This window comes from Shewanella sp. S1-58-MNA-CIBAN-0166 (genome assembly GCF_040310085.1).
Classification (GTDB): Bacteria; Pseudomonadota; Gammaproteobacteria; order Enterobacterales; family Shewanellaceae; genus Shewanella.
Genome location: NZ_JBEOPN010000019.1, coordinates 1 through 98827, shown reverse-complemented (window position 1 = coordinate 98827; position 98827 = coordinate 1). Strand labels below are relative to the sequence as shown.

Here is a 98827-nt window from a genome sequence, read left to right as displayed (position 1 = left end):
GTGTTTAGCCTACAGACACCAATGAGTATTCACTCGATACAGAGTATAACGTATCAAATGTGTCCCATTCGTCTAGAGGCCTAGGACACCGCCCTTTCACGGCGGTAACAGGGGTTCGAATCCCCTATGGGATACCATATTTTTAAAATTTTAGTTTTAGTCAGCTAGAATTTGGGGCTATAGCTCAGCTGGGAGAGCGCTTCGCTGGCAGTGAAGAGGTCCACGGTTCGATCCCGTGTAGCTCCACCAATTATTTGGTATTTAATGCATATATTGCATTCATAAATTAACCACCGAAAGGTGGTTTTTTTATGTCTAATTTTTATTTCTTTCTTGTTTTAATTAAGTCCATGTAAACTATTATTACTCTGCTAGTCATAAATACTCTCTTCACATCACGATCAATGACAATGTGCGACATTCCACCCATTACCCCTTTTCTACTGTGTGACAATCCACACATAAAATCGCTCTCCGGTTTCCTTATTAAATTAAAGTTAATATATTTCATTGAGTTACAAATAATTAACATTCTGGCCTAATGCTTGCTATGTTTGATCTATCCTCATAAAGCGTTTATGGCGTACTTGTTCTGGGACAAGTCACCACCTTGAGGAAAATATAACACTAAAAAAAGGAAGTTAATTATTATGAAAAAATCCACCAGTACCTTTACACGCCCACTCAAATCAATTGCTAAACTAGCAACAATTGCTACTATTCTGGCAGCGAGTTTTAATGTCTTTGCTGAACCTGTAGAAATTAAATTTTCGCATGTTGTTGCAGAAAACACACCAAAAGGACAAATGGCACTTAAGTTTAAAGAATTAATAGAGCAGCGTTTACCTGGTGAATACGTTGTTAACGTATTTCCTAACTCACAGTTATTTGGGGATAACAACGAGCTAGCAGCACTACTCCTAAACGATGTGCAATTTGTAGCACCGTCATTATCTAAGTTTGAGCGTTTTACCAAAAAACTACAGATTTTCGATTTACCTTTCTTATTTGAAGATATGGCAGCAGTTGATCGTTTTCAGCAATCAGATTCAGGCCAAAAATTATTAAACGCAATGAACCGTAAAGGCCTTGTTGGTCTAGGTTATCTTCACAACGGCATGAAGCAATTCTCAGCGAACGATCCATTGGCATTACCAAAAGATGCTAACGGCAAAAAGTTCCGTATTATGGCATCTGATGTGATTGCAGCTCAATTTGATGCAGTTGGCGCGATTCCTGTTAAAAAGCCATTTTCAGAAGTGTTTACTCTGCTACAAACACGCGCCATTGATGGTCAAGAAAACACTTGGTCAAATACCTACTCAATGAAATTCTATGAAGTACAAAGTCACATAACAGAAAGTAATCATGGCGTTTTAGATTACATGGTAGTGACCTCAAATACCTTCTGGAAAGGTCTACCCACCGATAAACGAGCTATTTTTAAGTCATCACTAGACGAAGCTATCGCACTTGGTAACAAAATTGCGGCTGAAAAAGATAATCAAGATAGACAAGCCATTATTGATTCTAAGCGCTCTGAATTAGTCACGTTAGCGCCTGCTGCACGCCAGCAATGGGTTAACGCTATGAAACCAGTTTGGGCTAAGTTTGAAGATCAAATTGGTAAAGACATGATTGATGCCGCTCAAGCAGCAAATACTAAATAGTCTCCGTACTTGACGTGGTACTGAACGCATTCTTGCATCAGTACCACCTTTTTTTATTCAAGGAGTATGACCGTGATTTCAAGACTATTTGGTTATTTTGAAGAAGGGTTCCTTAATTTATTAATTACATTAATGACGTTGCTAGTTTTTGGCGAAGTTATTGCTCGTTTCTTTTTTAACACCGGTTTTTTATGGATCCAAGAACTGACCCTTACTCTTTGTGGTTGGTTTGTATTATTTGGTATGTCTTATGGCGTTAAAGTAGGAGCACATATTGGTGTCGATGCCTTTGTATCTAAGCTATCTGGTAAGCCACAGAAAGCAGTCGCTATCTTTGCGTGCCTGTGTTGCATTGTTTACTGTGGCATGTTTTTAAAAGGGGCTTGGGACTACCTTAGCCAAATGTACCAAATTGGTATTCCAATGGAAGATATCGACTTTCCTGCATGGTTTATTCATCAATTAGATCCAGATTTTGCCTGGGAAACATTACGCATCGACGTAGAAGACGGTGCAGTTCCTATTTGGTTATCTCAAAGCATTTTAATTATCGGGTTTTCAATGCTCACTTGGCGTTTTATTGAATTGTTTATCGCTATTTTGCGCAATAAAGCTGTTGGTTTCCAACTGGCCGATGAAGCAAAAGACAGCATGCATTTAATCGATGAAGCTGCGCTATCCACATCATCAGAACAACAAAATGATAAGGACGCGAAATAATGACTATAGCAACACTATTTATTGCTTTGTTTATTTGCATGATGATTGGTATGCCTATTGCTATCGCTTTAGGCTTTTCAAGCATGCTGACTATTTTGTTATTTTCAAATGATTCGCTCGCTTCGATTGTTTTAAAACTGTATGAGTCGACTTCAGAACACTACACTTTATTGGCAATCCCATTCTTTATTCTATCATCGGCATTTTTGTCTACTGGTGGCGTAGCAAGACGTATTATTGACTTTGCGATGGACAGCGTAGGTCATATCCGCGGTGGTCTTGCCATGGCATCAGTGATGGCTTGTATGCTATTTGCAGCGGTATCGGGTTCATCACCAGCTACTGTAGCGGCTATTGGCTCTATTGTTATTGTTGGTATGGTGCGTGCGGGTTATCCAGAAAAATTTGCAGCAGGCGTTATCACTACGTCGGGTACATTAGGCATTTTAATTCCACCATCGATTGTAATGCTGGTTTATGCAGCCGCGACAGAAGTGTCTGCAGCTAGAATGTTTATGGCCGGTTTAATACCAGGCTTAATGATGGGTTGTATTTTAATGCTGGCCATCTATATCGTTGCTCGGATTAAAAAGCTGCCTTCACGTCCTTTTCCTGGCGTTAAAGCATTAGCGATATCAAGTGCTAAAGCGATGGGTGGTTTAGCACTCATTCTGATTGTGCTAGGTTCTATTTACGGTGGTGTAGCAAGCCCAACTGAAGCTGCGGCAGTAGCTTGTGTATATGCTTACTTTATTGCTGTATTTGGTTATCGTGATATTGGCCCTCTTAAAAATGTCGCTTGGCGAAATAAACAAGAGTCTTTAGTGGGAGCCTCATTACGTAACATAGGGCACATGTTACTTGCCGTTATTAAAACACCTACCGACAAAGAAATCCGTCATGTAGTACGTGATGGCGCTAAAGTCAGTATTATGCTGCTGTTCATTATTGCTAATGCCATGCTGTTTGCCCATGTATTAACCACCGAACGTATTCCGCACATTATCGCCGAAACGATTGTCGGATTTGGATTACCCGCATGGGGCTTTTTGATTATCGTCAACTTACTGTTATTAGCTGCGGGTAACTTTATGGAGCCTTCAGCTATTCTGTTGATTATGGCGCCAATCTTGTTCCCTATCGCAACCCAGTTAGGTATCGATCCTATTCACTTAGGCATCATTATGGTGGTCAATATGGAGATAGGCATGCTCACACCGCCTGTAGGGCTCAATCTGTTTGTCACCGCAGGGATAACAGGAAAAAGTATGGGGTGGGTAATTCAATCGTGCCTTCCTTGGTTAGTGTTGTTACTCGGTTTCTTGATGTTGATTACCTATATTCCACAAATTTCTCTATTTTTACCCGAATACATAGACAAATTAAACGGCTATTAACTTGATAATTCGCGTATTATAGACGAGCCTTAATTTATTAAGGCTCGTTTTTTTACTTTGCTCAATAATCATCATAATCATTATCGATTGGGAATATGCATGCTTTCATTCTCGACTACCAAAAAACGAAATGTTGTAATGAGCATGATGCTCATTATCGGGTTATTACTGACCCTTAGAGTTACATATTGGTATTTACTTGAACAAGGCACAACGTCCATTGCTGAGCAATCTGAAAAGCAAATTAATGAACTGGTAATTTTTATTGATAACGCCCTTTCACACTACGAAAATATTCCTGCAGTACTTGCACAAAACCCCATCTTAGAACAAGGGTTACTTGATCAACGCAATCCTCAAACAATCGAAAAGCTCAACGCTTATTTATCTGAATTACAGCAAGTCACTGAGTCGTCAGACATTTACCTCACCGATGCGCTTGGCGTGGCTATTGCCGCCAGTAATTGGGATGTACCAAACTCTTTTATTAATCATGATTATTCATTTAGGCCTTACTTTATCGATGCGATATCAGGGAAGTCTGGACGATATTATGCAGTTGGTACCTCATCAAATAAGCGCGGATTCTACTTTGCTAATCCGGTATATCATAGAGGCGTGGTATTGGGTGTAGTGGTTGTAAAAGTGGATATAAGTTTGATTGAACAACAAAGTAGTGGTATTGCCATCGCAAGCCAATATGAGTTTATGATCAGCGATCCAGATAATATAGTGTTTCTTTCAAGCATTAATAGTTGGCGATTTAATTCATTAACACCACTGACACAGGCTAAACGTTTTGCTCTAAATTCATCAAAACGCTATGCCAACCGGCCCATTGGTGAGCTTAGTGTAAGCCCTCTTTTTATGCTCGGCAATTCCGATACTAAACAGGTATATAAAATATCATCATCTGAAGGCCACGCAAAATACCTTGAACGTCACCAATTGATGCCCAATGCTAATTGGAACGTTCATATTCTTACTCCAATGAAGCCCTTATATGAATCGTTACCGCCAATAATGCTATTGGCAGCCACACTCTATTTATTATTAACACTTTTTATACTTTACAGCATTGAGCGCCGTAAAAATTTACGCAGAATGCACCAAGCTCAAAATCTACTCGAACAACGAGTAAAAGAGCGTACATTGGATCTTGAACAAGCCAACACCCAATTAAAAGACACTCAAGACGAACTAATCCAAGCGGCAAAGCTTACGGTCATAGGTAGCCTGTCAGCCAGCATTAACCACGAGCTCAATCAACCGCTGGCAGCACTGCGCAGTTACGCACAAAACACTCAAACCTTCATTGGCCGTAATATGATTGAAGATGCCAGCAGCAATATCAAAATCATGATAGAGCTAACCGATAGGCTTGCAGATATTATTGGTCAGTTTAAAAGCTTTACACGTAAATCTCAGGGTAAAGACAACGCCACCGAAATTAATCAATCAATTGAGCAAGCACTTACCATTGTTCAACCTGAAATGGACAAACAAGGTGTTAAATTGTCGCTGAAATTATTAACAGGCAAATGCCAAATATGGGGCGACAGCGTCAGATTACAACAAGTACTGGTTAACCTTATTAGTAATGCTATCGTCGCAATGCAGCAATCTACAGAGCGACAATTACAAATCGAAGTCTATTGCGACAGCAAGGTCAATATAAGCATTCAAGACAGTGGCCCAGGCGTGAGAGAAAGCCAAATGAATAAAATTTTTGAACCTTACTACACCACCAGTGAGCGCCAAGGACTAGGCTTAGGATTGTCCATCTCTCAGCGAATTATCGAATCTATGCAAGGTTCTATTACTGTCGAGAATGCCATACACGGTGGGGCTATTTTCCATATTATTTTGCCACTTTATTTACGTGAGGAAGTGTAAACGTGACTCAAATTCAAGACATCAATAATTATCAAGTTATTATTGTTGATGATGAACCTCATATCGGTATCGTGTTACAGCAGTTATTTAAACTAGAGAATATCAACGCGTTGGCGATTACGAATCCGCAAGCTATCTCCAGCCATATTACCGCTAACTGGCCTGGCATAGTAATTTCTGATGTTAATATGCCGCAACTCGATGGTTTGAGTTTATTGCAACAACTGAAACAACAAGACAGTGACTTACCTGTAGTACTATTAACGGGTTTTGGTGACATTGCTATGGCGGTAGACGCACTCAAGAAAGGTGCTTACGACTTTATCGAAAAACCATTTAACAACGAACATATACTCGATGTGACTAAACGCGCGTTAGATAAGCGTGCGCTAACACTAGAAAACCGTAAACTTAAACGCGAACTTGAATCGCATATAGCACCTGGTCCACGTATTTTAGGCAGTAGTCCTGGTGTGATGAAAATGCGCCATCTTATTGACCAAGTGCTCGACACACCTGCAGATATCATGATTGAAGGTGAAACCGGTGCAGGTAAAGAGCTTGTCGCCCGATATCTGCATGACCATAGTTATCGTAACAAAGCTAATTTTGTCGCCATTAATTGTGGTGCAATCCCTGAAAATCTCATTGAAAGTGAACTCTTTGGTGCAGAATCTGGCGCTTTCACTGGCATAGACAAACGCCGCATCGGTAAGTTTGAATATGCTAATGGTGGCACGCTACTTCTAGATGAAATAGAAAGCACTCCTATGGCCTTACAGGTTAAATTATTGCGTGTATTGGAAGATCGTAAAGTCGAACGATTAGGATCAAATACGCCGATTAATTTGGACATCAGGGTTATTGCGGCAACAAAATTAAACTTGCAGCAACTGTGCGAAGAAGGGAAATTCAGACAAGATTTATTGTATCGTCTTAACCTAGTGACCATTGTCATTCCTCCACTACGAGATCGCCGAGAAGACATTCCATTGCTGTTTTTACATTTTGCCAGAATTGCTTCGGCTCGTTACCATAAAGCACTCATAGCATTAAATCCCCAGCAAACGATGGTGCTAACCTCTCACGACTGGCCTGGTAATGTACGCGAGTTACGTAATTTAGCAGAACGTTATGTGTTACTTGGTGCAGAAGCCGCTTTTGCTGGTAATTTAGATAACCACACCACTATGCACACCAGCATGTCGCTTCAGCAAAGAGTGGAGTTCTTTGAGAGAATGTTAATTGAAGAAGCATTAAGCCACAACAAAGGCAGCATCAAATTAACCATGGAACAACTCGAATTACCCCGTAAAACCTTGTACGACAAAATGCGTAAGTTTGAACTAGACCGTAAACAATTTATCGAGAGTTAATCGGGTACGGGAACATCAATAACCTGTTGTTGATGTATCCCTAAACGCCAGACAGCCACTAAAAGCAGCGCCAAAAGGCTCATAGACCCCGCAACCACTCCATTCCATTCAGCTTCGTGCCAAAACATCATTAAATAAGGTCCGCCTAGGGATGCGCCAAGATAATAGCAACATAAATAGAGCGACGTTGCCTTAGCGCGATGACTGGTGGCACGGATAGCAACAAACGAATTACAACAGCTGTGAGTTAAGAAAAATCCGCAAGCACTGATCAGAAAACCCACCACAATGGCAGTCAATGTATCCACCAAAGTCAACAACGTGCCAGCGACCATTAAGCATAAAGCCACTCTAAATAATGGCATCGAGCCATAGCGCATAATCCATTTTGCCGACAAATAAGAAGCAAATGTGCCACTTGAATAACAGAGAAAAATCAAGGTCGCATTAAAGCGACTCAAACCATATGGTTCAGCCATAATATGCAATTGAATAAAGCTAAACTGATTGACCATCATCATAAATGCTAAGCCACCAATGGCATAAGCGAGGCGCATCTGCGAGTCAGACAAATGGAACATAAAGCCATCTATATCTTGCTTTACCTTATGTCGCAAAGAGACTTTTTGCTTAACCACTGGGGATTTAATTTCTTTACGCGGCAATAAATACGTTACCAATGCCACCCCCATTAACGTGACCAAAAACACCAACCCCATTGACGACTGCCATGATAAATTTTGTGCCATTAATCCACCAAAAATTCGTCCTGCGATACCGCCCATACTGTTGGCCATAATGTATACGGCAGCAGCTTTGAGCATAAAAGAGGGAGCTAATTGTTCTTTAAAATAGGCCATCGAAATCGCGGGCACAGCGGCCAACAAAATGCCCTGCAATAAGCGCACCCATAATAAGTCATCGAATGTTTGGGCAAACACTAATAAAATATTCGACCCTGCGAGCAGCCATAAACTCACCACAATAGGAGCCAACCGTCCTATCCTGTCAGATAAAACTGCATAAAAAAGCAATGAAAAAGCTAAGGTGAAACTGGTAACAGATAACACCAAAGTAGCTTGTGCGCCAGACACATCAAAATGTTCCGCAATAGACGGCAGCATGCCTTGTACTGTGTACAAATTAATATAAATCACCATAGAAGCGATGCACAAAGCCCAAATTAAACGAGTTTGCGCATGCGAGCGATAAGTCTGAGATAACTCTGTCATAAACAACCTAAACAGCACATTAGGGTAGAAAACAGATTATTACCCGCCAAATAAATAGATCAATGACGGGCATAAGAGTTTGTGAACTAGATTACGAAGTGGCTATTTAACGCGTTTCATTAACACTTGAGTGGTAAATTGACCGTTACTGATCACACGGAACTTATCATACGTTTGAAAAATAGCATTACCTTGATAAGTGATCATTGCCACAACACCGTAATCAACACCGCTTTTGACTAACTCAGCAGGTAAGGTGAATTTAAATGGAACGGGTGCTCTGGCTATATCAAAGTTTTTTTGAGAGATAATCGCACCCGGAGTATTAAAATCAATTAATGCAATGTTAATTTTACACCCTTGTGGCAAGGCAATTTTCTCTGCATAACCTGCATAGCCATTTACAATGACTGGCTTTTCAGGCTCAATCGTCACACAACCATTGAGTATTATGGCAATCAAAGTGACAACCGCGAATTGTATCCCTTTCTTAATTATTAACATGTTAGCGTCCTACTTGGTCATTCTGATTAAACCTTCCTGTGTGGCAGAAGCCACAAGACGTCCTTGCTGATCAAAAAACTGCCCTTTCACAAATCCACGACCACCGCCTGCATTGGGACTATCAATACAGTACAAGAGCCATTCTCCCATATTAAATGGGCGATGAAACCACATGGCATGATCAATAGTGGCCATGCGCATACCTGGAGTTAAAAAAGACACACCATGGGGCTGAGTTGCTGTGGCTAAAAAATTAAAATCCGATGCGTAAGCGAGTAAATACTCTTGAATACTATGATCCGATGGTACTTGCCCATTGGCACGTAGCCATACATACCCTTTTGCCTCTGTTGTGTTAGGGGCGATAGGATGAACCGGGTTAACTAAACGCATTTCAATCGGAGAGTCTGCCATAAATTTTTCGAGCATTTTCGCTGGTACTTTATCACGCATAGTCACTGCAAGTTCTTGCTGATTCAATAAACCTTCAGGTCCTGGCACATCGGGCATGACATCTTGATGATTAAAGCCTTCTTCAACCGTTTGGAACGAACAGGTCATATAAAAAATAGGTCGACCTTTCTGAATCGCTTTTACTCTACGCGCACTAAAACTTCCTCCATCGCGCATATTTTCAACATCGTAAATAATCGGTAATTTTTCATCACCCGCACGTAAAAAGTATGAATGTAAAGAATGTACATGGCGGTCTTCACTAACCGTTTGTTTTGCAGCACTTAACGCTTGTCCCATCACCTGGCCACCAAACACGTGTCCGAAGCCTAAATCTTGACTCTGGCCGCGAAACAGACCTAACTCAATTTTCTCAAGTGACAACAATGACAATAAATCGTTTAATACCTGACTCATAACACCTTCTCTACAACTTGGATTAACGTTAAGGTTACCTTAGTTAAGCTGATGTTTTCTAGCTTATTCTATGGTAATTGTTGAATTTAAGTCATCTCGTGACAAATCACGAAATAGTGATGTAACGCAAATATTCATATCTGCAGCCTAATTGAATATTTGGTATGCTATTAGATATGACTAATCAACAGTGCGCCTCACAATATTATGCAACCTAGCTCAATGCAATCATGGTTTATGGCTATCCGTCCTCGCACGTTACCGGCGGCTATCGGTCCATTATTAATCGGAAATATGCTAGCGATTGGGCTCGAACAATTTAGCTTACTCATCGCCTTTACCTCAATGCTATGTGCAGTATTATTGCAAATTTCAGTTAATCTCGCTAATGACTACTTTGACTTTAAGAATGGTATCGACACCGAAGAGCGGATCGGTCCAATAAGAGTCACTCAAAGCGGTATTCTTGCTCCGTCATCTGTACGAAATGCCATGATTGGTTGCCTAGTCATATCATTATTAGTAGGTTCATTGCTAATCGTTCACGGTGGCTGGCCAATAGCCATTCTTGCAACAGCCTCTATATTAGGCGCGTTATGTTATAGCGGAGGTCCCTACCCACTGGCATCACATGGATTAGGCGAAATTGCTGCATTTGTATTTTTCGGCTTAGTGGCCGTTGTTGGCAGTTACTATTTACAAGCAGGCACCACCACCATGACAGCATGGTTACTTGGCTGTGCTATTGGTTTTTTTAATGCTGCCATTATGCTGGTCAATAACACTAGAGATATCTCTACCGACACAAAAGCAGGTAAAAATACTCTTGCGGTAAGAATTGGTGAAGCACAAGCAAAAGTGCTATATCAAAGTTTTGTCTACTTACCATTTGGTATCATTATCGCGGGATTCTTGCTCGGGTCGCTCGATGGGTTACCCGTATTATTAGCAGGTGTATCATTAGTAATCGCACGTAACCTGAGTCGCGAATTTCATAATAATACTGGTGAAGCATTAAATCCTATCCTTGGGCAAACAGCTAAATTGACGATGATTTTTAGCGTCTTATTTAGCATTGGATTGTACTTTTCGCTAACCTAACCATTTTCCTTAGCTAAATAAAAAGGCGCTTCATTGTAAAATGAAGCGCCTTTTTATAATGTAAGACTAATTACACCTTAGCTAAAGTACGCTGCTTCGCACTCCAGTCTAAGTGGTATTTCTCACCAGCGGGTTTATCGGTGCGTTCAAAAGTATGTGAACCGAAAAAGTCGCGCTGACCTTGTAACAAGTTAGCGGGTAATGTCTCACAGCGGTAGCTGTCATAATAGGCAATTGCCGAACTAATACATGGAGCAGGAATGCCCTGCATAACAGAAGCTGCGACCGTTTTACGCCAGTTAAGGTGTTTTTGCGATAATGTTTGACTAAAAGTGTCAGCCATTAATAAGTTCGTAAGGTTTGCATCTTCTTGATAAGCCTTAGTAATTGACTGCAGGAACGTAGCACGGATAATACAACCCGCTCGCCAAATTTTAGCAATTTCAGCAAAATCTAAAGACCAATTCTGCTCTTTAGCATTCATCGCCATTAACTGGAAACCTTGCGCATAACAGCACACTTTAGCGCAATATAATGCATCTTCAAGATTAGCAATAAATTCCACTTTTTCAGCATCACTAAAACTGACTGGTGCAGGTCCTGCTAACTTCGAGCTTAACTGCATACGCAAGTTTTTCTGAGTGCTCACAGCGCGTGCATAAACGGCTTCAGCAATCGTTGGCGCAGGGCAACCAATTTGCAAGCTGCTCACTGCAGTCCATAAACCAGTGCCTTTTTGGCCTGCTTTATCTAAAATCATTTCAACTAATGGCTTACCGGTTAATGGATCATCTTGTTGTAAGACTTCAGCACTAATCCCCATAAGGTAACTGTTAAGAATACCTTTATTCCAACCATTGAACACGTCACCAATGTCATAGGCAGACATGCCTAAGCCGTCACTGAGCAATTGATACGCTTCGCAAATAAGTTGCATATCAGCATATTCAATGCCGTTATGAACCATTTTAACGTAATGACCAGAACCAGCAGGACCAATATAAGTTGTACACGGCTCACCTTCGGTTACCGGATTGCCTGGCTCAAAACGCTCTATTGGTAAACCCGTTGCTGAATCCACTTTAGCAGCAATAGCTTTCCAAATTGGCTCAACATAACGCCATGCCTTTTCATCACCACTGGGCATGAGAGATGGGCCAAAACGTGCACCTACTTCGCCGCCAGACACTGCAGAGCTAAAGAAAACAAACTGATCTTTATAACGTGCTTCGCGTTCTACCGTGTCGGTCCAAAGGCTGTTACCCGTATCAATAACGATATCGTTGGCTTCAATACCAGCTTCAATTAACGATTTACATACACCGTCAACAGGCGCACCAGCAGGCACAGATAATACAATAACTCGAGGCTCAACTAATTTAGCCAGCATTTCTGTAAGATTATTACATGACTGCATGCGCGGTGCCGTACCCGCTTTACGCTCACTTTCTTCTTGAGCCACAGCTGCGTTGACTTTTGGAGTATCTAAATCGAAAACTGCAACATGGTAGCCGTTGTCAGCAATGTTTAATGCGAGGTTCTTGCCCATAACACCAAGGCCGATAACGCCGACGTGAGATTGTTGGGTGTGGTTATTCATAGTGTATGTTTCCACAGGTCACAGAGATTAATCGCGTAGTGCGAATCCATTTGGGTGGCAATTATAGCGATTCTTGTAACTAAATTACCAGTAACAAAACGCGGAAACGCTGTTTTTTACAATGTATGCCCAATCTGTTTATTAGGAGATAACATCGTGTCACAATAGAAAAAACCATAAAAACACTGGTTTTTTATGGTTTCGATTTAAAATCACCTTATCATTTGGCATGGCTAAATATTGAAGAGTAACATCATGTTATCTCAGTAGTTAGTGCATTAGCATAACCCATTTTAGTCAACGCATTGCGAACAATATCTAAGGTTTGTGGGTCTTCAATCGTTGCTGGCATGGTGTACTCTTGATTGTCTGCAATTTTACGCATTGTGGCTCGTAATATTTTTCCAGAGCGGGTTTTAGGCAACTTTTGCACAGCACTTACCAGCCGAAATGAAGCCACTGGGCCAATTTCATGACGTACCAAGGCAAGTAACTCTTTATAAAGAGCTTCATCTGACAAGGTAACGCCATTTTTAAGCACGACTAATCCAAGAGGCACCTGGCCTTTTAGTTTATCTTGCACACCAATTACCGCAGCCTCGGCCACCGCTTCATGCTGACATAAAACTTCTTCAAATCGACCGGTAGATAAACGGTGTCCGGCAACATTTATGATGTCGTCAATTCGGCTCATAATGTATAAATAACCATCTTCATCGACATAACCTGCATCTCCAGTTAAGTAATAACCAGGATACATAGACAAGTAACTGTCGATATAGCGTTTATCATTTTGCCACAAAGTCGTTAATGTGCCTGGTGGTAATGGTTGCTTTATCACCACATTACCGCTTTCATTAGGTGCCACAGGCAGTCCCATAGCATCAAGAATTTCCACTTGATATCCAGGTACTGCTCGCGCAGGCGATCCGGCTTTAATCTCTATCGGATCGGTGCCCATCAAGTTTGCCGCGACAGGCCAACCAGTTTCAGTTTGCCACCAATGATCAATCACTGGTTTACCTAACTGCTGCTGACTCCAGTTTAAGGTGTCAGGATCGCAACGCTCCCCCGCTAAATACATCTGTTTAAGACAAGTTAAATCGAATTGTTTAATAAACTCGCCTTCAGGATCTTCTCGTTTTATAGCCCGAATAGCTGTTGGTGCGGTAAAAAAGCTACGAACATTTTTTTGTTCGATAATTCGCCAAAATGCACCCGCATCAGGGGTACCAATAGGTTTACCTTCGTACATTATGGTCGTCGCACCCACCAGCAATGGCCCATAAACAATATATGAATGCCCTACTACCCAGCCAACATCTGATGCTGCCCAAAAAACATCGCCCACACCAATGTCATAAATGTGTTTCATCGACCACGCTAATGCGACTGCATGGCCGCCATTGTCGCGTACGACACCTTTAGGTTGCCCTGTGGTACCTGAGGTATATAAAACATATAAAGGATCTGTGGCATCCAAAGACACGCAATCAGCATCAGGCGCATCCACCAGCGCACTGTACCAATCAAGATCTCTTGGCGACTGTAATTGCGCTTGGAATTCAGTTCGATTCAAAATTATGCAATGTTCGACTTGATGTTGCGCTTGAGATAATGCGTCATCGAGTAAAGGTTTGTACGGTACGACACCAGAAGGTTCAATGCCGCATGAAGCAGACAGAATTAACTTAGGTTTCGCATCATTAATCCGCGTAGAAAGCTCATTGGCAGCAAAACCACCAAACACCACAGAATGAATCGCACCAATCCGTGCACATGCCAGCATGGCATAAGCTGTTTCTGGCACCATTGGCATGTAAATAACCACTCGGTCGCCTTTTTCAACACCAAGTGACACCATCAATCCAGCCAAGCGTTTTACCTGAGCCAACACAGATTGATAACTAATTGAGTATTCGTTGTGCGTCACAGGGCTAATGTAATGAATCGCTGTTTGTTCACCTCTTCCTGCTAATACGTGACGGTCTACGGCATTAAAACAAGTATTCATCTTGCCATCAGCAAACCAACGGTAAAAAGGCTTATTGCTATCATCAAGTACCGTTTGGGGCGCAAGATCCCAGCTAATGGCTTCAGCGGCTTGCTGCCAAAACACTTCGGGATCGGCTATCGATTGTGCGTGCATTGATAGTCCTACATCAGCCATATTGTTCTCCGTTAATCAACTTGTATTACAGTGATTATGAGCAGAATTCATTAAATACCCCTATTAGACAAAGGGATAACAACCACTAAAACCAACAAAAAAACCTTAAGTTTCAATCGAGTGTTTAACTTGTGCTGGTCAAATACTATCAGTAATAAAATACACTAAATAACAATATGTTAATGTATAATTAGTGTTTGAGTGGCAAGCAAAATTAACACGCATTAAACTGAAAACCATCTAGCAAACTTTACCTTTACGTAAACTTCATATATCTTGCATCAAAAGAAACACTTTTGGTGACATGATGAGCACAACCCACATTCCTCAATCAACATATTCAATCAGTGACTTATCAAAAGAATTTGATATCACCACCCGCAGTATTCGTTTTTACGAAGACCAAGGCTTGATTAAACCTAAGCGTCGCGGGCAAACCCGAATTTATAGCCTGAAAGACCGAGTGCGTTTAAAACTTATTTTACGCGGCAAACGCCTTGGATTTTCGTTAGCAGAAACACGACGTTTATTTGAACTTTACGACGCGGATAAAAGCAGCTCAACTCAACTACAAACTATGCTTGATTTAGTGAACGAGAAAAAATCGGCTCTTCAACAACAAATGGACGACATTAAAGTCGTGCTAATGGAGCTAAATTCAGCCGAACAACAGTGCAAAGCGGCATTAGCCGACAATTCGACTAAGAAAGCCAAATAACAACAAAAAATAACTGGCTGACTCAATTCAGCCAATAGCTTTGCCCCACTGCCAAAAACGAAACCATAAAGCGTTGGCAGCAAATGTTTTACCAGACCATAAAAAATTCAACAGGACACATGAAAATGAGCGATTTATATACCAGTTTAAACTTCGGTTTAGGTGAAGATGTTGACATGTTACGCGACGCTGTTCGCGGGTTTGCCGCCAACGAAATTGCGCCTATGGCCGCCCAAGTCGATATCGACAATGAGTTCCCTAATCAATTATGGCCAGTACTTGGCGATATGGGCTTATTAGGTGTCACTGTTGATGAACAATATGGTGGAGCCAACATGGGTTACCTTGCGCACGTTGTCGCAATGGAAGAAATCTCCCGCGCATCAGCCTCTATTGGGTTAAGTTATGGCGCTCACTCAAACTTATGTGTAAACCAAATTAACCGTAATGGTAATGACGCTCAAAAAGCAAAATATTTACCTAAGCTAGTCAGTGGTGAGCACATTGGTGCACTTGCGATGAGCGAACCTAATGCGGGATCAGATGTGGTTTCAATGAAACTGAATGCTCGCAAAGAAGGTGACCGCTACATCCTTAACGGCAATAAAATGTGGATCACCAACGGTCCTGATGCCCACACCTATGTTATTTACGCCAAAACCGACATCGAAAAAGGTGCACATGGCATTACTGCGTTTATCGTTGAACGTGGGTCTAAAGGTTTTACTCAAGCACAAAAATTAGACAAGCTAGGTATGCGCGGTTCAAACACCTGTGAATTGGTATTTGAAGACTGTGAAGTGCCAGAAGAAAACATCTTAGGCGGCCTCAATAATGGCGTAAAAGTGCTTATGAGCGGCCTTGATTACGAACGAGTAGTGTTGTCTGGTGGCCCATTAGGCATTATGTCTGCTTGCATGGACATCGTAGTGCCATACATTCATGAGCGTGAACAATTTGGCAAATCGATTGGTCAATTCCAATTGGTACAAGGTAAATTAGCCGATATGTACACGGGTATGAATGCTGCACGCGCTTATGTTTACAGTGTGGCTAAATCATGTGACCGCGGTGAAACTACCCGTAAAGACGCCGCTGGTGCGATTTTATACAGCGCTGAGCTTGCCACTAAAATGGCCTTAGATGCCATTCAATTACTGGGCGGCAATGGCTATGTCAACGAGTACGCAACAGGTCGTTTATTACGTGATGCTAAGCTTTACGAAATTGGTGCAGGCACCTCTGAAATTCGCCGCATGTTAATTGGTCGCGAATTGTTTAACGAGTCAAAATAACCAGTTTTTGCAGTACGAAGGCGACATATCAAGCGTGCTATGTCGCCTTAATCAAGCCCCCTTATTTTTTGCTTCATTAAGGATATAGAAATGACGCAACTGAGCAGCCGTATCAATCCTCGCAGTGACGAATTTAAAGCCAAGTCAGACAGCATGGCGTTATTGGTCGATGATCTTCAACAAAAACTAAAAAAAATCGAACAAGGCGGCGGCCCTGTTGCCTTAGAACGCCATTTATCTCGTGGTAAGTTATTGCCGCGCCAGCGCGTTGAAAAGCTGCTCGATCCAGGTTCACCTTTCTTAGAAATATCGCAATTTGCCGCTTACGAAGTCTATGACGAAGAAGTCCCAGCGGCAGGCGTTATTGCTGGTATCGGTCGTGTCAGTGGTATTGAGTGCATGATTATCGCCAACGATGCCACGGTCAAAGGCGGCACTTACTACCCGATTACCGTTAAAAAGCATTTACGCGCGCAAGACATCGCCAGCCGTTGTCACTTACCGTGCATCTACTTAGTCGATTCTGGTGGCGCGAATTTACCTCGCCAAGATGAAGTATTTCCAGATCGCGATCATTTCGGCAGAATTTTTTATAACCAAGCACAAATGTCAGCCAAAGGTATTCCGCAAATTGCTGTCGTCATGGGCTTGTGTACCGCAGGCGGTGCTTATGTTCCTGCAATGGCCGATGAGTCTATTATTGTTAAAGATCAAGGCACCATCTTTTTAGCCGGGCCTCCATTAGTGAAAGCGGCTACCGGTGAAGAAGTCAGCGCAGAAGAGCTTGGCGGCGCAGAAGTTCATACTAAAATATCGGGTGTTGCCGATCATTTAGCGCAAAATGACGACCACGCGCTTGAACTCGCTCGCCGTGCAGTACTGCGACTTAATCATCAAAAAGAAATCAAAAGCTTATTAAGTCCAGTCAAACCACCACAATTCGATATCCATGAATTGTACGGCATTGTTGGTACTGATCTTAAAAAGCCGTTTGATGTAAAAGAAGTCATTGCCCGTGTGGTTGATGACTCTGACTTTGACGAATTTAAAGCTAACTATGGTGCAACCCTAGTGTGTGGTTTTGCCCGTATTCATGGTTATCCTGTCGGTATTGTAGCCAATAATGGCATTTTATTTTCTGAATCGGCGCAAAAAGGCGCTCACTTCATTGAACTGTGTTGCCAACGTAAAATTCCGCTGTTATTCCTGCAAAATATTACCGGCTTTATGGTGGGTAAAAAGTACGAACACGAAGGCATTGCTAAACATGGTGCCAAAATGGTGACCGCAGTGTCTTGCGCTAACGTGCCTAAATTTACCGTGATTATCGGTGGCAGTTATGGCGCGGGTAACTACGGCATGTGTGGTCGCGCATTTGAACCGACCATGATGTGGATGTGGCCAAACGCCCGTATTTCGGTAATGGGTGGCGAACAAGCTGCTGGTGTATTAGCCACAGTGCGCCGCGATGGTTTAGCGCGTAAAGGCATTGAATGGTCGGCAGAAGACGAGCAAGCCTTCCGTAAACCAATTGTTGAACAATACGAAAAAGAAGGTCATCCGTATCATGCCAGTGCCCGACTTTGGGATGATGGAATTATTGATCCGGCGCAAACGCGTGACGTAGTCGGCTTAGCCTTATCGGCAGCATTAAATGCTCCTATTGAAGACACCCGCTTTGGGGTGTTCCGCATGTAATTGTGCGGTTAATTCAGCTAATTAAGGAGTAATAAATAATGTTATCAAACCAATATAAGTTCATTGAATGCCGCTTAGATCAAGGGGTGGCAGAGCTCATTTTAAACCGAGTTGAAGTACATAATGCCTTTGATGAAGTGATGATCAGCGAGATGATCCAGGCTATCGAAAGCTTTGCCAAAGACAGTCAATGCAATATGTTGATATTACGTGCTAATGGCAAAAACTTCAGTGCTGGCGCCGACCTCAATTGGATGCGCAAACAAGCAAAAATGGACTTTGAACAAAACCTGACTGATGCCCACGAGCTTGCCAAGTTGATGCACGTGTTAGACAAGTTTCCAAAACCCACTATTGCCTTAGTACAAGGTGCAGCCTTTGGTGGCGCGTTAGGACTAATTTGTTGTTGCGATATTGCCATTGCCAACACCCGTTCAAGCTTTTGCTTAAGCGAAGTCAAGCTGGGGCTTATCCCTGCTGTGATAAGCCCGTATGTGGTTCGTGCTATGGGTAATCGCCAATCGCGTCGCTTTATGCTGACCGCTGAACGCTTTAGTGCTGATGTTGCCTTAACCCATCAAGTCATTCATGAAGTTAACGACGACTTAGATGCAGCTGCGGCCCCCTTCATCGCAGCATTTAATGCCAATAGCCCTCAGGGCATGGCATGGGCAAAGAGTCTCGTATCGCATTTAGAAAACGGCGTGATTGACGACGCTACGCTCAATTTTACCAGCGAGCAAATTGCTCGGATTCGTGTATCAGATGAAGGTCAAGAAGGCCTTAATGCTTTCTTTGAAAAACGTACGCCAACATGGCAAACCGCTAAATCTGATCCACAAGGAGCCCAATAATGTTTACCAAATTACTGATTGCTAACCGTGGTGAAATTGCTTGCCGTATTATTAAAACGGCTCAAACCATGGGTGTTCGCACCATCGCCCTATATTCTGATGCTGACAAAGATGCCCGCCATGTGGCCATGGCCGATGAATCGTTTTACCTAGGCGGCAGCGCCCCAGCGGACTCATATTTAAAAGCTGATTTAATTATTGAAATAGCCAAAAAATCGGGCGCAGAAGCCATTCACCCCGGCTACGGTTTTTTATCAGAAAATGCCGAGTTTGCCCGTAAATGTGAGCAAAATGGCATCGCCTTTGTCGGACCTGGTAGCGATGCGATTGATGCTATGGGCAGCAAAAGTGCCGCCAAAAAAATCATGTCAAAAGCCAATGTGCCCTTAGTGCCGGGTTATCATGGCGACGATCAAACGGATGCCACGTTAATAGCAGAAGCCAAAGCTGTTGGCTTCCCGTTACTGATTAAAGCGGCCTATGGTGGTGGCGGTAAAGGGATGCGTATCGTAGAACACGAAGGCGAAATCCTTGAAGCGGTTAAATCAGCACGCCGTGAAGCCAGCTCGTCATTTGGCAATGACAAACTGTTAATGGAACGCTACTTACGTCAACCACGTCATGTTGAAGTACAAGTATTTGCCGACACTCATGGCAATGCGATTTATTTATCGGATCGTGACTGCTCTATTCAACGTCGCCATCAAAAAGTGGTTGAAGAAGCACCTGCTCCAGGTTTGTCAGACGAACTACGAGCTCAGATGGGTAACGCAGCCGTTGCAGCCGCCAAAGCCATTGATTATGTTGGCGCGGGCACCGTTGAGTTTTTACTCGATACCGATAATAGCTTCTACTTCATGGAAATGAACACCCGTTTGCAAGTAGAGCATCCGGTTACCGAAATGGTCACAGGCCAAGACTTAGTAAAATGGCAGCTAGTTGTCGCCAGTGGTGGTGAATTACCGCTGCGCCAAGATGAAGTGCGTATTCATGGTCACTCATTTGAAGTGCGAATTTACGCTGAAGATCCACAAAACGAATTTTTACCGGCCAGTGGCAAGCTCAATTTTTTACGTGAACCAGAACAAAATCGTCACGTGCGTATCGATTCAGGTATTCGTGAAAACGATGTCATCAGTAACTTTTATGACCCGATGATCGCCAAGCTGATTGTATGGGATGAGTCGCGCCCTCGCGCACTACAACGTTTAGTGCATGCACTTGAGTCATACCAAATCAGTGGCCTTAAACATAACATCGAGTTTTTAGCCAACATTGCTGAACACCCAGCCTTTGCTGCGGCAGACTTCTGTACTGACTTTATTGAGCGTTATGGCGACACCTTAATTGGAGATGCCGCTATTGAAGCAGATACTGCGTTAGCACTAGCAGGACTTTTTCAGGTGTTGTCACGTAAGCAAGCGGCAAAAGCGCTGGCCATTAACAGTGCTGACCCGTATTCACCTTGGGGCCTCGTGAGCGGCTTTAGACTCAATAGTTCAAGCGTGCATCGTGTGTCGTTATTAACTGACGCATCAGCCGAAGTGCAACAACATGACTTGCTACTGACAGCCGTTGGCGAACAATATCAATTGTGTTTACACGACCAAGTGTTGACGTTAGCGGGTGAATTGAAAGCCGATTTACTCTTAGCTGAGATTAATGGCCATAAGAGCAAAATCCCTGTTAGCCATGAAGGCGATGACTTTACGCTATTTTTACCATCTGGCAGTTATCACTTTAAAGCCATATTGGCTCAAGTGATTGAAGAAGTGGTTAACCATGCAGATAAGCTTAAGGCCCCCATGAATGGCACTGTTGTGACTCATTTAGTGGAAGTGGGCCAGCAAGTTAAAGCAGGCCAAGGTTTATTAGTGATGGAAGCCATGAAAATGGAATACACCATCGAGGCACCATTTGATGGCGTGGTGAGCGAGTTTTATTTCCAAAGCGGTGAGCTTGTTAGTGACGGTGCACAACTATTAAACGTTGAACCATTAGCCTCTGAAGCTAACGTCGAGGAAGCGTAAATGTTACCGACTAAAGTGAGCATTTTTGAAGTTGGCGCCCGTGACGGTTTACAAAACGAAGTGCCAGTGACCACTGCAGACAAACTCACGCTAATCACACAACTTGGTGATGCAGGTATTAAGCGTATTGAAGCAGGCAGCTTTGTGTCACCTAAGTGGGTGCCACAAATGGCCGATTCTGATGCCGTATTGCAGCAACTCAAACGACAAGCTGGTGTGGTTTACAGTGCATTAACCCCTAACCTAAAAGGGTTTGAACTAGCGTTAGCGGCTGGCGCTGATGAAGTGGCTATTTTTGGCGCAGCATCAGAAAGTTTTAGTCAAAAAAACATTAATTGCTCTATTGATGAGTCAATCGAGCGCTTTATTCCGTTGATGGAAGCCGCCAAACAACATGGGATTGCAGTGCGTGGCTACGTGTCTTGTGTACTCGGATGTCCATACGAAGGCGACATTGATGTGAGAGAAGTCGCGAGAGTATCTGAGATCCTTTATAAAATGGGTTGTTACGAAATATCATTAGGCGACACCATCGGTGTTGGCACTCCCAATAAAGCGCGGCAAATGGTTGAAGCTGTCGCCAAAGTGGTTCCGGTTGATAAGTTAGCCTTGCATTTTCATGACACATACGGTCAAGCATTAGCCAATATTCTGGCCTGTCTCGACACTGGTGTCAGCGTGTTTGATGCATCAGTCGCCGGTCTTGGTGGTTGCCCATATGCGAAAGGCGCTTCCGGTAATCTCGCCACTGAAGATCTGGTCTACATGCTCCATGGCATGGGAATAGATACCGGCATTGACTTAGCTAAGCTTGCATTTGCTGGCGACAACATTAGCCGCGCATTAGGCCGAAGCAATGGGTCTAAAGTGGCAAATGCAATCAGAACATAATCACATATACTAAAAATGGTTAACGTAGCATACCGCTAACCGTTGATATCAATATAACGATAAGGACAACAAGATGGCAGGATTCAATAAAGTCGTCCACAGCTATGAAGAAGCACTAGCAGGACTGAGTGACGACATGACCATTATGGTCGGCGGGTTTGGTTTGTGTGGTATTCCTGAAGGCTTAATTAACCACATGGTTAAATTGGGTGTGAAAGGCTTAACCGCTATTTCAAACAACGCTGGTGTTGATGATTTTGGTTTAGGTTTATTACTTAAACAACATCAAATTTCAACCATGATAGCCTCTTATGTTGGCGAAAATGCCACCTTTGAACAACAAATGTTGTCTGGTGAGCTTAATGTAATACTCACGCCACAAGGCACATTGGCTGAAAAAATTCGTGCTGGTGGTGCGGGTATTCCGGCATTTTTCACCGCAACAGGTTACGGCACGCCGATTGCTGACGGTAAAGAAACCCGTGAAATTAAAGGTCGTCACTACGTATTAGAAGAATCATTGACGGCAGACTTTGCCTTAGTTCGTGCATGGAAAGCCGACACCATGGGTAATTTGGTATTTCGAAAAACCGCCGCTAACTTCAATCCAATGATGGCCACCGCAGGTAAAATTACCGTGGTTGAGGCTGAAGAAATTGTTGAACCGGGTGAGTTAGATCCAGACCACATCCATACACCAGGTATTTATGTTGATCGCGTTATCAAAGCCAGCTTTGAGAAACGTATCGAACAACGTACCGTCAAAGCTGCGAAATAAGGGAGACAACACCATGGCACTGACCAGAGAACAACTCGCCCAGCGCGTAGCAAAAGAATTACAAGACGGTTTTTACGTTAATTTAGGTATTGGTATCCCTACTCTTGTGGCTAACTATATTCCACAAGGCATGCAAGTGATGCTGCAATCTGAAAACGGTCTACTCGGCATGGGCGAGTTTCCAACCGAAGAAACCATAGACGCCGATCTCATCAACGCCGGCAAACAAACAGTTACCGCAGTTGCTGGGGCGTCATTCTTTTCATCGGCAGAGAGCTTTGCAATGATACGTGGCGGCCACGTAGACCTAACCGTATTAGGCGCCTTCGAAGTTGATGTTAACGGCTCTATCGCCTCATGGATGATCCCAGGCAAGCTGATTAAAGGCATGGGCGGCGCAATGGATTTAGTCGCTGGTGCTGACAACATTATTGTCACCATGATGCATGCAGACAAATACGGCAATTCAAAGTTATTGTCAAAATGCGAACTGCCATTAACGGGCTATGGTTGCATTAAACGTGTAATGACAGATTTGGCCTTTATGGAAATTAAAGATGGCGCATTCCATTTACTTGAACGAGCCCCTGGCGTGTCTGTTGAAGAAATCGTCACAAAAACAGCTGGTAAGTTAGTGGTACCAGACCATGTGCCAGAAATGACTTTTTAATTAATCTTAAATGGTTAATATAACAAAGCCCGCCACTCTGGATATACTCAGTAATGCGGGCTTTTTGTATTTTTTAAAATGACAACTAACTAAAAATACCTAACGGTTCGTTGATGTGACCGTTAATTTGCAGAAAAACTACCAGGTTAAAGGCGCAAGCAATTGATCATCTGCTGGGATAATCAATACGTTACTGCGCATCCGCTCTAAAACTAACTCAGCAGTATTACCTATAATCCGTCCTAATAATCCTTCTCGTTGCCGAGCACCAATCACAAAATATTCACTCTTCAATCTGCAGGCTAGCTCAAACAAGCACAGCTCAGGCTCACCAGCAATAATGTGGATACATTCGGGATCCATATTAAATTGAGCAATCTGTTTTTGATGATCTTTATATGCCTTTTTAACAAGAGCATGGGTATCAATCAAATCCATATCTCGTAATATTTTGGGTACCCTAAGCACAAACGCTAAATGTAATTTGGTCCCTGTAGCTTCTGCAAGTTGCTTACCATATGCCACTACAACGCTATTGAGCTGTTGCTTAATAGGATCATGAGTAGCAAGATCGACAGCCATCAACGTTGCGTTGCCTTTAGTGAGTGGATTACTGGTTAATAATAATAACGGGATCCGAGTATGGCGTATCAACTGCCAGTCAGTGGATAAATAATGGTCTGCATGATGTACAGCCTTCACCATAAGGTCAAATCCATGACGAATAGAATGATGACAGGCATGTTCAAATAAATATTTGCTCCACACCATGTGTACCGGAATATCTTCACCTTTAAGATCCACGAGATGCTGCTTTAATTCAGCTTCTCGTTGATCCATTAACTGCTTTTGAGCAACGCTGACTAAACGAGGGTTATAACTTTCAGGACCACTAAAATAAGCATAAGAATAAGCAAAAACTTCCGCATTTTTGTTCAATTGCTTAGCTAACAGCAAACCGCTCGCTATCGCATCGGTATGTGCTTGTTCCATTTGCGCGATAATAAACACCTTATCCATTTCCTTCTCCTTAAGTCTGCCAATTTTTGATGTACAGCTACTGAAATAGTGATGTCCTGATTAGTTGTGCTATATAACAATCTTCATTGCTGGTGGCTTGAACTAAAAATCCCATCAGCTGAGCTTTATAGGTAAATGTCACCGTTAAAAACAGTCGTCCAAATAACCAACTCGCCTAGCTCAAATAGTAAATAATTGAAAGTTCCAACTAAATATTTTTCCGCTAAAACACAGTAAACCATGTCTTATTAGCTATCATTAGTTTAGTCAATAGAGTACGTTTGTGTTTAATAATTAATCAGAAAGTTGATCGTAATCAACTTTCTGAGATCAAATTGAATCAAGGGATATAGCGCAAACTAAGGCAGACAAAATGACAATAGATAGTTTTGTAATGTCATTATTCTTTATTCTAGTGGTAGGTAGAATACTCGGTGAACTGAGCGACCAACTTGGGTGTCCAAGCGTGGTGGGTGAAGTTATTGCAGGGATATTACTGGGGCCATCTATTCTCAATTGGGTAGAACCTAATAGCACATTAGCTATTATCGCAGAACTTGGGGTTATCCTATTACTTTTTGATATTGGGTGCGAAACCTCAATAAAACGGCTCGTCAATGCAGGAGGTCAAGCCGTTCGGGTCGCATTATTAGGGATTGCTTTACCCATATTAACAACAGGACTTGCCAGTCTTTATTGGTTGTCCCTAGCACCTTTTACAGCCTTATTTTTTGGTTGTGCCCTCACCGCCACCAGCATTGGTATATCAATGCGCGTGTTAACACTATACAAACAGACCCAAAGTTCAGCTGGACATATTATTCTTGGAGCCGCGGTAATTGATGATATTGTCGGAGTGATACTGCTTAGTTTGTTGTTTCATTTTGCTTCCTCAGGTGAATTGGCATTAAGCTCAACACTGATGTTGTTTATCACGATAACCAGTTTTATCGTTTTCAGCCCCCCACTTGTTAGAGCTATCATTTATTTTACCCGCTGGTTACGTCCCAAAACGAATATCCCGGGTTATGAAGTGTTTGTGGTAATGTCACTGATTAGCATGTTTGCATGGCTGGCACACTGGTTTGGCACACCAGCAATATTAGGTGGGTTTGCAGTTGGCATGGGTATATCGCGGCAGTTTACTTCGCCATTAAATAAATTTTTGAAAAATCCCTTTCCTTACACTTATAAACTAGAACTGTCCTCTCGCCCGCTGGTGCAAATATTCAGCCCGATATTTTTTGTTTATGTCGGAGTTAGCCTCGATCTCAGCCAGTTAGATTCAAGTTTTACAGGTTTAGTCATTCTAGGATGGTTAGCGTTTATTGCTGTATTAAGTAAGTTCGTGGCAGGTTTAATAGCAGGTCAGAACTGGCAAGAAAAATGTATCATTGGTGCCGCTATGGTACCTCGTGGAGAGGTTGGGCTAGTTTTCGCGGAAATGGGCCGTCAACTTGGGGTGATACCAGCTAAAGAGTTTGCAATATTAGTTATGATTATCGCCCTAACGACCCTAATAGGGCCGCTTATTTTGAAATATACGTTAAGTAAGCAGCATTAACCGCTTAAGTCATTTCGACTGAAATATCAGTACTGAGTAACATAATGATCAGTCTACTAAAAACTGCAGCGCTTTCTCTAAATTAGGATCGTCAGGATTAGATGTATTTGTCACCCACGCAATATGACCAGTGCGGTCAATAAATACTGTTGTCGGTGTGCCTCTTACGCCATACAACTTAGCAACCTCATCCCCTAAAACCAACGTTTTCATCTTTACACCTCGATCTAGCAAGCTTTGTCCGGGAGTTGCGCCGACATCTTCTTTAAAACTAATACCAATCATTTGTAAGTCTGTATGTTGATATTTAAGTCGCAGCTTTTCTAAGCCGGGTTGAAGTTTTTTACAATATGGACACCATGTAGCCCAAAAATGCAAAATGACTGGTTTTCCCGCGTAGTCATGTAGATTAAATGGCTGACCATCAGCATGAGTTAACTCAAAGTTAGGAGCAACGGATTCTTCCATCTTCGACGCCGCATCAGCTATGTGTAACGGCATGAAAGACAAAAAGAACAATGCCAATATACTTATTCCAAACCAAACTAATTTCATCACTAGCCCCTTTTTGATGGCGTATTCTTTTGATAGATAATTTTGATAGATAATTTTGGATAGATAATTTTTGTAGATAACTCATAGACCGGACAAAAACGATTCTGTATTCGTTTGCAGAGCAAAAAAAATGGTTCATCAGTACTGAACTTTCTATAGGTGATTACGGTATTAATAAAGAGGCTAACAATACGCATATTTCAGAGTAAATAAATCGGTACATTAAACGTATAAAATTAAGTTTACGTTTACGTAAAAATAATACTGAGTTTTTACTCGAAATTGGGTATGGTTAGATAAATCAACTATCTGATTGGACCAGTAACTAACTACATTTTGTTGCCGAGACCCAACTAAAATACAACATAACCAAGGAATGATCTTATGCCAATTTACCAAGCTCCTCTTCGCGATTATCAATTCATTCTATCTGAACTGCTTAATGTCTATCAACAAACTGATTTACGTGGTTTTGATGAGTTAGATGCTGAGCTAACTGATGCGATTTTACAAGGTGTTGCCGATTTCAGCACTGACATCATGTTGCCACTCAATGCCAGTGGAGACTTAGAAGGTTGTAAACTGGTTGATGGTAAGGTCATTACCCCTACAGGGTTCAAGCAAGCTTATAAACAATACGTACAAGATGGTTGGGCAACATTAACTTGCGATCCTGAATTTGGTGGCCAAGGTTTACCCGAAGTTATCGGTACATTTGCAACCGAAATGAAAACAGCCACTAATATGGCGTTTGCCATGTATCCAGGCTTAACCCATGGCGCTTATTCAGCGATTCACGTTCACGGCAGCGATGCTCTAAAGCAAAAATATTTAGCCAAACTGGTCAGTGGTGAATGGACCGGCACCATGAACTTAACAGAGTCTCATGCGGGTACAGATTTAGCCTTACTGCGCACTAAAGCGGTTCCTGCTGGTGATGAACTGTTTGCTATTAGCGGTGAGAAAATTTTCATTTCGTCTGGCGATCACGACTTAGCCGACAACATCATTCATTTAGTATTAGCGCGTTTACCAGATGCACCGGACGGTGTTAAAGGTATTTCATTATTTGCTGTACCTAAGTTTTTAGTGAATGCCGATGGTAGCTTAGGCGAAGCTAACAAGCTTAGCGCAACAGGTCTTGAGCATAAAATGGGCATTCATGGTAACTCAACATGTGTGATGCATTTTGACGGCGCAATAGGTGAGCTTGTTGGTGCAGCACATCAAGGTCTAAAAGCCATGTTTACCATGATGAACCAAGCACGTTTAGGTGTTGGTATTCAAGGTTTAGGCGTATCAGATATTGCTTATCAAAATGCTCTCGTTTATGCCAAAGAGCGTATTCAAGGCCGTGCATTAAGTGGTGTTAAGCAGCCAGAGCAAGCTGCAGACTCATTATTAGTCCATGGCGACGTGCGTCGTATGTTGTTATCACAAAAGTCGTTCAACGAAGGTACACGTGCGCTAATGGGTCAACAAGCACTGTGGCTTGACCAAGTAGAACGTCATACCGATCCAGAAAAAGCCAAACAAGCTAATGCACTTGCTGCGTTATTTACACCGATTGTTAAAGGCTTTGTCACCGACCAAGGCTTTAAAGCTTGTGTCGATGCCCAGCAAGTCTATGGCGGCCATGGTTATATTAACGAATGGGGTATGGAGCAGTTTGTGCGTGATATCCGTATTGCAATGATTTACGAAGGCACAAATGGGGTACAAGCACTCGATTTAGTCGGCCGTAAATTACTTGCTGACAAAGGTGCAGCATTAACTTTGTGGTCAGGTATGGTGAAGGAATTAATTCAGCAAAACGCGGCTAATGACGCAATGAAACCTTATCTTGCAGGCTTAATGGATGCCGCTGGCGATCTTGAAAAAGCCACCGGTTTTATTGTGCAGTCAGCCAGTAAGAATCCTGATCTTATTGGTGCAGCGTCAATGGCCTATATGCAGTTGTTTGGAATTACCGCACTAGCATGGATGTGGACTCGCGTTGCAGCAACGTCATTAGCCGCATTAGAAGCGGGTACTGAAGAGACGGGTTTTTACCAAGCTAAACTTAAAACCGCACAATTCTTTATGAGCTATTGGGGCAGCCAAACCCGCAGCTTACGCAAACAAATTGAATCGAGTAGTGCAGATATTGTCGATTTCGCAGAAGCCGATTTTTAATAAATAGTGACACACAAAAAAGCCGCATCAATTAACTTGAAGCGGCTTTTTTATTCAGTTAAGTTGGGTTTGACTTAATCCCACAAAAACTCACGAAAATGCTTTCGACAAACCGACTCGTAACTTTCATTACCGCCAATGGCAACCTGCTCGCCTTCACGCATCGGTTTACCGTCATGATCAAGACGCACGACCATGTTAGCTTTACGGCCACAATGGCAGATAGTTTTAAGCTCAACCAATTTGTCAGCCCAGGCTAATAAATATTGGCTGCCTGGAAATAGTTCGCCTTGAAAATCATTGCGAAGACCATAGCACAATACTGGAATATCAAGATTATCAACAACATGAGTAATCTGTCTAACTTGTTCTTTACTTAAAAACTGACTTTCATCAATCAATACGCAATGAATTTTTTGCTCATCATTCGACGTCGAAATTAACTCAATTAAATTATCAGTGCTACCGAACACCTGCGCTTCGGTTTCGATGCCGATACGTGATGACACTTTGCCGACACCATAACGATTGTCTATCGATGCCGTCATCACTAAAGTGTGCATACCGCGCTCACGATAATTATAAGATGACTGCAGTAATGATGTTGATTTACCGGCATTCATCGCCGAATAATAAAAGTACAGTTGCGCCAAAATGAAGCGTCCTAATGTTTAGCTAGTGAATGTCGTTCATATTACCTTTTCCAACATCGTAATAACAAATAAAAATGCCGTATTCATAACGAATACGGCATTTTTATTACAGCTTAAATTGGACATTTACCTACATACAGTAGGGCTTAGTTCAAGAAATTACTTCTTAGCCCAAAAGTGTAATATCACAATGCTGATGACAAACAACACGCTACAGCAAACTAACCCTGCGATTAATGAGCCAGTAAAACCTAATACGGTGTAACCGACTAAACTGATGAAAGCGGCAATTAAGGCATACGGCAGTTGAGTAACCACGTGATCAATATGATGACAACTGGCACCGGTTGACGACAATATAGTGGTGTCAGAAATGGGCGAACAATGATCGCCAAATACCGCACCAGACAATACTGCGGCCAACATTGGCAACATCATAGTACTATCACTTCCCATAGCCATATCTGCTGCAATAGGCAACATAATCCCAAACGTGCCCCAACTTGTTCCTGTCGCAAATGCGGTAATACCCGCTAATAGGAATAACACTGCAGGTAACATCGCAAACGGAATATTGTCAGTGGCTAAACTTGCCATGTACTTACCGGTTTCAAGCTGTCCAATCACACTCGAAATTGTCCATGCAAAAAGTAATATGTAAATGGCTGGCAACATCGAGCGCGCGCCAACCGACATGCCTTTGAGTAACATAGACAAGTCAACTTTTTGCTGAATCGCAAGAATGAGCGTCGCAATAAGACCAACTACAGAGCCAAAAAATAGTGACGAGCTAACATCGGTATTCTCAAATGCCCCGAGTACGTTAAACGGTAAGTCTTTTGCTGCTAACACATCGGCGCCACTTGACACCATAAAATACACTGTCGCAAACACCAATACCGCGATAGGTAAAAATAAGCCCATCACTTTACCGGTATCGGCTTCAGGTAAATCTGTAACAGCGCCAGGGGGTTGGCCTTTTGACTCATCAAACAAGTTACCCCGCAGTGCGTTTAATTCATGCTGGCGCATTGGGCCAACATCTAAGCTAAACGTTGCAACACACAGTAATAATAATAACGAAAAAATGGCATAAAAGTTCATTGGGATCATTTGAATAAAGACGCTCAAATGACCAGAATCGGTAAATCCATGAGCCGTTAAAATACCGCCAATTAAGGCGATAATGTATGCACCCCAGCTAGATACGGGAGAAATAACACACACCGGCGCAGCGGTGGAATCAAGAATATAAGCTAATTTGGCACGCGAAATATGGTAGCGATCTGTGATTGGACGTGAAATCGAGCCGACGACTAAACTATTAAAGTAATCATCAATAAACACTACGCAGCCTAAAAACATGGTCATTAACTTGGCATCACGTTTATTGCGAATACGCAATTTAGCCCAATCAGCAAAAGCACGAGCAGAGCCACTGACAGTGATCAATGCTGTGATCATACCCAACACAATCAAAAAGCCTAAAATGTACACATTCCAACGGTTCAGTCCGGCGTCTTTCCAAACTAACTGGCTGGCTGTATTTAAAATATATTCGCCACTGCCAACCAATGAGAAATCGGTTAGTAATAAGGCGCCGAAAACAATGCCAACCCCTAAAGATAGCAATACTTTACGAGTTAAAATAGCCAGAGTAATAGCCACAAGTGGTGGCAAAACAGAAAGTGCCGAATCGGCATAACTTATTATCATAATTTAATTATTTCTTCGTTGGATACGAATGGAGAAAAACTAGAAATAAGGCTAAACATACACAGGAAGTGTATGCGTTAACTTAACTAGTAGCACTCCACAGTAATATCCATTTAATATGAATATCATTCTTTTTATCAAGTCGATAAAAACACTATGACAGTGCAGTCCCTTTCGAGAACTGCCCCAACAAATGCGGCTGATAACCCCATTTATTTCGGCATTGCACCCTTTTATGTCGAATTATTGGCATCACCCAATTCAACATGACTTTTATGCAACGCACCTCTACTTTTGTTGTTTGTAGTTAAAGCTCATTACACACAACGCGAACATACAATCATAAATTACATATTCTGCGCCAGTAAAAAGCACTAAACAGCACGAAAAATAACAACAACATCAATTTAAACCACAATTGCATAGCATTAGTTTAACGTTTTTAAATCAAATGCACACTAGTGTAATGGGCACAAAAACAGCAACCGCATCAAACCCTGGATATTTGAACTGAATTTTTAAAAATCAACACCTAAACCAGTACTAAATCCAAGAGAAATCCAAGAGTAGCCCAATAAAAAAGGTTTCTACCTTATGAGTAGAAACCTTTTAATCGTACAACAGAACGTTTAATAGCGCGTCAAAGTCGGCTGAACAACACGAGCTTAATCAACTCCTCCGTTTAGCGACTTAACATCTGATTAAACGAGGTTGTTCAATGCCGGTACCGCTTCAAATAAGTCGGCAACCAAACCATAATCCGCCACTTGAAAAATAGGGGCTTCAGGGTCTTTGTTAATGGCCACAATTACTTTTGAGTCTTTCATGCCAGCAAGATGTTGAATCGCGCCAGAAATACCCACTGCAATGTACAAGTTAGGGGCGACAATCTTACCCGTTTGGCCAACTTGCAAGTCGTTAGGTACAAAGCCCGCGTCTACAGCTGCACGTGATGCACCTACTGCTGCGCCTAACTTATCGGCTAGTTGTTCTAAAATGGCAAAGTTTTCACCGCTGCCCATACCACGGCCGCCAGACACAATAATGCCAGCATTACCGAGTTCAGGACGGGCTGATTCAGTGAGTGACTGAGAAACAAACTCAGTTTTTGAATCAATTGCTTGGCTTAAGTTGATGACTTCAGCACTGCCTGTTGATGCTACAACATCAAACGCACTTGAGCGCACAGTCATGACTTTCTTAGCATCTAAGCTTTGCACTGTTGCAAGCGCATTACCCGCATAAATAGGGCGTACAAAAGTGTCACTGCTTACAACTTCAATCACTTCAGAAATCTGGGCAACGTCTAATAATGCTGCTACGCGAGGCAATGTATCTTTACCTATACTGGTTGCTGCAGCCAGAATATGTTCATAGTCTCCGGCAATATCAACAACCAATTTTGATACATTTTCAGCTAGTTGAGCGCCATATTGAGCAGCATCAGCCACTAACACTTTACTCACGCCCGCTAAACTTTGTGCTGCACTTACTGCGGCAGAACAATCAGCACCAGCAACCAGTACATGAATATCACCACCAATGGCTGTTGCAGCGCTAACTACTTTCGCCGTGTCAGTTTTCAGGCTGACATTATCGTGTTCTGCTAATACTAAAATGGTCATATTAGATCACCTTCGCTTCATTTTTTAACTTATCAACTAACTCTTCAACAGAAGACACCATGATGCCCGCTTTACGCTCAACAGGAGGTGTGACGCTAAGTACTGTTTGATGTGCTCTTAAGCTCACACCAAGATCAGCCACAGCCATAATCTCTAATGGTTTGCGTTTAGCTTTCATAATATTAGGTAATGAAGCATAACGAGGTTCGTTCAAACGTAAGTCTACCGTCACAATCGCAGGCAAAGGCATTTTCAGCGTTTGTAGTCCGCCATCGATTTCACGAGTAACCGTAATCATGTCACCATCAATTTTGACTTCTGATGCAAATGTCGCTTGTGGCATATCAGTTAATGCTGCGAGCATTTGACCCGTTTGGTTATTGTCGCCGTCAATTGACTGCTTACCAAAAATAACGAGTTGTGCTTGCTCTTTTTCTTGCACTGCCTTTAACAGCTTAGCAATCGAAAGAGGCACTAACTCTTCATCGGTCTCAATATGAATCGCTCGGTCGGCACCCAGTGCCATTGCGGTTCTTAATTGTTCTTGCACCGCTTTAGGGCCAACACTTACCACTACAACTTCAGTGGCAATGCCAGCTTCTTTGAGGCGAACAGCTTCTTCTACCGCTATTTCGCAAAATGGGTTTAACGCCATTTTAAGGTTGGTCGTATCAACATTTGTGTTATCAGCTTTTACCCTGACTTTCACATTGGCATCAACTACGCGTTTAACAGGCACCAATACTTTCATAGGTTTTCCTTCCTACACCTTCAATGTATATGGACAACACACTGGCGTTCGCCAATGCAAGATGGGTTAACTTTACGTCCTGTTAACGTTAACGTCAATCAAAGTCAAACGACTGTTTACATATTTTTTGTTATTGTGGTGGCAATCAAACTAAACAAGTAGTGGATCATTAATTACTTAATGGGAATGCTTAATTAAAATTAATTGCATAATTAGATGATTTTATTTGATTCAATGCCAAATAGTTTCTATTATTACAGCTATATTCAGTATTGATTAAGCTGTATTAGTAATAATCAGAGAATTAATCTGACTTATATTAATAATAACGACCCAAATAAACAATATGAAGTACTGAAACTTACACGGAACGTTGATACTTTTTATCTCTTATAACTTTTATTTTATAAATAAATCATTAGGAAACTATACAACATGAGTGACTTTTTAGACATATTAACCCACGGCCGTCGTTTTAAAGCTGCAGTAAAAGAATTGTCTCTTGATGATTTACGTGAAACAGCGGCCAAATTAGAAAAAATCATTACCGAACGTCAAGAAGAAGAAAAATTAGAACTTGAAGCTAATGCAGAGCGTAACGCTCGTATTGCTGAAATTCTTGCTCAAATTGAAAACAGTGGTTTATCAATTGAAGATTTAGGTGATGTGACCTCTTCTGTTAAAACAGCTAAACCTAAACGTGCACCGCGCCCACCAAAATATCAAATCACTGTTGATGGTGAATTAATTCAATGGACTGGCCAAGGTCGTATGCCTACCGTATTCAAACAACAAGTTGATAGCGGCAAAAATATGAGCGAATTCTTAATTCCTGGTATGGAATAATTATTCTGATTAAGGGTTAACCACACGGTTAGCATTTAAAATAAAAAAGAGCTTACTTCGGTAAGCTCTTTTTTTTATAGCATTTGAGCGCTTTATCATCGCCATGAGAAAAGGTAAACTAACCGTCATTGATCCATTCCCCATTAATAGAAGGCTACGGCTATGACTTTTCCTCTTAAATATGCATTTATTGCCTCAGGTATAGCACTATTATTGAGCGCTTGTGCGAGTGATTATACGTTCAAAAGTAATTTAGACAGTAAAGCGATCAATGATTATTTTAAAGTCGGTGATGTACAGTTATATGAAGGAAACGATCAACCTAAAGGAACATTTGAAACTTTAGGTTTAGTGGAAGGCGAAGCCTGCCAAGAAAGCAAACAAGATGCACCACCGCAAATGGCCGTAGCACGAAGCAATGCCAGAAGATCTGCTGCAGATATGGGCGCAAATGGTTTTGTAGTTAAAAGCTGTTTTATGATTACTGAAGCGGATAATAGTTGTTTTAGCCGTGCACTTTGTGTCGGTCAAGCCATTCAAACTCCTACAGAAAAATAACAACTCAATATATTATATTGGCTGCCCATAAATGATGAGTGCTCATATAACACTCATCAACATTTTTTATATTTGATTTATAACTCCCTTTGTTTGCTTAATTCAGGTATCGCATGACACAAAGCAACGATCGACACAGTCAAACAGATCTAATGAATCATAAATCTAGCGTTCCGTTTAGCAGCCAATTAAATGCTGTTGCAATATGCAGAACACCTTACAAACAAAAGTTTGGTATTCCTCGTCAGCCAGGTTTAGTCAATGCGGTAGGTTATATAGAGTTTGAACCCGCGTTTAATCATATTGATGCAGTAAGAGGAATAGAGCAATATTCACACTTATGGTTATTATTCTGTTTCCATGAAAATCTGGCTCAAGGTTGGAAAACCACCGTTCGCCCTCCTCGTTTAGGCGGCAATGAAAAACTGGGCGTTTTTGCTACACGCTCCACATTTCGTCCAAATGGTATTGGCCAATCAGTGGTAAAACTCCATGGAGTTATCCAACGTAAAGGAAAAGTGTGCTTAGTAATATCTGGAATGGATTTATTAGACGGCACGCCAATTGTCGATATTAAACCTTATATTCCTTTTTCTGATGCTATTTTAGACGCCAAAGGCGGCATAGCCCAAGAAGCCCCAATCCTCATCCCACTGACTTATACATCGTTAGCGACAGAGCAAATAGATCACTACAGCCAACAAGAGCAGTACCAAGATTTAGCCGCGCTTATTGAAGGGGTATTGTCACAAGATCCTCGTCCTGCATACAAAAAAGCCAAAAATGATCCCAAACTTTATCAAGTGGCTTTATACGACTTAGATATCTTTTGGCATATCACAGCTCAAGGTATTGAAGTGTTAGAACTCAAACCGACAAAAGTTGAACTGCTGAAGGATTAAATCAATGGCAGACATAGATTACCAAGCTCAACATAAAAAACGCTTATCATGGATGCCATGGCTGTATTTTTCACTTAAACCAAAACATTTAACATGGGCAAAACCTTGGCAAGATGACATTCAACAACGGCTATGTCAGCTTGAAACCATTCATGTAGGTGAACAATGTTTTATTGCCCCACAAGCTCAGCTTTTTGCCGAACCTGGTAGGGACATTATCATTGGCGATCAATGTATGATTGCCGCTGATGTGTTTATGCATGGCCCAATTACCCTAGGCAATGAAGTGGCCATTAACCATGGCTGCAGCTTAGATGGGGGCCGTAACGGTATCAAAATTGGCAGCCAAACACGTATTGCTAACAACGTCACGGTTTATGCTTTTAACCATGGTATGTCACCCAGCGCACCCATTTATAAACAACCCGCGACATCAAAAGGTGTAGTGATAGGCCAAGATGTATGGATTGGCGCTCAGGCAGGCATTGTTGACGGTGTCACCATTGGGGATTGTGCGGTGATTGGCATGGGCTGCATTGTTACAAAAGATGTACCCGATTTTGCCATTGTTGCTGGAAATCCTGCTCGAGTTATTGGCGACAGACGCGATAAATAACCTCAGATACGTTGAATAGATAGGGTTATTCAATAAAGACAAATTAGTGGCAACTCATCGATATCAAACTTGCCATTGTTGTTGCTATCTAAGCACATTGACGCGACTATTGTGTTCTTATAACAAGTCAATTCAACACTGGATAGAGGGATAGAAAGCTATTTAATATGCATTTATTATCCCGATGTGAAGTTTAATAACGGTCACTTGCGGTTAAAGTATAACAAAGGCTACTTTTGAGTCGAATTAGCAGGTGACATCATTGTTGCAGGTGCTAAAATGATGCTAATTCATAGCAACTATTTTGGACATTGGGAATGCGAGTTAGCAAGTACCTGCTTTCAACACAAAAAGAAACCCCTGCTAATGCAGAGGTGATTAGTCATCAGTTAATGTTACGTGCCGGTATGATCCGTCGTAATGCTTCAGGTCTCTACACTTGGCTTCCATCAGGTTTACGTGTTTTACGTAAAGTTGAAGCCATTGTTCGTGAAGAAATGAATAAAACAGGCGCTATCGAAATATTAATGCCGTTAGTTCAGCCTGCTGATTTATGGGTTGAAACGGGCCGTTGGGACAAGTTTGGTCCTGAGTTATTACGTTTCCAAGACCGTAATAATCGTGACTTCGTATTGGGGCCAACCCATGAAGAAGTGATCACCGATTTAGTCCGTAAAGAATTAAGTTCTTACAAGCAACTGCCGTTAACACTTTACCAAGTACAAACTAAGTTCCGTGATGAAGTTCGTCCCCGCTTTGGTGTGATGCGCGCGCGTGAATTCTTGATGAAAGATGCCTATTCTTTCCATTTAGATCAAGAAACCATGGATAACACTTACCACGCTATGCATACCGCATACAGCAATATTCTGACTCGTATGGGCTTATCATTCCGTCCAGTACTGGCTGATACAGGTTCTATCGGTGGTAGCATGTCGCATGAATTCCATGTGCTGGCTAACAGTGGTGAAGACTTAATCGCTTATTCAACGGGTAGCGATTATGCCGCTAACATTGAAAAAGCCGAATCACCAATGCCAACCGACACTCTTGCCACGCCGACTGAAGTAATGACGTTAGTGGATACGCCTAACGCCAAAACGATTGCTGAGTTAGTTGAGCAATTTAATTTAGTCATCACTAAAACGGTTAAAACCTTAATAGTAAAAGGTGCTACTGACGAAGCGCCATTAGTTGCCTTAGTTATCCGTGGCGATCACGAACTTAACGAAATTAAAGCCGACAAACTTGAATTAGTCGCATCTCCATTTGAATTTGCTTCAGAAGCAGAAATTCGTGCAGCAGTGGGTGCAGGTCCTGGTTCTATAGGACCTGTTGGCTTAACGATGCCAATTATTGTTGATCATAGTGTGACTGTGATGAGCGATTTTGCCGCGGGTGCCAACACTGAAGCTAAGCATTATTTTGGTATTAACTGGGAGCGCGATTTGCCTCTAGCGACTGCAGCGGATATCCGTAATGTGGTCGAAGGTGAACCAACGCCTGATGGCTTAGGTACGTATGCAATGGCTCGAGGTATTGAAGTCGGCCATATCTTCCAGTTGGGAACAAGTTATTCTAAATCAATGAATGCCACCGTGTTAGACGAAAACGGTAAAGCCCAAGTGTTATTGATGGGTTGTTACGGCGTAGGCGTGAGTCGTATTGTGGCTGCTGCTATTGAGCAAAACAACGATGACCGTGGCATTACCTGGCCTGAAGCGATTGCACCGTTTACTGTAGGTATTTTGCCAATGAATATGCATAAGTCACATCGTGTAGCTGACATTGCCGAAAAACTTTACCAAGACCTGGCTGATGCTGGTGTTGAAGTATTGATGGATGATCGTAAAGAGCGTCCTGGGGTTATGTTTGCCGACATGGAGCTCATTGGCTTACCGCATGTTGTCGTGATTGGCGATCGTAATATTGATGCAGGTGTATTTGAATATAAAAACCGTCGCACGGGTGAGAAACAAGATATTCCATTCGATGAGATTGTGGCGTTTTTAACAAATGCAGCTAAAGGCTAGTTATTAACAATATAACCTGTTAAAAACGCACTTTAGGGTGCGTTTTTTTATCGCTGCAAAACACTTTTATGTAATATTTTTGATATAAATATCGATTTCAAGGCCTTGATTCAACTCTGAAATAATCTCAAGCCTACCGCCTAATTTTTGCGTCACTAGATTATACACAATAGACATGCCTAACCCTGTGCCACCAATATTGCGTGCGGTAGTAAAAAAAGGTTCAAATATTCTCCGCTTTACTTCAGGGCTCAAACCTTTGCCATTATCTTTGTAAAACATCTTTATTTCATCACCACAATAATTAGCGCCTAATATAATTCGCTTTTGTCCTACATAATCGGCAGGAAATGCATGCCGAAAGCAATTGGACACCAGATTAGTAAAGATTTGTGCAATAGCACCAGGATAAGATTCAACAACCAAGTCGGGTTCTAATTGAATATCAAGTTCGATACCTTGCTTACGGGTTAATGGCCTAAGAGGGGAAGATATTTGTTCCAAATATTCAGTTAAATTAACCTGCTCTTTTTCTAAAATAAGCTGGTCAGCGGCGGTGCGTTTAAAGTTATGAACTAACTCAGCGGCACGCGATAAATTGCGTTCAATTAAATGTAATCCGTCAGTAAGTGTATGGATAAACTCTTCAAAGTCTTGTTGTTCTAATTCACCCGCAGCGAACAAAGTTTTGAGTTTAGTTAACTCATCGATGCAGTGGCTTGTTGATGTCACTGAAATACCTAATGGAGTATTAACTTCATGTGCAACACCAGCAACAAGATTACCTAAGGCGGCAAGCTTTTCGCTCTCTATTAAACTGGTTTGCGTTACTTGTAGGTTATTAATCGCATTTTTTAACTCTGCGGTTCGCTTTTCAACTTCTGCTTCTAAGGCTAAATTATTCAATTCAAGTTCATTTTGGTAAGCCTTGACCTTTTTAGCGTTAACAGCTCTACCATACAAATCAGCCAAAGAGCTCACAAATGATTGCTCATCACGGCTCCAATGCCTAACGCCTCCCTTATGCTCACAACAGATAATGCCGATCATTTTACCAGCATGCCTTATTGGGCTGTCTAACATGGCTGTGATTGCATTGGGGCGCAAATAAATGTCTTTAAACTCACAGGTAGCAGGATCTGTCATAGCATCACTGGCAGCAATCGTTCTTTCTGTATCGAGAGCGCGAAAATATCCCGGAAACGCTAAGCGAGTTAGCGTGATATTATTTTGTTTAGTTTGATTATCAACTAATAAAAAACAACCGATTGATTGATTATCTTCTGTTAACAACCATATACCTGCCCTGTCGATATCGAGTCCGCGACAAACTGAATCGACAATCAATTTTGAAGCCGAATCTAAGTCTCCAGTATCAATTAATTCAGACCGGCTGACAGCCAGTAATACTTGATCTAAATTCTGATTCATAATAAATAACTTAATGTGTGCTTTGCGCAGGTTCATCTGGCATTTGTTGCTGGATCTCTACAAACTTATCAAGCAAGGTTAAACTGGCATCACACATCAAAGGATCAAATTGCTTACCTGACTGCTCAATTAAATAATCTCTTACTTTTTCAGCGGACCAGGCGTCTTTATAACTGCGTTTTGACAACAGTGCATCAATTACATCCACGATAGCCATAATGCGACCTTCAATCGGTATTGCATCAGCAACTAACCCACGAGGATAACCATTACCGTCCCATCGTTCATGATGTGTATAGGCAATACGAGCGCCCATTTTGGCTATGATACGATTTGATGCCGCAAGTAAGGTGTAGCCCTTTTCTGCATGGGTTTTCATGATTTCCCACTCACTATCGGTCAACTTACCGGGTTTATGTAAAATACTTTCAGGGATACCAATTTTACCCACATCATGTAAAGGGGCTGCATAGCGCATGGTTTCAACAAAATCATCGCTCATACCAATATGGTTAGCCAGCATTTCACTCATCACTGCCACGCGCCTAACATGAGCACCGGTTTCTTTACTGCGCTGTTCAATCGCATCACCAATAATTAGGATCAGTTCACGTTGCGTTTGTTGGACATTTTCTTTGCTTGAAAGGTTTTCAAAGGTCAAACTAACATTGGCAGCAAATAATTCAAGGATCCTGACCTGCAAAGGCGTTAATGCGGTGTCGTGTTGGAGGTATAAAATACTGGTAACATCGTGGCCAAACTTATAAAAGCCTACATAAATATTATCGTGAACTATCGACTTCTCTAAACTAATGGCTTCAATAATATACTCTTTCACTTCACCCGGTAGTGATTCGACATTTTCTATTTCACGGTAACTCACCATATCCCCAGTCGCGGCTAATAGGTTCATATGAGTATCTTGGTAGAGATCTTCACGAAAACTGGTTAAATAAAGCGCTGAGCTATTCAAATTAAGTAATTGCAATGTTTGTTCAAGAACAGCACTGCCAAAATTATGCAGTGTATTGCTTAGTAGCACTGAAGAAGAAGCTTGGATGACTTTCTCCATCCCACGTTGACTTAGTTCAATTGTTTTAATATCTCGATACGAGCGCAAGGAAGCATAAACACACGATTTAAGTTTGGTAGCGGTTAATTCTGTTTTTGCTTTGTAGTCATTAATATCAAACTCTCTGATCACCCTTTCCTCAGGAGCGCTGCCCGGCTGACCAGTGCGAAGAATAATCCTTGTACTGTGATTATTTAACTCACCTCGAATACGTTCAACTAAATCCAGCCCCGCGTGATCGTTTTCCATCACAACATCGATAAATGCGAGCGCGATATCAGGCTCATCGCGTAGTAAAATGAATCCATCTTCAGCGCTAAAACTTGAATAAAAAGCGAGTTTCCTACCTTCCAACTCAAAATGACTTAATGCAAATTTAGTCACATCATGTATGCCTGGTTCATCATCAATGATGGCAATTTTCCAGGGAGAAAGTTGCTTTGCTTTATGTGCTGCATCGTTATCAACCGATACTTCTGATGTTGTCTTAAACAGAGCCACATGCCATCCTTAAATTGGTATAATCAATTGGGTATTCGTTAACAAAATCAACATCAACATAAACATCAACAATCTATGATGAACTATTTACATTAGTTTTATCATGAAGACTAAATAACCATACGAGTAAAAGTTTACTTTAGATCTTATTATCAATCTCAATATGGTGTTGCAAATGAGTGCTCGTAATCATGTTCAACTTTTCATCTCAAAGTATTAACCTCGATAATAGATATAATGAAGATAAAGGATAGACAATAAATAGCATAGTCGACTTATTGGTAACTGGTGTAGAACACAAAAAGAATTCATACTAGAATCAAACAAACTTAACCGATTAAAGGACCGATATTGCCAGTATCAACAGCATTAGTACTTGGAGGTGGTGGAGCCAGGGCGGCTTATCAAATTGGCGTATTAAAAGCGTTAGTGCAGTTTTACCCACGCAACCATAATGTTCCATTTGATATTATTTGTGGTACATCTGCAGGTGCCATTAATGCAATATCGATAGCGACCCACGCATCTTGTTTCCATTTGGCCATAAAAAAACTGGACTGGGTGTGGCGTCATTTTGAAACCCATAAAGTCTATCGCACTTCGATCCCTCAAGTGTTGAGACATTTGGGACGAATGGCAATTAAAGGTCTACAAGATGACAAAGTCAATACTGATGCTGGCAGCCTACTGGATAATCAACCATTACGAGAGTTGCTGAATAACCTTATCGATTTTAAAAGAATTGATCGTAATATTGGTAATGATGCACTCAAAGCTATCAGCATCGACTCATCATGCTACAACAATTCACGTTCATATACTTTCTATCAAGGTAACGAACACATTGATGATTGGCAACGTGCTAGACGAGTTGGTATTCGCAGTTTATTAAATACTGAGCACTTACTTGCAAGCTCAGCAATTCCAATGGTATTCCCATCAATTAAACTTAATCAAGCCTATTATGGTGATGGGTCCGTCCATCAATTATCGCCACTATCAAGCCCTATCCACCTAGGTGCTAGTAAAATATTTGTGATTAATTTAGACAGTCCACACAAACACTTTCCCATCGAGTTTGAATATCACCCTAAAACAGCAACAATCGCCGGACATTTATTAGATACCATTTTCTCGGACACATTGAACAGCGACTTAGAGCGACTGCAACGGGTCAACAGCACCTTATCAATGATATCCCCACAAGACCGTGAAACCTTGAACTTGCGTCATATTGATACTTTAGTGATAAAACCTAGTCAAGATTTAAGCCGAATTGCAGAACGGTTCTATGATGATATGCCTTTTGCAATCAGAACTTTATTGAAATTATTTGGTATTAACAGACAGTCTGACTCGAGTATTGTGTCGTATTTATTATTCGAAAAAAGCTATACCACCACCTTGATTGATTTAGGTTATCAAGATGCAATGGATAGAATTGATGAAATAAAACAATTTTTCGATATACAGACTAAAGTTTAACCGTTAATACTCAAAATCTATGATATACCTATATATTAACATCAACAATTAACATCAAGAATTAACATCGAGAATTAACATCGGGATTAATTGATGATAAAAGCGCGAGTGCGCTTTGGTTATCTATATTAAAGTCATCCTCGTCATACTGGTTTAGCTTGAGTCAAATAGACATGTTTTACATAGTCACGTTTATAAAAGTGAATATTATTTTAAATTGTTGATCATTCACTTGAGACACATAAAACCAGAACTGCCGAGCGTCACATTCGTAACAATTTTGTATCTAAAAGGATTTTAGATGAAAAATTTATGGTTAGTGATTATATTAACAATCGTCGGCTGCGGCCAGCAAGACACCTCGACTATAGATACAACTTCAAGTAGTCAAAACACTTTGCAATGGCAAGGTGTGTATCATGGTGTATTCCCATGCCCGAGTTGCGATGGAATGGATACCACTCTTGAACTAATCCAACCGAACCAATATACCATCCACACTATTCGTCTAGGCACTGATCCCAATCCTTATCGTGGCAGCGGAACATTTAAGTGGGATAAAAGTGGTAACATTATCATTTTAGATCGTGGACATATTTATCAAGTCTATTCCGATCACTTATATTTGTTAGATGTAAAATTTAGGCGAATTACAGGCCCAGACGCAGAGCGATATAGAGTCGATAAAATCGAAGGACTAGGTCAGCAAATCAGAATAAACTAACAATGAAGTATGACTCTTATAATCAAAGTACTGAAAGCTTTTTAATAACTCTTCGGAGCACAATTAAATAGATATTCATTGCTCATTAGACTGCCGTTGACGACTTTGCACTTTTTCTGTGGAAACTGTGTTCACAAAAACAATGGTCAGCTATTTACCATTGGAGTAATGCAGGTAAGTGTACTTGGTATGAGTTTGCTCAAGAGATCAAAACACAAGGAATAGCGTTAGGCTTATTACCTCAATCAATTTATTTGCAGCCTATAACATCAGAACAATATACATCTATCGTTAATAGGCCCACTTTCAGTGTGTTAGACACCCGCTTATCGCACTCAATCTCCATGCCCAAACCTTGGCAACAACAATTAGCTCAATGCCTTAATGAATTGGTGCTTAGTAAAGTTTAATTATTTAAAGTAAAAAATGAATTGTCATATCAGTGTCATTTTTACGTGCAATAATTTTTACCATCAAGGATGAAATATTTCGCTTTAGCTTGTCATTAACTTTAGGTAAAAAGAGGCTGTACCAACAGAGGTACAGTTATCTGGAATGTTGAAAATGTCACACTCATTTGAATTTGATGAAGATGATGCGCCATGGGGCGATAACATCAAGGGAAAACCAAAATCGAAAAAAGTAAAACAGCGTCGCCGAGATACTAAGCGCCGTTACTTTGACGATAATGCAGAAATGGAGTTCGCGCCTGCTAAGTGGAAATAATTTAACAGAATTTTCTCATCAAGTTTAAAAAGCAAGTTGCCTGCAACTTGCTTTTTTGTTGAAAAAAATGGCCTTGAGAAACTCAAGACCATTTAAGTAAAGCGTTAGCAGTATTGAATCAGTGTATTTCGATGTCTCTGAAATTGACCTTTTACAGATAAAATATGGTGGCTAACCCCAAAAAAGTAAAAAAGCCTACAACGTCAGTCACTGTGGTCAGAATAACTGAACCAGATAAAGCTGCGTCTTGATTAAAGCGCTGTAAAATCATCGGCACCATCACACCAGCAATCGCAGCAACAGCCATATTAACTAAAATAGCACAGGCAATAACGACGCCCATTATCGTATCGTTAAACCACCATCCGGCAATAATACCGATGACAATCGACCACAACATGCCATTTAGCGCACCGATACCGAGTTCGTTTTTCATCAACGACATCACGTTACCAGCAGAAATCTGACCCATTGCCATACCGCGGATCATTAACGTTAACGACTGGCTACCTGCAATGCCACCCATTGAAGCCACAATTGGCATCAATACCGCTAACGCGACCACTTGCGACAATACATTTTCGAATAATCCAATAGTAGCAGATGCTAAAAATGCCGTGAGTAAGTTTATCCCTAGCCACACGGCACGACGCTTTGCACCCACCACTATCGGGGCGAATAAATCGTCGTGTTCATCCATACCAGCAGTTGCCATTAATTGTGCTTCGTAATGTTCACGCACTAATGCTGTAGCAGTTCGCAGTGTCATTCGCCCAATTAATATACCATCTTCATCGACAACCGGTAATTCAAGTTCGCGACTATGCTCAATGGCTTCGGCTGCTTCGATTAAAGATGAATCCGCAGAGATAACTCGGCTGTCATCCCATTTTAACGCCTGCAATTGAGTATCAAGATCCGCAGTTCTGAAAACGTCATAACGACGCACTGTACCTAAATATTTATCGTTTTTATCTACTAAAAATAGATGGTCATTACAATCTAAGTCAATTCGGCGAAAAAAGCGTTGTCCTTGCGCGACGGTAGAGGTAAGACTTAATGCCAACATCTGGTGATCAGCATAACGACCGATTTCATTTTCAGAATATTGATCATACAGTTCGAAGTGCTTACGTTGACGTTCACCCATCTGTGCTAATGCACGATCGGTAATGTTGTCAGGTAATGAATCACTCCATTCAATAAGGTCTTCAGGACTTAATTGAGAAAAGAGTAAGTCTAGTTCCTCATCTGGCATTTTCTTAACAATGCCTAAACGAGGATCGGCGCGCATTAAGTTTAGAACGTCTACACGCTCTTCAACATCGACTTGCTGCCAACGTTCATAACGTTCATCAAGTGGTAACGATTCTAATAATAAAGCAATTGTGCCTGGTTCTGCTTCAGTTAAGATTTCACTGAACATTTCGGCCTGTTCATCGCCTTCTGCTTCAGTTAACAAATGAACCACTTGACTGACATCAGCCTGTGGTTGTGAACTGGTGTCGATTTCATCTTCAGAACTAAGTTCGTTCTTTAATTCACTCATCAGCCCGCCCTTAATTCTTGATAGTAAAATATGCGCAACTATATTGAAATTGGTATTGATAAGCAAACAGATAAATTAGGTTGCCAACAACTTAATTGCCAGCTAAGCATTTTCACATTATAGTTTATCTTTCATATAAAGGAGCATCACATGACCGCAGCTATTTACCCTATTTCCGTAAAAGACATTCAAGGCAATGATGTTGTTATGGAGAATTTTAAAGATCACGTTTTGCTTATTGTTAATACAGCAAGTAAATGTGGCTTCACCCCACAATACAAAGCACTTGAAGCACTATATCAACAGTATAAAGATCGCGGTTTAGTTATTTTAGGCTTTCCTTGCAATCAATTCGGCAAGCAAGAACAAGGCAATGAAGATGAGATCAGCCAATTTTGCGAACTAAACTTTGGCGTGACATTCCCATTATTCAGTAAAATTGAAGTCAATGGCAGTAACAGCCATCCGTTATATCAACATCTTAAAAAGTCTGCCAAAGGCCTTTTAGGTAGTGAGTCAATAAAATGGAACTTCACTAAGTTTTTAGTCGATAAACAAGGAAACGTGATTGAACGATATGCACCAACAACAAAACCAGAAGACCTTAACGCTGTCATTGAAAAACTGCTTAGATAGCCATAGCCTCTATCGTGTAATCGAAGGCTGATAATCAATGAGAATGGCTTTGGGTGATTGATGTCATGATAATCACCCTGCTTTTGCTCACGGCTTAGTCAGTTCCTGGTAAGTGAACATCTAAAGTCTGCCACATTTTCATTTAACGATATTTTCGAATAGAAGTACTCAAACAATGGAAAACCGTTAGAAAAAGTAAACTCTTAAGCCACTGAAAAATAATCAGTATAAAATTAATCTCATTATTTTGATAAAATAATTCATTTATATTGATAAAATAATTCATTTATATTGAACTTTTAAACCATTAGGCACTCCAATTTAGTAACAGTGATATTCACTTTTGTTCATCATCTCCCTGGGACTTCTAGCGCGGTCCCCTTGATCGCTAAGTCGATCGATAGGCAGTCATTTGATTGCCTTTTTTTATGTCTGTTGATTGTACAACGCAACTAGAATGCGTTGCATGGTCTAGCTTAGGTCTACCTTAGTGATGTGTTTTCTATATAGGGAAGCTCATCAACATAAGATCATAACCAGCTAACTTCACCGCATTGGCTTGCTCTCAACACACAGCAATGTGTCAATGCGCCCTATGATCGTAAATAGGCAAGTAGCGTAAATAGGCAAGTAGCATAAATAAGCAAAGCAATATTAGCCAAGTTTGATATTACCAACATGAAATAAAACCATTCTCATCGATTTATCCCAGCTATTATTAAGAGATGGGGGCTAACTAGCACTGCGCATGTTTATCACTACACCTAAATAGGTGATGTCGTTTAACTCACAGTAATTAAGCTAATGAGTTTCGCTAAGTCGATTTCGATATTGGGTAACCTGGTCTGGGAGCTTGAAAATAATTTTGTAAAACCCGTTTTTAGGCTCTCGAGACAGCAGATGTTATGCCACGATAAACGTCATTTACATAGAACCACGTGCAACTACCAATGATGAGTAAAACCCACTGATTATCTATTTTTAAATTTTTTCATTATTTAATGAACTATTCTAAAGAGCACTAGTCAGACTATATGTAACAAGTAAGAAATGTAACAAGTAAGAACATGTACTCGCTAAGCGTCTTCCTCCAACGTTTTAGTGTGTATCCAAAGGTTTGATTACTGACTTTTGTATTTGCTTGTCGCGACAGTTTTATGTTCATCATCATCCCTATTTGGGGAGTATTAACACGCTAGCGCACTGTTAATCACGACCCACAAAGAACGACTTAGGCAACCAAATTGGTTGCCATTTTTTTAGGTTAATTTTGTGTTTTACACAAATAAAACCAAAAATAGCATCATCATCGATATTTACCTCAACCATATACAGAACCAATAGCTTACTTGAGTACACCTCAGAGCTATAATACCAATCTCATTAAATATCTGATCAGTTCAGAGTCTCTAAGGTTTTTTAATTCAAGGCGCATTGATGTAGAAATGGCTGTTCCCTTTTAAATCGATGCAACACAGAAGTGGAATACCTGAGAGACTCCTTTCTGGCGGGTTTCAAAGTACTTTATGCTTCGTTAGATGTTTTCAAAATAGAATCACTATTCGCTTCAATCATCTGCCTTGCCTACAGCACTTTTAACTCCCGCTGAAAGATCACATATTTAATAGGATTGGTATAACTAGCATAGTGATCAATAAGCACTTAATTATAAAGACTTTGATTAACTATAATATCGAGTTTCGGTTCATTTAAATGCCATTTTTAGCTCTTAAAAACCTAATAAATCCTTCGAAAAACCAGCTAAGAAAGCAAAAAACCTTGCTCTCACAAAATAAATGTAAAAAAATTATTTTTATTGTGAACTTTCCTAATTACGCTCGGTCTTATTTATTGTACGAAGAAGATGTAGTTTGAAGTAAGTGCAGCATAATGAGTTAACCTCCTCTCCCGGAGTTAATTGATGACACTGCTTAGTGATTTATCCTACTTACCTTAAGCTTCAGTTAGGATTGAGTTACTGCTACACCGTTTTAATGTTTATTGTTCATCATCATCCCTATTTGGGGAGTATTAACACGCTAGCGCACCGTTAATCACGACCCACAAAGAACGACTTAGGCAACCAAATTGGTTGCCCTTTTTTTAGGTTCATTTTGTGCTACACATAAATAAAACCAAAAAGCCTCACCATCGATATTTGCCACGGTCATATGCGTAACCCATCACTTACCTGAATTTACCTCAGAATCAGAATAAACAACTGATTAAAAAGCATTTATAAAAACAAAAAATCAAGTTTAGGTTAACTCTAATGCTATTTTTAATTAAAAAAACGAAACCTTTTCTAGGGAATATCGACCATATAGATCAAAAAAAATTACTCTCACAAAATAAATTAAAAAAATTCATTTTCTTTGTGAACTTTCCTGATATCACCCGGTCTTATTTATTGTACGAACAAGTATGTAATGATTAAAATGTAGTTTGAAGTAAGTGCAGTATGATGAGTTAGCCTTCTCCCCCGGAGTTAATTGATGACACTGCTTAGTGATTTATCCTGCTTACCTCAAACTTCAGTTAGGATTGAGTTACTGCTACACCGTTTTAATGTTTATTGTTCATCATCATCCCTATTTGGGGAGTATTAACACGCTAGCGCACCGTTAATCGCCCCCCACAAAGAACGACTTAGGCAACCAAATTGGTTGCCCTTTTTTTTAGGTTCATTTTGTGCTTTACATAAATAAAACCCAAATGCCTCACCATCGATATTTGCCGCGGTCATATGCGTAACCCATTACTTACTTGAGTTCACCTCAGAATAAAAAACTTAAGTGCCTAATTACGATAGCTTTAATAATCTATATTATCGAATCTAGGTTAACTCTAACGCTATTTTTAATTAAAAAAACGTATCCTTTCCCCAAAAATATCGACCAAAGGGTTCAAAAAAGTGACTATCACAAAAATAAATTAAAAAACTTCATTTTCTTTGTGAACTTTCCTGATATCACCCGGTCTTATTTATTGTACGAACAAGTATGTAATGATTAAAATGTAGTTTGAAGTAAGTGCAGTATGATGAGTTAGCCTTCTCCCCCGGAGTTAATTGATGACACTGCTTAGTGATTTATCCTACTTACCTCAAACTTCAGTTAGGATTGAGTTACTGCTACACCGTTTTAATGTTCATCATCATCCCCATTGGGAAGTATTAACACGCTAGCGCACCGTTAATGACAACCCGGAAAGAGTTATTTTGGCAGCCAATATGGCTGCCATTTTTTTGTCTTTTTTTGATGTAAAAGGTCATAACATTTTCTTGTTAAAAATTGAGTAAATTATCTAACTGAATTTGCAATGAAGGATGATAACCAGCACGAGCTTTTGTATAGATTTCAGCTAATTCTTGTTGATAGCCTGCTATTTGTAATTCAACAAACAAAGGTCTAACAAATTTACCTCTGCCGATGCGGCATAAATAATCACTTAATGCTGGTAATACAGGATCATAGTGATTACGGATGACAACGCGATACCAATCACACGCTATTTCGGCATTGGGACTGTTTGTTAATGTAAAAGTATCATCTAAATCTAATAACGTGGCTTGGCTTACCATTAACGGTAATTGAGTCAGAAAATACTGCCAGTGATGAACTCGCCACTCACTCACCAACAACTCACTTGCCAAAGCGCCTTTGACAATAGCTTCCACAGCCAAGTCAACTTTATCCAAGCTGCTTGATGTAGGGCCTTTAAACCATAGTGGTAATCCTTGCCCGTATACCCATTCATTGAGTTCTGCCAGGGTTAATTTATCGTGATGTTCCACCAGCAATGTCTGTTTTACATAATCAATGAATGTTTCGGTAGTAATCGCGCGAAACGAAAAATGCTCAACATACTGGGATAGAAAGCTATCGAATGCAGGCCGGCCTAATCGGCTTTCAAGTTCATGAACAAACATCGATGCTTTATCGTAGGTAAACCGATTAAATGCCAGATTAGGATCTTGGTCTTGGACATTGGCGGGTAGAGTTTGGTTGACTAAGGGAGTAGATTCCATTTCCTCTTGCAAACGTCCGTACTCGATAACCCATTCGAGTTCTGCCTGCTCTTTACCATAAATAGCTTCAACAATACGATTGGTAAAGTAAGTGGTAAATCCTTCGTTAAGCCATAAATCTCGCCAAGTCGCATTACTGACTAAATTACCTGTCCATGAATGGGCTAATTCATGAGCAACCGTGGACACAAGACTTTTATCCCCAGCAATTAGCGTGGGAGTCATAAATGCCAGCATAGGATTTTCCATACCACCAAAAGGGAAACTCGGTGGCAAAACAATCATGTCATAACGCCCCCAAGCATAAGGCCCTAGTATGGACTCTGCCATTAAGATCATTGATTCAGTATCTTCAAATTCTTTAACTGCAGCAGCAAGCATACCGGGTTCAGTATAAATACCACTTCGAGGCCCAGTGGCTTGGAAGCTTAACTCTCCAACAGCAATGGCTAATAAATGTGTTGGAATGGGTTTGCTCATGCAAAAGGTAAACACACCATTATCTGGCAATTCAGGGTTATTTTCAGCACTCATTACCACGCGTAAACCTTGCGGAGCGGTAACTGTCGCATTAAAGGTTATGCGTGCTTTTGGGGTATCTTGTAAAGGTATCCAGCTACGAGCATTAATGGGTTGCGATTGGCTGAACAGGTAAGGCAATTGTTTGCCTAAGGTTTGTTCCGGAGTAAGCCATTGAAGCCCCTGGGCAGTTGTTGATGTACGATAATGGATGACCACCTCAGTTAATCGTTCACCCACATCAATAACCAGCTTTTGACCCAATATGGCATTCACATCACTCACATAATATGACAACACATTAGCGTCGCTGTCGGTGATACCTTCTATGATCAAGTCTCGGCAATCTAGCACTAATGAAAGTGCAGCCATTTTTCGGGTAAACTGCAACCGGGCAACGCCATTGAGTTGCTGCAAGTCAAAATTAACCACAATATTAAGTTCAAGATGATGCACGCATAAAGCATCAGTATTGGCACTTGAATGGTAATCGTGTTGTTCGTTCCATTTTGCAGTCACAAAATATCCTTACAAAGGCAATAAAACATGAAATCTAGCAAAGATAATAGCATTAGCATCACCAAAAATATGCTGTAAAAAGCCGCATTAATACCGAGTCACTCAGAGTAACCACGCTTGTCAATTCAAGGCATATAGATTTATTAAGCAGCAAAGTTAGCTCTGCACTTCCAACTTTCGTTTTATGCTGCTTTGAACTTAATGGAGACTATCGATCAATACCTTCACATTTAATGTCTACCGCTACATTGATATCTGGATTTTCTACTCAAATTTATTTTAAATAAAAATAAGTACTTTTTTTGCATTCAAGGGAACTAACTGAAAAATGACTAGTCTGAATATATGAACCGAATTTGCATTACTTTATTAACAGCTAGTAGCGTTTTTTTGTTCATCATCATTCTCCTATTTGATAGTAGTAACAATCTATCGACAGTATTGCCCTTAGCAATAGCAGCAACCTCTTAGTTAGGTTGCTTTTTTTTATCTTTTTTTCAACGAAAAAAAACAAAAAAGGCCTCAAAGAGGCCTTTTTAAGTTTACGGAAAGTTCGCTAATTAAAGCTTGATACCTACTTTCTCTAAATCTTTAGTAATTACAGATGTTGGTAATGGAACATAACCATCTTTCTCAACAATTTGTTGACCTTGCTTAGACAATACGAAGCGTAAGAATTCACGATCCATTGGCGTTAGGTCTTTGTTAGGATGCTTGTTCACATAAACATATAAGTAACGTGAAAGTGGGTAAGTACCGTCGGCAGCATTCGCAGCTGTGGCTTCGATAAACTTATCACCCTTCTTAGAGATAGCGACCGCTTTTACACCAGCAGTTTTATAACCAATACCTGAATAACCAATGGCATTCAATGACTGTGATACAGACTGAACAACTGAAGCAGAACCTGGTTGCTCATTTACGTTTGGACGGAAATCGCCTTTACATAACGCTTTTTCTTTAAAGTAACCATAGGTACCAGACACTGAGTTACGACCGTAAAGCTGAACATCTTTTGCAGCCCAGTTACCATCTAAACCGGCATCACCCCAACGGTTAATTTCTTTACCGCCACACTTATGTGTAGAAGAAAAAATCGCATCAATTTGTTCAATGCTTAAGCCTGTTATAGGGTTATCTTTGTGTACGAATACAGCTAACGCATCGATTGCAACACGAACTGCCGTTGGCTGGTAGCCATAATGCTTTTCAAACGCTTCAACTTCATTAGGCTTCATCTTGCGGCTCATTGGGCCGAACTGAGAAGTTCCTTCAGTTAACGCTGGTGGCGCAGTAGAAGAACCTGCCGCTTGAATTTGGATATTAACGTTAGGGTAAATATGTTTGAACTCTTCAGCCCATAACGTCATCATATTTGCTAATGTATCAGAACCAACAGAAGACAAGTTACCAGAAACACCACTTGTTTTTTCGTATATTGGTAAAGTAGGGTCAATAGCAGCCATTGATGCTGCTGAGAATACGCCAGCGGCTGTAAGAGTAATCGCGCCGACAAGTTTGTTCAGTTTCATTTTAATGCTCCAGAATTAAGCGTACTAAGTTTTTAAAACGTAGTCAGTATCGACCTCATTGATGACAAGTCTATGACATTGACATGACAGTTGTGTGACACCAGCAGTAAAACTGTCTTATTTGATAAAACAAAAACAAAGCCAATGAATATCAATAACTTAATGGGTTAAGGTGATAAGAAATTATTTAGTACAATAGATAAACACCCACTAAACACATTACAAACAAGATAATTACGGCTTAAAATTATAGCAATAACGCTACATTATGACATTCATCATACCGGTTTAATTGATGCAATTTATGCAATACCAGCGATTGATTCAACGCCATCTCTCTAAGACTAATTACATTAGCACTCCTCAGCGGTTTTGAACTGATTAGCTCATTATCATTAGCCATTTGAACTGAGGAGCAGCAATAAAAAAACAGCACGTATGCTGTTTTTTAAGGATTGAAAATCTAGAGGCTAGCTATTGTCGAACTAACAAGTGCGCTGGAATAACAAAGCTGAAGATACTGCCTTTGCCATACTCACTTATCACCTTAAGCTCACTGTGATGATGGTTTAAAGCATGTTTTACAATCGCTAGCCCCAAACCACTGCCGCCAGTTTTACTTGAACGGGCATTATCTACTCGATAAAAGCGTTCAGTTAAGCGGTTAATATGTTGTGGAGCGATACCCACTCCGGTATCGGTCACCGAAAACAACGCTCCGGTTGCAACACTTTTCCAATTAACCGAAATCGTTCCACCAGGAGTGGTGTAACGTATTGCATTTGAAATCAAGTTGGAACAAGCACTGCGTAATTGCAATTCATTACCATGGGTATTCAAACCGGGTTCGCAATTAAACACTAATGTATAGTCGGTGCCAGCAAGAGCTTTGGCTTCTTCTTTAAGAATTTCCATCATCAATGACATATTGACCGTTTGCGATAAATCAATATCAACCGCGTCTTCAATGCGCGACAGTGCCAACAATTGCTCAACCATCGACTGCATCCGAGTCGTCTGTTGCTGCATCAATGATAGTGGTTTGTGATTAGGAGAGTCTGCATCTTCCATGGTTTGCATAATTTCTAAATACCCCTGTAATACTGTCAATGGGGTCTTAAGTTCATGGGAAACGTTGGCGACAAAATCTTTGCGCATACCCTCTAACTGATGAATTCGGGTGACATCTCGAGCGATTAACAGCAATTGTCGATCACCATAGCTCATTACTCGAATTTCAAGTAAACGCTTATCGGACACGGGAGAAGGGATTTCTAATGGTTCTTTGTATTGTGCTTTCTTTATATAAGTCGAAAAATCAGGATGGCGAATAAGGTTATCAATTCTCTGACCATTATCCTGAGGCCAAACAAAGCCTAAGATTAACTGAGCGAGCTTGTTACACCATAAAATATTATGTTCGGCATCAAGCACTACAGCCGCATCAGGCAAGGCCTCAGCGCCTTGACGAAAACGGGCTAACAACGTAGCTAACTGACCCACTCTTCGTCGATTCTTGCCCTGCAGGCGATATATTCCATTGAACACGCCCTCCCAACTTCCCCGCCCTTGTGGAGGCGTAAGCTTTTTATCTTTCCATAACCAGAAGTTTAAACGAGTAATTTGACGATAATGCCACACAAGTAATGCAATCGAGCCTAATAGCATAACGATAACAACTTGATTGAATAAAGCGCCGACAAGCATGAATAAAACAAGCAATATAGCTAACCGGAAAAATAAACGATATCCAGAGTACGAGATAAACATAGGCTACCTAAATACGAAAGTAACGCCGCCAACACATTCAGTGCCGTTACTGATTATTAGGGCTAACGAGGAACCACAAGATAGCCTAAATCGACTATTATGGCTAGACAGCGAAAAAAACAGTTTTTAAAAAGCTCTGCCTAGCATGGCAGAACTTTTCGAGCCGCCAATACGAATTACATTCTGGTTGAAAATCGATAACCAGCACCACGAACAGTTTGGATCAATTTATCATGTCCACCCTCTTCTACGGCTTTTCGTAAACGTCTGATGTGCACATCGACAGTTCGATCTTCAACATACACATTGGTGCCCCAAACGTTATCGAGTAACTGCTCTCGACTGTAGACTCGCTCAGGATGGGTCATAAAGAAATGCAATAAGCGAAACTCTGTCGGTCCCATATCGAGCACGGCGTCACCAACGGTCACTCTATGACTCACAGGGTCGAGTTGTAATCCTTGCACATCAATAGTTTCTTCTAGGCGCGTTGGTGCGCTTCTGCGCAAAACGGCTTTAATTCGTGCGACGAGCTCTTTAGGTGAAAAAGGTTTAGTTATATAGTCATCAGCGCCCACTTCAAGGCCTTTGACTTTATCTTCCTCTTCTCCACGAGCTGTCAGCATAATAATCGGGATCTGACGCGTAAATTCATCTTGCTTTAAACGTTTAGCTAATTGGATGCCACTACCACCAGGGAACATCCAATCCAATAAAATTAAGTCAGGGTATGGCTCTTTAAGCAACTCAATTGCTGAATCAAAATCTTCAGCTGCAGCTGTCGTAAAACCATGTTGATCCATCACAAATGTCAGCATCTCACGGATTGCTGATTCATCTTCTACTATTAATATCCTAGCTGTCATATTGGGTTTCTACGTTAATTTGCCACGAGACTATTATTGGACACTTTTGTTACAGATTTATGATCTAACAGCTGATTCTGGCATTAAATACGCCTTTCTGTCATAAAAAATTCATTGCTGTTAATGCCATGTAACAAAAAAAGGGCCTAAGCCCTTTTTAATTGATTGAAGATTTAACCATCACATGATGACTGGTTTAGAACTTATGTTCGATACCAATACCAACATAGCTATCATCTTGGTCATTTGAATCAAACGAGTTGGCTGTGTAGAAAGCAAATAGTTTAGTTGGTTTACCTAGCTTGTAGTCAGCACCTACAGACCATGAATCGCCTTTGTTTTCCATGTCGACATACTGAGCTTTTAGTGTCACATCATTGATGTCATAAGCTGTACTTAATAAGAAACCGTTATCTGTTACACCGCTATCTATTGCTTCTTGTTGCTGGTACATACCACCAATAACTAAGCCAGCAACTTTACCTTGAACCGTTGCACGTGCAGTGTCATAACCTTTTACTTTTGAATCATAAGCAATCGCTGCATATATTGGTGTACTTTTAAGACCTGCATCACCGTACATTACAGCCATGCTCACACCATCTTCACCAGTTGTATTGTCACCAACAACTTGGTCTGAATCGCCAGATGCAACATACGTTACACCCGCTTGAAAATCACCAAACATAGGCGTGTAGTATGTCGCAGTTTGCGCCATACGGTTTTCACCTTTGAACATGTTTTTTACGTCACCAGATAAATCGTTAAACTGGTCAACTTTACCTTGAGATACTTTAAGGATAGTGTCGTTACGACCTACAGAAACGGCACCAAAGTTACCTTTTAAACCAACAAATTGGTTACGAGCTAAAAAGTTTTCTTTGTCATCATCACCGGTATTAACTTCGTATTCGATGGTGTAGAAAGCTTCTAATGATTTGCTTAACTCAAACTCACCGGTTACACCAAAACGTGATGCATTACTTTGAATAGTTGTTTCAGTTTCATCATTAACATCATTAGACTGTGCTGTAACATTTAATTTTCCATAAACTTGTAGAGGATCTGCCGCATAAGCACTTGATACTAAAGAGGCTGCCATTGCAGAGGCTAATAGAGTTTTACAAAAAACATTCATCATTTCATCCTTTCGACGCATATTTCGTCATGGTTATTCTGGGTTAGTTGTATCGGAACGAGCAGAATTTTGCCTTGCGAATGTTTCAGAAATATTGCAATGCTTGATTAAAAATGAATATTTGCCATACCGAACCACATTATTGCGCAGTAGATCTAGCTACAGCGGTGGTTTCAAGGAAGTTTGGGGGAATGTGACAATTTGATGAATTCTAACCCTAGTGACGACAGCGGTCGTATTATTAGTGTTTTTTTGTAGGTTTACCGCTTTGCATCTATCCCGTAAACTGCAGTAACTTATTTTTCCTGTTAATTAATGAGAGCCTTCTATGTGGTTTAAAAATCTCACCCTGTACCGTTTCAACAAACCTTTTACGACAGATACCGAAACGTTAGAAAATGCCTTAGCTGATTTCACTTTCTCTCCTTGTTCAAGCCAAGACATAAGCAAGTTTGGTTTTTCTAATGCCCTAGGCAAAAAAGGCCAGGCATTAGTCCATAGTGCCGAAAATCGCTATCTAATTTGCGTCACGAAAGAAGAAAAAATTCTCCCAGGCCAAGTAATCAAAGAAGCCTTAGATGAAAAAGTGGCAGAGATTGAAGAGTTAGAGAATCGGAAAGTCACTAAAAAAGAAAAAGACACCATTAAAGACGAAATCACCACAACATTATTGCCTCGTGCATTTTCTCGACGTAGCCAAACTCATGCACTCATCATGCCTGAGCTAGAAATGATTTTAGTTGATAGTTCTAGTGCGACTAAAGCGGAAGAGTTGTTGGCACTGCTTCGTAAAGCGATAGGTAGCTTACCGGTTATCCCGCTAAGTTATGCCACACCAATCGAATCAACGTTAACGCAATGGTTGCAAGCGGGTGAAGCACCGGCGCCATTTGAAATGCAAGATGAAGCCGAGCTTAAGTCAGACTCTGATGAAGGCGGTATCGTTCGCTTTAAACAACAAGTGCTTCAAGAAGATGAAGTGCTTGCCCATATTGCGACAGGTAAGCAAGTGCACAAATTGGCATTGCATTTTGGTCAGTCGATTGCTTTTTTAATGCAGTCTGATGCCAGTATTAAACGACTTAAGTTTTCTGAAGAGTTTAGAGCAGGTAGTGATGACGTTGGTACCGAAGACCCATTAGCACGTTTAGACGCTGACTTTGCCTTGATGGGCAGTGAATTAGTGGCTTTCGTCAATGCGGTAAATCAAGCATTTGGTCCTTTAGAGCAAAGCGTTTAATACCATAAGGGTATCCCATGAAACTTTACGGTAGCTTTACGTCTCCCTTTGTTCGGCATTGCCGAATAGCCTTATTGGAATCAACATTAGATTATCAATTTATTGAAACAGATCAGGCTAGCAGCGCAACGCTATCCCCTACAAAACGGGTTCCTTTTTTACACGATGGAGAGTTATCGTTAACGGATTCAAGCGCTATCTTGCGCTACATCCGTCATAAGTCATCAAAAACGTACCTTGATACCGTGGTAGAACTTGATCAGTTTTGCATGATCAACACTGCTCTAGACAGTTCAATTAACTTGTTTTTCTTGTCTCGTGATGGCGTTGATATTGAACGTTTTGATTACACAATCAGACAAGCACAACGCATTAACGCAACACTAGCTGAATTTGAAAAATTCGAACTACCGCTATACGGACCGTTTAATGATGTGCAATTGCGTTTAGGTTGTTATTTAAGTTGGGCGGTTTTCCGCCAACGAATTGATATCGAAGATTATCCAAAACTGAAAATATTTTTAGCCACAATAGAAAAAGAGCCATTTTTTATCGAAACAGCTCCTCCGGCGTAACCATATACAAAAATGCCCTATTCTCAGGGCATTTTATTTATCATAACGGCTCGCATCTCAATACTGAATGACATATTCAACCAAGCCACTTCAACATGCTCGTTTCAAAGCCCCGTAGGATAACTGAACAAGGCAGTGATTGAAGAGAATTAATATCACTATTCTTAGAGCGCTGCGCTGCTAGGACGCTACGCGGCTAGATTCTATAAAAGCAGACAGCACAGCGAAGCTGTCACAACCGCTTGAGGTAGCAAGCGGTGACGAGCGAAAGGGCGATAACAAGCCGCGAGACCGCTTTATCCGTGAGCGCAGCGTTCGCTTGTTATCGTTTCTGAAGCGTCACTTCTCCACATGCTGGATCCTGCATTTCAAGGTCGTTTGGGGATATGCAAATCAACATTTTAGTCAGTAGTATTAATCCACTCACCCTTGTCATCAAACGGCCATTCAACCCCCAACCATGCTTTATAAAACGCTTTCTGCGCATCAGTTACCTTATCTACGGATGCAATTGATAAGTCACCTTTAGGTTGTTCCGTCAGGAGTAAACTCACTTCCTTTAACCGCTCATCCCTGAATATGCTTAGTTTAATCGTATCACCAACATTAAAATCATTAAGACGTTTAGTTAAACCATCCGCGGTAACCTTTAAACCATTAACAGCAACAATTTCATCTCCGGCAGCAACACCAGCATTCCAAGCTGGGCCATTTTTTAGCACACTCGCAATAATTAAATCGTTATATAAACCAGACAACATCATTCCGGCATCTACTTCTGTTTTAGGAGATTTACCATAAGTCGTGATCAAACCAGCATGTGCCAACAAGTCATCAAAAGATAAACTAAACGGTTGGTTTACATATTCAGCCCACCACGACTGGTAATCTTTACCAGAAAGATTTTTTAAAATAGATTGCACGTCCGCGACGTTATAACTTAATGGAATTTTATATTGTTGATAAAGCGCTTTATGGACATCTCTGTATGAATGAGCAAGTTGCGTATCGCTTAGCAAACTAAAATCAAGTGCCATTGAAGCCAAGTAACCTTCAGAGTAAATATTCACACTGTGATTAACAGCATAATCGCCCCAAGTGCTACTCCACTGGCCTAAACTGGCTTCTGCGACAGATTGGACTTCACGACCTGGGTTATGTTGATTAAGCACAATACGTTGACTTAAATCGTCAAAGAACTCTTTGGCGGTTATCACTCCAGCGCGTAACAATAACTGATTTTGGAAATAACTGGTGGAGCCTTCAGCCATCCACAGTAAATCGGTCATATTTTCCGACTGATAATCATACGGAACCAGCCCTTGAGGTCGGTAAGCTTTAACATTCCACGTATGAATAAACTCGTGCGAGGCGGTACTGATAAAGCGTAAATAATCTTCGCGTTCACGAAAATTAAATCGTGGTAATTGGATAATAGTAGAATTGAGATGCTCTGTTGCACCACGAGCACCGCTGGTTGCATGCACCATATACACATATCGTTTAAATGGATAATCAGGCCAAATAGCCGATGCCTGACCACTGATTTTGGTGAGATCTGCTACAATTTTTTGAGTATCGTAATTACCTTCGCCCCAAAATACCACGTCGTAATCACGACCGTCAGCCTCAAAGCTGACATGTTGGTTTATGCCTGTTTCTATCGGTGAATCAACTAACACATCATAATTGGCCGCTTTAAATGAATGTGATGTGCTGCCTTTATCCATGCCAGAGTAACTTTTCCAACCTTCAGGAACTTCCATGTTGACCGTAACGGGTTGCTGACGAAATGCAGGGCTATACATAAATACACCACTGGCATCTAAAAAAGCATGGCTACTATCAATGTGACGTAAACGATCACCAAGCTCATTGGCATGTAATTGATATGTCACCTTCACCGATGTAGGTTTGGTTAAGGCGATTTGCCATTCGCCACTGGCAGTGCGTTTCCAAGGTAATGATTGTCCTTTACTGTCGGTCGCATTAAACAACCTTACGCCATCTGCAACGGGTAATACTTGATAACGACCTGTTCGCCATACCGGTAAATTGACCGTTAATACATCCGAATTGGTTTGAGGGAATGACACACTAACTTGGGCTAAATGGTGTGTGGGTTGGTTAATATCGATATGGTAATCGACATCTGCAAGTGCAGGCATTGCCCAACTCATCGAAAAAATAGCACTGCTGGTTAAAATTGCAAGAGAAGTAGGTTTCACTCTAGGTTCCTTCTGGTATGATTCTATTGTTTTTATTTTAAATTCCGAACAATTATAACGTTCTAGACTCATTAACACAGTGGCAATTTGCAATTTAGTGGAAAACACCCGGTGAGAACATCTGACTCAGGTAAATTTATTTATTCATTCCACGTAAAAATGAAGTCCACGTTAACTAACACTATAAAAGGTATCTCTTACTATGCTGCGATGTTTTCCTCTGGTCATATTATGTTCGATACTATTAAGTTCAGTGGTTTCAGCAAGGGATATTGAGCAGCAAGAAATATTTTTCAAAGAAAATCCTCAAAAGCTGTATACAAAACTAATGAAGGCCACAGAGTTTCCTTTACAATTTTCAAATAAGGAGGAATTTGAGCAAGCCGCAAATGAATTAAGTTACCCACCCAATGAACTTCATCGCGATTTAGAGCTGCTGGCTCGACTGAATTTAGAAGCAAAGCTTACATCACCTACTAAGTATAAAGACGCTAAATTGCTCATAACACAATTAGACGCCATTGCATCAACCACACTTGAGCAAGCCGTCGTCATCATGCTTAAAGCGCGAATTAAAGGCCGTCAAAACCAAGAATATAATCAGGTGATTGTTGAATCAAATAATGCGTTGAATATGGTTAATACAGATGTCAGTTTAGAAAGTACGCTATTTAAATCAACACTTCATGAACAACTCAGCATGTTACATTCATTGCTACTTCAACCTACGCCGGCATTTTCTCACTTAAATCGTTACCGCGATATCGCTTACCAATTACACAATAATTATTTTATCTCCGATGCCGAAACCCAGTTAGGTCGTTATTACAATCTTAATGGCGATCAAGCCAAGTCACTCCAGCACTACAGTGAAGCATTTCGTTTAGCCAATAGTCTGGATTACCCCGGAATTAAAGCCCATACACAACTTAATCTTGCGCGTACATACCGAGATTTAGAACAATGGGATGATGCCCTAAAATATGCCCATAATGCTGCCGAAATACTTCAAGCGATAGGTCAAGATGTCTACCTAGCAGAGACCTTGACGGTCATCGCAATGATTTACGCTGGCCAAGATCAATGGAATAAAACCATCGACTATTATTTAAATGTCCAGCAAGTTAATGAGCGTATGGGAAATGAAATCGCCATAGGGCTCACATACCACAACTTAGGCGAGGCTTACTTCAAATTAAATAATATCCAAGCAGCATTGAACGTAATGCAACGTGCAAATGATATATTTAGAGCTCGGAAAGTAGAACATTACTTAGTCCATAATGAACTACTATTTGCCCAAATAAATACCAGTGAAGGCATGTGGAATGAGGCTATTGATCATGCGAACAAGGCTATTGAACTGGCTAAAAAGAAACATTTAAATGATGTGCAAACAGAAGCATTAGGCTATTTATCTACCGCATATCGCAAAACAAACAACCTCAATGCAGCACTTGCAACAGTCGATGCCATTGTTGAGCTGATCAACACATCGCAACAAAAAACCGAACAAACAAATGATTTCTCTGAACTCACTGAACAAAAATTAAAATTCGAACTGGGTTTATTACGTAATAAACTACATCAACAAACGGCAAAGAATAAATATAGTCAATTTATCATTTTAGTATTAATTCTCGGTTTCAGTATTGCGATTATCGTGTTGTTTTTTATCTACAGAAAATTTCAACAGCGAAATACCTTATACCTTAACGCCCAACATTTAAATACCATAGACCCTATAACGCAAGCCCAAGGTTACAGGGCGTTTATTCAACGCATCAGCACTCTTAAACACACTGAGTCTAAAACGATCGCGTTAGTGAATATCAATAAATTAAACAATATTGATATTCAACTTGGGCTCACTGAATCTATCGCATTGATGCAAAATTTTAATAGCCTGTTCAGTAAACACCTAGACACTGAAGTGTATATAATACGTTCAGGATTGATTGCATGTTATTTCGATAAGCAATACGACGCAGAAAATATCTTACATGCTGTAATTGATTGCCTTAAACAATTACATGAGACCCAATTTACTATACCAAATTTTGCTAACATATCCGCGGTCCAACATGCCAGTATTGGTCACATTAATTTGCCACTACTGGGTAACCCAGATGCCAGCATCAGTGCTGAATTACAATTTGAAACATTGCAATACGCACTTGCTGCAGCCATGGAAATAACTGAGCAACCCGCTTATGTGTCATTGCGACCACTTAATTTCGCTCCAGCGGCTGTTTTTATGCGCCCACTTTATTTAAATCTGACTCAAGCACTTAATCGCGGCATCATTCGTGCAGAAAGTAATCGTAACACCCAAGAGATCAACTGGCCGAAAAACTAATTGATTAATAAACATGCTATTGTGACCAGTTATGAGATTTTGTACGGTAATTGGATTTGCTGCACAACATTATTGAGATAATATTACTATAATGTTAATCGATGATATGTTAATTACTATAAATTCGATTTGCCGTCTAAATTAATATCCTAATCACGGCAATAGATGCCTTTAGCTGAAGAATGAAAGTAGGCACTGCAAAATGAAAGAGTCAAATACAGCGATAACTCAAATTTCGTTGATGAAGCAAAAGCTCCATGCAGCTAAACTTGCTCTCGAAGAAATAAATATCGATCGTAATGATAAATTGAAAACATTAATTCAATTTATCACTCATCTGAGTCTTGCTTGTAAAGGGCAAAACTTAGAACTCGATAATAAACTGGCTAAATTGCGCCATCATATGCACAATTTTGAGCAAATTGACGAGGCACTACCTGAACTCGTCGATATCGAAAGACTATTAAAATCTCAATATAGCCATACCATGACTCGTTTAGAAGACAGTCGTAATGGCCTCAATCGAGTGATCCGTCAAATCCAACGAATTAACTCTGCACCAGATAAACTCAAAAAAGAAATCACTTACTTTAAACAAGAATTAGGCAAACCATTCCATACTGTATGGGAATACATTCCCAAAGTTGAAAAACTGATTTTTTTCTATGAAGAAATTTTAAAACACGAATTTGCTGATGCCGACAATTACGAAATTTTGCCTCACCATATTCAGCTAGCTAAAGAGCTTGCCGCTAAAATTGCTGAAATTGAATTTAGAAAAGATCAACGGGACCAAATTCTAGTCATAAAAGAAGTGTTACTTGGTGATATCAGCTTAAATAACTTACTGGATTCTTACCAATCGATATTAAGCTTACTATTAGAAAATATTGCTCGCGAAAAAACCGCATCACAAGACTTTTTATTTGCCCTCAACGATGCTCTGACTATCGTTCGCGATGTGGTCAACAACACCCATAACAACAACCAACGTTGTGAGCAACTTAAAGGTCAATTAAATAAAGAAATCAATTTACGCGTCAATAACGCCGACGAGTTAGTGGTAGATGCAGATGATCTTAACCAATTAAAGATTCAACTGACGGTGCAGTTATCTTCACTTCGCGATTCACTGTCTCGTAAAGAGGCACTGGAACAACGTGAACAAACCATTTTACGTAAATCAATAGAGACAATGCGTAAAGAGCTCAATTCAATGAGCCAGGAAGCGAATAGTTACAAAGAAAAGCTATTTGAACATCAAAAGCTCAACCTACTCGATCCGCTTACCCAATTAGCAAACCGTACTGCGTTAGAAGATCGCATGGAGCAAGAGTATCGCAACCATGTCCGCTTTAAAACGCCACTGTGGATAGCCGTTACAGACATAGACCACTTTAAAGGCATTAATGATAGTTTTGGCCACAGTACCGGCGATAAAACCCTGCAAGTCATTGCTATGGCGTTAAAAAACTCATTACGCGATAGCGAGTTTGTTGCTCGTTATGGTGGTGAAGAATTTGTATTACTATTACCTGATGTTACTGATGAACATATCTCTCAATTATTGAATCGAGTGAGAGAGAAAATCAAAAATATTCCGTTTAAGTTTAAAAATCAGAGAATTACAGTTACATTATCTATAGGTGCTGCACAAGTAATGGAAAACGAAACGCTTGAAGAAGCTTTCGAAAGAGCAGATGCTGCATTATACCAAGCAAAAAACAACGGCAGAGACCGAGTCGTTATTGATATCTAGCCTCCCAAGACAGTTTTCTTTGGACTCGGCATCAAACACTCGAGTCCAAAGGAGTTGCTTATGATAGTAAAAATTAGTCCACGTGGTAGTCTAGATCAGCTTTCTCAATTAGAAGTCGAACGTCTGAAACAAGGTGCAAAAAGCGACCTTTACCAATTATATCGAAATTGCTCACTCGCGGTGTTAGCTTCAGGCCTTATCAGCGACAGTTCCGAAGACCTGTTTAGTCGCTATGAATCTTTTAGCCTTAATATTTTACAGCGTGAAAGAGGCATCCAAATTGAACTCATCAACCCTCCTCTACAAGCCTTCGTCGACGGGGAAATCATTGTCGGTATTCAAGAACATTTGTTTGCAGTACTCCGCGATATTATATACATCAGCAATAAGTACGAAAATTTAAAGCATATTGACTTAAGTAATGCCAGCCACATTACCAATGTGGTGTTTGATATTTTACGCAATGCTCAAGCAATCTCGCCAATGAAAGACCCTAATGTGGTGGTTTGTTGGGGAGGACACAGCATCAATGCTGTTGAATACCAATATACCCGCGATGTCGGTTACCAACTTGGGCTACGTAGACTGGATATTTGCACCGGTTGCGGCCCTGGTGCTATGGAAGGCCCAATGAAAGGCGCGGCGATTGCCCACGCAAAGCAACGAGTTCACAACGCCCGTTATATCGGCTTAACCGAACCCAGTATTATTGCTGCTGAGCCCCCAAACCAAATTGTTAATGAATTAGTCATTTTACCCGACATAGAAAAGCGTCTAGAAGCCTTTGTCCGTTTAGGCCATGGTATTGTCATTTTCCCTGGCGGCGCGGGTACGGCTGAAGAACTACTCTACTTTCTTGGTATCTTATTAAATAAAGAAAATTGCCATGCATCCTTTCCACTGGTATTAACCGGACCTGCTGAAAGTGCTGAATACTTTGCCGTTATCGATGAATTTATCGGGGCAACATTAGGCGAAGAAGCACAGAGTAAGTATCAAATCATTATCGGCGACCCTGCCAAAGTGGCGCAAATAATGAAGCAAGGCATGGAGCAAGTAAAAATCTATCGCAAAGAAAAATGTGATGCTTACCAGTATCAATGGTCACTCAAAATTGAACCCGAATTTCAATTACCCTTTGCGCCGACCCATGAAGTTATGGCAAATTTGAATCTCTATTTTCAAGAAAATAAGGCAGAACTTGCCGCTAACTTACGTAAAGCGTTTTCAGGTATTGTCGCCGGTAACGTAAAAGGCGATACCATCAAGTTAATTCAAGAGTTTGGTCCCTTTAAGATTGAAGGTGATGCTAAGCTCATGCTAATGATGGATAAGCTATTAAACGCTTTTGTTAAACAACAACGAATGAAACTGCCAGGCAGCGCTTACGTGCCCTGCTACGAAATAATAAAAACAAATGAATAAATTACTCATTATTGATGGACTCAATCTCGTACGCCGCATTCATGCGGTGCTACCTGATGAAAACGATATTACCAGCGTTCAAGAACGTGTTTTAGCAGCATCAAAAAAAATGCTGTTACAACATCAACCGACTCATTGCATTGTCGTTTGGGATGGCAATGAGCCATCTTGGCGCAAAACGCTGTACAGTGATTACAAAAAAGGTCGTAAACCCATGCCGACGGCATTAAGTGATGGCCTGGTAAATATCAAAGCCACATTGGCTGAACACGATATCAATTCTTTCGACGCTCAATCTGAAGCCGATGATGTTATCGCCACCATCGCGATGAAAATGATCAGCAACAAGGGTGAAGTGATTATTGTGTCAACCGACAAAGGCTTTAGCCAGTTACCGACCAAAAATCTCACCTTGTGGGATCACTTTAATCAGCAAGTCTTTGATGTTGCGCAATATGAAAAGAAACTGGGAATAGAGCAATACCAAATGCTCGACTTTATTGCATTAGCGGGTGACAGCGGCAATAAAATTCCCGGAATTATGGGCATAGGCCCAAAATCTGCAGCGGATTTACTCAATAAATTTAGAACGCTAGCTAATTTATATCGTTCTTTAGATAACCTTGGCGCCAAGCAAGCACTTAAATTAGCCGAAGGAAAAGAGATTGCCAGAATTAGTTATAAATTAGCGCAGTTACAATGCGATATTCCACTGAATATTAATTTGAAACAATTTAGGATCAATCCAATAACAAACTAATGCCATAATAAGCTAACCTCTACTCTGGATAAGGGATGGGCTAAAGCGTTAAAAATAAGTGTATTTAACGTCTGCTATCACTCTTGCTATTGATGTTGCCAAGGGTTTTAACATAATAGTAGGCTTATGGTAAGTCGATACAATACAGATAACAAAAAAGTGTTATTTGATAACCGTTTATTATCCAGAGTTGAGTAAAAACACATAACCTCAACGGTATTAATACCATAACGGATTACACAGATTATGAATACAAAAGTGACGTATATCATCGGTGGAATTTTCACTGCCTATTTACTGTTTGTTGCCGTGGTGATTTTTGTTTATGAACCACAGCCAGAAGACCGAGCATGGGATGATCGCCAAGCATTCAACTTACAAAAAATGAGTGAAGTCAGCTTTGGTCAAAGCCTTGATGAGATCAGAACATTATTAGGCAGTGCAGATTTTGTCGAAGCCAAAACCGGCATTGATGGACAATATCAAGTGATGTACTACCGTACCCACCACATAAAATCAGACGGTGAAACCACTAAAGAAGAGTGCACCCCATTGTTATTTAGAGATAATCTGCTGATTGCATGGGGACAAGACACTGAAGATCAATATTTTGCCGTGCCAATAACTCATCAAGAACCACAATAGTTGCTTATTTGTCTGTGGTATCAATAACAAAAACGCCCTATCGGTATCAGCATAGGGCGTAAAAGTTAATTCAGATCAAACATTGATAGCCGTTTTAATCTACTTTTTATACTCCTGATAAGCTTCACCTTGGCGGAGCCAATCTGGGGCTTGCTCACCCTTTAAGTAATGATCGAAGTACTGCTTCATCTTAATGGTATAATCAAGTTTATTGGGATATTTTTTCAAATGATGTGGCTCATCTTCATATTGTAAAAACACCACATCCTTGCCTGCACGACGCATTGCCAGATATAGCTCAATACCCTGCTCCCATGGTACAGCATCATCTTTATCACCAAACATAATCATCATGGGTGTTTGAATGCGATCGACATAAAAAATCGGCGAGTTTTCAATATACTTTTGTGGTGCCTTGAATAGACTCTCGCCCATTCGACTTTGGCCCGTTTCATATTGAAATTGTCTTGCTAGCCCTGAACCATGGCGAATGCCACTATAAGCACTGGTCATATTCGATACCGGAGCACCAGTCACAACAGCTTTAAAGATATTGGTTTGGGTTACCGCATATGCACTCTGATAGCCGCCCCAAGAATGCCCTTGAATACCAACAGCATCAGGATCGGCAATCCCCATCGCTATCAATTTTTGTACGCCTGCGGTCAGTGCTTTTACTGAAGATATTCCCGGATAACCTATCTCGAAACGAATATCAGGCAAGAAAATCGCATAACCATTGTCTGCATACCAAGCAAAGTTAGGTCGATGATTGAGCTTCATATCAGGAAACGCATGTAGCCTATCGCTCATAAACCGATAGAAATACACCAAAGTTGGATACTGTTTACCGGCTTGGTAATTTGTTGGCTTAATGAGTACCCCATCCATGTTAACACCGTCACCATCTCGCCAATGTACTAGCTCCGCATTGCCCCATTTAAAGGGTTTACGCTGCTTATCAAGTTGGGTCACCTGTTGGGCGTTCTGTGGTGAGGTATTAGTTGCAATATATAAATCAGGATATAAATCATAGCGCTGTTTCGAAAACACCACTGTCGAGGCTTTATTAGCTCTGGCAAGCAACGTTAATTTACTGTTGCTTTCGGTTAAGCGCTTCACACCAGCAACACCCATTTTGGCGCTGAAAAAACCGTCTGCTTTTGATAGATGACTATAACCTTGCAATAGCACAGTTTCAGCATCACTCACTACTGCGGGTAACAATTCATCCTTCACTAAGCCAACCAGTCTAAATTGAGTTTTCTGCTTTCGCCCTTCGCCATTGGTTAACATAAACCCTTGGTTCGATGCGGTATTAAACTGCCATACATCATATTTATCATAAACGGTTATCGCACTATCATCAGTTAGCCAAGGGCCAAAACCGTAACCGGGTGCAGCACTGGGATAATCATGGTCTTCATCAGCAAACGGTGTCGTAATATTAGCAGTCAAATTAACCCGACGTTGAGATGCAATGTCTAAAAGAAACACGTTACCTTGCTGATAATAAGCTAGAAACTTAGCATTCGGTGACAGAGTCGGCATTGCATCACTGGGTTGCTGAGTTAACACTGGAATTTTATTACCGTTGTTTACATCAACCAAATACACATCACGATAAAAACCTGCCCAGGTGATCATTTTTTGATATGGCACATCTGAACTGGCCAATAAAAAACGCGCTTGCTCACCATAAGTAACATCTGGCACCACTTGATCAGCTAATTGGACTAACTTATTTGAATCTAAGTGTAAAACCGCTAAATAAGTGCGTTTTAATTCTTGCTCATATTCTTTGACTTCTTGAGGCTTAATTTTGGCATCATCACCATGCCAAATGCGTAGCTGCTTTTTCGCCGTGATAATCTCTGGATTAAACACATCATTGGCATTTTGATAATCAGCTAATTCAGCTTGCTGAGCAACTTGGGGAACTCGACCAACATACAAACGTTGACCGTCTTTTGAAAACTGTAAGCTTGAATATTGGTTATATGTCCAAGCTTCAGACTGGGCAAATTGCTGTTGTTTATTCTGCTCTACATCAATAAGCAACATGTTGTGCTCACGGCCATAGCGTGTCGAACTCGCAGCGCCTTTCGTCACGGCAACATATTGACCATCATCGCTGATCGCTAATGCTTCAATATGTTCATCGCGACTACCATAAAGCTGACGCTGTTTTTGGTCATCCAATGCTACCAGCACTATCTGGTGCAGTTGATTTTCACCTTGATTAACGACTGCAACAAAATGATTACCAGCTTTATCAAAAGCAAATTGGGTCACATCAGATAGCTGGGTGTGTTGATTGGTAGCCAGATTAATTAACCGAACATCAGAGCCTTTATCTGCTTCCTCAATTTCAACATCAGTATCATCTTCAACCTTAGCAGTATTTTCGGCAACCGTTGGTTCAGAGATAATAGATTTAGAAGCTTTAGACTCAGAAGCAATGGATTCAACAGCCTTAGATTCCGATAATTCAGATTTCTCATCGGTAGACTCAGGCTTGCTAATTTTAAATTTTAAAACTAAAAAATGACCATTGTCGCTAAATAGGGCGGAATCTACATTCTCAAACGTCTGTTGCTTACCACTTTGAGTATTCAGTAAGACCACCTCATGGGGTAAATCGGCTTTCTTCTTGGTTTCTCGCTCAAATAAGTTCGCTTCAATGGTCGCCAACACAAATTTGCCATCAGCACTGACATTCACATCGGTGCCATTGGCAATTTCATACTGTTTACTGTTATCACTAAAACGGATTAATGCACGACTATTGCCTCTATCAGGAGTAGCCTGTACCGCAATCACGTTGCCATTATCAGAAATAACCGGCTGTTGTAAGGTTTCAAAATGCATAATGTCATCAAGGGACAGTGCACGTTGTGGAGCCGCATGGGCATTAAATGACAGACAGACTGCCAATGGAATTAAATTGAATAATTTCACAGTTTTCCTCTAATGGTAACGTTGATTGATTATTTTTATAGATCACCGTAATAGATCATCGTGTTGGATTATCTCAATATTGACTAGCTAACGTTAAGCCAACCAGCAAAAGACATGACATGCGACCAAAGTCGTCTTTATAAAAAATGCTTACAGAATAATCTAATGCTGCCAATAAAACATTGAACCGCAGATAAATCTTCAGCATTAAGATACTTTACAAGTAAACGATTTGTAATAAAGGTTCATAGTAAAACAATCAAATTAGAATTGACTTAAAAATAACGGAAATAATGTGATAATACTCACTATTTTCTGTAAATAAACATTAAAAGTCGTTAAAATACGCCGCAGAAAAACGACGCTTTTTATCGTCACCTAGCCGTGTCATATATGCGGTCTATCAATTGCAGTAACCACAACCGTGGAAGGACTATTCATGTCAAAACGTACAATAACCGTGATCCCAGGTGATGGGATTGGCCCAAGCATTATCGATTCAGCATTAAAAATCCTCGATAAAGCAGGATGTAACTTTGAATATGAATTTGCTGATGCAGGGTTAACGGCGTTAGAAAAACACGGTGAATTAGTACCGCAACGTACTTTAGACCTTATCGAGAAAAATCGCATTACGCTTAAAGGACCATTAACCACACCTGTCGGTGAAGGTTTTACCTCTATTAATGTGAGCTTACGTAAAAAGTTCAGCCTTTATGCTAACGTGCGCCCGGTGATTTCATTTAAGGGAACCCAAGCGCGTTACGAGAACATTGATATTATTACCGTGCGTGAAAACACTGAAGGTATGTACTCAGGCTTAGGCCAAAAAATCTCTGACGATGGTCAAACAGCCGAAGCAACCAGTATCATTACTCGTCAAGGTGCAGAGCAAATCACCACGTTCGCATACGAACTTGCACGTAAAGAAAATCGTAAAAAAGTGACTATCGTTCATAAAGCTAACATCATGAAATCAACTTCAGGTTTATTCTTGAAAGTGGCACGTGAAGTGAGCCTGCGTTACCCAGACATCACCACCGAAGAAATGATTGTTGATGCCACTTGTATGAAACTGGTTATGAATCCTGAAAACTTTGATGTTATTGTGACCACTAACCTATTTGGCGACATTTTGTCTGACTTATGTGCCGGTCTTGTAGGCGGTTTAGGCATGGCTCCAGGTGCAAACATCGGTCGCGATGCTGCTATATTTGAAGCGGTACACGGCAGTGCACCAGATATCGCCGGTAAAAACTTAGCCAATCCAACCTCAGTAATTTTAGCGTCGATTCAAATGCTAGAGTACTTAGGCATGTCTGATAAAGCTGAGATGATCCGTAGCGCAGTATCGGCTGTTATTGAAGAAGGCGACCGTACGACTCGCGATTTAGGCGGCACTCACGGCACTACCGACTTCACTCAAGCAGTACTCGATCGTCTAGGATAATTCCATATGGTTACGTTAATGACTGAGTTATCTGTCATTAACTAAAAAGCCCCTTATGCAATGTTGCATAAGGGGCTTTTTGTTAGCGGCGCAATAGTATTTTTATGCGTAGCTCACACCCTTTTCAGGGAATATCCATAAATGCACGGTCACTTCATCGCGGTCATGATAAAGGTGCTTACACTGCATTTTAAAATCAATTTCATTTTCAGTTAAAATGGCACCAATGGTTTCTAAAATCACGCTAACTTCTTTATAGCGGCTTTTCATTGGTAACTTAAGATTAAAAATAGCTTCTTTAAACCAACCATTAATCGCCCATGCTTCCATTAATTCAGCAACTCGGGCTGGCTTTTCAACCATATCACACACTAACCAATACACATTTTTACGCGGTGGCTCAAAACGAAAACCATCTGCACGGTAATGCTTCACTTGGCCTGTTTCCATCAATTTTGGATCCATTGGACCGTTATCAACGGCAGCCACCATCATCCCACGGCGAACTAATTGGTAAGTCCAACCGCCAGGACAAGCGCCTAAATCAACGGCATTTAACCCACTACGACAACGTGTTTCTTGCTCTTCTTTAGTTAAAAAGGCTCCAAAAGCTTCATCTAGCTTAAGGCTTGAACGACTTGGTGCATCTGCAGCCATTCTTAACCGAGGAATACCCATAAAGTGTGGCGAACTATTGTGGCTTAACGAATAACCCGCATACGCTTTGCCTGGTCCGATAAAACACACATGAATAATAGGACGGCGGTCACTTTCAGCGTTAAGCAATGCGCCGCTCTTTTTTAAACCTTGACGTAACGGCACTGTCAATTTACGACAAAATGCAGATAATTCTTTTGCTTCATTAGTGTCAGGCGTTTCAACGCGTAGCTCACCACATTTTGACAGCGCGGCCAATGAAGCCACAATAGGCCCGACTCGATCTTGTTCAGGTAAATCACTCAACAACTCACCCGCGGCAAACATCTGACGCGCAAAAACTAATGAACTAAGTGCCAATTCCTTAACTAACGTATCGGCACCATTATCGTCAAAACATTGATAAATCACATAGGCATCGTTAATATTGGTTTTAACAAAACCACCCACATTTAATTCTGTTGCCCGTTGTTGAATTTCTGCCGCACAGTCTTTTTCATAGCCTGAGCGACAAAATAGGAATAGGTTTTTCATTTGGAGCCTTAGCGTAAGGATATTCGCATAATAGCGAGACAATAATCTCGCTATTATACTCAAAAATGCTCAAGGTGGGAGAATTTAGCTAAGGCATTATTCTGCTGATTTTGCATGCCAAATCGCCGCAGCAAATAACAACCACCCCACTAAGAAGCATAACCCGCCCATAGGCGTAATTGGGCCAATCCATTTAGCCCCCGTAAAGGCATAAAGGTATAACGAACCAGAAAACAATATTATCCCGGCAATAAAGCTATAAGCAGCCCAGTTGATCAACTTAGAGGGGATCCAATGAGCAGAAAAAGCCAATGCAATCAATCCAAAGGTATGATAAAACTGATAATCGACCCCGAGTTTAAAAATACTCACTAATTCCGGTGGTGCGATAGTTTTAAGCCCATGAGCAGCAAAAGCACCCAGTGCTACAGCCATAAAACCACTTAATGTGGCAAATAATAATAGACCTTTATTCATTTTACTTAACCTCATACAACATAAACCGACAATGCATCATACTATTGAAGCAAGCTGATTTTCGTGACTTAAACCATCACCATACTTATTAATGCAGGTATTAATAACTATGGTGACGTTAATAAAAATATCAGCATAATAGTCACCACATATGCGTAAAACATCGCGTTACAGCATTAACCTAATCGGGTAATAAACTGACGAATATTCTCAATGGCATGATTAAGATTGCCCTCAAGGGTATAACCAGACGATTTTCGCGGTTGTAAACTATGGTCACCATCACCAATCCAACAGACTTCTGCATGTTCACCCAAAGCCCAATTGGGTACTTGTTGAAGGTCGCCAAATTTATCGCGTTCACCTTGAACAATCAGCATCGGAATGGAATTGTGCTGAATAGGCGCAAGTCGTGGCTCTCCACCTTTGAGGGGAATAAATGGGTAGCCCAAACACACAATTGCACTAATTTTATTGGCAACATCGGTAATAAGGGGCTGTTGTAGTTGATGGTCTGAACTGGTCAATATCGCCGACATGCGACCGCCCATTGACTTACCCATTAAGATTATCCGCTGACAATTGATAAGACCAAGAGCCATTTTTTGTTGAATATCAAGCAGCACCTGTTCATAGTGCGCAAGTAATTTAGGCGCACGGTCAGGCGGACGACGTTTACCATCTTGCATATTGGCTTGCATATACAAGAAATTAAATCGGTACACTTGATAGCCTTGAGCGATTAACTTATCGGTCATCGAAGTCATATATTGATGATGCATATTCGCACCAGCACCATGAGCAAAAACAATCAAGGTGTCACTTTTAGAACCTTGCAAAAGAAAGTCTTCAGCTAATACTGGCGTATTATCCGGTAAGTAACTCACTACGCGACTCCTCTGCAAACATATCGACCATCCACTCTCTAAAAGCTGAAATTTTACCAATCTCAGAATGGTTTTGCTGACACACTAAATAATAAGCATCTTTGCTCACCAGCACCTCAGAAAACGGACACACTAAACGCCCAGCTTTGATATCAGGCCGAGCAAGTACACTATATCCTAATGCCACACCTTGGCCATGCGCAGCGGCTTGTAACACTAATGAAGAATGACTGAATATCGGCCCTTGATTGACATTGATGTCAGTGACACCACATTGCCTAAACCATGCCTGCCAATCTTGGCGACTGGAATCATGTAATAGAGTATGGAGCTTTAAATCACTCGGTTGAATTAATGGCTTAGGCCCGTTAAGTAATAATGGTGAGCATACTGGAATCAGCACTTCATTACGCAGTTTATCAGCACGTAGTCCAGGCCAATTACCTTGACCGTAATAAATCGCCACATCGACATCATCCGTTAACGAACTGGCATCGCTGTCTACCGCTTTAATACGCACATCAATATCAGGATTTTTTTCGCTAAACTTAGCTAAACGAGGCACTAACCATTGAATAGCAAAACTCGGAGACATACTCACCGTTAACGATCCTACCGCGCTTCGGGCAAGCAGGCGATTAGTTGCCTCGCCGAGTTCAATAAAAATATCTTTAATGTCCAGAAAATAGCTTTGGCCTTCTTCTGTTAACAATAATGATCTATTTTTACGTCTAAACAGTTTTAGCCCTAAAAAATCTTCTAATGCTTTAATTTGATGACTCACCGCAGCCTGAGTGACAAACAACTCTTCTGCGGCGCGGGTAAAGCTCAAATGTCGTGCTGCAGCTTCAAATGCTTTAACTGCATTCAAAGGAGGTAATCGTCTAGACATAGTGATCAATCTCTCGTTTTTTAATTAGTTTTTCTAATGATTATCGTTATTTTTTGTCGTTTGTAAAGAACACTGTGTTTGGTTAAATTAGCATCATTGAAAATACAGTTGGACAATCTCTACGATGTTACTGGGATAGTCCGGCAAATGTGACTTATTAGCCTGGAGGCTCATCCCCTATGTTCAACCTAAACACTATTTTTGCAGTCGCACTATTATCTATATTGGGTTTATCTTCTGCTCAAGCGACTGAACTAGAACCTATCGATATGATCGATTTACATGCTGAATTATCACAAAGCATTGAAGCGATGCAAATTGATATCAATAATGATGTTAACAGCATTTTAATTGCTGACAATGATGAACAACAAAAAACTTCAGAAGTGGTTCAAGCTAACTAGAGCTAGCTCATCTTAAGCACGTTACTGAGACAATAAAAAACCGCATTAAATGCGGTTTTTTATTGTCTGTGATTCATCTCACTCAAAGCGTATTACTGTTTAAGCTCACTGCCACAACTAACACTAACGTGGATAAATCCCTAAAAATAGACCAAAGTCACGACACCGCAAAGACGGTGTCGTTTCGACGGCTTAAGGGCGATACACTTTAACGTTAGTATAGCCCTTTTCTACAAGATATAAGGCTTGCAGCTTACTCATTACGCCACGATCGCAATATAACAAATACGTTTTAGACTTATCTAAATCGGCAAATTGGGTGGCTAACTTAAAGAATGGAATCGCTTTAACCATTACATTATCAATTAATAATGGGCTACGTTCTTCTTCTTCAGGTGCACGAACATCAATAATTATTTCGCCAGAAGCGACATCGTTAACCGTTTCGGTCTCGGTCACTTGTTGGTTCATTTCAGCTTCAATATCGCGAATATCCATTACCACTGCAGATGCAACCACACGGTCGATTAAATCTTCAGAGAATTTAAGCTCTTCGGCTTCAACCTTCGATAATACCGCTTTAACCGTAGGTTTTTGTGAAATAACACCACAATACTCGGGAATAGATTTAGCAAAATCTTCAGTGCCAATAATACGGCTCTGATTAATAATATCTTGTTTGTCCATTGCGATAAGCGGGCGTAAAATCAATAAATCGGTGCTGCGATCGATAACATTTAAATTAGTCAGTGTTTGGCTAGATACTTGACCTAAGCTCTCACCTGTCACTAGTGCTTGAATACCGTATTTGTCAGCAATGCGTGTTGCTGCTCGCATCATTACACGCTTAAGTACCACACCCATCTGACCGTTATCAATACGCTCTAAAATCTCTTCAACTACAGGCTCAAATGGCACCGACACAAAACGTACTTTGTGAGACTCCCCGTACTTCTTCCATAGATGGTAAGCGACTTGCTTAACGCCAATTTCGTGCTGAGCGCCACCTAAATTAAAGAAACAGTAATGGGTACGAGCACCTTTTTTAATAAACTGAAAACTCGACACACCAGAATCGAAACCGCCTGAAATAAGCGACAACACATCTTCTTGGGTCGCCATCGGAAAACCACCCAAACCTTGAATACGACGCTCAACCATGTAAAGCTTATCTTGATTGATTTCAAGATTAACGGTCACGTCAGGGTCTTTAAGTTTCACCCCTAGCGCCTCAGTGTGTTGATTTAATCCGCCACCGACATAACGCTCAACATCAATTGAATTAAAGTCGTGATTACCAGAACGTTTTACGCGGACACAAAAAGTTTTACCGGCAATTTCATCGCGGTACTTTGGTAAAGCTTGCTGATAAATATGATCGATTGAATCAAAAGTGTACTCACTCACTTGCACCACGTGAGCAATACCTGGAATACACGCTAGTCGCTCTGCAAAAACGTCACATAACTCCGGTTTATCGCTCGGTACTTGCACGATGATACGATCGTATAAGCGTTGTACTTTTGCACCTTCATCCACATTTTTAAGCACATTACGTATATTAGTTTCAAGCATTTTGGTAAAGCGCATTCTTACCGACTTGCTCTTCATCATAATTTCAGGGTACAGCTTTACAATAAACTTCATGGGGCGTCCACAGGTATCACCATCAAATAGCACTACACTCGGTTTTGCTAAATAAAAAAGACAGTAATACCTTGATAATAAATTAAAAAAACAGCACAGCTCTATTTTCTAGATGTGTATACAATCCAGTCAATAGCATAACGTATGCAATAATTCGCCGATTATACCAAATGATGCCTATTAACCAAACATATTCACTTTTTTATCTGTTATTTGTTAGTAAAAGCGCTGTAAGGCACATTTATAAAACAAAAAAGCGCAATCTCTTTAACTTGTAGAGATTGCGCTTATCTTTTGATGGCAAACTATTGAGTTACAATTATTTCATTCGACTCTTTCGCTTTACCTTGTTCGATAGAGATTTCTACCCGGCGGTTTCGAGCCTGATTTTCAATAGAATCATTGGCGATTAATGGCCGATTAGACGCCTCGCCAACCACTTTCATCCTTGATTCATCAAAACCAGAAACTCTTCTTAATTCATGAGCCACAGCCACAGCTCGTTGGCTTGATAGTTCCCAGTTTGAACTGTAAAGCTCATTATTGATATCAGCACCATCAGTGTGACCCGACACCGTAATTATCCCAGGGACATCTTTTAATAATTCACCAATTGAGCGCACAATAGGTTTGAACTTAGGTTGTAAAAAGCCTGAGCCCGAAGCAAAAGAGCCCTTCTCACGGATACGGATAATAATTTGTTGGCCTAAAGATTCAATTTCAATGGCGCCATCGACAATTTCTTCATTGAGTTTTTCAGCCATTTTTTTAACTTGATCATTAATGTTTTCTTGCGAAGAGGCAGCGTCTTTTTTAACGGCTTCAGCTTCTTGTTGCGCTGTTGCGGCTGCATTGCCACCGCGTTGCTCACCATTCTGTTTTTGAGTCCCACCCGCGCTGTCTTCTTCACCCGCCTGATATTCTATCGTCGGTTGAGTCATTTCATTGGTTTGTTGATTAATGATCTCTATTGGGGTGGGATCGGGGCGACCTGGGCGGAATTCAAGCGCAATAACAGATGTCCCCTTAGGAATGTCTTTTACTTCAACTTTGTTTTGTACCCCGAATGCATACTTCATTGAACCAGCGATTTGTTTAAACTTCATCACGTCCATTTCAGAGAACGCTAACAACAACACGAAGAAACACATCAGCAACGACATTAAGTCTGCAAATGTGGCAAGCCACATAGGGGCACCAGCGGGTGGACAATCACACTTGGCCTTAGCCATGAGTTACTCTCCGTCCGTTGTATCGATTTTTCGCACACTTTCAGCCAAATAGTTCTTCAAAAAGCCTTCAATAACCCGTGGATTCTGTCCATCTTGAATCGCTAATACTGCATCCATAATTAAATTACGATTAAGCAATTCTTCATTCATCCGTAATGATAATTTATCCGCCATAGGGATGGCGATCATGTTGGCAATCACCGCGCCGTAAAGAGTCGTTAACAATGCCACTGCCATTGAAGGTCCAATAGACTTTGGATCGTCCATGTTAGATAGCATCGCCACTAAACCAACCAAAGTACCAATCATGCCCATTGCAGGTGCCACATCACCCATGGCTTTAAAAATACCCACCCCTGTTTTGTGGCGTTCTTCAGTTAATGCTATGTCTTTTTCTAATGCGTTGCGCACCACATCACCGTCATGGCCATCAACTAACATATCAACGGCTTTTTGCATAAAGGTGTTGGTAATAACCGCTTCTTCTAATGCTAAAAAACCGCCTTTACGGGCAGCATCAGCCATGGTGACAGCTTGTTCTATCAAGTCTTCAGGTTTATCTAATTTAAACATGAAGGCTTTCATACCAATCTTTATTGAACCTAAAAATTGCTTTAGGTTAAATTTCATCATCACCACAAATAAAGAGCCTGCCACAACAATCAAAATTGACGGTACATCGATAAATAATCCGATACCACCACTGGTGATCATCGCACCAATAATAAATGCAAAAGCACCGATAATACCTATTAGGGTAGCTAAATCCACAACCTCTCCTCAATCGCAGTCGTTATGCTGCTTATTTGTGCTACTTCCATCGTGCTGTTAGCGCACGTTATATGATCCGAATAATCCGACAGCATTTTGTGTTGATAACAATGCCCATCGTTATGTATTACAGCAAAAGTTTCAATACTATTTTTGCTAGCAAATTTAAATCATGACTTGTTATCGGACAAACTTGGCTCAAGTTTAGCTTGTTTTTGTACATTCTAAACAAAATTCAATAACAAAGCGTGCTGTTGAGCAAATAACCAGCGACTGTATTTGACCGATACGCTGGGCTGATATACCTTGTCACACGCTGAATGAAAGGAATATTACTCGTGGCTAAAAAACCTGAAAATCTCAGTTTTGAACAATCATTAACTGAACTTGAAACCATTGTTGCTCATTTGGAGCAAGGTGAAGTGTCGCTGGATGATGCACTTAAGCAGTTTGAGCGTGGCATTAAGTTAGTACGTCAAAGCCAAGCCAAACTTGAGCAAGCACAGCAAAAAGTCTCTATCTTATTAAATGAAGATGATGCTGAATTAGCGTCGTTCACTGTAGAAAGTGAATAATCGTCAACATAGTGTGTATTAAATAATAGGTCTTGATACGTGTTAGCTGAAGCAATAACAACATACCAAAATCGCGTTAATGGTATTCTTAACCAACATTTAACGCTGCTCGATGACGCTGCACCAGCTTTAAAAGCAGCGATGCTCCATGGTGCGCTATTGGGTGGGAAACGCATAAGACCATTTTTGGTCTACAGTGTAGGTGACATGCTCGGTGTCAATATCAATGCACTTGATAAAGCCGCGGCTGCTATTGAGTGTATTCATGCCTATTCATTAATACACGATGACTTACCGGCAATGGATAACGATGCACTTCGTCGTGGCCAACCAACTGTTCATATTGCATTTGACGAAGCCACCGCGATTTTAGCCGGTGATGCGTTGCAAACATTGGCTTTTGAAATTATCACAGCCCCTTGTAATGACTTACATCCGAAGCAACAACTGGCGATGGTCAGAGTACTCGCAAAAGCTTCAGGGTATCAAGGTATGTGCGGTGGGCAGGCGATTGATCTGAGTGCAACAGATCACAGTATAAATTTAGACCGATTAACCGAATTACATAATAAAAAAACCGGAGCGTTAATCAGTTGTGCGGTTGAGCTTGCCTTAATCGCTGCTGACGTACCCGATGAGCATTATAAATTAATGATGAAATATGCCCATACGCTTGGGCTAGCTTTTCAAGTGCAAGATGATATTTTAGATATTACTGCTAGCACCGAAGAGCTAGGCAAACCACAAGGCAGCGATCAGCAATCGAATAAAAGCACGTTCCCGAAACTATTGGGTCTCGATGGTGCCAAAGCCTGTGCAGAACAACTAATACAAGATGCACTATCAGCGCTGACTAAATTACCATACAATAGCCAGTTAATTGCAGACTTCGCCCACTACATTATTGAGCGAAGATTATAATAAAGAGTCAGACAATCTCGCTATGAGCTTCGATATTTCTAAATTTCCAGTACTAGCGAAAGCTAATACACCAGAAGAATTAAGGAAGTTACCTCAAGGTTTACTTCCTCAAGTGTCTGATGAACTCAGACAGTTCTTACTTCAGTCTGTTGCTATTTCTAGCGGACATTTTGCTTCTGGCTTAGGCACAGTTGAATTAACTGTGGCACTTCATTATGTCTACAATACCCCATTTGATCAGTTAGTTTGGGATGTAGGGCATCAAGCTTATCCACATAAAATCCTTACCGATCGTCGTGAACAGATGCATACCATTCGACAAAAGAATGGCTTACACCCTTTCCCATGGCGTGAAGAAAGCCCATACGATACGTTTAGCGTGGGTCATTCTGGCACCTCTGTTAGCGCCGCCTTAGGTATGGCGATTGCTGCAGGTAAAGAAGGTGCAGGTCGAAAAGTGGTTGCTGTAATTGGTGATGGCGCCATGACCGGGGGAATGGTGTTTGAAGCCTTAAATCATGCTGGCGACTTGCACAATGACATGCTCGTGGTACTGAATGACAATGAAATGTCGATTTCTGAAAATGTTGGCGCACTGAATAATCATTTGGCGCAGCTGATGTCAGGTCGTTTTTATACCACCATTCGAGAAAACAGTAAAAAGGTCCTTAAAGGGATGCCGGTCATTAAAGAAATGGCTAAGCGTACTGAAGAGCACCTTAAAGGCATGGTGGTGCCTGCAACGTTATTTGAAGAACTAGGGTTTAATTATATTGGCCCAATAGATGGTCACGATGTTGATTCGCTCGTTGAAACAATGCGTAATATGCGTAACCTCAAAGGTCCACAGATACTGCATATCATGACAAAAAAAGGTCGTGGTTATGAGCCTGCTGAAAAAGATCCTATCGGCTGGCACGCGGTGCCTAAATTTGATCCTAGCCAGTTTAAGAAACCGACAACGAAACCAGGTTTACCTACGTTTTCACAAGTGTTTGGTAAATGGTTATGCGACATGGCTGCCACAGACGACAAGTTAGTCGCTATTACGCCCGCTATGCGCGAAGGCTCTGGCATGGTTGAGTTTTCGCAACGATTCCCAAGCCAATATTTTGATGCTGCCATTGCCGAACAGCATGCGGTCACCTTATCCGCAGGGTTTGCCTGTGCAGGTCTAAAGCCTGTGGTTGCTATTTACTCGACTTTTTTACAGCGCGGATACGATCAACTTATCCACGATGTGGCTTTGCAACGTTTACCAGTATTATTCGCTATTGACCGTGGTGGTATTGTTGGTGCAGATGGCCCAACTCATCAAGGGGCATTCGATTTAAGTTTTATGCGTTGTATTCCCAATATGATCATTATGGCGCCATCAGATGAAAACGAATGCCGTCAAATGCTCTATACAGGTTATTGCTATCAAGATGGGCCGACTGCGGTACGTTACCCTCGAGGGTTTGCAACTGGGGCTGAACAAGTCGAGGCCATGACATTAATACCGATAGGTAAAGGGGTATTAACCCGTCAAGGTCAAAAAATTGCCATTGTTAACTTTGGTACCACACTTGAAGCTGCTACCTATGCTGCTGAAAAACTGGATGCTACCATTGCCGATATGCGCTTTGTTAAGCCACTAGATTTAGCCTTGCTTGAACAACTTGCCAATAGCCATGATGTTATCGTTACCGTTGAAGAAAATGCGATTATGGGTGGTGCGGGTTCTGGAGTAATTGAAGCATTACACAAAATGCGAATAGTAAAACCTGTGTTACAGATTGGTTTGCCTGATGAATTTATTCAACACGGCGCACCTGATGAAATCATCACGGATCTTCAACTTGATGCTGAAGGTATTTTAGCGCAAATCCAAGCATTTATGGCTTAATATTCTACTGTTATTACTGGCAGAGGATCAAAAAAGGACTGAAAAATCAGTCCTTTTTTATGGCTCGCGTTCTAGTGATCATAGTGCACGTAACTATGATAAATAGCACTATAATAAATAGCACTATATTAAATAGCACTATGATAAATAGGACTATATGAATAGCACTATGTTGAAGAACATTATAATGCTATTGGCTACAGCTCTAGTGTCAACAAGCGAGTATTGAGATTAACGTTATCGTTAAGCTTCAACATCCACACTGCCACCGCCTTGAGATACCATCACCATCGCAGGACGCAGTAAACGGTCATTCAATAAATAACCTTTCTGCATGACCATCATGACAGTGTTAGCAGGAAACTCAGCACTTGGCTGCATGCCAATAGCTTGATGATGTTCAGGGTTAAATGCTTGGCCTTGTGGATCAACTTGAGTTACACCAAACTTTGCCACCGAGGTTAAAAAGCCTTTCATGGTCAGTTCGACACCCTCATAAATCGCTTTAGTCGCTTCATCTTCAGGGTTAGTCCCCTGTAAGGCGCGTTCCATATTATCGATTACAGGCAAGAGTTCGTTAGCAAACTTTTCCAAGGCAAACTTACGTGCTTGCTCGACATCTTTTGCCGCGCGAGTACGAATGTTCTGTGTTTCTGCCGCTGCGCGCATTTCAACATCTTTACGCTCAGCTAACGCAGTTTCAGACTCAGCCAATAGTTGCTCTAGTTCTTCAATTCGAAAATTTGCTTGGGTTACTTCATCCATCAAACTTGCCTCATCAGTCACAACTTCAGGAGTTACAGCTTCTTCCACTTGATCTTGCGATGTGTTGTTCGATTCGTTGCTCATTTTCACTCCAGCTAAAAAATGCGTTATTTCGTATTCTACGACAATAAAATAAAGTGGCCATTTACTGATAAATTAACAGCAAATCTCACACTTCTAATAAGTTTGAGTATATTATGGGGATCAATTCTTATGTTTCAAGGCCTAAAGGCATAACAAACTCGAATATGACTAAAATGTTCCAGACAATCGGTCTCATCGGTAAACCACATCATCAAGGGACTAACCTCACATTAACCCGATTGCATCATTGGTTAAGCATGCAGGGCTTTAGGGTTATCGTTGAAGGACGAGTCTCTGCAGAGCTGGGGGTAGATGTTTGTTCAATGGACCTACTTGAAATGGGTGAACATTGTGATTTAGCCATCGTGGTTGGTGGTGATGGTAATATGTTAGGTGCAGCCCGAGTATTGGCGCGTTTTAATGTTGCCGTGATTGGTGTAAACCGGGGTAACTTAGGTTTTTTAACTGATTTACCTCCTGATAACTTCGAAGAAGCCTTATCTAAAGTGCTCGGCGGTGAATTTGAAACTGAACACCGTTTTTTACTGGAGGCTGAAGTTCACCGTCACGGAAAAATAACCGCCAGTAATACCGCCGTCAATGAAGCTGTACTTCACCCTGGCAAAATTGCTCATATGATCCAATTTGAGGTTTATATTGATGAACAATTTATGTATAGCCAGCGCGCTGATGGCATGATTGTGTCCACGCCAACAGGTTCTACGGCCTATTCTTTGTCTGCTGGCGGTTCAATATTAACACCTAATCTGCAAGCGCTTATTTTAGTGCCGATGTTTCCTCACACCTTGTCATGTAGACCCATTGTGGTCGATGCATGTAGCATCATTAAATTAGTGGTCTCACCTGAGAATGGTGAAAACCTCGAAGTCAGTTGTGATGGTCATGTCCATTTAGCTGTATTACCAGGCGATGAAATTTTTATTCGCCGCTCAAATGAACGCCTAAGACTCATCCACCCCAAAGGTCATAATTATTTTCACGTATTACGTAACAAATTAGGTTGGGGAAGTAAACTTTTCTAACTGTTTGAACTCGATCACAACACCGTCGCCTTTCTAGTGAGCCCCTTCACATTACCAAATGCTAATTAAATATATTGTAAGCCAATCGATAACTCGCTTGGTTTTACTTTATATGACCTGTTATATCCCTATAAAGCGTGATCTCAACCACGCACTAAAAACCTTGCACCGGATGCGCTTCACAGTTCTGTTGGCTAATGTACTTTCTCGTTTGTTAGATGATCTCGATCAACACTTTTAACACTTAAATAACGTCTATTACACCCTAGTTAGACAAATGCTGACAAATAATAACAATTTAGTACCCACTTATAGTGATACGAGGTATGCATGACAATATTACAGATACTAGCAAGCTTAACCCCCATTATTAGCGTAATGGTATTTTTAGTGCTTATGCGCCTACCGGCGTCTAAAGCAATGCCCATATCAATGGTCGCTACAGGCCTTGTAGCAATGTTTATTTGGCAAATGGATACGCAACTCCTTGCGGCATCTGTTGTCGAAGGTCTTCTCGCGGCGTTAACACCACTGACCATTATTTTTGGTGCGGTATTTTTGTTAAATACCCTTAAATATTCTGGCGCCATGGACACTATTCGTTCAGGCTTTACTAACATCAGTGCCGATGCGCGAGTTCAGGTGATTATTATTTGCTGGTTGTTTGGATCGTTTATTGAAGGCTCTGCAGGCTTCGGTACTCCAGCTGCAATCGGTGCACCGCTACTAGTATTATTAGGTATCCCACCCATTGCTGCAGCCGTAGTGGCCTTGATTGCTGATTCAACATCAGTGTCATTTGGCGCAATTGGTTTACCTGTTCTATTTGGGATGGAACAAGGCCTAACTGAAGGCGGCGTTAACATGGCGGCAGCTCAAATTGCTGAACATGGTGGCACCTTCGCAGGTTATGCACAGTATATTGCTAAACACATGATCACCATCGACTTAATAACAGGTACATTAATTCCGTTAGTGATGGTTTGTGTATTAACAGGATTTTTTGGTCGCAACAAGTCGATTAAAGAAGGTTTACAAGTTTGGAAATTTGCAATATTTGCGGGTTTTGCCTTTACCATACCAGCATGGTTAATTAACTATTTTGCCGGTCCTGAATTCCCTTCTGTTATTGGTGCTCTTGTGGGTATGGCGTTAGTTATCCCTGTCGCGAGAAAAGGCTGGTTACTGCCATCAACACCTTGGTGTGACTTCAGCGAAAACGACAATAAATCAGATGAAGAGCTCGCGATTAATCAAACACCGGTTAAATTCTCACAAATTGCCGCTTGGTCTCCATACATCATTATGGCGTCGTTATTAGTCTTATCTCGTGTCGTTACTCCATTTAAAAGCTGGTTGCTTGGCTTTAATATTAGCTGGACGGGTTTATTAGGCACAGAGCTTAAAGCCGGCTTTGCTACATTGTATGCACCGGGAATCTTCTTTGTTGTTGTATGTTTATTCGGTTTTATCTTATTTAAAATGAAACCTACTGCAATGAAGCAATCAATCACCGTATCTTGTCGTTCAATGTTACCAACGATCATTTCATTAGGTGCATCAGTACCTATGGTAAAAATATTCCTAAACTCAGGTGAAAATGGCGCTGGTCTCGCTTCAATGCCAGTTGCATTAGCAGACCTACTGGCCAATAGCATGGGCTCAGTTTGGGCTTGGGTTTCACCTATTGTCGGTATTTTTGGTGCCTTCCTGTCAGGTTCTGCGACTTTCTCAAACATGATGTTCTCAGGCTTACAGTATTCAGTTGCAGATAATATCGGCATGAATCACGCCATCGCGTTAGCGTTGCAAGGCATTGGAGCCAATGCGGGCAACATGATGTGTGTAATGAACGTCGTTGCTGCTGCTACCGTGGTAGGAATGGCAGGTCGTGAGTCTGAAATTATTCGTAAAACAATGCCTATCGCACTGGGTTATGCCTTAGTTGCAGGCACTATTGCTGTTATCTGGGGTGGATTCTAATTAACGATAAAGTTACTTATATTCTAACGATAACAATACAACAGCAGGCACAAAATGCCTGCCGTTCATTCGAGTGTAAAGAGAGCATGTTATGACTATTAATTATCAAGTAGTGATGGATACGTTAACGTCACAGCTCGGCAGTCACGCCGTATCCAATGATCCAGTGCGTCGTTTTGCTTGGTCAACTGATGCCAGTTACTTTCGTATCGTACCTGAAATTGTGGTACACGCAGATACTCCAGAACAAGTTAAAATAACCCTTAATATCGCCAGAGCACATAATGTGCCAGTAACCTTTCGTGCTGCCGGTACCAGTTTATCTGGCCAGGCAATTGGTGATGGTATTTTACTTATTTTGGGCCATGATGGTTTTAGAAACATTGAAATCAGTGAAGATAGAAATTCAATCACTCTAGGTGCTGCGGTCATTGGTTCAGATGCCAACATGGCATTAAAACCCTTCAATAAAAAAATTGGTCCCGATCCAGCCACACTAGCCTCTGCACAAATTGCCGGAATGGTAGCAAATAATGCATCTGGAATGTGTTGTGGCACCGCGCAGAACAGTTATCAAACCATTAAATCAGTTAAATTAATGCTTGCCGATGGTACTGAACTTGATACAGGTTGTCCGCATTCAAAAGCAGCATTTAGCCAATCTAATCCTGCGTTACTTACGGCGTTAACCGATCTTGCGCAATTAACTCAAAATAATCCAACCCTATCGGCGCGGATCCGTAAAAAGTTCTCGATTAAGAACACCACTGGTTACAGCATTAATGCACTGGTAGATTTTAGCGATCCATTTGACATCATTAATCACTTAATTGTGGGCTCAGAAGGCACACTTGCGTTTGTAAATGAAGTCACTTATCACACCGTTGAAGAAGCTCAATTTAAAGCTTCTGCCATGGCGGTGTTCTTCAATATGGAAGATGCTGCCAGCGCAATACCACCGATTAAAGGTGATAGTGTGGCCGCTGCAGAATTACTTGATTGGGCATCGATTAAATCGGTTACCGGTAAAACTGGCATGCCGGAGTGGCTAAGTGATTTACCAGAAGGTTCAGCCATTCTATTAATTGAGTGTCGTGCTAATGACCCCGAAACGTTAGTGCAATACACTCAAGATGTGATCACAAAAATCGCTCACATTGACACTGAACGTCCAACTGAATTCAGTAATGATCCAGCAGTATTTGGCCAGTATTGGGCAATGCGCTCTGGTTTATTCCCTATTATTGGCGGTGCAAGACCTAAAGGCACATCGGTTATTATTGAAGATGTTGCATTCGAATTACAACATTTAGCCAGTGCAGCAGCAGACTTAACCGCTTTATTCCATCAACACGGTTACCCCGAAGGGGTGATTTATGGCCATGCTTTAGCCGGTAACTTCCATTTTATTATCACGCCAACGTTTGCCTCTCAAGATGATATCAATCGTTTCCAAAATTTCATGCAAGATGTCGCTGAAATGGTGATCAATAAGTACGATGGTTCGATGAAAGCAGAGCATGGTACTGGTCGAGCTGTAGCCCCCTTTGTTGAAATGGAATGGGGCACTGACGCATATACATTAATGAAGCAAATCAAACAAATTTTCGACCCAAGTAAATTGTTAAATCCTGGGGTTATTCTCAATGATGACACGCTGGTACATGTTAAAAACATCAAACCTTGCCCAGTGGTAGATGACTTTATTGATAAATGTATTGAATGTGGTTTTTGTGAGAAAACCTGTCCAACATCGGCGCTTAACTTCTCTCCGCGCCAACGTATTGCGGTATTGCGTGAAATTGAACGTTTAGAGCAATCGGGTGATAAAAAAGCCGCCGCAGAAATGCGTGCCAGTGCCAAATATGATGTGGTTGATACCTGTGCAGCCTGTCAGCTATGTACTATTGCCTGCCCAGTTGACAACAGCATGGGTAATTTGGTGCGTAAACTGCGCACACCGTACATCACCACCACAGAACAAAAAGTGCTCGACTTCCAAGCCAAGCATTTTGGCGCCGTAAACCAAGTGATCAGCACCGGCTTTGATATTTTAGGTATTGTGCATAAAATAACTGGCGATGGTATCACCAACTCGTTGATGAAAGCGGGTCGTTTGATTTCCAAAGAAGTACCTTATTGGAATCCAGACTTCCCTAAAGGTGGCAAGGTGGCAAAGCCATCAGCCCATAAACCGGGTCAACAAACAGTTTTATACTTCCCTGCATGTGGTGGCAGAACCTTTGGTCCAACACCAAAAGATCCTGACAACCGCACCTTGCCAGAAGTGGTTATGACTTTACTTGAACGCGCTGGCTACAATGTGATCATCCCAGAAAATACCCGCCATTTATGTTGCGGTCAGATGTGGGAATCAAAAGGTGATTTTAAAAACGCCGATGCTAAGCGTGATGAACTTATTGACGCACTCAGTACACAGTCTGAAAATGGCAAAGTGCCTATTATCGTTGATGCATTGTCTTGTACTTATCGCACATTAACCGGTAACCCTAAGGTGAAAATAACCGATTTAGTCGAGTTTATGCACGACGAGATGTTACCAAACATGACAATTACGAAGAAATCTAACGTCACTTTACACCAAGGCTGTAGTGCCCGTAAGATGAAATTAGAGCCTAAGCAACAAGCTATTGCTGATGCGTGTGCTAACCATGTAGTGTTGCCAGCGGGCATTAGCTGTTGTGGTTATGCAGGTGAAAAAGGGCTTTATAAGCCTGAAATTAATGCCAGCGCACTGCGTAACATTAAAAAGCTCATTCCGGCAGAAACGAAAGAAGGTTACTACGCGAACAGAATGTGTGAAGTCGGCTTAACCCAACACAGTGGTATTTCATACCGCCATTTAGCCTATTTACTGGAAGAATGTACTCGTTAAACTAACGGACCATCACAGTAAATAGCGTAAACAATAAGGGCATTGATATCATATCAATGCCCTTAATTTTTGTTACCATACTTAACACTAATATCCGAACTCAGCGTTAATTAGCGTACTCAAACGAGTCATCCTACTCAAAGGAGTCATCCTACTCAAAGGAGTCATCCTACTCAATCGAGAGGTACTATCAAAACGACATGTCCTATCAAAACGAGATGTCCTATAAAACGAATTGCTCATCTCAACTCAGACTAAATCAATAAACACGCCAGTAACTGTTGCTGCAATCTTTCATGTTCAAGCGGCATATCGCTAATAATTTCGACCCGTGTATCTAGTGCATCATCAAGTTCATTAAGCATCAACTTATCATCCACCATATTGACACTGAGCACCCCATCCTGGGTAATAACAATAGCTTTTAATCTCAGCACCTTGTCCATTTTAACCGTGTCTACCCACGCCATAAATTGCTCAAACTGAAAACAATGTACTGCTGAAAATATCCAACCACTACTGTAACAGCCCTCACCTTGGTTAGTTTTGTGAATAAACCCAGTAGGGGAAAACTCAGGGGTATCGATATCGCTCAGTGGTGGTTCGTTAGACAGCCAGTTATCCATAAGCGTTTTCCGCCCCAATAGCCGTTGTCCCGCTGGCACCGTTTGATACTTTGTCGGGGTATTTAAGCGCAATAATAACTGTTGGATTAGGTCAACATCAGTAAAGTGATTATCGACACTAATTAGTGGCGTCTGTTGTAAATGTAACTTGCTGAGGAATTGCTGTAACTGTAAATGATCTGTTTCAGTGTAATGCTGGGCTTTATTGGCCAACAGCACATCTGCCATCTGTAATTGCTGCGTAAACGTATCATGATTTCGATAGCGCGGATCGCTGACTTTACGCGCATCAACCAGACATACACTACTTTGCAAAGTAATAACATGTTGATAATATTCAGATGTTAATAACTTCACTATTTCAGCAGGATGCCCAAGCCCAGTTGGTTCTATCAATAACCGGTCCGGCTTAGTTTGCTGAATAAGTTGATTTATCGCGACTTGTGTTGGTAAGCCGGAGACGCAACACAGGCAACCACCTGGCACTTCTTTTATGACAATACTGGCAGGCTTTGCTGGTGTAACATCAGGACTATTATTACTATTATTACCTATAGCCGTCGCATTTAACAAACCGCCATCAATGCCTATTTCGCCAAACTCATTCACCAGCACCGCCCACACTTCATCTTTGGGCTTATGAGCTAATAATTGGCTAATGAGCGTGGTTTTACCCACCCCCAGAAAGCCAGTAATAATATTGGTGTTAATCGGTTTGGTGATCATTTTTTCGCTTTAGCGTATTTACCCTTTCGAGTAGGTTTCACATCGGTTTGCGATGGCTTGCCACGTTTGTACTTAAGTACTTTTTTCGGTTTTTCTGCCGCAACATCGCGATATCGAGCCGGTAATGGTGCCCCTTCCTCGTACCCTGTTGGTACCAATATCGGCAATGATTGTTCAATAAGTTGTTCAATCGCGCCAAGTAACTCTAGCTCTTGAGGACTCACCAGCGAAATGGCTTCACCGCCTAATCCCGCACGGCCTGTACGCCCTACTCTATGGATGTAATCTTCGCATTCTTCAGGTAATTCAAAGTTAATGACTCTTGGCAGAGCTTGAATATCAAGCCCTCGAGCGGCCAAGTCGGTAGCGATTAACACGCGTAATTGACCAGCTTTAAACTCTTCCAACGCACGATTTCGAGCCCCTTGGCTTTTATCACCGTGAAATACCGATGACTTAATACCGTCTAAGCTTAACTCGCGGTATAAATGATCTGCTGTTTCTTTACGGCTGGTGAACACCATAACTTGTTGCCAGTTATGCTTGCCAATTAATTCAGATAACAACTCAGCTTTTCGGCGGGTATCCACTTGATAGACTTGCTGGACAACATTAGCGGCAGTAGTTTGGGTTTCAACATGAACGTATTCAGGATTGTTTAGCATTTTAGCCGCTAGCGTTTTAACTTCTTCAGAAAAAGTAGCAGAAAACATCATAGTTTGATGTTGTCTGGCGATTAAACGCTTCACTTTTTCAATATCTTTAACAAAACCAAGATCAAGCATGCGATCAGCTTCATCAATCACTAAGTGAGTAACAAAAGATAGATCCAATTCATGCTGGCCAATAATGTCAAACAATCGTCCTGGCGTTGCCACTAAAATATCGACGCCTTGTTCTAATGCCTTACGCTGAGGATTGATGCTCGCGCCACCATAAACGGCTAAGCTGGTCAGATTGATAAACTGGCTGTATTTAACTAAATTTTGCTCAATCTGAATCGCTAGCTCGCGAGTCGGTGTCATGATTAATGCGCGTAAACGATTTGGTGGCAATAAGTCTGAATGATCTTGCGCCATTAAATGACTTAGTAACGGTAACGCAAAAGCAGCTGTTTTTCCGGTACCGGTTTCGGCACTGGCCAATACATCTCGGCCATCGAGCGCTAGTGGGATCACAGCTTGTTGGACAGGAGTAGCAGTTTGATACCCAGATTGATTAACCGCATCTAATAATAATGGCGGTAACCCTAGCGACGTAAATGACATAACAGACCCAATAACACAAATAAAAATAGGTCGCTATTGTATACTAATCTAAACATCATTAACTATTACATTAGTGATGGCATTAGCCATATCATCACGATGGGTCACGCCGGTTTTGAATGAACAGTCACAGTACTAACGTTATATCTGCTGACTAACCTGCAATGGTATTACCTTTTCCACTAAATACTTTTGCTCAAAATCATCGCGACACAAGGCATGCGAAAATACATATCCTTGGCCATAATCACAACCAGCAGACGCCAATAAACGCCGTTGACTTTCGGTTTCAACCCCTTCGGCAATGACTTTGATACCGAGTTTATGAGCCATTGCAATAATCGCTTCACACAAACACATATCATTGTTTTTGGCAGCCAATCGACCCACAAAAGATTTATCAATCTTAAGATAATCAACATTATATTTGGTTAAATAGGGTAATGATGAATAGCCAGTACCAAAGTCATCAAGCGACAATTGCATACCTGCATCACTATAAGCCTGCAATTTAGCCTCAACATTAGGTTCAATGTCATGTAGTAAGTTTTCAGTGATTTCAATACAAATGCTATTGGTAGGCAGCGCGAGTAAAGACATGTGTTTAAGCCAATTTTCAACATCGGTCGACTCGTCTTTAAACTGTACTGGTGACATATTAATACTAATCTGAATATGGTGATTAAATTGTGTCTTCCATTTTGCGACTTGCTCGCAGGCTTGATAAAAAGCCCAATTGCCAATATCGATTATCATCCCAGTATCTTCAGCAATAGAGATAAAATCTGCCGGTGGAATTAACCCCATTGTTGGATGGTTCCAACGAATTAACGCTTCCACCTTGATGATCTGCTGACAGCTTAAATCCACAATAGGCTGATAATACAACTCAAATTGCTGCTGGATAATCGCCACTTTAAGGTCTTGAATCAACGCCATCCGCTTTTGTGCATCGTCTTGCATTGCGGAGGTAAAATAATTAAACCGATTACGACCATGGGATTTTGCCGAATACATGGCTTGGTCGGCATTCTTCAATAATACTTCGGTTGTTTTTGCATCGTCTGGAAATAACGTAATACCAATACTGCCACTAATATAGGCCGTTTGATCACCTAATAAATAAGGCTCTGCAAGTCGTTTAAGTATTTGTTGTGCTACACGTTCTACCCCATGAGTATCTTCAAGATTAGTTAACACTATGGTAAATTCATCACCACCAAGACGGGCGACAACATCGGTTTCGCGTACGCTGTTTTTTAGGCGTTCCGCCGTCTCAATTAACAATACATCGCCCATATCATGGCCCAACGTGTCGTTAACCTCTTTAAAAAAATCCAAGTCTAAAAACATTAATGCAAAATGATTATGCTGTCGGTCAGAATGAAATACCTCTTGATTCAAAAATGTTAGCAACATCCTACGATTTGGCAAACCGGTAAGTGCATCATAATTAGCCTGGCGCCATATCAACTCTTCAGTTTGCTTTTTCTCGGTAATATCAGAAAATAACGCAACAAATCGCGCAGCCTGCGACTTTGTTCGGATGATTGAATTAATGGTTAATAAAATAAGGTAATTTTCACCATTTTTACGACGCATCCACACTTCACCATGCCAATGTCCCTGCTGGCTAAGCTGTTGGCTTAATTGTTGATAAAAATGTTGGGGTTGAAGATCTGTTTCAAACATACGTAAATGCTGATCTTGTATGTCTTGTTGACTGAATCCAGTGATAAAAGAAAAGGCAGGATTTGAATCAATGATAATGCCCTTTGCAGTAAACACACTCATGGCTTCACTGGAGTTTTGGTATACAGATGCTGCAATACTTAGCGAGTCTTCAACCTGCTTGATATCAGTGATATCACTATGAGTACCACACATTCTAAGCGGTTTACCTTTATCATCAACGTCAACCACTCTTCCTGTTTGCAAAATCCACCGGCTGTCGCCGTCCATGTTAGTTAATTGATATTCCACTCGTTGGCTTATACAGCGACCTTTTACAATTTCATTAATGCTGCGAAGAAACTTAAATTTATCTTTTAGCTGTATCGCATTTATCCACAATTTAGGATACTGATTAAGCTCTTCCATTGAGCAACCTAAAATGTCAGCACTGTATCGATTCGTACGAATTCGATTGTGTTTGACATCCCAGTCCCACACGCCTAACTCACTGCTATCGAGTACCAGCGCAAGTTGCTCGTTACTTTGCAATAAATCTTGTTCGGCCTGTTTCTGATGAGTGATATCAAGAAAACCGGCAATAACTAGGAAAGTATTGTCTTGAACATGACGGCGGCAGGCGATGGTCACATGGGTATAAATGACCGAACCATCTTTGGCAATAAAACGCTTATCAATTTCATATTCATTGAGTTCGCCTTTACTCATTTTCTCAAATAATAATAAATCTTTATTCAAATCATCTGGGTGTGTTAATTCAGCCCACGTTAACGCCTTTAATTCATTTTCGCTGTAACCGAACATTCGACATAAATAGGGGTTAACTCTCAACCAATGCTTAGTTTTAGTGGTAATAGAAATACCAATATTGCCAATATCAAATTGATTGTTGAAAAGAAAATCTTCTTGTAATTTGACTTGAATATCGCGCCCACGAAACACTATTTTTGCAAGTAAATGACCGATGACCATAGTCAATAAAGGTAATACCAGCATGATAGGCAAAGACACAACACTGATAGCGTGTAACGCTTGATCAAATGGCAATAAAAATAGCCATAACAACAATAGGGAATGAACAATAACGCCAAAAAGGTAGAATTCACGATAACGAATTTGATCTAATTCATGCCGACGGTACCGACGCCACACTAATCCAATGACAGCACTACTGCTTAACGCAAATATACCAACCCATACAGCAACGCCACCCAAATGATAGCGATAAAGCGCCATGATAATAGTTGCGACAAGTGTTGGAATACCTCCAAAAAACAGTCCACTTAAACAGAGTACTACCGAGCGGGCATCAAACAATATTTCCTGTTGATGAACCAAGGGATCCATCATAATAACAACGCCAATAGTGCCAATAACTGCGCCCATTAAAAATTGCCATAAAAAAGGCGTCACCTTACGTTGATGCGTAGGAGAGAGTGAGTAAACATAAACTAGCGCAAGTAATAGCGCTGCATTTTCTAAAATTGAGAAAAAAACATTTAGACCAAACATCTATACATTTCCCTTATCCATCCTTAACAAGCACATTAGCATCCAAGCTGTCTCTATTTAGTATAGTAGAAGTAAACTAACACTATGATTTTTCGTCTTTATACCGTAAACCATTCTATATATAAATGGCATAATATTCATCTGAAATTTCGATAATATTATTTAAGAGAAATTGTCATCCTATCCAACACAACAAAATGCGCAATAACCGACCAACCATAGTGTCGGTGTCAAAAAATATCACCCTAGATCACAGTTATTTGGAAAATGTCGTGTTGGTAATAAAACGGCCTATTGATTGTGACTTAATCGACGTTAACGAGCTTCACGTCACATAAAAACTGCAATGTTATTGGTATGTTTAATTCAGAGAAAACTTAATTCTATATAAAGGACAATCAATATGGCGACTAAATTTTTCATTCCAAGCGTCAACATTCTGGGTCAAGGCAGCGTAGATGAAGCGATTAAAGACATCAACGCGTTTGGATTTACCAAAGCACTTATTGTCACCGACAAACCACTAGTGAGTATTGGTTTAGTGGCGAAGGTTGCAGATAAACTCAATGCCAATGGTATTGAAGTGGTTATTTTTGATGGCGTTCAACCTAACCCAACAACAGGTAATGTTGCTGCAGGACTTGAACTACTAAAAGCCAATCAGTGTGATGTGATTATTTCTTTAGGCGGCGGTTCACCGCACGATTGCGCTAAAGGAATCGCACTCGTGGCCACCAACGGCGGTAGCATTAAAGATTATGAAGGTGTGGATGTATCAACTAAAGCACAAATGCCTTTAGTCGCGATTAACACTACCGCAGGCACAGCAAGTGAAATGACCCGCTTTTGTATTATTACCGATGAGGCAAGGCACATTAAAATGGCCATTGTCGATAAAAATACCACACCTATTCTATCTGTAAACGATCCTGAACTGATGCTAGAAAAGCCAGCATCACTGACTGCTGCAACCGGGATGGACGCATTAACACACGCAATTGAAGCTTATGTCTCTATTGCAGCCAATCCCATCACCGACGCGTGTGCAATCAAAGCTATTGAACTGATCCAAGCCAATTTAATTAATGCAGTTAAAAAAGGCGATGACATTCAAGCCAGAGAAAACATGGCTTATGCACAATTTCTAGCGGGCATGGCCTTTAATAATGCCAGCCTTGGTTATGTGCATGCTATGGCACATCAACTTGGCGGTTTTTATGACTTACCACACGGGGTTTGTAACGCATTATTGCTACCTCATGTACAAACCTATAACGCCCAAGTTGTGCCTGCACGCTTAGCTGATGTCGCAAAAGCTATGGGTGTCGACATAGCAGCAATGACAGACGAGCAAGGCGCTAAAGCGGCCATCGACGCCATTAAGCAATTATCAAAAGCCGTTAACATTCCTGCTAATTTAACCGAGCTAGGCGTAAAAGCACAAGACATCCCAACTTTAGCAGACAATGCCCTCAAGGATGCTTGTGGCTTTACTAACCCGAAACAAGCGACACATCAAGAGATCTGTCAAATTTTCACAAACGCTTTATAACTAACCTCAACAAGGGATAATAAGCAATTATCAAATAGTTATTAACCAGAATTAAGCTAAACTCGTTTTATAGCACAGCATAAAGCCCGTATTTTATTACGGGCTTTTTTATCTGCCGTTTAATGTAAAAAATCAACAATGACAACAGCTTATTTTTAATTTAGTAAAAAGTGATGCTTAGATCTAAGTTCTTGAAATAAGGATTGACCAATATAAAAAATAAGGTCTATAGTGAAAACACTTAGATAGCGAATAGGTAGGTAAACAATGACAGCAATCACTCATATATATAATTACACCGTTCGATGCCCGCACTATAAAGAAAACGAACAAGCTGCAACATGGCTCAACCATATCGAAGTAAACCAATCTTGCGAAATTGCTCTAGACCGTATCACTAAATGGCACAACCTCTCTGGCACCAAATCATTTGAACTAGACGATTTTGTGGTTCGAAAGGCCGATAATGAAGAAGCTTATTTTGCCATGCAAAGTAGCCGCCTTAAGCATGATGGCCATGCCCTTGTCACTTTTAAAATCTATTTAGACAACTGCTGCCAAGATGCTTCTCCGAATCAAATAATGGAGCATTTAATCGATGATTATCAACAGCGTATCGCTAAAGTCGAATAATACATCAAGTCTATTTACCATCAACATTAAGGAGCTATCATAGCTCCTTATTTTTTGCGGTTTTATTGTCAATGGCTATAAGTTCTTGCCCTGTCGTAACACATACTTACGAACACGAACCCACGATAATAGAAATACAATTAAGCGGCATTGGCTCGCATACCGTGCGGAATGGGTAAGCCATTCTCATTCACGTTGACAAATACCATCTTATCGATGAAAGCAATCGGCGCATGATTGACTTTATTACGTATTTTACAGCGAACAGTGACTGAACTTTGACCTAAGCTTACTAGCTCAAACCCAAACTCGATAATGTCGCCTGTTTGTGCAGGTGCCATAAAATTAATTTCCGATATCACTTTGGCAATATGGAATTGGCTGCGCATTTGGCAACTGGCAAAAATTGTTGCTTCCTCATTAACCCAACTTAATAACTGGCCACAACATAAGCTTTGAGTGCTATTAAGATGAATAGGCATGATGATATGACGTGAGAAATATTTCATAGTGACCTCATTTTCTGACTTATTAATTTTGCGTCGTTAGGCGCATACCTCTAAATAAGTAGCAACGATCAAGCCAAGTATATTAAGCTTTAATAATCAATGTGATAAATAGATTTTTAAATTAGAAAACTCTCAGAATGCCCAAAATAAATGCATCTTCGCACCAAAAAAGAAAAAGGCCACACTGAGTATCAATGCCGATCGTTTAAGGGCACTTGACCGATCTTGCAGATGAAAGATAATCCCTACCAGTATTCTGGTGGGGATTT

General features: G+C 41.0%; 76 protein-coding genes, 2 tRNA genes, 1 pseudogene and 1 riboswitch. Of the genes and pseudogenes, 45 read left to right on the top strand and 34 right to left on the bottom strand.

Annotated features, from left to right (window positions below; genetic code table 11):
• The first annotated feature begins 61 nt into the window (after positions 1 to 61).
• From AAEY99_RS12935 to AAEY99_RS12905, 7 genes are all read left to right on the top strand, one after another.
• A tRNA-Glu gene (locus tag AAEY99_RS12935) sits at positions 62 to 137 on the top strand.
• Between the two features lie 36 nt (positions 138 to 173).
• Positions 174 to 249 (top strand) — tRNA-Ala (locus AAEY99_RS12930).
• Positions 250 to 650: 401 nt separating this feature from the next.
• Positions 651 to 1670 (top strand): TRAP transporter substrate-binding protein, encoded by a 1020-nt coding sequence (locus AAEY99_RS12925; RefSeq protein ID WP_351010726.1) that lies wholly within the window; start codon positions 651 to 653, stop codon positions 1668 to 1670.
• 66 nt (positions 1671 to 1736) lie between these two features.
• On the top strand, positions 1737 to 2390 hold the full coding sequence (locus AAEY99_RS12920) for a TRAP transporter small permease (protein ID WP_351010725.1): 654 nt from the start codon (positions 1737 to 1739) through the stop codon (positions 2388 to 2390).
• Positions 2390 to 3787: a TRAP transporter large permease gene (locus AAEY99_RS12915; RefSeq protein WP_101086555.1), complete on the top strand. Its 1398-nt coding sequence runs from the start codon at positions 2390 to 2392 to the stop codon at positions 3785 to 3787. Before AAEY99_RS12920 ends, AAEY99_RS12915 begins: the two co-directional genes overlap by 1 nt.
• 99 nt (positions 3788 to 3886) lie before the next feature.
• Complete coding sequence (locus AAEY99_RS12910; protein ID WP_162023557.1) at positions 3887 to 5683, top strand: sensor histidine kinase; 1797 nt, start codon at positions 3887 to 3889, stop codon at positions 5681 to 5683.
• A 2-nt stretch (positions 5684 to 5685) separates the two neighbouring features.
• The gene (locus AAEY99_RS12905; RefSeq protein WP_101086553.1) at positions 5686 to 7059 is read left to right on the top strand and encodes a sigma-54-dependent transcriptional regulator; all 1374 of its coding nucleotides are present in this window, start codon (positions 5686 to 5688) and stop codon (positions 7057 to 7059) included.
• On the opposite strand, the gene AAEY99_RS12900 is transcribed toward AAEY99_RS12905, so the two are convergent.
• The 3 genes from AAEY99_RS12900 to tesB all read right to left on the bottom strand — a co-directional run bounded on the left by AAEY99_RS12900 (position 7056) and on the right by tesB (position 9665).
• On the bottom strand, positions 7056 to 8291 hold the full coding sequence (locus AAEY99_RS12900; RefSeq protein ID WP_101086552.1) for an MFS transporter: 1236 nt from the start codon (positions 8289 to 8291) through the stop codon (positions 7056 to 7058). The two genes, AAEY99_RS12905 and AAEY99_RS12900, sit on opposite strands and share 4 nt — an antisense overlap.
• Before the next feature lie 102 nt (positions 8292 to 8393).
• Positions 8394 to 8795, bottom strand: coding sequence for a YbaY family lipoprotein (locus AAEY99_RS12895; RefSeq protein ID WP_101086551.1), 402 nt, complete (start codon positions 8793 to 8795; stop codon positions 8394 to 8396).
• A gap of 9 nt (positions 8796 to 8804) precedes the next feature.
• Positions 8805 to 9665, bottom strand: a complete 861-nt coding sequence (gene tesB / locus AAEY99_RS12890; protein ID WP_011638171.1) for an acyl-CoA thioesterase II — start codon at positions 9663 to 9665, stop codon at positions 8805 to 8807.
• A gap of 207 nt (positions 9666 to 9872) precedes the next feature.
• Here tesB and AAEY99_RS12885 point away from each other — a divergent pair, with 207 nt between their 5' ends.
• Positions 9873 to 10766 carry a 1,4-dihydroxy-2-naphthoate polyprenyltransferase gene (locus AAEY99_RS12885; protein ID WP_101086550.1) on the top strand — a complete coding sequence of 298 codons (894 nt, stop codon included), beginning with the start codon at positions 9873 to 9875 and terminating at the stop codon, positions 10764 to 10766.
• A gap of 70 nt (positions 10767 to 10836) precedes the next feature.
• Here the strand turns inward: AAEY99_RS12885 and gnd are convergent, their stop codons facing one another.
• Complete coding sequence (gnd, locus tag AAEY99_RS12880; RefSeq protein WP_351010722.1) at positions 10837 to 12366, bottom strand: NADP-dependent phosphogluconate dehydrogenase; 1530 nt, start codon at positions 12364 to 12366, stop codon at positions 10837 to 10839.
• 253 nt (positions 12367 to 12619) lie between these two features.
• Positions 12620 to 14536 carry a propionyl-CoA synthetase gene (locus AAEY99_RS12875; protein ID WP_351010721.1) on the bottom strand — a complete coding sequence of 639 codons (1917 nt, stop codon included), beginning with the start codon at positions 14534 to 14536 and terminating at the stop codon, positions 12620 to 12622.
• Between the two features lie 307 nt (positions 14537 to 14843).
• Between AAEY99_RS12875 and AAEY99_RS12870 the strand changes: the two genes are divergently transcribed.
• From AAEY99_RS12870 to AAEY99_RS12835, 8 genes are all read left to right on the top strand, one after another.
• Positions 14844 to 15254 (top strand): MerR family transcriptional regulator, encoded by a 411-nt coding sequence (locus AAEY99_RS12870; protein ID WP_011638175.1) that lies wholly within the window; start codon positions 14844 to 14846, stop codon positions 15252 to 15254.
• Between the two features lie 125 nt (positions 15255 to 15379).
• On the top strand, positions 15380 to 16549 hold the full coding sequence (locus tag AAEY99_RS12865) for an isovaleryl-CoA dehydrogenase (protein WP_162023562.1): 1170 nt from the start codon (positions 15380 to 15382) through the stop codon (positions 16547 to 16549).
• A gap of 90 nt (positions 16550 to 16639) precedes the next feature.
• Positions 16640 to 18247: a carboxyl transferase domain-containing protein gene (locus AAEY99_RS12860; protein WP_351010719.1), complete on the top strand. Its 1608-nt coding sequence runs from the start codon at positions 16640 to 16642 to the stop codon at positions 18245 to 18247.
• 38 nt (positions 18248 to 18285) lie between these two features.
• A complete protein-coding gene (locus AAEY99_RS12855; RefSeq protein WP_351010717.1) occupies positions 18286 to 19101 on the top strand; it encodes an enoyl-CoA hydratase-related protein in 816 nt (271 codons plus the stop codon).
• Positions 19101 to 21131 carry an acetyl/propionyl/methylcrotonyl-CoA carboxylase subunit alpha gene (locus AAEY99_RS12850; RefSeq protein ID WP_351010715.1) on the top strand — a complete coding sequence of 677 codons (2031 nt, stop codon included), beginning with the start codon at positions 19101 to 19103 and terminating at the stop codon, positions 21129 to 21131. The genes AAEY99_RS12855 and AAEY99_RS12850 overlap by 1 nt, the downstream gene beginning before the upstream one ends.
• Positions 21132 to 22022: a hydroxymethylglutaryl-CoA lyase gene (locus AAEY99_RS12845; protein WP_351010713.1), complete on the top strand. Its 891-nt coding sequence runs from the start codon at positions 21132 to 21134 to the stop codon at positions 22020 to 22022.
• 73 nt (positions 22023 to 22095) lie between these two features.
• Complete coding sequence (locus AAEY99_RS12840; RefSeq protein ID WP_182744746.1) at positions 22096 to 22800, top strand: CoA transferase subunit A; 705 nt, start codon at positions 22096 to 22098, stop codon at positions 22798 to 22800.
• 13 nt (positions 22801 to 22813) lie between these two features.
• On the top strand, positions 22814 to 23470 hold the full coding sequence (locus AAEY99_RS12835; protein ID WP_182744745.1) for a 3-oxoacid CoA-transferase subunit B: 657 nt from the start codon (positions 22814 to 22816) through the stop codon (positions 23468 to 23470).
• Between the two features lie 138 nt (positions 23471 to 23608).
• Here AAEY99_RS12835 and AAEY99_RS12830 read toward each other — a convergent pair whose 3' ends face one another.
• Positions 23609 to 24490, bottom strand: coding sequence for a universal stress protein (locus AAEY99_RS12830; protein WP_101086540.1), 882 nt, complete (start codon positions 24488 to 24490; stop codon positions 23609 to 23611).
• Positions 24491 to 24863: 373 nt separating this feature from the next.
• Here AAEY99_RS12830 and AAEY99_RS12825 point away from each other — a divergent pair, with 373 nt between their 5' ends.
• Positions 24864 to 26054: a cation:proton antiporter gene (locus AAEY99_RS12825; RefSeq protein WP_101086539.1), complete on the top strand. Its 1191-nt coding sequence runs from the start codon at positions 24864 to 24866 to the stop codon at positions 26052 to 26054.
• Positions 26055 to 26102: 48 nt separating this feature from the next.
• Here the strand turns inward: AAEY99_RS12825 and AAEY99_RS12820 are convergent, their stop codons facing one another.
• A complete protein-coding gene (locus AAEY99_RS12820) occupies positions 26103 to 26609 on the bottom strand; it encodes a TlpA family protein disulfide reductase (protein ID WP_242445126.1) in 507 nt (168 codons plus the stop codon).
• 384 nt (positions 26610 to 26993) lie between these two features.
• Here AAEY99_RS12820 and AAEY99_RS12815 point away from each other — a divergent pair, with 384 nt between their 5' ends.
• Positions 26994 to 28784 carry an acyl-CoA dehydrogenase C-terminal domain-containing protein gene (locus AAEY99_RS12815; protein ID WP_101086538.1) on the top strand — a complete coding sequence of 597 codons (1791 nt, stop codon included), beginning with the start codon at positions 26994 to 26996 and terminating at the stop codon, positions 28782 to 28784.
• Between the two features lie 74 nt (positions 28785 to 28858).
• On the opposite strand, the gene AAEY99_RS12810 is transcribed toward AAEY99_RS12815, so the two are convergent.
• The 4 genes from AAEY99_RS12810 to AAEY99_RS12795 form a co-directional block, all read right to left on the bottom strand.
• Positions 28859 to 29437, bottom strand: a complete 579-nt coding sequence (locus AAEY99_RS12810; RefSeq protein ID WP_101086537.1) for a thymidine kinase — start codon at positions 29435 to 29437, stop codon at positions 28859 to 28861.
• Positions 29438 to 29596: 159 nt separating this feature from the next.
• Positions 29597 to 31156, bottom strand: a complete 1560-nt coding sequence (locus AAEY99_RS12805; protein WP_101086536.1) for a Na+/H+ antiporter NhaC family protein — start codon at positions 31154 to 31156, stop codon at positions 29597 to 29599.
• Between the two features lie 79 nt (positions 31157 to 31235).
• Positions 31236 to 31452, bottom strand: a riboswitch (Lysine riboswitch).
• Between the two features lie 402 nt (positions 31453 to 31854).
• Positions 31855 to 32778 carry an electron transfer flavoprotein subunit alpha/FixB family protein gene (locus tag AAEY99_RS12800; protein WP_101086535.1) on the bottom strand — a complete coding sequence of 308 codons (924 nt, stop codon included), beginning with the start codon at positions 32776 to 32778 and terminating at the stop codon, positions 31855 to 31857.
• Position 32779: 1 nt separating this feature from the next.
• Positions 32780 to 33529: an electron transfer flavoprotein subunit beta/FixA family protein gene (locus AAEY99_RS12795; protein WP_059744357.1), complete on the bottom strand. Its 750-nt coding sequence runs from the start codon at positions 33527 to 33529 to the stop codon at positions 32780 to 32782.
• Between the two features lie 435 nt (positions 33530 to 33964).
• On the opposite strand from AAEY99_RS12795, the gene AAEY99_RS12790 reads away from it, so the two are divergent.
• The 5 genes from AAEY99_RS12790 (at position 33965) to AAEY99_RS12770 (ending at position 38484) form a co-directional block, all read left to right on the top strand.
• Entirely contained in the window at positions 33965 to 34375 is a 411-nt protein-coding gene (locus AAEY99_RS12790) for an H-NS histone family protein (protein WP_101086534.1), read from the top strand.
• A gap of 162 nt (positions 34376 to 34537) precedes the next feature.
• Positions 34538 to 34933, top strand: coding sequence for an Rcs stress response system protein RcsF (gene rcsF, locus AAEY99_RS12785; protein ID WP_351010710.1), 396 nt, complete (start codon positions 34538 to 34540; stop codon positions 34931 to 34933).
• 152 nt (positions 34934 to 35085) lie between these two features.
• Positions 35086 to 35835 carry a tRNA (N6-threonylcarbamoyladenosine(37)-N6)-methyltransferase TrmO gene (gene tsaA, locus AAEY99_RS12780; protein ID WP_101087197.1) on the top strand — a complete coding sequence of 250 codons (750 nt, stop codon included), beginning with the start codon at positions 35086 to 35088 and terminating at the stop codon, positions 35833 to 35835.
• A gap of 4 nt (positions 35836 to 35839) precedes the next feature.
• Positions 35840 to 36451 (top strand): acyltransferase, encoded by a 612-nt coding sequence (locus AAEY99_RS12775; protein WP_101086532.1) that lies wholly within the window; start codon positions 35840 to 35842, stop codon positions 36449 to 36451.
• Positions 36452 to 36768: 317 nt separating this feature from the next.
• Positions 36769 to 38484 carry a proline--tRNA ligase gene (locus AAEY99_RS12770; RefSeq protein WP_101086531.1) on the top strand — a complete coding sequence of 572 codons (1716 nt, stop codon included), beginning with the start codon at positions 36769 to 36771 and terminating at the stop codon, positions 38482 to 38484.
• A 66-nt stretch (positions 38485 to 38550) separates the two neighbouring features.
• Here AAEY99_RS12770 and AAEY99_RS12765 read toward each other — a convergent pair whose 3' ends face one another.
• Positions 38551 to 39915 (bottom strand): sensor histidine kinase, encoded by a 1365-nt coding sequence (locus tag AAEY99_RS12765; protein ID WP_351010708.1) that lies wholly within the window; start codon positions 39913 to 39915, stop codon positions 38551 to 38553.
• 10 nt (positions 39916 to 39925) lie between these two features.
• A complete protein-coding gene (locus tag AAEY99_RS12760; protein ID WP_351010706.1) occupies positions 39926 to 41488 on the bottom strand; it encodes a DUF3369 domain-containing protein in 1563 nt (520 codons plus the stop codon).
• 351 nt (positions 41489 to 41839) lie between these two features.
• Between AAEY99_RS12760 and AAEY99_RS12755 the strand changes: the two genes are divergently transcribed.
• The 4 genes and pseudogenes from AAEY99_RS12755 to AAEY99_RS12740 all read left to right on the top strand — a co-directional run bounded on the left by AAEY99_RS12755 (position 41840) and on the right by AAEY99_RS12740 (position 44423).
• The gene (locus AAEY99_RS12755; protein WP_101086528.1) at positions 41840 to 42973 is read left to right on the top strand and encodes a patatin-like phospholipase family protein; all 1134 of its coding nucleotides are present in this window, start codon (positions 41840 to 41842) and stop codon (positions 42971 to 42973) included.
• Between the two features lie 301 nt (positions 42974 to 43274).
• A complete protein-coding gene (locus AAEY99_RS12750) occupies positions 43275 to 43697 on the top strand; it encodes a copper resistance protein NlpE (RefSeq protein WP_335692444.1) in 423 nt (140 codons plus the stop codon).
• Between the two features lie 101 nt (positions 43698 to 43798).
• Positions 43799 to 44107 (top strand): annotated as a pseudogene (locus tag AAEY99_RS12745) (sugar nucleotide-binding protein); the annotation flags it as partial.
• A gap of 154 nt (positions 44108 to 44261) precedes the next feature.
• Positions 44262 to 44423: a hypothetical protein gene (locus AAEY99_RS12740; protein WP_041413129.1), complete on the top strand. Its 162-nt coding sequence runs from the start codon at positions 44262 to 44264 to the stop codon at positions 44421 to 44423.
• A gap of 151 nt (positions 44424 to 44574) precedes the next feature.
• On the opposite strand, the gene AAEY99_RS12735 is transcribed toward AAEY99_RS12740, so the two are convergent.
• The gene (locus AAEY99_RS12735; protein WP_101086525.1) at positions 44575 to 45972 is read right to left on the bottom strand and encodes a magnesium transporter; all 1398 of its coding nucleotides are present in this window, start codon (positions 45970 to 45972) and stop codon (positions 44575 to 44577) included.
• Positions 45973 to 46122: 150 nt separating this feature from the next.
• Between AAEY99_RS12735 and AAEY99_RS12730 the strand changes: the two genes are divergently transcribed.
• A complete protein-coding gene (locus AAEY99_RS12730) occupies positions 46123 to 46608 on the top strand; it encodes a glutathione peroxidase (protein WP_182744738.1) in 486 nt (161 codons plus the stop codon).
• Positions 46609 to 49213: 2605 nt separating this feature from the next.
• Here AAEY99_RS12730 and AAEY99_RS12725 read toward each other — a convergent pair.
• The 6 genes from AAEY99_RS12725 to AAEY99_RS12700 all read right to left on the bottom strand — a co-directional run bounded on the left by AAEY99_RS12725 (position 49214) and on the right by AAEY99_RS12700 (position 56985).
• Positions 49214 to 49354, bottom strand: coding sequence for a hypothetical protein (locus AAEY99_RS12725; RefSeq protein WP_162023576.1), 141 nt, complete (start codon positions 49352 to 49354; stop codon positions 49214 to 49216).
• Positions 49355 to 49894: 540 nt separating this feature from the next.
• Positions 49895 to 51676, bottom strand: a complete 1782-nt coding sequence (locus AAEY99_RS12720) for a M1 family metallopeptidase (protein ID WP_351010704.1) — start codon at positions 51674 to 51676, stop codon at positions 49895 to 49897.
• A gap of 560 nt (positions 51677 to 52236) precedes the next feature.
• A complete protein-coding gene (locus AAEY99_RS12715) occupies positions 52237 to 53208 on the bottom strand; it encodes a PstS family phosphate ABC transporter substrate-binding protein (protein ID WP_101086502.1) in 972 nt (323 codons plus the stop codon).
• A gap of 474 nt (positions 53209 to 53682) precedes the next feature.
• Positions 53683 to 54978, bottom strand: a complete 1296-nt coding sequence (gene phoR / locus AAEY99_RS12710) for a phosphate regulon sensor histidine kinase PhoR (protein ID WP_351010702.1) — start codon at positions 54976 to 54978, stop codon at positions 53683 to 53685.
• A gap of 176 nt (positions 54979 to 55154) precedes the next feature.
• Positions 55155 to 55844 (bottom strand): phosphate regulon transcriptional regulator PhoB, encoded by a 690-nt coding sequence (phoB, locus tag AAEY99_RS12705; protein WP_011638217.1) that lies wholly within the window; start codon positions 55842 to 55844, stop codon positions 55155 to 55157.
• Positions 55845 to 56040: 196 nt separating this feature from the next.
• Positions 56041 to 56985 (bottom strand): porin, encoded by a 945-nt coding sequence (locus AAEY99_RS12700; RefSeq protein ID WP_101086500.1) that lies wholly within the window; start codon positions 56983 to 56985, stop codon positions 56041 to 56043.
• A 325-nt stretch (positions 56986 to 57310) separates the two neighbouring features.
• On the opposite strand from AAEY99_RS12700, the gene rdgC reads away from it, so the two are divergent.
• Together rdgC and AAEY99_RS12690 are read left to right on the top strand one after the other, a co-directional pair.
• Positions 57311 to 58222, top strand: coding sequence for a recombination-associated protein RdgC (gene rdgC / locus AAEY99_RS12695; RefSeq protein ID WP_101086499.1), 912 nt, complete (start codon positions 57311 to 57313; stop codon positions 58220 to 58222).
• 17 nt (positions 58223 to 58239) lie between these two features.
• On the top strand, positions 58240 to 58797 hold the full coding sequence (locus tag AAEY99_RS12690) for a glutathione S-transferase family protein (protein ID WP_162023579.1): 558 nt from the start codon (positions 58240 to 58242) through the stop codon (positions 58795 to 58797).
• 401 nt (positions 58798 to 59198) lie between these two features.
• Here AAEY99_RS12690 and AAEY99_RS12685 read toward each other — a convergent pair whose 3' ends face one another.
• Positions 59199 to 61025, bottom strand: coding sequence for a M61 family metallopeptidase (locus AAEY99_RS12685; protein WP_351010700.1), 1827 nt, complete (start codon positions 61023 to 61025; stop codon positions 59199 to 59201).
• A gap of 328 nt (positions 61026 to 61353) precedes the next feature.
• On the opposite strand from AAEY99_RS12685, the gene AAEY99_RS12680 reads away from it, so the two are divergent.
• From AAEY99_RS12680 to AAEY99_RS12660, 5 genes are all read left to right on the top strand, one after another.
• Positions 61354 to 63384 (top strand): tetratricopeptide repeat protein, encoded by a 2031-nt coding sequence (locus tag AAEY99_RS12680; protein ID WP_192116291.1) that lies wholly within the window; start codon positions 61354 to 61356, stop codon positions 63382 to 63384.
• Between the two features lie 202 nt (positions 63385 to 63586).
• Entirely contained in the window at positions 63587 to 65143 is a 1557-nt protein-coding gene (locus tag AAEY99_RS12675; RefSeq protein WP_350979206.1) for a sensor domain-containing diguanylate cyclase, read from the top strand.
• 60 nt (positions 65144 to 65203) lie between these two features.
• On the top strand, positions 65204 to 66568 hold the full coding sequence (gene ppnN / locus AAEY99_RS12670) for a nucleotide 5'-monophosphate nucleosidase PpnN (protein ID WP_101086494.1): 1365 nt from the start codon (positions 65204 to 65206) through the stop codon (positions 66566 to 66568).
• The gene (xni, locus tag AAEY99_RS12665) at positions 66561 to 67328 is read left to right on the top strand and encodes a flap endonuclease Xni (protein ID WP_182744639.1); all 768 of its coding nucleotides are present in this window, start codon (positions 66561 to 66563) and stop codon (positions 67326 to 67328) included. The genes ppnN and xni overlap by 8 nt, the downstream gene beginning before the upstream one ends.
• A gap of 246 nt (positions 67329 to 67574) precedes the next feature.
• Positions 67575 to 67973: a DUF3192 domain-containing protein gene (locus tag AAEY99_RS12660; RefSeq protein ID WP_101086492.1), complete on the top strand. Its 399-nt coding sequence runs from the start codon at positions 67575 to 67577 to the stop codon at positions 67971 to 67973.
• Between the two features lie 99 nt (positions 67974 to 68072).
• Here the strand turns inward: AAEY99_RS12660 and AAEY99_RS12655 are convergent, their stop codons facing one another.
• Positions 68073 to 70934: a S9 family peptidase gene (locus AAEY99_RS12655; protein ID WP_351010697.1), complete on the bottom strand. Its 2862-nt coding sequence runs from the start codon at positions 70932 to 70934 to the stop codon at positions 68073 to 68075.
• 439 nt (positions 70935 to 71373) lie between these two features.
• Between AAEY99_RS12655 and AAEY99_RS12650 the strand changes: the two genes are divergently transcribed.
• Positions 71374 to 72384 (top strand): isocitrate dehydrogenase, encoded by a 1011-nt coding sequence (locus AAEY99_RS12650; protein ID WP_011638228.1) that lies wholly within the window; start codon positions 71374 to 71376, stop codon positions 72382 to 72384.
• Between the two features lie 102 nt (positions 72385 to 72486).
• Here the strand turns inward: AAEY99_RS12650 and rlmM are convergent, their stop codons facing one another.
• The 4 genes from rlmM to AAEY99_RS12630 all read right to left on the bottom strand — a co-directional run bounded on the left by rlmM (position 72487) and on the right by AAEY99_RS12630 (position 75831).
• Positions 72487 to 73575, bottom strand: a complete 1089-nt coding sequence (gene rlmM, locus AAEY99_RS12645) for a 23S rRNA (cytidine(2498)-2'-O)-methyltransferase RlmM (protein ID WP_011638229.1) — start codon at positions 73573 to 73575, stop codon at positions 72487 to 72489.
• 96 nt (positions 73576 to 73671) lie between these two features.
• A complete protein-coding gene (locus AAEY99_RS12640) occupies positions 73672 to 74052 on the bottom strand; it encodes a DUF423 domain-containing protein (RefSeq protein ID WP_011638230.1) in 381 nt (126 codons plus the stop codon).
• A gap of 176 nt (positions 74053 to 74228) precedes the next feature.
• Positions 74229 to 74939 carry an alpha/beta family hydrolase gene (locus tag AAEY99_RS12635; protein WP_351010695.1) on the bottom strand — a complete coding sequence of 237 codons (711 nt, stop codon included), beginning with the start codon at positions 74937 to 74939 and terminating at the stop codon, positions 74229 to 74231.
• A complete protein-coding gene (locus tag AAEY99_RS12630; RefSeq protein WP_011638232.1) occupies positions 74920 to 75831 on the bottom strand; it encodes a transcriptional regulator GcvA in 912 nt (303 codons plus the stop codon). Before AAEY99_RS12630 ends, AAEY99_RS12635 begins: the two co-directional genes overlap by 20 nt.
• Positions 75832 to 76010: 179 nt before the next feature.
• Here AAEY99_RS12630 and AAEY99_RS12625 point away from each other — a divergent pair, with 179 nt between their 5' ends.
• Positions 76011 to 76235, top strand: coding sequence for a hypothetical protein (locus AAEY99_RS12625; RefSeq protein WP_162023587.1), 225 nt, complete (start codon positions 76011 to 76013; stop codon positions 76233 to 76235).
• 192 nt (positions 76236 to 76427) lie between these two features.
• Here the strand turns inward: AAEY99_RS12625 and thiI are convergent, their stop codons facing one another.
• From thiI to pomA, 3 genes are all read right to left on the bottom strand, one after another.
• Positions 76428 to 77882 (bottom strand): tRNA uracil 4-sulfurtransferase ThiI, encoded by a 1455-nt coding sequence (thiI, locus tag AAEY99_RS12620; RefSeq protein WP_350979211.1) that lies wholly within the window; start codon positions 77880 to 77882, stop codon positions 76428 to 76430.
• A 305-nt stretch (positions 77883 to 78187) separates the two neighbouring features.
• Entirely contained in the window at positions 78188 to 79114 is a 927-nt protein-coding gene (locus AAEY99_RS12615) for a flagellar motor protein MotB (RefSeq protein ID WP_101086486.1), read from the bottom strand.
• Positions 79115 to 79117: 3 nt separating this feature from the next.
• Positions 79118 to 79885: a flagellar motor protein PomA gene (pomA, locus tag AAEY99_RS12610; RefSeq protein ID WP_101086485.1), complete on the bottom strand. Its 768-nt coding sequence runs from the start codon at positions 79883 to 79885 to the stop codon at positions 79118 to 79120.
• Between the two features lie 338 nt (positions 79886 to 80223).
• On the opposite strand from pomA, the gene xseB reads away from it, so the two are divergent.
• The 3 genes from xseB to dxs are packed head-to-tail and all read left to right on the top strand — an operon-like array spanning position 80224 to position 83269.
• Entirely contained in the window at positions 80224 to 80460 is a 237-nt protein-coding gene (gene xseB / locus AAEY99_RS12605) for an exodeoxyribonuclease VII small subunit (RefSeq protein WP_011638237.1), read from the top strand.
• A 39-nt stretch (positions 80461 to 80499) separates the two neighbouring features.
• Positions 80500 to 81381 carry a (2E,6E)-farnesyl diphosphate synthase gene (gene ispA / locus AAEY99_RS12600; protein ID WP_351010694.1) on the top strand — a complete coding sequence of 294 codons (882 nt, stop codon included), beginning with the start codon at positions 80500 to 80502 and terminating at the stop codon, positions 81379 to 81381.
• A gap of 22 nt (positions 81382 to 81403) precedes the next feature.
• The gene (gene dxs, locus AAEY99_RS12595) at positions 81404 to 83269 is read left to right on the top strand and encodes a 1-deoxy-D-xylulose-5-phosphate synthase (RefSeq protein ID WP_101086484.1); all 1866 of its coding nucleotides are present in this window, start codon (positions 81404 to 81406) and stop codon (positions 83267 to 83269) included.
• A 243-nt stretch (positions 83270 to 83512) separates the two neighbouring features.
• Here the strand turns inward: dxs and grpE are convergent, their stop codons facing one another.
• On the bottom strand, positions 83513 to 84118 hold the full coding sequence (gene grpE, locus AAEY99_RS12590; protein ID WP_192116282.1) for a nucleotide exchange factor GrpE: 606 nt from the start codon (positions 84116 to 84118) through the stop codon (positions 83513 to 83515).
• A gap of 164 nt (positions 84119 to 84282) precedes the next feature.
• Between grpE and nadK the strand changes: the two genes are divergently transcribed.
• The 3 genes from nadK (at position 84283) to AAEY99_RS12575 (ending at position 90040) form a co-directional block, all read left to right on the top strand.
• Positions 84283 to 85161, top strand: coding sequence for an NAD(+) kinase (gene nadK, locus AAEY99_RS12585; RefSeq protein WP_182744634.1), 879 nt, complete (start codon positions 84283 to 84285; stop codon positions 85159 to 85161).
• A 330-nt stretch (positions 85162 to 85491) separates the two neighbouring features.
• Positions 85492 to 87144: an L-lactate permease gene (locus AAEY99_RS12580; protein ID WP_101086482.1), complete on the top strand. Its 1653-nt coding sequence runs from the start codon at positions 85492 to 85494 to the stop codon at positions 87142 to 87144.
• Between the two features lie 91 nt (positions 87145 to 87235).
• On the top strand, positions 87236 to 90040 hold the full coding sequence (locus AAEY99_RS12575; RefSeq protein ID WP_162023591.1) for an FAD-binding and (Fe-S)-binding domain-containing protein: 2805 nt from the start codon (positions 87236 to 87238) through the stop codon (positions 90038 to 90040).
• Between the two features lie 254 nt (positions 90041 to 90294).
• Here the strand turns inward: AAEY99_RS12575 and AAEY99_RS12570 are convergent, their stop codons facing one another.
• The 3 genes from AAEY99_RS12570 to AAEY99_RS12560 all read right to left on the bottom strand — a co-directional run bounded on the left by AAEY99_RS12570 (position 90295) and on the right by AAEY99_RS12560 (position 95864).
• Positions 90295 to 91392 carry a CobW family GTP-binding protein gene (locus AAEY99_RS12570; protein ID WP_351010691.1) on the bottom strand — a complete coding sequence of 366 codons (1098 nt, stop codon included), beginning with the start codon at positions 91390 to 91392 and terminating at the stop codon, positions 90295 to 90297.
• Positions 91389 to 92660, bottom strand: coding sequence for a DEAD/DEAH box helicase (locus tag AAEY99_RS12565; RefSeq protein WP_162023593.1), 1272 nt, complete (start codon positions 92658 to 92660; stop codon positions 91389 to 91391). The genes AAEY99_RS12570 and AAEY99_RS12565 overlap by 4 nt, the downstream gene beginning before the upstream one ends.
• A 141-nt stretch (positions 92661 to 92801) precedes the next feature.
• Positions 92802 to 95864 carry an EAL domain-containing protein gene (locus AAEY99_RS12560; RefSeq protein WP_351010689.1) on the bottom strand — a complete coding sequence of 1021 codons (3063 nt, stop codon included), beginning with the start codon at positions 95862 to 95864 and terminating at the stop codon, positions 92802 to 92804.
• A 403-nt stretch (positions 95865 to 96267) separates the two neighbouring features.
• Between AAEY99_RS12560 and yiaY the strand changes: the two genes are divergently transcribed.
• Together yiaY and AAEY99_RS12550 are read left to right on the top strand one after the other, a co-directional pair.
• Complete coding sequence (gene yiaY / locus AAEY99_RS12555) at positions 96268 to 97416, top strand: L-threonine dehydrogenase (RefSeq protein ID WP_101086477.1); 1149 nt, start codon at positions 96268 to 96270, stop codon at positions 97414 to 97416.
• Positions 97417 to 97683: 267 nt separating this feature from the next.
• On the top strand, positions 97684 to 98049 hold the full coding sequence (locus AAEY99_RS12550) for a cytoplasmic protein (protein ID WP_101086476.1): 366 nt from the start codon (positions 97684 to 97686) through the stop codon (positions 98047 to 98049).
• A 140-nt stretch (positions 98050 to 98189) separates the two neighbouring features.
• On the opposite strand, the gene AAEY99_RS12545 is transcribed toward AAEY99_RS12550, so the two are convergent.
• The gene (locus tag AAEY99_RS12545; protein ID WP_101086475.1) at positions 98190 to 98558 is read right to left on the bottom strand and encodes an acyl-CoA thioesterase; all 369 of its coding nucleotides are present in this window, start codon (positions 98556 to 98558) and stop codon (positions 98190 to 98192) included.
• Positions 98559 to 98827 lie beyond the last annotated feature (269 nt).

Excerpts from the sequence above, each read along its gene's own strand:
- AAEY99_RS12840 (WP_182744746.1), top strand. The coding sequence starts at position 22,096 with ATGGCAGGATTCAATAAAGTCGTCCACAGCTATGAAGAAGCACTAGCA.
- grpE (WP_192116282.1), bottom strand. The coding sequence starts at position 84,118 with ATGAGCAACGAATCGAACAACACATCGCAAGATCAAGTGGAAGAAGCT.
- AAEY99_RS12725 (WP_162023576.1), bottom strand. The coding sequence starts at position 49,354 with ATGACCGCGGCAAATATCGATGGTGAGGCATTTGGGTTTTATTTATGT.
- AAEY99_RS12765 (WP_351010708.1), bottom strand. The coding sequence starts at position 39,915 with ATGAATCAGAATTTAGATCAAGTATTACTGGCTGTCAGCCGGTCTGAA.
- AAEY99_RS12735 (WP_101086525.1), bottom strand. The coding sequence starts at position 45,972 with ATGAGTGAATTAAAGAACGAACTTAGTTCTGAAGATGAAATCGACACC.
- rcsF (WP_351010710.1), top strand. The coding sequence starts at position 34,538 with ATGACTTTTCCTCTTAAATATGCATTTATTGCCTCAGGTATAGCACTA.
- AAEY99_RS12875 (WP_351010721.1), bottom strand. The coding sequence starts at position 14,536 with ATGGCTGATGTAGGACTATCAATGCACGCACAATCGATAGCCGATCCC.
- AAEY99_RS12855 (WP_351010717.1), top strand. The coding sequence starts at position 18,286 with ATGTTATCAAACCAATATAAGTTCATTGAATGCCGCTTAGATCAAGGG.
- AAEY99_RS12920 (WP_351010725.1), top strand. The coding sequence starts at position 1,737 with ATGACCGTGATTTCAAGACTATTTGGTTATTTTGAAGAAGGGTTCCTT.
- tesB (WP_011638171.1), bottom strand. The coding sequence starts at position 9,665 with ATGAGTCAGGTATTAAACGATTTATTGTCATTGTTGTCACTTGAGAAA.
- AAEY99_RS12675 (WP_350979206.1), top strand. The coding sequence starts at position 63,587 with ATGAAAGAGTCAAATACAGCGATAACTCAAATTTCGTTGATGAAGCAA.
- AAEY99_RS12815 (WP_101086538.1), top strand. The coding sequence starts at position 26,994 with ATGCCAATTTACCAAGCTCCTCTTCGCGATTATCAATTCATTCTATCT.
- AAEY99_RS12660 (WP_101086492.1), top strand. The coding sequence starts at position 67,575 with ATGAATACAAAAGTGACGTATATCATCGGTGGAATTTTCACTGCCTAT.
- AAEY99_RS12630 (WP_011638232.1), bottom strand. The coding sequence starts at position 75,831 with ATGTCTAGACGATTACCTCCTTTGAATGCAGTTAAAGCATTTGAAGCT.
- ppnN (WP_101086494.1), top strand. The coding sequence starts at position 65,204 with ATGATAGTAAAAATTAGTCCACGTGGTAGTCTAGATCAGCTTTCTCAA.
- AAEY99_RS12615 (WP_101086486.1), bottom strand. The coding sequence starts at position 79,114 with ATGGCTAAGGCCAAGTGTGATTGTCCACCCGCTGGTGCCCCTATGTGG.
- AAEY99_RS12715 (WP_101086502.1), bottom strand. The coding sequence starts at position 53,208 with ATGAAACTGAACAAACTTGTCGGCGCGATTACTCTTACAGCCGCTGGC.
- AAEY99_RS12560 (WP_351010689.1), bottom strand. The coding sequence starts at position 95,864 with ATGTTTGGTCTAAATGTTTTTTTCTCAATTTTAGAAAATGCAGCGCTA.
- AAEY99_RS12860 (WP_351010719.1), top strand. The coding sequence starts at position 16,640 with ATGACGCAACTGAGCAGCCGTATCAATCCTCGCAGTGACGAATTTAAA.
- AAEY99_RS12850 (WP_351010715.1), top strand. The coding sequence starts at position 19,101 with ATGTTTACCAAATTACTGATTGCTAACCGTGGTGAAATTGCTTGCCGT.
- AAEY99_RS12790 (WP_101086534.1), top strand. The coding sequence starts at position 33,965 with ATGAGTGACTTTTTAGACATATTAACCCACGGCCGTCGTTTTAAAGCT.
- AAEY99_RS12580 (WP_101086482.1), top strand. The coding sequence starts at position 85,492 with ATGACAATATTACAGATACTAGCAAGCTTAACCCCCATTATTAGCGTA.
- AAEY99_RS12700 (WP_101086500.1), bottom strand. The coding sequence starts at position 56,985 with ATGATGAATGTTTTTTGTAAAACTCTATTAGCCTCTGCAATGGCAGCC.
- AAEY99_RS12575 (WP_162023591.1), top strand. The coding sequence starts at position 87,236 with ATGACTATTAATTATCAAGTAGTGATGGATACGTTAACGTCACAGCTC.
- AAEY99_RS12895 (WP_101086551.1), bottom strand. The coding sequence starts at position 8,795 with ATGTTAATAATTAAGAAAGGGATACAATTCGCGGTTGTCACTTTGATT.
- AAEY99_RS12870 (WP_011638175.1), top strand. The coding sequence starts at position 14,844 with ATGAGCACAACCCACATTCCTCAATCAACATATTCAATCAGTGACTTA.
- rdgC (WP_101086499.1), top strand. The coding sequence starts at position 57,311 with ATGTGGTTTAAAAATCTCACCCTGTACCGTTTCAACAAACCTTTTACG.
- AAEY99_RS12545 (WP_101086475.1), bottom strand. The coding sequence starts at position 98,558 with ATGAAATATTTCTCACGTCATATCATCATGCCTATTCATCTTAATAGC.
- AAEY99_RS12825 (WP_101086539.1), top strand. The coding sequence starts at position 24,864 with ATGACAATAGATAGTTTTGTAATGTCATTATTCTTTATTCTAGTGGTA.
- AAEY99_RS12830 (WP_101086540.1), bottom strand. The coding sequence starts at position 24,490 with ATGGATAAGGTGTTTATTATCGCGCAAATGGAACAAGCACATACCGAT.
- AAEY99_RS12625 (WP_162023587.1), top strand. The coding sequence starts at position 76,011 with ATGTTCAACCTAAACACTATTTTTGCAGTCGCACTATTATCTATATTG.
- AAEY99_RS12775 (WP_101086532.1), top strand. The coding sequence starts at position 35,840 with ATGGCAGACATAGATTACCAAGCTCAACATAAAAAACGCTTATCATGG.
- AAEY99_RS12690 (WP_162023579.1), top strand. The coding sequence starts at position 58,240 with ATGAAACTTTACGGTAGCTTTACGTCTCCCTTTGTTCGGCATTGCCGA.
- AAEY99_RS12680 (WP_192116291.1), top strand. The coding sequence starts at position 61,354 with ATGAAGGCCACAGAGTTTCCTTTACAATTTTCAAATAAGGAGGAATTT.
- AAEY99_RS12750 (WP_335692444.1), top strand. The coding sequence starts at position 43,275 with ATGAAAAATTTATGGTTAGTGATTATATTAACAATCGTCGGCTGCGGC.
- AAEY99_RS12845 (WP_351010713.1), top strand. The coding sequence starts at position 21,132 with ATGTTACCGACTAAAGTGAGCATTTTTGAAGTTGGCGCCCGTGACGGT.
- gnd (WP_351010722.1), bottom strand. The coding sequence starts at position 12,366 with ATGAATAACCACACCCAACAATCTCACGTCGGCGTTATCGGCCTTGGT.
- AAEY99_RS12800 (WP_101086535.1), bottom strand. The coding sequence starts at position 32,778 with ATGACCATTTTAGTATTAGCAGAACACGATAATGTCAGCCTGAAAACT.
- tsaA (WP_101087197.1), top strand. The coding sequence starts at position 35,086 with ATGAATCATAAATCTAGCGTTCCGTTTAGCAGCCAATTAAATGCTGTT.
- AAEY99_RS12865 (WP_162023562.1), top strand. The coding sequence starts at position 15,380 with ATGAGCGATTTATATACCAGTTTAAACTTCGGTTTAGGTGAAGATGTT.
- phoR (WP_351010702.1), bottom strand. The coding sequence starts at position 54,978 with ATGTTTATCTCGTACTCTGGATATCGTTTATTTTTCCGGTTAGCTATA.
- AAEY99_RS12900 (WP_101086552.1), bottom strand. The coding sequence starts at position 8,291 with ATGACAGAGTTATCTCAGACTTATCGCTCGCATGCGCAAACTCGTTTA.
- AAEY99_RS12885 (WP_101086550.1), top strand. The coding sequence starts at position 9,873 with ATGCAACCTAGCTCAATGCAATCATGGTTTATGGCTATCCGTCCTCGC.
- nadK (WP_182744634.1), top strand. The coding sequence starts at position 84,283 with ATGACTAAAATGTTCCAGACAATCGGTCTCATCGGTAAACCACATCAT.
- AAEY99_RS12835 (WP_182744745.1), top strand. The coding sequence starts at position 22,814 with ATGGCACTGACCAGAGAACAACTCGCCCAGCGCGTAGCAAAAGAATTA.
- AAEY99_RS12820 (WP_242445126.1), bottom strand. The coding sequence starts at position 26,609 with ATGAAATTAGTTTGGTTTGGAATAAGTATATTGGCATTGTTCTTTTTG.
- rlmM (WP_011638229.1), bottom strand. The coding sequence starts at position 73,575 with ATGAAAAACCTATTCCTATTTTGTCGCTCAGGCTATGAAAAAGACTGT.
- AAEY99_RS12550 (WP_101086476.1), top strand. The coding sequence starts at position 97,684 with ATGACAGCAATCACTCATATATATAATTACACCGTTCGATGCCCGCAC.
- AAEY99_RS12910 (WP_162023557.1), top strand. The coding sequence starts at position 3,887 with ATGCTTTCATTCTCGACTACCAAAAAACGAAATGTTGTAATGAGCATG.
- yiaY (WP_101086477.1), top strand. The coding sequence starts at position 96,268 with ATGGCGACTAAATTTTTCATTCCAAGCGTCAACATTCTGGGTCAAGGC.
- AAEY99_RS12740 (WP_041413129.1), top strand. The coding sequence starts at position 44,262 with ATGTCACACTCATTTGAATTTGATGAAGATGATGCGCCATGGGGCGAT.
- thiI (WP_350979211.1), bottom strand. The coding sequence starts at position 77,882 with ATGAAGTTTATTGTAAAGCTGTACCCTGAAATTATGATGAAGAGCAAG.
- AAEY99_RS12730 (WP_182744738.1), top strand. The coding sequence starts at position 46,123 with ATGACCGCAGCTATTTACCCTATTTCCGTAAAAGACATTCAAGGCAAT.
- AAEY99_RS12795 (WP_059744357.1), bottom strand. The coding sequence starts at position 33,529 with ATGAAAGTATTGGTGCCTGTTAAACGCGTAGTTGATGCCAATGTGAAA.
- AAEY99_RS12565 (WP_162023593.1), bottom strand. The coding sequence starts at position 92,660 with ATGTCATTTACGTCGCTAGGGTTACCGCCATTATTATTAGATGCGGTT.
- AAEY99_RS12570 (WP_351010691.1), bottom strand. The coding sequence starts at position 91,392 with ATGATCACCAAACCGATTAACACCAATATTATTACTGGCTTTCTGGGG.
- AAEY99_RS12650 (WP_011638228.1), top strand. The coding sequence starts at position 71,374 with ATGTCAAAACGTACAATAACCGTGATCCCAGGTGATGGGATTGGCCCA.
- xni (WP_182744639.1), top strand. The coding sequence starts at position 66,561 with ATGAATAAATTACTCATTATTGATGGACTCAATCTCGTACGCCGCATT.
- phoB (WP_011638217.1), bottom strand. The coding sequence starts at position 55,844 with ATGACAGCTAGGATATTAATAGTAGAAGATGAATCAGCAATCCGTGAG.
- AAEY99_RS12640 (WP_011638230.1), bottom strand. The coding sequence starts at position 74,052 with ATGAATAAAGGTCTATTATTATTTGCCACATTAAGTGGTTTTATGGCT.
- dxs (WP_101086484.1), top strand. The coding sequence starts at position 81,404 with ATGAGCTTCGATATTTCTAAATTTCCAGTACTAGCGAAAGCTAATACA.
- AAEY99_RS12925 (WP_351010726.1), top strand. The coding sequence starts at position 651 with ATGAAAAAATCCACCAGTACCTTTACACGCCCACTCAAATCAATTGCT.
- AAEY99_RS12770 (WP_101086531.1), top strand. The coding sequence starts at position 36,769 with ATGCGAGTTAGCAAGTACCTGCTTTCAACACAAAAAGAAACCCCTGCT.
- AAEY99_RS12915 (WP_101086555.1), top strand. The coding sequence starts at position 2,390 with ATGACTATAGCAACACTATTTATTGCTTTGTTTATTTGCATGATGATT.